Origin of the sequence: Chryseobacterium limigenitum (assembly GCF_900114875.1) — a bacterium.
In the GTDB taxonomy this organism is placed as follows: Bacteria; Bacteroidota; Bacteroidia; order Flavobacteriales; family Weeksellaceae; genus Chryseobacterium; species Chryseobacterium limigenitum.
In genome coordinates this window covers 346,029-461,371 of the sequence record NZ_FPKW01000001.1, presented here as the reverse complement: position 1 = coordinate 461,371, position 115,343 = coordinate 346,029, and the positions used below count along the sequence as shown (strand labels likewise).

Sequence of the window (115,343 nt, the reverse complement as noted above, 5' to 3'; positions counted from 1 at the left end):
GAAAATGCAATTAATAAGTCTGCCGAATTATACAAAGATAAATTGAAAAGTTTATTTAAATTTGTTTCTGAGCCTTATGTGTTAAAGAATAAAATGAATTCCGTAATGTTTCATTTTTATATGGCTTCAAATAATCAGACTGCAGTAAGAATAGCAAATCAAATAATTAAAAAGTATAATAATTGATGGCACAATCTAGTATTGAATGGACGGAAATGACTTGGAATCCTACTACAGGATGTGATAAAATTTCAGCTGGATGTAAATTTTGTTATGCTGAAGTAATGTCCAAAAGGTTGCAGGCTATGGGTCTGGAAAAATATAAAGATAATTTTGAAGTAAGGACTCATGAAGAAGCTTTAGACACACCTTACACTTGGAAAAACTCTAAAGTTGTTTTTGTTAATTCAATGAGTGATTTATTTCATCAAGATATTCCTTTGGATTTTATTAAAAAAGTTTTTAAGGTTATGAATAATAATCCTCAACATGTTTTTCAGGTTTTAACTAAAAGAGCAGAAAGACTTCTAGAATTACATACTGAACTTAAATGGACTCATAATATTTGGATGGGAGTTTCTGTTGAAAATGAAAAAGTAAAAAATAGAATTGATTTTCTTAGAAATACTAATGCTAGAGTAAAGTTTTTATCTCTTGAGCCTTTGATTGGACCTCTACCTAATTTAAATCTTGAAAACATAGATTGGGTTATTGTTGGAGGTGAAAGTGGTCATAGACCACGACCTATGGATGCAGATTGGGTGATTGATATTCAAGAGCAATGTAAAAAAAATGATGTAGCATTTTTCTTTAAACAATGGGGTGGAAAAAATAAAAAAGCCGCAGGACGTTTACTAAATGGTAGAACTTATGATGAAATGCCTGAAATTGAATTACAAAGAAGTGTTTAGAGTAATTTATAGGCTAACTTATTTATAATATTTTTCCCTACTTTAGCCCAAAATAACCCAATGCAAAAGATCTCCCAACTATTTTTAATACTCTTCACAATCCTCATTTCCGCGCAAGGCAAAAGATTCTTCGAAGAAGGAGAGGTGCAATTAAAAAATCCAGTTGAGAAGATCAATCTAACGTATGCAAGCGATTTACCGTTTGTAAAAGTTAATATCAATGGGAAAACATATAATTTTCTGTTTGATTCCGGGGCGCCGACTGTGATTTCCAATGCCATCTACAGCGAACTGAATCTTGAGAAAAAGCACAAAAGCAAAGTAAAAGATTCACAGAAAAATAAGCAGGAACAGATCTTCACGCAGTTACCGGAAATGTTGGTTGACAATGTTATGTTCAAAAATATCGGAGTTGTCGTAATGGATTTTAATAGTTCTGAGTTGGGTTGTTTCAAAATTGATGGTATTTTGGGAGCTAACCAGATGGCCAAACTGTTCTGGAGAATTAATTACTCGGAAAATTCGATTGAAACGACAAAAGACTTAGCGAATTTTGATTTGAAAGACTATGAAACAGTAATTCCATTTGATACAAAGACGTAGAAAACACCAATGGTTCTGGCAAAAATTTTAGATAAAAAAATTGAATTGACTTTCGATACAGGATTTACCGGAAGATTGAAGATCTCGGACAGCAATTATAATTCAAAAAAAGTAAAGCAAGCGGTTGAAACCTACGGAACAAATTCTGTCGGAGCCTTTGGAGCCGGAAAACCGCTTCCGGGATATATTTTCAGAACGGATGAACTGGCACTAGGAAACCAAACCTTCCAAAATGAATTGGTGATGACCGGAAGTACAAGCCTGATCGGAAATGAATTCTTCAAAGATTTTATTTTCATCATGGACTGGAAAAACAGCAAGATCTACATGAAACGCATCAAAAACAATCCTCCCAAACTGGAATCTTTTGGTTTCGGATATCGTTTTATAGATGCAAAACCTGTTGTTGCATTTGTGTTTAAAGATAATGGTTCGCCTGTTCAGATTGGCGATTCTATTTTAAGTATCAATACCATTGATCTCGATCATTTAGATAAAGAGTCTGCCTGTAACTATATGATCAATAGAGTAGAAAAGGATTATAAAACCATTGAAATTAAGGTGAAAAGAGACGGGAAAATCCTTGATTTTAAACTTGATAAAAATGAGTATTTGAAATAATATTTTAGAGATCCTTCGACTTCGCTCAGGATAACACTTCTGTATAATTAAACAGATAGTATTAGAGATGTCATCCTGAGCGAAGTCGAAGGATTTTTATAATACTTCATTTCGATTTTCTAACAAAAGATATTTTCCGTTGTTCAACTTTTAGCTTTAAAATATCCAATCATTTAATATAAAGTAATTTAAAATATTCTTAATTTCATTGTGCATTAATCACAAAACTATTACACAATGAAAACTAAATTTAAAACCTTGTTTTTACTGCTGTTTCTTGCAGTTTTTTCACAGACATTCAATGCTCAAACCGCGACTTGTCCGAGTTGGGGGCCGTATCTTGAGGGATTTGATATGGCAAATTCCGGAGAACTTTGGTATTCGGAAGCAATGGCAGATAATACCTGTAAAAAAGTGAATACCTATTATTCCACTCTTAATTTTTCTTTAGGTCCGAGGGGCGGATATGCAGGAATTCAGTACAAACCCAACGAGATTTATAATAATATTTTCTCGATGTGGGATCTTCAGGATTCTAATGTTCCGCAATGTACAACAGAATATGTTGCTCCGAATACCTATGTCGATGGTTTTGGAGGTGAGGGGACTGGTCTTCACACCGATAATCCCATGCCCTGGACTCCGGGAACCTGGTATGCAACAGTTGTCAGAAGATGGTCGATTGGTGACGGAAAAACCAGAATCGGATTCTTTATGTACAACTACGGAACGCAAAAATGGAAACATTATGTAACGATCGTTACTCCCGAAAATGATGCCAAATTTACAGGAACAAAGCTTGGTGGTTTTGTCGAAAATTGGAATGTGGCGGCAAGTAAAGCTACCCGTTGCGGATATTTCAGAAACTTCTGGAGTATGAATGCACAGGGAAACTGGTCGAAACCTGCAAGATATACTGCAGCGGCAGGAACAGGTTCTTGGGGTGCGGAAACAGCATTTAATAACACAGCCATCAAAGTAACGTCTTGCGGTACGACTCCGGCTCCGGCTGGAAGCTCTGTTACTTTTAATTCGATCACTCAGAATGGTGCAAAGCCAAGTACTGCTTTGCCAATTACCGTGGCAACCGTTACACCCTCTTACAATACGGGAAGCAATTCTATGAATGTAGCTTGGACAAGTTCGGAAACGACAAGCCCACAACTTTCTTACAAAGTATCTTTGTACACAGAAGCAAGTTGGGGAAATGGATATACTCCGGTTGCTGTTGTTACAGGAATTCGTCCGGATCAGAGAAGCGTTTCGGTACCGCTTCCTGCTAATTCTCAGCCCGGAAAATATTATGTAAGTGTGGTGTTGGAAGATATTTTTAAGCAAACTTCTAATTTTGGATATAATTCTTTAACAGTCAGTAGTATTGTACAGCCTGTAACGGTTGATCCTAATGCTTTTTATAGAATTAAATGTGTAGGAAGCGGACAATACATTACTCCAGCCAATTACAGCACAACAGCTAATGCAAAAATGGTTCAACAACCTTTGAACAGTAACCTTGCTCAGCAATGGAAATTAGAAAAAGCAGGAAATAATTATATCATTCTGAACCGTACATCGGGACTGGCGATTGATGTTCCGGCTTCTAATATTACAAATGGAACAAATTTGGTTCAATATCCCAAACATGGCGGGAACAACCAACAATGGGTGTTAAAAGCATACACATCAAATACAATTGTTATTGGAACGGCATTATCAAATATGAAGGCAATGGATAATCCAGCCAATTCACAAACTGCCGGTACGAATATCAATATATGGGATCAGGATATCAACGGAACGGCAGGAGTGAACCATCAGTGGATTCTTGAAATGGTTTCAGCCAATGCAATGAAATCAGCGAACACTATTTTATCTGAAAATGATCAATTATCAACAGTATATCCAAATCCTGTAAAACAGGGAGAAACACTTTACATCAATCTTCCTGAAGATAATTTTGAATTGAAAGTGGTAAACGTAGAAGGATTAACCGTAAGATCTCAACATGTAAGAGGTGGCAAAATTTCAGTTTCTACTTCAGGTTTAAGAAGCGGAATTTACTTTTATAATGCTAAAAGTGCTACTCAAACCATTTCAGGAAAATTTACAGTACAATAACGAAAAATCATAATAAAATGAAAACCGTCCTTTTTTAAGAGGACGGTTTTTTTATGTGTGGCAGAAATTATTGTTTATTTCTGTCTATTTTCTTTTCATATTTCTTAGCAGAGAGCTTATGAATAGCAGGCAAAAACCTACGTAAGCAAGAAAAGCGGTCGCATATACCAGTAAGCTGTTTAAATGGATTTTTGCCGTGAAAATAAACAGGCAGAAAAGGCCGAAGCCCACCAATAAAAAAATGCTTAAAACCTGTACTTTTGTGGAATCTTCCCGTGTTCTGAATATCATTTCAAATAATTCTTTCATCATTAATAAATTTTTAAGGTTGTGTTTCTGTTTTGTTGCAATCTCTTTCGGGGAGAACTGTTTTTGATAATTCACTTCTTCCTTGGCTGAGGATTGTAAACCGCCTGAATTTGGCAAAACGGAATCGTTGAAGATCCATTTGGGATAATGTTTTCATCATGTGTAAAATTGTGTCTTAATACTTTTAAATAGCGATTTTTATGCCAAACTGCTTTGTTTATAACCTTTTAGAAACAAAAATTAAAAATTTAATATTAAGAATAGAAAATTCATTGCTTCTTCAAAAAAACAAAAACCGCTGACCCAATCAGCGGTTTTCTTATATTTTACCAGTTCTTATCGATCATATAAATAATCTGCGTCATGGCGACAGCTCCCAAAAGCAACTCTCTGCGGTTAACCTTTTCAAAAGTGTCTTCTTCGGTGTGATGAATATCAAAATACCTTTGAGAATCGGGAACCAACTCAGCCGTCGGAACTCCCATATCATGAAGCGGATAGATATCTGTTCCTGAATATTTACCTTCAAAATTATACACTCCGTAAGGGAAAAATAAAGCCGACCAGCCTTTGATTTGATTTCTTTTGGCATCATCCATTTCCAGAGAAATTCCTCTTGGAGTAAAACCTCCTGCATCAGATTCTAATGCAAAAAGGTGCTTTTCATTATTTTCTTTTGCTGTTTTACCGTACTGAATTCCGCCTTTTACGCCGTTTTCCTCGTTGGCAAAACAGACAACTCGTATCGTATGATTATTTTGAATCCCTAATTTCTTGAATGTTCTTAAAACCTCAATACTTTGTACAATTCCGGTTCCGTCATCATGTGCGCCCTCTCCAACGTCCCAGGAATCAAGATGTCCGCCTACAACAATCACACTCTTGTCTTTTTTTCCTGTAATCTCACCGATAACAGAGTGGGAGAGTTTCTCGCCTTTCATTTCGCAATTAGAATTGAGTTTTGCGGTGATTTTTTGAGATTTTAATAACTTTTCCAGCTCGTCTGCGGTTGTGTTTCCAATAGCAACTGCGGGAATCTTATTGACTTTATCTTCGTAACGCATTGCTCCCGTGTGCGGAACATCATCAAAAGCAGACGAAAGAGAACGGATAATTGCGAATTTACCGCCTTTTTTGGCCGTTAATGAAGCTGCTGTTGTTCTATATTTTGCCGCATCACCATATCCTCTGAAAGTCTCAACAAAAGACTGACTGAAAGGGTAGTTGAAGAAAATTATTTTGTCTTTTACCTTTTCGGCCGGAAGTTTTTCGTATTCTTCCATAGATTTTACCATGATAATTTCTCCCGAAATATCTTTTCCGCCTGTACCTTCAGAATTTCCTAAAGAAAGCATTTTTAAGCCTTTCCACGTTCCGTTCGAGGTTTTGATCTGTAAAGACTCTTTTCCTCTTTCCCAAACCGGAATCATCACTTCCTGAAGCCAGACTTTGTCAGCTCCGGCATCTTTCAATTTTTGTTCAGCCCATTTTACGGACTTTTCATAGGCTTCGGAACCGCTTAAACGGTGGCCAATATTTTTAGTTAAATCTTTTAATTCTGTGTAACTTTTTCCGTTATTTAAAATCTCTATGGAAATTTTACTGAATTGTATTGAATCTTCTTGAACCTGACCAAAAACTGTCAAGCTTAGAAGTAATAATGATGTTCCTAATAGTTTTTTCATTTTACCAGTTTTTATCGATCATAAAAATCATTTGCGTCATAGCCACGGCACCTAAAAGCAGCTCTCTTTTACTGACTTTATCATAAGTATCTTCAACCGAATGATGATAATCGAAATATCTTTGAGTGTCCACAACCATCTCTGCCAAAGGAATATCCAGTTTTTTCAAAGGAGAAATATCCTGAATGGCATCAGTCTGATCAAAATCGTAGATACCGTAAGGAAGGAAATAGCTTTTCCAGTCAAATATCAATCTTCTTCTCTGGGGAGACATATCTAATGAAAAACCTCTCGGAGAATAGCCTCCTGCATCGGTTCCTAAAGCAAAAATATGCTTCTCGTCTCTTTTTTTAACGTAAGCTGCATACATGTCGCGACCCTGTCCGCCATTTTCACTATTCGCGTATAAAACAACTCTTATGGTATGATTATTTTCGATGCCAAGCGCCTTCAGTGTTCGTAAAACTTCAATGCACTGAACAACTCCTGTGCCATCATCATGGGCGCCTTCCGCGAAATCCCAAGAGTCTAGCTGAGCTCCCAAAACAATCACTTTAGAATCTTTTTTACCCTGAATCTCAGCAATGATATTAGGATTGGTCGTGTCGCCTTTTGATTCGGCAGACATGTTTAATTTGGCGGTTACTTTCTGTTTTTTTAATAATTTTTCCAGTTCATCTGCAGATCTTACTCCGATTGATAGAGCAGGAATTTTAACTTTGTCCTCAGGTTCATAATACACCATTTTTGCATGAGGCGTATCGTCTATTGCTGTTGTTAAGGATCTTATAATTAAAGCTTTCGCTCCTGTTTTTGCAATGACGGAAGCAGATATTAATTTAGATTTTGCTGTAATTAAATAAGAATCACTTGTATTAATGATTTTCGGATCCATCGGAAGATTAACGAAAACTATTTTGTCTTTTAACTGTCCTACAGATAGGGCATTAAGCTCAGAAGTAGTATTAATTAAAACGATTTCACCAACAAGGTCTTTTCCGCCTGTACCTTCGGAATTCCCAAAGGATAACATTTTTATGTTTTTCCAATCTCCATTGCCGGCTTTTATCTGCAGAGATTCTTTTCCGCGTATCCAAACAGGAACTCTCACTTCCTGTCTCCAGATCATTTCGATGCCTGCGTCTTTAAACTTCTTTTCCGCCCATTCTACAGCTTTCATATAGCCTGGGGTTGCACTGAAACGTGCTCCGATACCTTTGGTTAATTCTCCAAGGTTTTCGTAAGCAGTACCGTTGGTCATAATTTCGTCTGAGATCTTTTTAAACTCATCATGATAGTTCATCTTGGTGACGATCCCTTTTTTTACCGGCTTTTTTTGAGGTTTTTTCTGAGAAAATAAAAATCCACTCAAAAAGAGTGGAAGTATGATAATGAATATTTTTTTCATTTTTTTATTTACCTTTTCTTTTCCGTGCATAAAAGTAGGAAAAAAATAAGAATATTTTATTGTTTCATGTCGTACATTAACAGGGCTGTAACCAATTTAGGCTCAATAAATGTGCATTTTGGAGGCATGCTTAATTTCAGATCAGAAATTTTGATCATATCATTAAAGCTTACCGGAAAAATCCCGAATCCGACTCTTCCTTCTCCGCTGTCTATTTTTTCTTTTAAAAGATTGATTCCCTCAAGATTGGAGGTTCCTTTTACATAAGAAATTTTATCTGAACTGTCGGGATCGTCAATTTTTAAAATGTCTTTAAAGATGTATTTATCAATAAGATGGTGATCCAGATTGTCCAGAGACATCTCTTGAGAACGAAGTTCGTGCTTTACGTGAAGAGAATAAAATTTACCATCCAAATACATAGAAATATGGAATTTTTGAGAAGGATAATATGCCGTACCTTCTTTCTCATGAATCAGAAAATATTTTTCTAATTGCTTTAAAAAATCCGCAGTTTCTAAATTATTAAGATCAGTTACAATTCTATTGTAATCATGAATTTTAATAGACTGGTTGGAAACTATAAAACTATACACAAAGTTATAAGCCTCAGTACCATTATGCCTTTTGTTTTTGTCTTTATGATACTTTGCATTCAATGCTGTAGAACCTATTCTATGGTGCCCGTCTGCAATATAAAATGCATCGATCTGATCAATAACTTCCTTGAACTGCTGTAATTTTAAACGGTTATCAATTCTCCAGATTTTATGTCTAATCCCTTTTGTATCAACATGATTGAAGATCGGAACATTCTTTTCCTCATGATTCATCAATAATTCAATCTTTGAATTGGAAGGGTAGGTCAACAGTACAGGTTCTGCCTGCAAATTTACTTTCTCAAGATAATGCGCCAGTTTTTCTTTTTTCTGAGGAATGGTACTTTCGTGCCTTTTGATCTTTCCGCTCCAGAAATCTTCGATACTTGCTAAACCTAGCAAACCTCTGAAAATCTGCTTGCTCGGGTAGATCTGCTCATAAAGATAATAGGCCGAACTGTCCTGAACGAGTTTTTTCTCTTCCAATAATTCTTCAAAAGTAGAACGGATTTTCCTTAGATTTCGGTCGATATCTTTAGATTTACTTACAACATAAGGTTTGATCATATTGATGTAAGTATTTTCAACTTGAGCTTTCTCGGCGATCTCTTCCTGAGTAAAATTATCAAGAGGATGCGTAGGGAAAGTACTCTCAAAGTCTTTGTGAGGTCTTATTCCGCGAAAAGGTTTAAAAATAGGCATATTTTATAGTATAGTTTCTTTTTGTAGCTTAATAATTTGTTCTGCAAGTTCTAATCCGATTTTTTCCTGAGCATCAACCGTATTTCCACCTACATGTGGAGAAAGGGATAGTGCAGGATTCATTAATAATGGAAGCTCCGGAGTAGGTTCGTTTTCAAAGACGTCTAAAGCTGCTCCGGCCACTTTTCCTGATTCAATATAATCAATTAAAGTAACTTCATTAATAACGCCGCCTCTTGCAGTGTTGACAATATAAACACCGTCTTTCATTTTTTCAAACTGGGCGGTATCTATGATATATTCGTTTGTTTTTGGAGTGTTAATGCTAATGAAATCAACGTCTTTAAGGAATTCATCTGAATCATTAGTTGAAGTGATTTCAAAATTTATAGTTTGTCCGTCAAAAAAGTCTAGGGTAAGAACCTTTGTCTTAGGCTTTCTTGTTAAGACTTTAATTTTCATTCCTAAAGCAATTCCCATTTTCACAACTTCCTGACCTATACTGCCAAAACCTATAACACCTAAAGTTTTACCTGAAAGTTCATAAGCATTACTGAAAGATTTTTTCATGGCATTAAAATGCGTTTCACCTTCCAATGGCATCAGTCTGTTTGATTCGTGAAGGAATCTTGCCAGAGCAAAGAAGTGCCCAAAAACCAATTCAGCAACCGATTTTGACGATGCATTTGGAGTATTGATCACTTTTAAGCCTTTCATTTTAGCATAATCAACATCAATATTATCCATACCGATTCCGCCTCTTCCTATAATTTTCAGGGTTGGGCAGGCATCAATAATATCTTGCTTCACTTTCGTTGCACTTCTTACTAAAAGGACATCTACATTATTTTCATTAATGAAATTAATCACGTGATCCTGAGCAACTCGGTTGTCAAGTACTTCGATTCCTGCATCTTGCAATGCTTTTCGTCCTGCTTCGGAAATTCCGTCGTTGGCTAAAACTTTCATGGTTTATATTTTGATTGAAAGATTAAAAAACTATAATATTTAAAAATTCTAAATCGGTTGCCAAATTAAGAAAATTTAAAATAAGGGAATGACCTTTTAATCTTTCAATTTTTTAAGCTTAAATTATTTAATTGATTTCATTACGTCTACCAAAACCTGCACACTTTCGATTGGTAAAGCGTTGTATAAGCTGGCTCTGTAACCTCCTAAACTTCTGTGCCCGTTCAGTCCGCTGATTCCTGCAGCTTTCCAAGCGTTGTCGAATTCTTCTTTTTTGCTGTCATCGATCAACTTGAACGAAACATTCATCAAAGAACGGTCTTCTTTTACACAAAACGTCTCAAATAACGGATTACTATCAATTTCATCATACAAAAGTTTTGCTTTTGCTTTGTTTCTTGCTTCAGCAGCAGCAATTCCTCCGTTTTTTTCTAAGTACTGCAAAGTCAATAAAGATGCATATACAGGGAAAACAGGTGGCGTATTATACATTGATTCTTTTGAAATATGCTGAGAATAATCTAAAATCGACAGCATATTTTCTCTTCCTGTTTTTCCAAGGATCTCTTTTTTAATTACGATCAAAGTAACTCCTGCTGGTCCCATATTTTTCTGAGCTCCGGCATAGATTAAATCGAATTTAGAGAAATCTAACTGTCTTGAGAAAATATCAGAACTCATGTCACAAACCATCAAAGTATCCACTTCCGGGAAAGATTTCATTTGAGTTCCGTAAATCGTATTGTTTGAAGTACAGTGGAAATAATCGTACTCTGAACCTACCGTATAATCTTTAGGAATGAAAGAATAGTTTTCCTCTTTTGAAGAACCTACAACATCTACATTACCTAATTTTTTCGCTTCCTTGATCGCTCCTGCAGCCCAAGTTCCTGTATCTAAATAAGCAGCTTTTCCACCAACTTTCAACAAGTTGTAAGGAACCATTGCAAACTGCAGACTAGCACCACCGCCTAAATATAAAACCTCGTAATCATCCCCAAGGTTCATTAATCTTTTTACAATTGCACGTGCCTCGTCCATTACTGCAACGAAATCTTTACTTCTGTGAGAGATCTCAAGAAGAGAAAGACCAATACCGTTAAAATCTAAAATAGCTTCTGCTGATTTTTCGAATACCTCTTGCGGTAAAATACATGGTCCTGCGCTGAAGTTGTGCTTTTTGCTCATATTTTTATTTTTTTGGTTTTGGTAAGAACTTTCGGGCTTACCATTTCATTTTTAATATTTTACTTAGTTTTTTTGAAATATTTGGTTAAAAAAACCGTCTCATACTGGCTGAGACGGCGTTTTTTATTCACCGTGTAAAAATGCTTTTTTATTAAGCAGTGCTTCTTCAGATTCTACATGATCCTCATCAGGAACACAGCAATCTACAGGGCAAACCGCTGCACACTGTGGTTCTTCATGGAATCCTTTACATTCCGTACACTTATCTGTTACAATAAAATAAACATCATCATTTACAGGCTCTTGCGGTGCATCCGCATCCACTGTAAGTCCTGATGTTAATGTGACAGTACCTTTAAGCTCAGTACCTTCGGAAGCTTTCCAGTCTACTGCTCCTTCATATATTGCATTGTTGGGACACTCCGGTTCGCAGGCACCGCAATTAATGCATTCATCAGTTATTTTAATAGCCATCGCTAATTTTTTTTAAATTTGCACAAAATTACAAAATATTCCCCAATTTTACAGTAATTATGAATATCGAAAATCAAGTTTTAGGACTTATTAACCTAAGTGATTATATAAAAGTGTTTTTGGCAAAAGATACTGCTGAATATAACGAGAATGATTCTGATTTTGAATTATTATTAAGAAAGTCTGAAATGGAAAACCCGTGGTTTACCATTGATAATCAGAAATTTGCTTTAAAACAATGGTCGGATCTGCTGACAGAGGAAAATATAAAGGATTGGCTTAAAGATTATTCTATCTCTAAAATTACAAAAAGAGTAGGATTAATCCTTGCCGGGAATATTCCTTTGGTTGGTCTTCATGATGTGATTTCTGTGGTGTTGAGCAATCATATTCCGGTGATCAAATTATCTTCAAAAGATAGATATATGGTTCCGTTTTTGTTGAAAAAATGGAAAGAATTTTCTAGCGATAATGTTGAATATGAATTCGTTGAAAGGTTGGAAAACTTTGACGCAGTGATTGCAACAGGAAGTAATAATACGGCAAGATATTTAGAGTATTATTTTAAAAAACACTTGAATATTATCCGTAAAAACAGAACTTCGGTTGCTGTTTTAAAGGGCGATGAAACTGTTGAAGAATTACAGCTTTTAGCGAACGATATTTTCCAGTATTTTGGGTTGGGTTGCAGAAACGTAACGAGAATTTTAATTCCGCAGGATTTTGTAATTGACAGATTGTTTGAAAGTTTTGTAGGTTTTCAGGACATTATCAATCATAATAAATATGCGAATAATTATGAATATAACAGAGCGGTTTATCTTTTAAATCTTGATAAATTCTGGGATAATAATTTTGTAATGATGAAGGAAGATGATAAATTATTCAGTCCGCTTTCTGTGATTAATTTCAGCAGATATTCTTCTTTAGATGAAGTTAAAAGCTTTATTGCTGAAAATGAAGAAAATATTCAATGTATTGTTGCTAAAGATGAATTGGGTTTTGATTCTGTGTATTTCGGAGAGGCACAAAATCCTGGTTTGAGTACTTATGCGGATAATGTGGATACGATGAAATTTTTAGAATTAATTTAATTTTACGTATCTTCAATTGTAAATTTATATTCGAATTACGAAAATGAAAAAAATATTTTTAATACTTTCAATCTTGTCGGTACAGCTTTTTTTTTCGCAGGAAGTTGTTGATTTAAAGGTAGAAAACAACAGGAAGACAGAAACGCCTTTAGAGCTGAATAAAAAACAGATTGATCTTTATAACGGAAGATTTCTGCAATTTATCACTGCTTTGAAAACTTCTGACAGAAAGGGTATGGAGGCTTTACTTTCTGATAAGGCAAAGCAGGTAGTTACCGATAAAGTTTTTACAAAGCTGTCGGCGGATATCAATACCAGCAAAAAGCTTACGATCATTAAAACAGGTTACAAACCGGTGATAGACGGTAATAGTTATCCGATGATCCAATATAAATATGCTGATGATAAATCTACTGATCCAAAAGAAGTGATTACAGCGGTATTTGAAAATAATGGTAAGATTCTTGGAATTAAACCATTTAAAAAATAATTTATTTTTAATATATTTAAATAAAAAATATAAACTTTATGATGACAGATGTTTTAGTGGCGAATTCTACAGACGTAGAAAAGGCCAGTTTTTACAAGAAAACGTATTTACATGTTGCTCTGGCAATCCTCGGATTTATCGGAGTTGAAACTATTTTATTGAAAGTGGTTCCTGAGCAATTAATTGTTGCAATGTTTGCGCAAAGGTTTGCTTGGCTGTTGATTATCGGTGTATTTTGGCTGGCTTCAATCTTAGCAACAAAATGGTCGCTTTCACTAAGTAGATCAACGCAATATTTCGGGCTTGGATTTTATATTGTGCTTGAAGCGGTTATTTTCTTACCGTTAATTTATATTGCGATGGTGTATTCCGGAGCGCAGGTTATTTTTCAGGCAGCGACATTAACGGTTGCAATGTTTGCAGGAATCTCAGCAGTAGCTTTTACTTCTAAAAGAGACTTTTCTTTTTTAAGAAATATTATCGTTATTGGTGGATTTATTTCACTTGGATTGATCGTTGGCGGAATGCTTTTCGGTTTCAATCTTGGACTTTGGTTCTCTGTAGGAATGGTAATTTTGGCTTCTGCAACAATTTTATATCAAACAAGTAAGCTTAAAGATTCTTACGCAACCAATCAGTATGTTGGAGCTTCGTTACAGCTTTTTGCTTCTATTATGTTGTTGTTCTGGTATATCCTGAGTATTTTAATGAGCAGAAGAAGCTAATAGAAAAAAGAAATTTTATAAACCCAAAAAATCCTGATGTCTTTTCATCGGGATTTTATTTTTGGTGTTTTAAACAGAAATAACACTAATTTTTATAAAATTATTTGTGAATATTCGTGAAAAATATTTGTGGTATTAGTGTTTAAAAATTATTTATCAATTGATCCTAAAACTTTCTGAGCAAAAGAATTTAAAGCATCTTTTTCGCTCATTCCGTTTTGTACGTTGGCATGAACTTCCAATGCTCCGCAGATGTTTGTTATGAGCTCACCTGCAACGTTTAAGTCCTCTTCACTTGTTCCTCTGAATTCGCTGAAACTTTCTAAAACTTCTAATGTTTTTTCAAGATTTTCAGGAGTTTGATTTTGATAAAATTGTCTTATTATAGGTAACTTCATTATGCTAATTCATTAAAAAGGTTAATTAAACTTTCAGCCTGATTAGATTGAACCTGATTTACCAATTCACCATTTTTGAAGATCGCAAAAGTAGGTAAATTATCAACTTTAGCTAATTTTCTGCTTTCCGGTAATTTTTCTGCATCTACATAAAGGAAAGGAATGCTATCATTTTCAGAAGCTAATTTTTTGAATTTTGGCTTCATAATTCTGCAGTTTCCGCACCATGTTGCTCCGTATTGAACGACTACTTTTTCATTGTCTGCTACGATGTTTTGTAGCGTATCTTCGGTTAATTCTGTGTACATTGTTGATTTTTTAAATTGAAAAATTAACAATGTAACAATCTAATAATTTACCAATTTAACAATTGAAAAACGAGTCTTAAAATTGTTATACTGCTAGATTGCTACATTGTTACATTAGAATTTTAGTTTTTTGCTAAATATTCAGCAGTTGAATTTCTGTCAGCCTTCATTGCATCTTTTCCTTCTTCCCAGTTTGCAGGACAAACTTCACCGTGCTTCTGAACATGCGTGTAAGCATCGATCAATCTTAAATATTCTTTTACGTTTCTTCCTAAAGGCATATCGTTTACAGACTCATGGAATACTTTTCCGGTTTCGTCGATCAGGTAAGTTGCTCTGTAAGTTACGTTAGAACCTGTGAAAACTTCTTCTCCCTCATCATTATATTCGAAATCCTGATCTACAATTCCCAGCATATTAGCCAATTGTCTGTGAGTATCAGCTAAAAGCGGGTAAGTTACGCCTTCGATACCACCGTTATCTTTTGAAACGTTCAACCATGCAAAATGTACTTCGTTTGTGTCGCAAGAAGCACCAATTACTTTAGTGTTTCTTTTTTCAAATTCACCTAAAGCCTCCTGAAAAGCATGAAGCTCTGTCGGACATACGAAAGTGAAATCTTTTGGATACCAGAACAAAATTACTTTCTGTTGGTTTTTAGTTGTTTCTTCAAAGATGTTGATTCTAAGATCGTCACCCATTTCAGACATTGCATCAATTGCTACATTCGGGAATTTTTTTCCTACTAAAGACATAATTTTCTCGTTTTTATAATTAAATTTTCTGTGGCAAAGATAAGAGTATTTCATCTATCGAACAAGTTGGTGTTGATAAATAAAATCTATAATTGTTTTTGATTTGACACAAAGAAAAAAGACCCTGTTTCCAGAGTCTTTCATTTATTTTAATAACCGAATATTTCGGTTAAATTAAGTTTTTTTACTTCGCCTAATTTTTTCATATCGGCTTCATTTACTTTGTCTTGAGAGGCAACCAGACAGTAAGTGAAGTTTTTGCCTTTCATTTCCTTATCATGGAAATTGTTGATGTCTGTGAAAGTCAATTTTGGAGCCTGCTCGTAAACATTCTTTCTCATATCAAAGTTATTTCCAAGCTTTTGCGCTCTTAAATAAGAGAATATGATTCCGTCCTGAGTTATTCTTTCGGAAGCAATAGATTTTTTCAATCCATTTTTGGCTGTTTCAAACAACTGATCAGATTTTGGAAGTGCTGTCAGAAGCTCATTCATTGCTAGAGTAGAATCATTGAATTTGTCTGCCTGTGTTCCTACATAAGCCATAACAATATCTTTGTCCTCTTTTTTGCTCGGAAGTGAGAAATAAGAATACGTAGAATAGGCTAGTGCTTTAGATTCTCTGATCGTCTGGAAAACAATAGATCCCATGCCGCCTCCAAAATAGTTGTTAAATAAACTTACAGTTGGCGTAATAGAAGCGTTGTACTGGTCAGAATTTCTCACCCAGAAGATCTCGGCCTGAACCATATCATAATGAGCGAATAATACTTTGTTCTGATCTGTTGAAACCTGCGTGAAAGTTTTAGACTTCGGTAATTCTTTTAAAGTAGCAGGAAGTTTATGAACAGGAGTTAAAGAAGCAACAACTTCGTTTCCTGTTTTTGGACCATAATACAACACTTTATGCTTGAAATTGAATAAATCATGAAGAACATTAATTAAATCTTCCGCTTTTAAAGCATCTAATTCAGCATCACTTAAAACATTGTTGAAAGGATTCTGAGCGCCATACTGTGCGTAACTTCTCAAACCAGCCATAATAGCAGATTTGTTCTGTTTAGCGTTGTCTCTGGATTTTTTCAGTCTTATTTTATAAGCATCCAAAGCTTTTTGATCTGCCTGAGAGTTTTTAATTAAATCTTCAAATAAAGTGATTGTTTTATCGAAGTTTTCATTTAAACCTTCCAAAGTAACATAAGTTTCTTCATTTCCTGCGCTTACATTAAAGCTTGAAGCCAATTTGTAAAATTCTTTACTGATAGCTTCTGAAGATTTGTCTTTTGTTCCTAAATACTGTAAATATTCCGCTGCCAATGGAAGAATTTTATTATTCCATTTTCCTGAATCAAAATGATAATATAATCTGAATAGAGCATTGTCTGTATTTTTTACAGAAAGTACATCTACGTTTCCTAGTTTATTTTTAGCAATGTCTTTATCAAAATTCAACCAGATCGGAGAAATCGCATTTTCAGGCATTTCGTCAACCATTTTCAGGAAAGGAGATTGATCTTCTCTGTTTACAGAAATAGGAGTAATGGTAGGTTTATCTACTTTTACAATGTTTTTGTCTTCGCCTTTTCTCTTATAAACGGCAACGTAATTGTTGTCCTGAAGATACTTTGAAGCAAAATCCATGATGTCTTTTTTCGTAAGTTTAGAAATTTCTTCGATATATTCTAAAGCTACTTTATGGTCTACTTCAGAAGTAAATTCATCCATTAAGATATCCGCTCTTGAAGAATATTTTTCATCTTTCTGGATCAGATTTTTCTTTTCATTGGCAACGATAGACTGAATAAGATCATCTGAAAATTCACCTTTTCTTAATTTATCAATTTCCTGAAGCAATAAAGTTTTAACTTCATCCAGCGATTGTCCTTCCGTAGGATTTCCTTGCAATAAAAGAACTGAATAGTCTTTCAAAACATAAGGAAAAGCATAAGCGCCCAATAATTTTTGTTTTTTCACCAAATCAAGATCGATTAATCCGGCTTGTCCGTTCGTTAGCATACTTCCCACAAGATTCAATAATCTTGCATCTTTTGTAGTAGCACCCGGGAATCTGAAGCCAATTGTAATGTTTTCAGGATTCGGACCGAAAACCTCTCTTGCAATAGGAGTGGTGATTGGTTTTTCCTGTGCAACTTTATATTCAGGAATCGGCTTCGACTTCATATAAGAAAAAGCTTTGTCGATCTTTGCAATCATTTCATCAGGATTAAAATCTCCCGACATGATGATTCCCATATTATTAGGGACGTAATAGTTGTTGAAATATTCTCTAATCGCTGTTAGAGAAGGGTTTTTCAAATGCTCAACAGTTCCTATAGTCGTCTGTTTTCCATAATTGTTATTAGGGAAAATAGCAGAAAACATGGCTTCGTATACTTTTCTTGGATCATTATCTAATCCTCTGTTTTTTTCTTCATAAACAGCTTCCAGTTCAGTGTGAAAAAGCCTTAAAACAGGCTGTCTGAATCTTTCTGCCTGAACCGCTAAAAATTTATCAGCAACATTCGCAGGAATATCTTCTGTATAAACTGTCTGTTCGAAAGAAGTGAAGGCGTTTGTTCCGTCTGCACCCATACCTGCCATCATTTTGTCGTATTCGTTGGCAATGGCAAATTTTGATGCTTCTCCTGAAACCTTATCGATTTCTTTGTAGATTTCTTTTCTTTTAGCCTCGTCTTTAGTTTGATTATACTTTTCGTAAAGAGCATCAATCTTGTCTAGAAGAGGTTTTTCTTTTGCCCAGTCTTTAGAACCGAATTTATCTGTTCCTTTAAAAAGCATGTGCTCCAGATAATGCGCAAGACCTGTATGATCTGCAGGATCTGTTTTGCTTCCTGCTTTTGTGGCAATATAAGTCTGGATTCTAGGATCTTTATTTGTCGGACTTAAAATTACGGTTAACCCATTTTGTAGCTTGTAATATCTCGCTGAAGTAGGGTCGTTCGTTACGTATTTGTAAGAATATCCATTAGATTTTGCTTCTTTCCACTGGAAATCCTGTCCGAAAGCATATCCGGAGAAACTTGCTGCAGCAATGCTTGTGGCAATGGTAATTTTTTTGAAAAAGTTCATTTTTTTAATGTTGGTTATGTTTTTTTTAGTATGATTTGATTAATTGAATTTGCTTAACAATTCTTTAATTCTTCTCATCGCTTCTCTTAAATCATCTTCTGATGCAGCATAAGAAAATCGGATACATTCCGGACTTCCGAAAGAAACTCCTCCAACACATCCAACATGAGCTTTTTCTAAAATAAACATCGCAAAATCATCAGCATCTTTAATTTCTGTTCCGTCTAAAGTTTTACCGATATAATGAGAAATATCCGGGAAGAAATAGAATGCAGCTTTAGGTAAAAGAACCTTAAAGCCTGGAATTTCTTTCATTAAATCATACACAAGATCTCTTCTTATTTTGAAAGCATCGATCATGTATTTGTATTCAGAAGGATCAGTCTGTAAAGCAACAATTGAAGCTCTTTGAGCAACCGTATTGGCACCGCTCGTCATTTGCCCCTGAATTTTTTCGCACGCTTTTGCCAGCCATTCCGGGCATGCAGAATAACCTATTCTCCAGCCTGTCATTGCAAAAGCTTTTGACATTCCGTTGATTACGGCAGTTTGTTCGTACACCTCAGGAAACTGAGCGATAGAAGTTGTCTTTGTTTCGTAATTGATATATTCGTAGATCTCGTCAGAAATTACCGTGATTTGAGGATATTTAGCAATAACTTTAGCCAAAGATTTCAACTCATCATACGTGTAATATCCACCTGATGGATTACAAGGCGAACTGAATAAAACAGCCTTAGTTTTCTCTGTAATTGCTTCTTCTAACTGCTCTGCGGTTACCTTAAAATCATTAACATATGAAGTGGCGATCATGACAGAATTTCCGCCCATCATTTTTACCATTTCATCATAACTTACCCAATAAGGAGCAGGAAGTAAAACTTCATCACCATCATTGATAATCGCTGCTAAAACATTGATAATCGCCTGTTTTGCACCATTGGAAACACAGATTTGTGTTGGCTTGTAGTTTAAATTATTATCTCTTTTTAATTTATTAGAAATTGCTTCACGAAGTTCTAAAAATCCCGGAACGGGAGAGTAGTGACTGTAGTTTTGATTAATTGCATCAAAAGCAGCTTGTTTTATATTGTCCGGAACATCGAAATCGGGTTCTCCCAATGTTAAACTGATGACGTCTATTCCGTTAGCTTTCATTTCTCTTGCCTTATTTGACATTACAAAAGTTTGAGAAAAGCCTAGTCTTGTTACTCTATCTGAAAGTTTGCTCATGTAGTATTTTTGTATTGTAACAAATATATAATAAAAACGTTTTGTCGGGAAATAAAAGTATTTCTATTTTAATGATTTTTATCTAATTTGTAGGCTATAGATATTCGGCATAGGCATTTTTATGATTTTGATGAATTTCAAAATTTGATTAAAGCCAATAAAAACATATTTTTGCAATATAATAATTCACATGTCTATATCGTTACTATTAAAATATTTTCCGGATCTTACAGAAATTCAGATTGATCAGTTTACAAAATTGGAAGCACTTTACAATGAGTGGAACGAAAAAATCAATGTAATTTCACGAAAAGATATGGAATCTCTTTATGAAAAGCATATTTTACACTCTTTGGGAATTGTAAAAGTGATGGAGTTTGCTCCCGGAACCAAAGTTTTGGATATCGGAACAGGAGGCGGTTTTCCCGGAATTCCTTTGGCGATTATGTTTCCTGAAGTACAATTTACTTTAGTGGATTCTATCGGAAAGAAAATAAGTGTAGTAAATGCTGTTGCAGAAGGAGTTGGCTTGAAAAACGTAACCGCAATTCACGGAAGAGCGGAAAAAGTAAAAGAAAAATTCCATTTTGTAGTAAGCCGAGCGGTTACTCAAATGCCCGAATTTTTGAGATGGCTGAAAGGCAAATTTGAAAAAGAACAATTCAATCCAAAACACAATGGAATCTTATATTTAAAAGGCGGCGACCTTGCAGAAGAGCTTGCCGGACTTAGATGTGAGATCTCCAACCTAAAAAACTATTTTGATGAAGAATTTTTTGATACCAAAAGAGTAGTTTATGTATCAAAAGGTAATTTTAATTCTTAATTTATTATAATTAGGGAATAATTTTTGCTATTTATTTAATAATAATCAAAAATTGTGAGATGTTATGAAAAAGCTTTTAAATATTGGGTTTTCGGCAATAGTTTTAGGGTTATTCTTTACTTCGTGTAATGACGATGACGATTATCAAACCATTGAATCTGTCAGTAAAATAAAGATCGACAGTGTGAAGGTTCTTAATGATACGATGGATGTTTTCACGGTGCAAAGTATTAAGACGTATTCCACCTATTCATCTCATTGTGAAGGGTTTTATGGGTATGATTATATTTATAACAGCAATTTAACAAGAACAATTACAGCTTACAAATATATTAGCAACGGGCCTTGTGCGCAAGGAAACCATGTAGGGGCAAGCCAGATCAATTTCAGTCCGCAGCAGGTCGGAACATACACGTTTAAATTCTGGAATGGAGGCAGTAACTGGATCACCAAAACAATTGTAGTAGAGTAATAATGAAATGGATTTTTTTAGTTTGTTTGTTGATAACCAATATCTTATTTGCTCAAAAAATAGTTTGGCAGGAAGGATTGAAGCTGAATTGGAGCAATTTTAAAAGTAATATAAATAACCAGCGCGGAACCAACGTTGTAGCCTATACAAACTGTGGTTGGGTATATTCTGTCGTTAAATCCTCAAATCCAAAATCTCCTGTAAAAATTAAGATTGAAACCATTTTTAACGAAGACAAATCGTGGAAAGATGTTAAAAAGATCAATGATTATGTTTTAGGACATGAGCAGAAACATTTTGAGATTGCGGAAGTATTTGCCCGAAAACTTCGGAAAGAGGTTCAAGAAAAAATAAAGACTTCAGGTGATTTTAATAAAAATTTTCAAGCTATCTACAAAAGGCTTTTAAATGATTACAGAAGCTTTCAGGTTTTGTATGATAAAGATACAAACCATGGAGTTGATGAAGCAAAACAGGCTGAATACGACCTTAAAATCTCTGCAGAATTAGAAAATTTAAAAATTTATAAAGCCTCTTGAAATTCCTCAACAAAATCATCCACGAATTATTAGCTCAAAATACAGATCTTTCTGCGTTTAACATTGTTCTGCCGGGAAAACGTCCGATTGTTTTTATCAGACAGATTTTAGAGGAAAATAATTACTCGGGATTTCTTCCCAATTTTTTTACAATTGAAGAATTAATAGATCAAATTGCCGATAAACAGCCAATTCAGGGAATTTCTGTCTGGCTTTTTGCATTTGATGTTTATAAAAGTCTAAATCTTATTCCAAACGATGATTTTGCTGATTTTTTGAAATGGTTCCCCACATTGCTAAAGGATTGGGATGATATTTTAAAATTTTCTGAAAGTGATCAGGCAGTTTTGCAATACATGTTTGATGAGGAAAGGATCAAAGAATGGGCTCAGGATTTGGGAGAAGATGATGATGTTCCAAGAAAAAAATTCCTTAATTTTTGGAGAAACATGAATGTTTTTCTTCCTGTTTTAAAACAAAAATTAAAGGAAAAAAACTGGGCAACATCGGGAATGATTCATGAAGCCGCAAAATCTAAGATCGTTGATTTTGCTAAAAATACACCCGGCAAATTTGTTTTTTGCGGATTCAATGCTTTTACTCCGGTTGAAGAAAAACTGGTGAGAAGTCTTTTGCAGTGGGATAAAGCACAATGTTTTTTTCAGGCCGATCATTATTATTTTGATGATGAGAGACAGGAGGCCGGAAAATTTTTAAGAAACCATAAAACATGGAAAGAATTCAATGACAGCAGAGTTTTTCATTGGATTGAAGATGATTTTAACGAACCAAAAAATATAAAAGTCTATGAAGTTTCAGGAAACGTGACGCAGACAAAAATTCTTCCTGAAATTTTTAAAGAAATTGAGAATAAAACCTACTCAAATACGGCAGTTGTTTTATTGGATGAAAACTTGCTTCCTGCAAGTTTAGATGTGATGTACGCCGTTGAAAACCTGAATATTACCATGGGTTTTCCTTTGAAGAATTTATCTTTTTCTAATGCCATAAAACAACTGTTTTATTTGCAGAAACAATTGGAAAAGAACAAATCTTCTTATTACTACCGGGATATTTTCCCTATCCTTGAAGAGCTTCCGAAATCTACTGAAGATGAACAGATTATCATTCAGTTTAAGTCTAAAATAGAGGAGAGGAATATCGTTTATATTTCAAAAAAGCTATTGAATGAGCTTTTAAGCGAACTGTCTTACTTTAATTTGCTTCAAAAAGCAGGTTCTACAAATGTCTATCTTGATATGCTGATCGACTTTTGTAAGCAAATCAAATGGCTGGAAATAGATGATATTCAATACGAAAACGTTTCTCATTTTGAAAATGCATTCAGAATTATAAAAAATCAGGTTGCTCCGTATGATTTCCAAATTAAAATGGAAACATTGGAAATCTTGATTAATCAGCACGTGAATACAGAAAGTATTGATTTTCAAGGTGAACCTTTACGTGGATTGCAAATTATGGGACTTTTGGAAACCCGTCTTTTGAATTTTGAAAACGTTATTATGCTTTCTGTGAACGAAGGAAAATTGCCTCTGGGAAATTCGCAAAACACCTATATTCCTTTTGATATCAGACGATTTTTTGATCTTCATACTTTTTTGGAGAATGACAGTATTTATGCTTACCATTTTTACCGGCTGATACAGGATTCCAAGAATGTCCATTTGCTATTTAATGCATTAAGTTCAGGCGTAAATACAGGAGAAAAAAGTAGATTTATCACCCAGATAGAAATGGAAAGTTCTCATCATATTGAACACTTGATTATTGAGAATTCTTCCGAGCCAATTACCACTCAGCCCATCGAAATTACTAAGACGGATATTGTGTTAGAGCGTCTTGAAAAGTGGAAGGAAAAAGTATCGGCTTCTCATCTTACAAGCTATCTTTATAATCCTATTGATTTCTATTTATCGAAGATTTTGAAGACTTCAGAAACAGATGAAATTGAAGAGGAATTATCTGTAAAAAATTACGGAAATTTAGTTCATTACTCACTTCAAGAAGTGTATGAAGTATTAAAAGGTAAAGTACTAAAAGAAAATGATTTAAAAGAATCAATTAAAGCGGTTGATAAATATATTGATGTTGCTATTGAAAAGCTTAAGCATCAACCTGAATTCTACGAAAAGGGAATGAATTTCATTCACAAAGCAATCGCTAAAAAGGTGATTGAAAGTGTCTTAAATGTTGATTTAGAATTAGTAAAAAACGGAAATAAATTAGAAATTCTTGACATCGAAAAAAGGTTTGAAAATGTAGATTTTTATTTGGATGAAAACAATAAGGATCGCATTTCTTTCTTTGGATTTATTGACAGAATTGATCGTCTAAACGGGACATTAAGAATCATTGACTATAAAACAGCGAAAATTAAGAATCTTACCGTAAAAATCGATGAAAATAATGTTGATGAGTATTTCCTTAACAGCGATAGAAAGCAGGCTTTACAGCTTTGTATTTACCAGTATGTTGTACAAAATCTGCCCGAGTTCTGGGGATTGCCAATAGAAACCGGAATCTGGAGCTTTGCTGAAGCGAGAAAGGGCGTTGTTTCATTACAATTTGAAAAAGGAAATATTGATGATGCAATGAAGTCTATCAAAAGTTTAATTCTGGAAATCTTAGATCCAAACCTTACCTTTATTGAAGATATTAAATCCTATTAAATAAAAATGCACTCCATTTCTGAAGTGCATTCATTTAATTATAAAAAATTGTTATTGAGAATGTTAAGTGTTATAGTTTTACTTTTTTATTAATTATTTTTCCATTGTTTTGAGTGATTTGTACTACATAAACTCCTGATTCTAAGCTTCTTGATTCAAATTGCAGTTGATTGATTTCCTGGTTTTGAATTAAAGCTCCCGAAATATTGTAAATACTGATATTTTTCAACTCATTTTTAGCTTTAACAATAATCTGACGGTTTTTTGTAAAGATTTCCGGACTGTCATTTAATGCAGAATCACCAATTTGTTTTTTGAATTGAAGATTATAAAATTGAGTTACAATTTCAAAAGTATAATTCTGATTATCAATATCATGTAAATCAATTCCGCCAACTTTAAGATATTGTTCCTGAGAGATTGTTTTAACTAAATTTTTATTCTCATCAAAAATATTAACAGTCGATAATTCTTCCGGATTGATCTTTAAGCTTAAAATATAATTGTTGTTTGACTTTACAATCTCATTTTCAGAAACTTCTGTTGGCGTATTTTTAACGTAAGGAATTAATTTATTTTCATTATTTTCAGATACTTTTAATAAATAAACTCCATCTTTTAAGGTGCTTAAATTGTTATTAACCATTGCTTTACGTTCAGATTTTTCTTTATTGAAATCTGTAACTTGAACCAATTGCATACCCTGTAAATCTGGTTTTATTTGAGAAGAAAGTAATGAACTTGTTTTTGGCTGATTATCAGCGTTTTTTGAGGTTAAAAGCGCCCATTCATTGAAAAGTCCGCCACTTCTTAATGTATTAAACTTTGCATTAGATGCCAAAACAAAAGGCACAATTCCACCAACATGACCAACTGGCCCCCAATAAAATGAGTCAAGTTTGTATTTATTCAAATCCCACCAAGGATAATAACCTCTTTGTACATCTATTGTTTTTGAAGTATTTTCAGGATGAATTGCCAAGTCTACAGTCGCGTGACCTAATGTCATCGGAGTTTTGTTATACCAATCGTAAACGTCGCTTGCTCTGAGGCATTGTCTTAGTTTATTGTTGTTATTATTGGTTACGTCATTCACAAAAGCTGGAGTAAATAATTTTCGCCAAATTAAGGGTCCCCATAATAATCCGCCATGTTCCTGAATAACATTTTCATTATATTTAGCAAGATACTCCGGTGAAATAACTTCAGAGATATTATTTGTATAGGTTTTGTAACCAATATTATTACAGGTATTTACAACATTGGCAAGAAAGGAAGTAAAAGGATAAATCTCTTTTTCAATAACCCCTTTTTGAAGCGTAACTCCCGAAAAATCATAAGGCCCGTCGCCCATGTAAGCGTACTTGAAATTCAGGTTGGTAGGATTTGAGATATTTAATTTTTTTAAGGTCGACATCGCAGCGTGAGCGCCCTGAGAATAGCCGGTTAAGAAATATTCGTTGTAACGTTTTATATTTAATTGTGTTAAAACTTTGTTGGCTGCCGTTACAAAATCAATCGTAGCAGAAGCTTCGGTAGGATAGTGGACATATGGATGGACACCATCGCCGGAACCCATTCCTACATAATCCGGCGCCATCAGTATGTATCCGTTTAAAGCATAAGATAATTCAACCACAAAACCGGCAGTCAATGTTCCTTTTAAGTTAGATGGAACATTATTTCTGTTGTCTGTGGTTCCGTGATCTGATACAACTGTTGAAAGCTTGTAATTCACATTCGGATACATAATCAATCCTGTGGCTTTTACCAGCGTATTATTTTCGTTTTTAGTGTAGTAGGTTATTTTATAGGCTTTTAAACCAACATTGAAACCGTTGAGATAGCTTACGAAATCAGGAGGATTTTGTTCACCAAGATTAGTAGAGATAAAATTAATGACTCCCTGTGGAGTAAGATCTAATTTTGGTTCAAAATTAACAACATCTCCTGCTTGCTGTGCAAAATAAAACGGAGCTGTAAGTCCTAATAAGGAAATAATTATTTTTCTCATATTGATATTTTAAGTTTTGATTAAGTTAAATATTTTTAACAAATCACTCAAAATATTATTGACTCAATAATTATTCACTGAATACAAATTCCCTCCGATGTGACTAAAATAAAAGAGTCTGATCTACAGACCAGACTCTTATTTATCTATTTTTTAATTTTTAGAAAGCGTTGATACCTGTAATATCCATTCCTGTAATTAATAAATGAACGTCGTGAGTTCCTTCGTAAGTAATTACAGATTCCAGGTTGGCAGCGTGTCTCATCATTGGGAACTCGCCCATGATACCCATTCCGCCAAGGATCTGACGGGATTCTCTTGCAATGTCAATAGCCATTTTTACGTTATTTCTTTTTGCCATTGAGATCTGAGCCGGACTTGCTTTATGATCGTTTTTAAGATGTCCTAACTGTAAACAGAGCAATTGAGCCTTAGTGATTTCAGTTAAGAATTCAGCCAATTTTTTCTGTTGTAACTGATAAGATCCAATTGGCTTTCCGAATTGTTTTCTTTCTTTAGAGTACTGAACTGCAGTACAATAGCAATCAATCGCAGCACCAATTACACCCCAGGAAATACCGTATCTGGCTGAATTTAAACATGATAGAGGTCCTTTTAATCCTGTAACTCCCGGAAGTAAGTTTTCTTTCGGAACTTTAACATCATTAAATACCAATTCTCCTGTTTTTGAAGCTCTTAAGCTCCATTTGTTGTGTGTTTCAGGTGTTGTAAAGCCTTCCATTCCTCTTTCAACAATCAATCCCTGAACTTTTCCTTCTTCATTTTTAGCCCAAATAACAGCAATGTCGCATAATGGGGAGTTTGTGATCCACATTTTAGCTCCATTTAAAAGATAATGATCTCCCATATCTTTAAAATAAGTTTCCATAGATCCAGGATCTGAACCGTGATTAGGTTCCGTTAATCCAAAAGAACCGATCATTTCACCGGAAGCTAATTTTGGTAAATATTTTCTTTTTTGTTCCTCAGAACCGAATTCATTAATAGGAAACATCACCAAAGAACTCTGTACAGACGCTGCAGAACGAACCGCAGAATCTCCTCTTTCCAATTCCTGCATGATAAGACCATAAGAAATCTGATCTAAGCCTGAACCGCCATACTCAACCGGAATATATGGACCTAAAGCTCCAATTTTCCCTAATTCTCTCATCAAACCCGGGATGTCTGTGTGATCTTGTGCAGCCTGATCGATCTGTGGCATTACAAAACTTTCAACCCAGTCTCTTATTGATTGACGAATCAGTTTATGTTCTTCGGTAAGTAAAGCATCAATTCCGTAATAGTCGGGAATGCTTGTAAGAGGATAATATGACATGTAATTTAATTTTTTTAAAAATAAGACTTTTCGCTATTCCTGAGAAATTTTTTTTGAATATAGTTTCTAATAAAATTCTCAAATTTTTTGAATGATTCTCTGAACCCGGATATTACAATTTTTGATCCTCATCATTAGAGATAGGATACTGATTAGTAGGATTGTAAATTCTTTCTTTGAATTTGTACAGGTAAGGAGCTTTATTGGCAGAACCGTCATAAAGCTTCTCTAATCTTTCAAGAATATTTAAACTTAAAATTTTTCTCTGAAAATTATTTCTCCTGAATGTCTCACCCAAAATGGTCTCATACAAAGATTGGAGATCTTTCATCGTAAATTTCTCGGGAAGAAGATTACTTGCTGCTACCTCGGTATTGATATTCATTCTTAAATATTCCAAGCCGGTTTCTATGACTCTGTCATGATCGAAAGCCATTTTAGGTAATTTGCTGACCTCGAACCATTCACAGGTTTCATTGAAAGCATCAGGAAAAGTATTCGCAATAGAAAAATCGATCAGACTGCAATAGCCCACCGTAATAAACCTCTGGAAGATCCAGTGATCTTTTGGAACTTCAATTCCTTTATTATTAAGCAAGATTTGATGTACATTATTCTCTGTACGGTCAATTCTTCCGAATGTATGAAACTGTTTTAAAAATAAATCTTTAAGATGTGTTCTTTCAAATAAAACACGGGCTGCTGCTTCACGAAGATCTTCATCATTGAAAACAAATCCACCCGGAAGAGACCACAAATCAAGGTCGTGATACTTCAAAAGAAGCACTTTTAAAATATTATTGTGAAAACCAAATATGGTACAGTCCACGGACACATGTGCTACAAAGTCTTTTGTATCAATAAGTTCCTGTAGAGTTTCTTTGTTTTTTGTATCCTTGATTTCCATGACAGTAAAAATAAAATTATTTTCTATATTTTTTTATCAGCAACCCTAAAATAAATTAAACTTATCGTAAAAAGCACAGTTACAGCAAGTAAAATGTATAAAGGATAAAAATTTAACATTTGTTTTCCAAACAGTAAAGACATGATAATTGAGCTTACCGAGCTTCCCAATGATGAAAATATAACGATAAGCGAAGTGAATAGATTAGCTTTTTCTTTATCGATCTTAGCAATCATCTTAGAATTGATAACGGGATAGAGGGGAGATAAGAAAAAACCGATAACCGGAAATAAAAATAAAAGTGTCATTGAGTTATCCGAATCAAAATATTGTAAGCCTAAAATAATGATCAATACCAAGATAATCAGCGACAAACATAAAACATAATATTTTGATAAAGAGAATCTTTGAATAATATTTGCAGTAATTGTTCTTCCAACGTATGAAAAAAGTGCCAGAAATGAAGAGGCCTGCAATGCAAAAAAAGAATTTACTTTCAAATGGTTCTTATAAAAAGAAGGCAGCCATGAGTTGAAGCTCTGTTCCACAAAAACGATGCAAAAGATCACTCCTAAAAACAGCATAATCAAAGGATTGATTAATTTTGACAATTCTGAAATAATTCCCTGATTATCAGATTCTATAGGTTCTGCAATTTTTATTTTTGAAAATAAAAATATAGTTATTACTGAAAGCACCGAGATTGATAAAAACCCAAATTTCCAATATTGAGAAAACTGACTGGAAATCAACCATCCAAAACCTGTATTCACAACAAAAATCCCGATCATAAAAGATGCTTCCACATTATTCATTGTTTTGGCTAAAGATTTTTCGTCCGAAACATTATTTCTGATAATTCCAAAAACACAGATCTTTCCGATCGCAAAACATGTTCCGATTATAGCAAACCACAATTTATAAAACCAAAAAACTTCCACAAAAGGCAAAATAGTGGAGCAAATACCAACAATTGTTAATGCTAAGATCAGGGATTTTTTAGTTCCGATCTTGCTGATAAAATTAACGGCGAAAAGAGAAATAAACGCTATCGGAAGATCTTTAAAAGATTCCAGGAACCCCAACTTTTCATAGGTGATATTTGCCTCAGAAAGCTGAAGAATTACAATGCCCATGCAGTTCAAAACCATAGAGAAAATTAGAAAAGTAAGTTTTAATGGAAGTGAAATATTAGGAAGCTTGATACTCATTTTGGGGATTTATTTTATTAACTTTTTATGATTTTTTATGAATTATGACACCAAATATAGGGCTTTAAACCCCCAAAAATAAAAGGAAAATTAAAATATTTATTAATATAATGTTAATTATTTAAAAAAAAATATATTTTTATTGTCTCAATTTGAGAATTAAAAAACTAACTGTATATGAATGTAAGAATATCAAGAAGTTTGGGAATGGTTGCAGTGCTTTATTTTACTGCAAATTTCAATGCCCAAAACAAAACGAATGACACCATTCCTAAAGAGCAAAAAATCGAGGAAGTGGTAATGATCGGTTACGGTACTCAGAAGAAGAGTAATGTGACGGGAGCAATATCAAGTATAAAAGCTTCGGACATTGAAGATATACCTACAGGAAGGCCGGAACAGGTTTTACAAGGTAGAGCTGCCGGAGTCACTGTTATTTCCAATTCTGGGCAACCGGGATCTGCTGCTTCAGTGAGAGTTCGTGGTGTTACCAGTTTCGGAGCGGGAAGTAATAATCCATTATGGGTAGTAGATGGAATCGTTGTAGATAATATTGGATGGTTAAATCAATCTGATATTGAAAATATAGAAGTCTTGAAAGATGGAGCCTCTGCTGCTATTTATGGAGTGTCTGCTGCAAAAGGTGTAATTTTAGTTACAACTAAGAAAGGCGCAAAAGGAAGACTAAATTTAAGTTATAATGGTTTTTATGGAGTTGGTAGTGCATCTAAGAAATTAGATCTTTTGAATGCAACTCAATATGCCAATATTATTAATGAAGGTTTTGTAAATGATGGTCAGGCTCCTAGATATACTAATGCATCACAATATGGAGTTGGTACTGATTGGCAGAACGTAGTTTTCAATACTGCGGAAAGAAAATCTCATGAATTCAGTGTTAGTGGGGGAAGTGACAAATCAACATTCTTTTCATCATTTGGATATTATGAACAAGAAGGTATTGTAATGAGAGATATTTCTAATTACAAGAGAATGAATGCCAGGCTAAACTCAAATCATAAAGTTTTAGATTGGTTAACTGTAGGCCAAACTTTATCTTATACACATATCAAAAACCAAGGTATTAATGCAAACAATGAATTTGGAGGACCTCTTAGTTCTGCAATCAATTTGGATCCTATTACTCCAGTAGTTGTTACTGATATGTCAACCGTAGATCCTAACGGTTATACCAACCCATACATTGTAAGAGATCCCAATGGAAATCCTTATGGTATTTCTAAATATGTGAATCAGGAGATGGCAAATCCCTTAGCTTTTCAATATACACAATTAGGAAAAACTAACTGGGCTGACGATATTGTTGCTAATGTTTTTGCTGAAATAAAACCTGTAAATCATTTTACATTTAAATCAGCTCTCAATGGAAAGTTGTCTTATTGGGGTAATGAAGGCTTTACCACGTTATTTTATCTAAGCCCAACGTACAGTAATACTTCCAAAAATAATTTAAGCAGAGAAACTAATAAAAAACTGGAGTGGAGTATGGAAAATACTCTTACTTATCAAAACAAATGGGGTAAACATAACCTTAATGTAATGCTTGGACAGGGAGTATATGAATATAATATTGGTTATAAAGAAACTATTACACACTCTGATTTACCGGTTAACAATTGGCAGGACGCGTCTTTCAATTTCTTTTTAGATCCAAGTAACAGATCAGTTGTAGCTTCAGATGGAATCGAGACTCATAAAGCATCATATTTTGGTAGAGTTATTTATGATTATGATAACAAATATTTATTCACCGGAACAATAAGAAGAGACGGATCTTCTAAATTTGGACCAAACCATCAATGGGGTACATTTCCTGCAGCATCTGTAGGCTGGAATGTTTCAAATGAAAATTTCTGGCCAGAAAATAAAATTGTTAACAGCCTTAAATTTAGAGGAGGCTACGGTATCTTAGGAAATGATGCTATTGAAGATTTTCTATATAAAAGTACAATCGTATCTGGTAGCAATTATAATTTAGGTAATGGTAGTGCAAGTGATAATGTTTTATATAGTGGCTATGCAGCCAGGACTTTAGCAAATCCTGATCTACACTGGGAAGAAACAGCGCAATTAAACATTGCGGCAGATCTTAAATTATTCAATAATTTTACATTAAGTGTAGATTACTATGAGAAAAAAACAACTGATATTTTAAGACAGGTTGCTATACCTGGTTATGTAGGTGCTACCACCAATCCATATAGAAATATTGGAGATATGAACAATACAGGTATCGAAGTTGATCTAGGATATAAGAAAAGCTGGGGAGATTTCAGTTTCTCGGCTAATGGAAATTTTGCTTATCTTAAAAATGAAATCTTAAGATTAGAAGACGACTTAAAATTTGTGAATGGAGCAGGTTTTCAATCAATGGGTGCTGTTAACCGATTTCAAATAGGATATCCATATGCATCATTCTTTGGTTATCAAAATGCAGGAATATTCCAGACACAAGCCGAAATTGACTCATATAGAAATGCAGACGGGACTTTGATTCAACCCAAAGCTAAGCCTGGAGATTTTAAAAGAACGGACGTTAATGGTGATGGTAAAATTACAGAAGATGACTATGTATATTTAGGAAACTCCCTACCAAAATATACTTTTGGCCTTACTGTTAACATGAGCTACAAAAATTTTGATTTAATGGTATTCGGACAAGGTCAGGCTGGAAATAAAATTTTCCAAGGATTAAGAAGACTTGATGTTCAGGATGCAAACTATCAAACATCAATTTTAGACCGTTGGACAGGAGAGGGCACTTCGATCACAACTCCTAGGATGACCAGAGCAGATGACAACCAAAATCTTACAAGAATGTCAGACTATTACTTACAGAATGGTGATTTCTTTAGAATTAAATTGGTTCAATTAGGATATACTCTTCCAAAAGATGTGTCAAAAAGCATAGGTGCTAGTAAAATTAGATTTTATGTAACCGGAGAAAACTTAGTAACCTTTACTAAATATACAGGATATGATCCTGAAATTGCAGCAAACGATGAGTTTGGTATTGACAGAGCTTACTATCCACAAGCAAGAACTTTCCTATTTGGAGCTAACATTCAATTCTAAAAAATTAAAAATGAAAAATAAAATATATAAAAGTCTATTACTTACACTATTAGTAGGAGCTAGTTTTAGTACTACGTCTTGTGGTACAGATTATATAGAAGATGTACAAAATAAAGGAGCTTTTGATACCGATAATTATTTTCAGAATGAACAACAGTCTTTTAGTGCACTGGTAGGAGTTTATGATATTTTGAGAAAGTATGCTGGTGGTTTTGAAAATACAGTAACATTTGTTAATGCTGCTTCCGATGATTTTTATGCAGGTGGGGGTAGCTCTACGGATGGGGCAGGAATTCAAGGATTTTCAAATTATAGTATAAATCCGATTATAATGCCTCAAAGCTATTGGAATAATTTTTATCAAGGAATTGCACGTGCAAACCTTTTGGTAGAAAGAATTCCAAATGCTACAATGGCAGACAATACAAGAAAAAGATTTGTTGCAGAAGCTAAAACTTTACGAGCGCTTTATTATTTTGAACTTTTAAGAATGTTTAAAAATATTCCTCTGATTTTAAAGACTATTTCAGCAACAGATGATTACTATAATATTCCACAATCTGATCCAAATGCAGTATATGCTCAAATTGAAGCAGATCTTTTAGAGTCAATTCCTAATCTTCCTATGACTGTTGATAATCAAAACAAAGGTAGAATTACTCAAGGAGCTGCAAGGGCAATTTTAGGAAAAATTTATCTTTATCATAATAAAAAAGATCTTGCAGCAGCACAATTTATTGAAGTTAATGGAACTCCGGGGCAGACTAGCCAATATGGTTATCATCTAATTGCTAATTATGCAGATCTTTGGAAAGTAGATAATAAATTTACGACAGAATCTATTTTGGAAGTAATGCATACAAATAAAGGAAATTCAGATTGGCCATTTTGGGGACAGGGTAATGATGAAGGAAATTCAATTTGTATCATGGTAGGATTAAGATCTTATACTCTTACAAATGTTCTAAATAATAATGCTCCAGATTTAGTATCCGGATGGGCGTTCAATCCTGTAACAGAAGATTTATATAATTTTATGCAGAATGATCCTCGTTTAGATGCTACTATTTTTAATGCTAAGAAGTTGGTTCAGGAAGGTAAGATTACATACTCAGGAGCGTACAGAGATTCAGGATATTTCTTAAATAAATTTTTACCTAGAACAGCTGATAAAACCAACTTGCCTGGTCCGGTTGAACTAAACTTCCGTCAAAACTATATCGCAATCAGATTAGCAGATACCTATTTAATGGAAGCAGAAGCTCTTAATGGTGCTGGCGCAAGAGCACAAGCTCTTTTGGATGCTGTAAGAGCTAGAGTAGGTCTAGCGTCAGTTCCTGTTTCTATGCAAGCCATTAAAGATGAAAGAAGAAGAGAACTTGCTGGTGAAGGTCACAGATGGTTCGATTTGGTAAGATGGGGAGATGCTCCTTCTAAATTAGGGGCAAGAGGATTCGTGGCAGGTAAAAATGAAATTTTACCAATTCCTTTCAACGAGCTTACAAACACTGCTTTAGTTCAAAATCCTGGCTATTAAAATATGAAGTTTCACAATTTATATAGTTTCTTTTTAAAAAGTACTGCACTGCTGTTTGGTGGTGTGGTACTTTTGCCTTTAACTTCTTGCAGATCTAATCTGGCGAGTAATGGAAATCAAGTTCAGGTCTGGCTTACAAAAGGCGATGAAAGCATAAAATTACAACAACAATCTTCGATCAGTTTTGTAAATAACTCCAACAACATTCAAAATATTGACATTGATGATTCTCAAAAGTTTCAATATGTTGACGGTTTCGGATATACATTAACGGGTGGAAGTGTTGAAGTGATCAATCGACTTTCACCTTCAAAAAGGAAAGCTTTGCTTAATGAACTTTTCGGAAATGATAAAAATTCGATTTCCATAAGTTATTTAAGATTAAGTATTGGCGCATCCGATTTGGATAGTGAAGTTTTTTCTTACGACGATTTACCGGAAGGGCAGACAGATCCTTCTCTTTCAAAATTCAGTTTGGCGAGAGATAAAGATTTGATTACGATGTTAAAAGAAATTTTAATGATCAATCCAAAAATCAAGATCATTGCTGCACCTTGGTCAGCTCCGGTTTGGATGAAAGATAACGGAAAATCAAAGGGAGGAAGCTTAAAACCTGAATATTATGATGTTTATGCAAAATATTTCGTAAAATATATTCAGGAAATGCAAAAAGAAGGAATTACAATTGATGCAATAACTCCTCAAAACGAGCCATTACATCCGGGTAATAATCCGAGTTTGTATATGCCTTCTGATCAGCAGAAAGATTTTATTAAAAAAAGTTTAGGTCCGGTTTTTAAATCCAATACTATTAAAACTAAAATTGTGGTTTACGATCACAATTGCAACAAACCGGAATATGTTACCAATATTTTAAGCGATTCTGAGGCATCTCAATATATCGACGGCTCTGCTTTTCACTTATATGAAGGTGAAATTTCAGCTTTAGGGGCTGTTCATGCCGCTTTTCCGAATAAAAATTTGTATTTTACCGAGCAATGGACAGGCGCGAAGGGAACTTTTAATGAAGATTTAAATTGGCATACCAAAAACGTGATCATCGGTTCTATGAGAAACTGGAGCAAAATTGCTCTTGAATGGAACATAGCCAATGATCCTCAATACAAACCTCACACAGACGGAGGTTGTACAGAATGCAAAGGTGCAATTACCGTTTCTGACAGTGAAAACTTTACTAGAAACGTTGCATATTATATCATTGCTCATGCTTCAAAATTTATTCCTGCTGATTCAAGAAGAATAGCTTCTACTCAAACCGACAATCTTTCTACTGCGGCTTTTATTACGCCTGCGGGAAAGAGAATTCTGGTTGTGCAAAACGGAGCAAAAAATGTAGAAACATTTAATATAAAATATAACGGAAAAACGGCAACAGTTAACCTTTCGGGGAATTCGGTTGCAACATACATTTTTTAAAAAAAGAACAACATGAAGAAGAAATACCTTTTATTATTATTCGTAGCACTCGGAGTGAGTGTCTCTGCACAGAAATCTATTGACCAGAGAGTTTCAGAGATCTTATCTAAAATGACTTTGGAAGAAAAAGTAGGTCAATTAGTTCAGTACAGCGGTTTCGAGTATGCAACAGGCCCTCAAAACTCTAATTCTGCAAGTGTTTTAGATGAAATAAAAAAAGGTAAAGTAGGTTCCATGCTGAATGTAGCAGGAGCAGAAGAAACCAGAAAATTTCAGGAATTAGCTTTAAAATCAAGGTTAAAAATTCCTTTGTTGTTCGGTCAGGATGTTATTCATGGCTACAGAACAACTTTTCCAGTGAACTTAGGTCAGGCTGCAAGCTGGGATTTAGGCTTAATTGAAAAATCTGAAAGAATCGCTGCAACAGAGGCTTCGGCTTATGGAATTCACTGGACGTTTGCCCCAATGGTCGACGTTGCGAGAGATCCGAGATGGGGAAGAGTAATGGAAGGTTCTGGTGAAGATACTTATCTGGGAACTCAAATTGGTTTGGCAAGAATTAAAGGTTTTCAGGGGAAAGGCCTGGGAAATATTGATGCTATTATGGCTTGTGCAAAGCATTTCGCAGTGTATGGAGCAGCAGTTGGCGGAAGAGATTATAATTCTGTCGACATGAGTTTGAGACAGTTAAACGAAACTTATTTACCGCCTTTCAAAGCAGCGGCAGAAGCGGGAGTTGCGACTTTCATGAACTCTTTTAATGACATCAACGGAATTCCGGCGACGGCTAACAAATATATTTTAAGAGATCTGCTAAAAGGCAAATGGAACTATCAAGGTTTTGTGGTTTCAGATTGGGGAAGTATCGGGGAGATGGTTCCTCACGGTTATGCAAAAGACAATAAAGAAGCTGCAGAAAAAGCAATCATTGCCGGAAGCGATATGGATATGGAAAGCCGTGCTTATATGGCTGAACTTCCAAAATTAGTTCAGGAAGGTAAGGTTGATCCAAAGTTGATCGATGATGCTGCAAGAAGAATTTTGGTTAAAAAATTCGAGATGGGTTTATTTGATGATCCTTACAGGTTTAGCAACGAAAAAAGACAGAAAGAGCAACTAAACAATCAGGAAAACAGAAAGTTCGGAAGAGAGTTTGGTTCAAAAAGTATTGTTTTACTGAAAAATCAAAAGAATATTCTTCCGCTTTCAAAAACTACGAAAACGATTGCATTGATCGGACCGTTCGGAAAAGAAACTTCTGCAAATCACGGTTTTTGGTCAATTGCTTTTAAAGATGATAATCAAAGAATCATCACCCAGTTTGACGGAATTAAAAATCAATTAGACAAAAACTCAACTTTATTATACGCAAAAGGCGCCAATGTTGATGATCAGGACAAATCGATGTTTGCTGAAGCGGTGGAAACTGCAAAAAAGGCAGATGTTGTGATTATGACTTTAGGCGAAGGTTCAGCAATGAGCGGTGAAGCGAAAAGTAGAAGTAACCTGCATTTCACGGGAGTTCAGGAAGATTTATTGAAGGAAATTGCAAAAACAGGAAAACCGATTGTGTTGATGATCAACGCAGGAAGACCGTTGGTTTTTGATTGGGCTGCAGACAATATTCCAACCATTGTTTACACTTGGTGGCTGGGAACGGAAGCCGGAAATTCTATTGCAGACGTCCTTTTCGGAACCGTAAATCCGGGTGGAAAATTGCCGATGACTTTCCCGAGAACAGAAGGGCAAATCCCGGTGTATTACAATCATTACAACACAGGAAGACCTGCGAAAAATAACACAGACAGAAACTACGTTTCGGCTTACATCGATTTGGATAATGACCCGAAGTTTCCGTTTGGTTATGGTTTAAGTTATACTCAGTTTAAATATGCTGATATGAATTTAAGTTCAACAAGCCTTAAAGGAAATCAGACGTTGAATATCAGTGTAAACGTTTCCAACACCGGAAATTATGATGGGGAAGAAGTGGTGCAGTTATACATTAGAGATTTATTCGGAAAAGTGGTAAGACCTGTTAAGGAATTAAAAGGTTTCCAAAAAGTATTCATTAAAAAAGGAGAAAGTAAAACGGTAAACTTTACACTGACTCCGGAAAATTTAAAATTCTATGATGATGAATTGAATTATGATTGGGAAGCCGGAGAATTCGACATTATGGTTGGAACTAATTCTAAAGATGTTCAGACAAAAAGAATCAATTGGTTAAAATAAATATTAGTTTACAAAACTGAGAGCGGGATAAAACCCGCTTTTGGTGGTAAAAGACATTAAGTTTTAATGAATTTAAACGTGGCATTTGTCATTCTGAACGGAGCGGAGTGAAGTGAAGAATCTATTTCTAAAATATAATAAAGATTCTTCGTTCCTCAGAATGACAAAATCAAACTTTAATCTTAAAATCAAGAGCATGAAACTTCAGAATATCATCACCATTTTAGTGGGAGGAGCTTTGGCTTTCTGTGTTGAAGGTTGTGCTTCAAATAAACCCGATTCCAGCAGAAAATTAATCTGGAATGATGAATTTAGCGGAAAAGGATTACCCGATGCCACAAAATGGAATTATGAAGTCGGAGGTGACGGTTACGGAAATAATGAAGCTCAGTTTTATACCAAAAACCGTTTAGAAAATGCAAGAGTTGAAAACGGAAATTTAGTCATTGAAGCCAAAAAAGAAAATTGGGAAAAGAATAAATATACATCCGCAAGGCTTTTAACGAAAGGGAAATTTTCTTTTCAATATGGAACGGTTGAAGTTCGTGCAAAGCTTCCAAAAGGTCGCGGAACCTGGCCTGCCATCTGGATGATGAGCGAAAATATGAAGGAATGGCCGGATGACGGCGAGCTTGATATTATGGAACATGTAGGTTTTAATCAAGGGTATATTCATGCGTCGGTTCATACGAAAAAGTACAATCATATTATCGGAACACAGAAAACCGATACGTTGATCGTGAAAGATGCAAGCGAAAAATTTCATGTCTATAAGGCAGATTGGACGCCTGAAAAAATTGATGTTTATATTGATGATCAAAAGTTTTTCACCTATGAAAATAAAGAAAAAACCTATGAAGCGTGGCCTTTTGATCAGCCATACTATATCATTTTAAATTTGGCTGTCGGTGGATTTTGGGGTGGAAAAGAAGGAATTGATGATTCTATTTTTCCTCAGAAATATTACATCGATTATGTAAGGGTTTATCAAAATAAATAATGAAGTGAGAGTGATTTTCTCTCCATAAAATAGAAAGAGATTATGAAGAAATTAGTAGTAAGTTGTTTTGTAGTAGGAGCTTTTTTTAATGCAAATGCTCAGAATTACTGGAAAAAGAATACAGGAAAAACAGCAAAAGTAATTTTTACCAATTCTAAAACCAACGAAAAAATGGTTGATAAGGGAATGGTGAAATTTGAAAAGATGGATCAGCCAAAAGAAACAGATGCCTGCGTTTTTGTAGATCCTGATTTTAAATATCAGAAATTAATCGGAATCGGAGGTGCTATTACTGACGCATCTGCTGAAACTTTTTATAAACTTCCAAAAAATAAGCAGAAAGAGATTCTTGAGGCTTATTATGGTAAAAACGGGTTGGGATACACGGTTGTTCGTACCAATATGAACTCGTGTGACTTCTCAAGCGATTCTTATACCTATGTGACTGAGAATGATAATTCTTTAAAATCATTCAACGTTGCGCATGATGAAAAGTATAAAATTCCGATGATTAAAGAAGCTCAAAAAGCAATTGGAAAAGATTTTACGTTCTATTTTTCTCCCTGGAGTCCACCGGCTTGGATGAAATCTAACAAAAGTATGTTGAAAGGAGGCAGACTGGAAAATGCTTTCTATCAAACTTGGGCAGATTATTACGTGAAATTCATAAAAGAATACGAAAAAAAAGGGATCAATGTTTGGGGGCTGACCGTTCAAAACGAGCCGATGGCAACACAAAGTTGGGAATCTTGTATTTATACTGCTGAGGAAGAAGGGGAGTTCCTGAAAAATAATTTAGGTCCAACACTTTGGAAAAATGGATTTAAAGATAAAAAAGTAATGATCTGGGATCATAACCGTGATTTGATTTATCAAAGAGCAACAACAACATTAAGTGATCCTGAAACTTCAAAATATGCCGCAGGAATCGGCTACCACTGGTATGAAACATGGAATAATAAAACACAGCTTTTTGATAATTTAATTGAAACTCAAAGAGCTTTTCCGGATAAATTTCTGGCATTTACCGAAGGCTGTAAAGAACAATTTGATATGTCTAAAATCTATGACGTAAGTTTAGGCGAATTGTACGGAAAAAATATGATTAATGATTTCAATAAAGGAACTGCCTTATGGACGGACTGGAACGTTCTTCTTGACGAAACAGGAGGGCCAAACCATGTTGGGAACTTCTGTTTTGCCCCAATCATCGCGGATACAAAAACAGGTGAAGTTCATTATACTTATGAGTATTATTATGTGGGGCATGTTTCGAAATTCATTAAGCCAAATGCTCAAAGAATCGGAAGTTCATCCAACAGAGCAGCTTTAACCTCAACAACTTTCATGAATGAAAATGGGCAGTTAGTTACAGTTATCATGAATGATTCCGACAGTGATATTGATACCAATCTTTGGATCGAAGGTATGTCTGCCAAGTTATCTGCTCCTGCGCACTCTATACAGACCGTAATTTTATAACATCATATTAACATTTTTATTAAGTATCGGCGGCACCTTTGGTGCCGCCGATACTGTTTTTAGGTTGATGAATTATTCTTCATTCATATTTTCTTGTTTAGAAGAAATAATTTTCTACGTGCTATTTTTTAATTGGAAAACAGTTGTGTTTATTTTGTATTGACTGATAAAAAAAAAAAAAATACTTTGTCATTTGAACATAAAAAAGCCAAAGTAAAATAGTCTACTTTGGCTTTTAATATTATTTAATAATTTGTATTAATTACAATTTATTCAAGATCATATTTCTGAATAACCTTCTGAGAAACTCCTGTATTGCTGAAACCACCATCGTGGAATAAGTTCTGCATTGTTACTTTTTTAGTAAGATCAGAGAATAAAGTTACACAGTAATCTGCACACTCAAGAGCTGATGCATTTCCTAGTGGAGACATATCTTCGGCATATCCTAAGAAACCTCCGAAACCTTTTACTCCGCTTCCTGCAGTTGTAACAGTAGGAGACTGAGAAACCGTATTTACACGTACTTTTCTTTCACCCCAATAGTATCCGAAAGTTCTTGCGATACTTTCCAGATACGCTTTGTTGTCAGACATATCGTTATAGTCCGGGAATGTTCTCTGAGCTGCGATATAAGAAAGTGCCAAAATACTTCCCCATTCGTTCATACAGTCTTTTTCCCATGCCGTACGCATTACTTTGTGGAAAGAAACTGCTGAGATATCCCAACCTTTTTCTGTCCAGTCGTAATTCATTTCTGTATAATGTTTCCCTTTTCTTACATTTACGGACATTCCTATAGAGTGAAGGATAAAATCTATTTTACCGAATTTCGCGATTGCAGCATCAAAAAGCTTTCCAAGATCTTCTGTAGAAGTTGCATCTGCACCAATTACTTCAGAGCCTGTTTTTTCTGCTAAACCATTAAGCTCTCCCATTCTCAAAGCAATAGGAGCGTTTGATAAGATAAATTCAGCACCTTCTTCATGACATCTTTCAGCAACTTTCCATGCGATAGATTGTTCATTAAGGGCTCCAAAAATAATTCCCTTCTTGCCTTTAAGTAAACCGTATGACATAATTTTTTAATGTTTATTAATATACAAATGTAGCAATAATTTGTGTTTAGAGCATAATAAAAAAACGGAGCCTTTATAAAAAAGCTCCGTTTTTCTTGAAAATATTTATATGACTGAAATTTTTAGTTGGTTTTCTTGTTCCATTCTGCCTTTACATCTTCTGCGGCATCTTTGGTTTTTTCCCAAGCATCATTCGCATGATCCTTAACGCTTTCCCAAGCATCAGAGGCATTATTTTTTACTTTATCAAGCCAGTCTTCCTGAGTTGCTTCCTCGTCATTTGCTCTTTTTTCATTGATGTAGTCCTTGGCTTTATCTGCCAGTTCATTCACTTTCCATTTTGCTTTTTCAGCTGCATTCTCTAAAGAGTTCTTTGTGTTGTCTACTGCATTTTCTGCTTTGTTGTAATCTGAATTATTCATAATAGTAAATATTTTTTGTGTGTGATAGTAAATAATCAATAACCATTCCTAAAAATTGGAGTCTTTGTTAAAATTTTCATAATTTTTTGTTATACTTTTCCAAATCGGTTTTATCTTTAGCTTAAAATATATGATTATGGAAAAAATACGCTGTGGGTGGTGCGAAAAAGACGATTTGTACAGAAAATACCACGATGAAGAGTGGGGAAGACCTGTTTATGATGATGAAACAATATTTGAATTTTTAATTCTTGAAAGTTTTCAGGCCGGATTAAGCTGGTACACCATCCTAAGTAAAAGAGAAACCTTTAAAGAGGCTTTTGATCAATTCGATTATAAAAAGATCGCAGCATATTCTGATGAAAAAGTAGAAGAATTGATGCAGAATCCGGGAATTGTAAGAAACCGACTTAAAGTTTTGGCAACAATTACCAATGCGCAGAAATTTCAGGAGATTCAGAGAGAATTTGGAAGTTTTTCAAAATATATCTGGGGTTTTGTAGATGGAAAGCCTATTCAGAATACTCCGAAAACTTTAAAAGATGTTCCTGCAACGACTGAAATTTCAGATACTTTATCAAAAGATTTAAAGAAAAGAGGCTTTAAATTTATGGGCTCAACTGTTGTTTATGCACATATGCAAGCTACGGGAATGGTCAATGATCATCTCGAAAGCTGTTTCATTAAACGGTGAATAAAATTATATTATTCACAATTTTGTGGTGTTAAATTAATTAATTGATAATATTAAATCTGCTTTTTATTAAGCAGATTTTTTTATATACCTATGAATAAAGGCTTTATGTATGTATTTAGTATTAGTGTTTTATCATTAAATAGTGAGTAACAGATGTATTTATCACTGCTTAGTATAGTTATTGCGAAATATTCAAAATAATATGGTTTTTATTGAAAATTTCATATATTTGTAGCTTAGATAATAACCTATTACTAAATGACTATAACTCAAGTGAAAAATTTAATCTTTAGTGTTGGACTATTTTTAGTCTTTCATAGTTTTGCATATGGACAAGTAGGAATTGGAACTTCCTCTCCGAAAAACTCAGCAATGTTAGAAATCAATTCCAATAATAAAGGATTATTAATTCCAAGTATAGCCTTAAACTCGTCAACGGACGCTACTACGATCGCTTCTCCGGCTACAGGTTTATTGGTTTGGAATAACGGAACAGGCGGTTTAACGACAGCCGGATTCTATTTTTGGAACAACACCCAATGGAATTTAATTTCCAGTGCGTCAGGCAACAGTATCAATAATGGCAACAACGGAACCAACAGTTTTAGCGGATGGAATACTACAGGAACTAACGTAGGTAACTACAGTGCCGGCAATACGCCCTTATCTTTAGGAACATCTACGTTAGATGATTTGATATTTAAGGTAAATTCTTCTACAATGGGAAGATTAGGAACAAACAATTCCATAAGTTTTGGTGCTGCGGCAAGTGCTGCTCAAAACGGGATTGCTTTAGGAAATTCAAGCAGTTCATATCAGGGAATTGCAATAGGAACAAACGCTTCTGTAACATCTGGTGAATCTGTTGCAGTAGGGGCAAATACACAAATTTCAGGGTTTCAATCGACTGCTTTGGGCTATGGCGCCAAAGTGACGGTGAACGAAGCTACCGCCATTGGATATGGTTCTGCAGCTGGTGGATATCAATCCACAGCAATAGGTCATAATGCCAAAACAACAACGAATGAAGCGACTGCAATCGGGAAAAATTCTGTTGCGGGCGGATATCAGTCGATTGCGTTAGGGCATAATGCAAAAACTGCGTCCAATGGTGAAACGGCTTTAGGGATTAATTCTCAGACGAACAATCAAAATTCTACAGCATTGGGTTCTGGAACCTCAGCAACAGGGCAAAACTCAACAGCAATAGGGTATGGAGCAACTACATCACAAGCCAATGCTATAATTTTAGGTGACAGCAATGCTTCTGTGGGCATTGGTACTAATTCTCCTACCGCTGCAACTAAAATTGATGTAAACGGACAATATAAACTGGGTGAAAAGGGTAGTGTACAGAAAAATCAGATCACTTTTGAGGTTTGGCCTAGTGTTTCTATCAATAATTTACCTTCGGGAAAAACGACAACATTAAGTATTACAATTCCGGCGGCTTATCAACCGGGTTCAACAAGAGCGTCAGTGGTTGTATCTCCTGCTAATGATTTTGCGGGTGTTTCGGATTTTGGAGTTTTAAATCCAAGACTTTCTTCAACCTCAACAATTACAATAGCTTTAAATAATATTTCAGGTAACGCTGCAAGTCTTTATTCGGGACATTTTTATATAACGATTAATGAATTTTAATAGTTTTCAATAGGGTTAAAAAGAAGAAGCTGTCCTAAAAGCCAGCTTAATGTAACAATGTATCAGTCTAGCAATGTATCAATAGAAAAATATACTGTTTTTTGCAGATTAATGATATTGTTTTTTTTACAATTATTAAAAAATTGGTAAATTCTTACATTGTTATATTGGTACATCAAAATAGGCTGACCTTTTTGGACAGCCTATTTTATCTTTTATGGTCGAAAAATTACTTAATAATTCTATCCAAAACCCAAGTGATCAGTTTTTTTTCTGAAGCTTGATGATCTGCAGAGAATTCTCCGCGTCTTCTGTTGGCGATAACGTTATTCACGGTAATAGCCTTGTGTCCTAATAACTTTGAAAGCGCATAGATCGCAGAAGTTTCCATTTCAAAATTGGTAACCCCAAGATCATTTAATGTTTCCAAGAATTTATCATCCAAAGCTTTCAAACGAAGCTGTCTTCCCTGTGGAGCATAAAATCCCGGAAAAGTAGCCGTATTTCCGTGGTACTTGGCATCTTTATACAATTCTCCCAACTCTTTTGACCAGTCTGCGAAATAAAGCATCGGTTTGATCTTTGCATAAGGGAATTTTTCCATGAAGTTTCTTGAAAAATCATTTTCAAACTCATAATCCTGATAGAAATGCATTAATCCGTCTAATCCAACAACATTTTGGGTAACCAGCATGTTATCAACCTGAACATCAGGATTTACACTTCCGCAAGTTCCCATACGGAAAAGCTCAAGTGATTTATGTTCTTTTTTGAATTCTTTCTCCTTTAAATCGATATTCACCAAAGCATCAAGCTCGTTCATTACGATATCGATGTTTTCTGTACCGATTCCTGTTGACATTACAGAAATTCTTTCGCCACGCAACGTTCCTGTGTGTGTGTAGAATTCTCTTTTGTTCTTTTTAACCTCAACTTTATCGAAATATTGAGATACTTTCGGTACTCTGTCCGGATCTCCGACAAGGATCACTTTGTCGGCAATATCTTCAGGTAAAAGGTTTAAGTGGTATACACTTCCGTCATCATTCAGAACCAATTCTGAGGCTGCAAGTTTGTTTAGCATATTGTATATTTATTTTTTTATATCAATGAAAATAGCGTCTTTATAAGGAGATGCTTCGAGTTCGTAAATAGAATTGTATTCTTTTAATATTTTTTTCTGGCCGTTGGAAATTTCATAAACGGTAACGATTGTTTTGTCGTTTTTTCTTTGAGATGAGACCTCATACAGATGATTGTTTTTATTGAGGACAGAAACCAATTCTTCTTTTGCAGATTGGTGATAGGTTGCTATTCCCGGAAAATCTACAGCAACATCTTTTAGTGTTTTGTAATTTTTGTAAGGCTTCGTTTCTCCGTTTGAGTAAAGGTAAACTTTAGGAGTAGGTTGGTCTTGTGTGAGGCGGAACAAATAGTAATCATTACCTTTTTTTTCTGCATAAACAGCCATTTCCTGTCCCAATTTTTGAGCAAAAGCAGTCAACGAAAAAAGTCCTGCCACGAAAGTCAGTAATAATTTTGTTCTCATTTTAATATTTAGTTTTGATTTGTATTAAATCTTTAAAATCCTCCCCTAATATCCTTTCGTCATTATTTTTAAATTGGCCTTAGAAAGTAGCGACCATTTTGAGTATGATGAATTTGATTTCGGGGTTTAAAATTAATAAAAAATACTGAAGAAAAATATAAACATTATTTAATCCTGAATTAAAGTTGTGGTAACCTACGAATGATAGCTTTGCCGTTAAAAATTTCATGAGATCTTATCCGATAGTTATCATCATTTTGTTGATGGGTTTTGCAATAATGTCATTTAATCCTACTTACACAGGTACAGAAAATGAAAATACTGTTGTAAATAAAGGTTTAACTGATTTTAAAGGCAAGCTTGAGCAGCTAAAATCCGATGTATATCAATTTTCTGAGGATAAAATTTCTCTTGAAGATTTACGAAAATCATTAAGCAACACCCGAAATTCATACAAGGAAATAGAGTTTTACATTGCCTATCATTATCCTGAATTTTCTAAAACGCATTTGAATGCCGCTCCTTTATTTCATATCGAGGCAGCGGGAACTTCAGCTTATACGCTCCCGCCAGAGGGTTTGCAGGTTTTGGATGAATTGATATTTTCCGATAATGCAGGAGAGCAAAAAGAGGAAATTAAAACGATTACTAATTTTCTTTATAACAGTTATGCAAGTTTCTATTTAAGTTCCGTAAAAAACGGCTTAAGCAAAGGAAATAACAAAACTTTGCCTTTAAGAATTGAATTGATCAGAATTTATACATTGGGAGTAACTGGTTTTGATACTCCGGGTTCATTAAATATTTCCGAAGAAGCAAGCCACGCCTTATTAGGAATGAAAAAATACATTAATAATGATACTTACTTTAAAAATTTTAATGTTCAGAAAGCAAATGGAATTTTAACTGAAAGCATCGATTATCTATCAAAAAATAAAGACTTTGAAACTTTTGACAGAATAGAATTTTACAAAAAATATATTCAGCCGTTGTATGAAGAGTTTGGAAACTGGGACGGAAATTCTGATGATTTAAAAGAATTTTCAGGCTGGAATGTAAAAAGTAAAAACCTTTTCGGAAGCGATTTCCTTGATCCTTATTTTTATACTTTATTGAAATCTTCAGAAGACAATGCAGACCTGAGAAAATTGGGAAAAGATATTTTTTATGACCAAAATTTAAGTGACAACAACAAAATGAGCTGTGCAACGTGCCATTTACCCGAAAATGCTTTTACAGATTTAAAAACAAGATCTCAAAGCAATGTGGAAGGGAAAACGGTACTGAGAAATTCACCTTCTTTATACAATGCGGTTTTTGCAAAAAGATTTTTCTATGATTTAAGAGCTTTTTATCTTGAACAACAAGCTGAACACGTAATTTACAATGAAAATGAATTCAATACAAGCTACGAAAGCATTATTAAAAAATTAAAGACAAAACCGGAATATAAGAAAGCATTCCGTTCTGCTTTTAAAAATGGAGAAATAAGTAAGGAGAATTTTTCTAAAGCATTAAGTTCTTACGTAGCTTCTCTCTATTCTTTTGAAAGCGATTTCGACAAATTCATGAGAAATGAAAAAGAAATTTCTGATGATGCCAAAAAAGGCTACAACCTATTTATGGGAAAGGCAAATTGCGCAACCTGTCACTTCGCTCCACACTTTTCGGGATTGGTTCCGCCATTCTTTAATGAAAATGAATCTGAAGTGTTGGGTGTAACTAAAAAGCCTTTAAACCAGCTTCCGATAGAGCTTGACGCAGACAAAGGAAGAATAAACAGTCCTGTGAAAAAAGAAAATTCCTGGATCTATGAAAATTCATTCAAAACCGTTACCGTTAGAAATATTGCGCTTACAAAACCGTATTTCCATAACGGAGCTTTCAATACATTGGAAGAGGTTATGGATTTCTATAATGAAGGCGGGGGTGAAGGAGCAGGGTTAAAAATGAAAAATCAAACATTACCAGCCGATAAATTAAATCTTACTCAGACCGAAATCAAACAGGTTATTGCTTTTCTAAATACATTGACAGACATCAGTAATGCTAAAGGAAAATAGTCAATTATGAATAGTCAATTAGCTATGCTGTCAATTTTTTTTAATTCACTGGCGAAACCAAATTGGCTAATGACAATTCACCATTCATAGATTGTCTAACATAAAATTAAACGGGGTTATAGTTTTCCTAAATAAAAAAATAATTATTAGTGAAAGAGTGGTTTAAAGAATGTAAAAGTCAAAAATTGCATTTCCTTATCCACTCTTCACTTTTTAATATTTTTTTAATTTAACATAAAATTAATCTAATTAACATTAGGTTCCTGATTTATTAATATTCAGCAAGATTTATTTAAACTCCTATTAATAGAGGGTTCGTGATTAAAAAATAGTTTTGCAGTGTCTAATAAATCAAATTTAAAATGAAGAAAAAACTACTAACAGTTGCAGCCCTTGTATTAGTGACAGGTTCTCTATTTCAGGCGCAGACTTATGTGTTCGACAAAAATTCGTCGTGGAGCTACAAAGACAACAATCAGGCACAGGTTGCTCAATGGAAAGACAAAACGTTTGATATTTCAAGTTGGACTACCGGAGCCGGCCCTCTAGGATACGGTGATCCTGTAACAACGACTATCAATTCTGGTCTTATGACAGCTTATTTTGCTAAAGATATCACGGTAAATTTATCTACTCTTAGCGATACGATGGAATTAGGCGTAATGAGAGACGATGGTATCGTTGTTTATCTAAACGGTGAAGAAGTGGTAAGAGACAATATGCCGGCAGGTGTTATTGATTTCAATACACTTTCAAGCACTACAGTTGACGGAGCTGCAGAAAGTGTTTACAATATTTTCTCAATCCCAAAATCAAAATTCGTTAACGGAACCAACAGAATTTCTATCGAATTGCACAACAGAGGAGCTTCAAGTTCAGATTTAAGAATCGATGCTTATCTTAAAACAACAACCACTACAACAAACCCGACGACTTGTAATTCAATGCACATCAGCTGTTTTACATCTATCGTTCCGACTGCACAAACAGGTAAATTAATCATTCCTGCTGAACATAAATATCAGCTTGTTTTAAAAGAAGGCGATAATTACACAGAAGGTGGCGGAATGGTAGGTGGTCAAAATGACTTCACTGCTTATGTTGCTAAAAATGCAAGTAGTACAAACGGTTACCTTTCTGTAAACCATGAAACAAATCCGGGTGGTGTTACCATGGCGGAAATCAATTATAATGCTACAACAAAGCTTTGGCAATTGACAAAATCAAGAGCGGTAAGTTTTTCAGCACCAAGTTTAGTACAGACGATCAGAAACTGTTCTGGAGGAGTTACACCTTGGGGAACTGTAGTTACAGCTGAAGAATCTGTAACATCAAATGACGTGAATGCCGACGGAATGAAGGACTACGGATGGTTGGTAGAAATTGACCCGGCAACAGCTCAGGTTATTTCTCAAAATGCTGACGGATCTAAAGGAAAACTATGGCAGATGGGTATTATGAACCACGAAAACGTAGTGGTAAATAATGCAGGAACTATAGCATATTATGGTGAAGATGGCGGAACTCACATGGTTTATAAATATATCATGGATACTCCAAATAACCTTTCTTCAGGAAACTTATATGTGTTAAAAGTAGATCAGGGATTAACAACAGCTGGAGATCCGATCGGAACTACTGCAACTTGGATTCAGGTTCCAAACAAAACAAAAGCAGATCAAAATAATACAGCTACACTTGCTCAGTCATTAGGCGGAACGAGATTTAATGGAGTAGAAGACGTAGATATCAGCCCATTAGATGGTAAGATCTATTTTACGGCAAAAGGATTAGACAGAATTTATCGTCTACAGGATAATGGCACTACCGCTTCCCAGGTAGAAACTTTCGCGGGAGGTGCTTCAACAGTATATTCTTTCACAACAGCGCAAGGAACGAAATCTGAAGCTTGGGGAGATGGTAATGACAATCTTACTTTCGATGAATTGGGGAATCTTTGGGTACTTCAGGATGGTGGTAAAAACTACATCTGGGTAATCGCTCCGGATCATACGATTGCAAATCCTAAAGTAAAATTATTCGCTTCTATGCCGGCAGGATCAGAGCCTACAGGTCTTACATTTACACCGGATCATAAATTTGGTTTCTTCTCAATTCAGCACCCGGATTCTACGATTCTTACAGATGTAGATGCTACAGGAAATACGATTGATTACAGAGGAAAATCGGCAACGATCGTTGTGGCTCTTAAAGATAATTTAGGAACTGCAGGTTCTTTAGGAACGGTTGATCAAGTTGCGGAAAATACGGTAACAGTTGCTCCAAATCCAACTTCAGGAATGGTTAAAATTAATTCTCCAAAAGGCTTGAAAGACATTTCAGTAACAGCTTACAGCATGGACGGTAAAATTGTCTTCACGAAGAAATATACAGGTTCAAACAAATCATTAGATCTTGATTTCACTTCACAGCTTGAAGCTTCAAGAATATTGATCTTGAATATTGAAGCAGAAGGTTTCCAAAAAACAGTGAAACTTCTAAAAAAATAGTTATTAATAATTTTAGCTGCCGGTAATTTATTATCGGTGGCTTTTTATATTTTTATGAAATCGCTATAAATTGGAAACAAAAATAGACTAAAGATGATGCGATTCCATATGACCAATAAAAAACAATGAAAAAGCACATATGAAAAAATTAATTGTTTTAATCTCCATTTTAGCGCTCAATCAGGCAAAAGCTCAGATCGATCCTGTAAAATATCCTACTTATACGAATGTTGAAGATGCTTTAAAAAGCGGAAAAACCATTTACAGTATGAGTTTCAGAGGTAAAGGATTGTTCAATCTTCCGCCTGAAATCAAAAAATTCGATGCTTTATTTTTTCTGAATATCATGGGAAATAAGTTAGAAAAAATGGATGATGAAATTTTTTCATTAAAGGAATTGGAAATATTAAATTTGAATGAAAACAGCATTAAATTCATTCCGGACGAAATAGGCAATTTAACAAAACTCACCTCATTTTCTATCAATCTTAATAGTTTAACGAGCATTAATCCAAACCTGGCGAAGCTTCAGAATCTCAAAGTAATTCATCTTGATGCCAATAGTTTGAATGTTTTTCCTGAAGCATTAATGAAGATTCCAACGCTGGAAGAAATTAATTTACAGGGAAATCAGATCAGTTTTATTGCTGATAATTTAGATGAGATTAAAAATTTAAAGTCTTTAAACCTTTCAGGAAATCAAATCAATGACTTAGGAAATTTAAAGTTTCCAAAAGACATTAAATATTTAGAATTACAGCAAAATTCCATCGCAAAACTGCCGGAAAATTTATTTCACTCAAAAAATCTAGAGTTTCTGAACGTAAGCGACAACAATATTCAGGAGATTTCTCCTAAAATAAAAGGCTTAAAAAATGTTGTGAGTATGAATTTAGCGAACAATAATTTAAAAGATCTTCCAACAGAAATTAAACACTTGAAAAATCTTAAAACATTGATCCTGACAGGAAATCCAATGACAAAAAATAAAATTGAGGAGTTAAAAACCTTACTTCCTCAGGCGCAGATTTATTTTTAAATTATCCGCCGACTCTTTTGGTTTTATACCCCATTTCTTTAAGGATATCCATTATTTTATCACGATTATCCCCTTGGATAATAATCGTTCCATCCTTCTCAGAACCACCTATTCCCAGTGTGGTTTTTATTTTTTTTGAGATTTTCTTTAAATCTTCCTCACTTCCTTCCCAACCTTCAACAATTGTTACAGGTTTTCCGTTTCTTCCTTTTTTCTCAAACTTACATACCAAAGGCTCTTTTTGCTTAAATTGCTCTTCAGGCATCTCAAAATCCTGCTCCTCATGAGTAGGAAAAAGGTTCTTCAATTGATCTCGTAAATCCATAAAGCAAAATTAAAAATAAATTAATTACTAACCATAAACATATGTGCAAATCTATGGTAAGAATAAAAAACATTGCAATAATCAAAAAAGCAGTACCCTGAAAGTACTGCTAGCATATAAAGCTGGCCGAGATTCTTTCCAATGGATAAGAATATAGCTTTTAATTGTTTTTAGCTTAACGAACCATCCTCAACTCTTGCAATATAGTAGGCTACATATCCGGATGCAGAATTACATTTGATACTTGTATCAAGTTTTGGAGTGGTACTTGTTGCAGAATAGGTAAGGGCATTCTTTTTAGTTGTTTGCTTCGCTGAATTTTCTGATGTTGAACCAATTTCACAATAACAGTTATTATCTACATAAATACTGCTTAAAGGGCATTCAGTACCAAAATTAACATTATATTTGCCAACATCTCCTGTATAGGTAAATCCATATTGAGTTCCAAATAAAGCAGCATCTCTCTTATCCGTTTGTACAAGACCTGCATAAACATATTTACCAGCTCCAGGAATAGGTTCAGGAATATCTATGGCAGCACTAATATGCGGAGTATGTCCGATAGGTTTCCCATGAACATTATAATCGTCTTTCCATGTCAGCTGATTATTGGTTTCGTTTAAAACCAATACAAAACAGCACGCTGGCTTAAGCATAAAATAAAGAATAGGGATAATTACCGCAACAATAGCAACTGCTATCAGCGTTACAAGCCCAGCAACGGTAACTGCTGTTACTCCCGCAGCAACAGCAACAGATGCAACCATTCCGCCTATAATACCGGTGCCAAATGCTGCTCCGGCAATCGTACCTATTGCAGTAAGACCACCTCCTATAAGTGTTGCAACGGTTTGACCAACACTGAAGCTTGGCTGAATTATTTGAGCCTGATTAAGCATTGCTGTAACATACACTTTGATATTTGATCCTGTTGCTGCTTTCAGATTGTTATACTGTTGAGGAGTAAGAGCCAGTGCCGGAAAACCGGTCGGATCATCACCTGCCGCTAAATATGGTTTAGCCTTAGCGAAAGCATCTTCTTTAATTTTTTCATACGTTTCCAGTAGCTCTGTCTCTGTCTTACAAACATCTAATTGACTGCAATATTCAGGATATGCGTTGTTAAAAGATGTTTTTAAATTGATTAATTCTAGTTTTGTAAACATGGTATTTAGTTTTTTTAAGTTTTCCTACTCGTAAGGCTTTTCGGATTCTGCCATTTATGAATATTGTTGATTCTTTATTCGCTGTTGGTATTTCAAAGGAACGGATTATGATCAGTTAAAAATAGAGTGTAAATGCCTATTTTTTCCAGTCCGTATTTTTACTTACTGATGTCCGATCAAAATATTTGAAATACAACTTTACAGGATTTTCTAAAGTCAATATGAGAAATGTGTAGTTTAAGTCAGTTGATATCTGTTGGGAAAAGACAAAATTTTAGATAAAATTTAAGTATATCAATTCTTCAATTCATTCTAAAATAGATAAATTTGTAATATAAAAGTTATAAAATAATGTCAAAAAAAGCAATATTAGCAATCCTTGACGGATGGGGATTGGGGCTGAATCCTGAAGTTTCAGCATTAGATAAAGCAAATACACCATTTATAGATAGTTGTTACACAAAATTCCCTCACACAACGCTTGAAGCGAGTGGTTTGGCGGTTGGACTTCCTTTCGGTCAGATGGGAAATTCCGAAGTTGGACACATGAATTTAGGCGCAGGTAGAGTAGTATACCAAAATCTTGTTAAACTGAATATGGCTGTTGAAAACGGAACATTAGGTCATGAGAAAGCTATTCAGGAAGCATTTGAATATGCAAAAAAAGAAAATAAAAAAGTACACTTTATCGGATTGGTTTCTAATGGAGGAGTACATTCACATATCAATCACTTAAAAGGTCTTTTAACTGCAGCAGGTGAATTTGGCTTACACGATAATGTTTTTGTTCATGCTTTTACCGATGGTAGAGACTGCGATCCACACTCTGGATTAGGCTTTATTGATGAACTTCAAAAGCATATGCAACATACAACCGGAAAACTGGCGACAGTAGTCGGAAGATACTACGCGATGGACAGAGATAAAAGATGGGAGCGTGTAAAATTGGCTTATGATGCGATGGTTAATGGAGTTGGTTTAGAATCAACCGATGCTTTAGCTTCAATCAAAGAATCTTACGATAATAATGTATCGGATGAATTCTTGAAACCGATCATCATGATCGATCAAAAGCAAACGGGAAACATCGTTCCTGTGGCTAAGATTGCAGATAATGATGTGGTTATTTCTTTCAATTTCCGTACAGACAGAGGACGTGAGATTACAGAAGTGCTTTCTCAGCAGGATTTCCCTGATTATTCAATGCGTAAGCTGAATTTATATTACGTTACACTGACGAATTATGATAAAACTTATCAAAATGTTCATGTCGTTTTTGATGAAAATGTTCTTCAGGATACGATGGGAGAAGTATTGGAAAGAAATCATAAAACCCAGATCAGAATTGCAGAAACAGAGAAATATCCTCACGTTACCTTCTTCTTTTCAGGAGGGAGAGAAGAGGAATTTGTTGGCGAAAGAAGATTACTTTGTCCAAGCCCGAAAGATGTTCCGACTTACGATCTAAAACCAGAAATGTCAGCGTATGATATCACAAACGCAATTGTTCCTGAATTAGAAAATGGAACTGCTGATTTCATTTGTTTAAATTTCGCCAACACAGATATGGTAGGACATACAGGCGTTTTTGAAGCTGCTGTAAAAGCTGCCGAAACAGTTGATAAATGTATAGAAAAAGTGGCAACAACGGCGTATGAAAACGGATATGCTGTTTTCATTCTGGCAGATCATGGAAACTCTGATGTAATGATTAATCCGGATGGAACTCCAAACACACAGCATTCAACGAATCTGGTTCCGTTTATCGTGATGGATAAAGACCATACCTGGAATTTAAAGCCGGGAAAATTAGGAGATGTTGCTCCAACAATTCTTAAAGTAATGGGAATAGAAATTCCTGAAATTATGACTGGAGAAATTTTAGTTAACTAAAATCAATAATAATGTTAAAAAAATACCGTTTTACCTTTAGAATGGTGTTTTTTTATGATTTATGTCAGACATATTATGAGTTACATATGTTATTATGCGCCAAATAATAAATAAATCCTATCTTTGTAAATTAAAATCTAAATAGTTAAAATGTATCACAGTCTTGTAAGGAAAGAAGTAATGGGAATATTGGAAAAGGAAGTAAGTTCTTTTCTTGAAAAATTTTTGACGCCAATTGAGAAAATTTGGCAGCCTTCAGACTATCTTCCCGATCCGTCAAGTGATGATTTTAAACATGATTTAGAAGAAATTCAGACTTTCGCCCGTGAAATGCCTTACGATCTTTTCGTAACATTAATTGGAGACTGTATCACGGAAGAAGCTCTTCCTTCATACGAATCTTGGTTAATGGGTGTTGAAGGTATTAATCAGGAAGAAAATAAAGTTGGCTGGGCAAGCTGGATCAGATCTTGGACTGGTGAAGAAAACAGACACGGAGATTTATTAAACAAATATCTTTATCTGTGTGGAAGAGTAAACATGAGACAGGTCGAGATCACAACCCAATATTTAATCAGTGACGGTTTCGATATCGGAACAAGCATGGACCCTTACAGAAACTTCGTATATACAAGTTTTCAGGAAACGGCTACCAATATTTCTCACAGAAGAGTAGGAACATTGGCAAAGCAGTCAGGAAACGGAAAATTAGCTAAAATGTGCGGTGTAATTGCTGCCGATGAAGCGAGACATGCTAAAGCCTACAAACATTTTGTTACAAAAATTTTAGAATTAGATCCATCAGAAATGATCTTGGCATTTGAAGATATGATGCGTAAGAAAATTGTAATGCCTGCTCATTTAATGAGACAGTCAGGGCAAAAAGCTGGTGAACTTTGGGGACATTTCTCAGATGCTGCCCAAAGATGTATGGTGTATACAGGTCAGGATTACATTAATATTATGAAAGACTTATTGGATGAATGGAAGATCGAGCATGTAACAGGCCTTACTGAAAAAGCAGAAAAAGCTCAGGAATATCTAATGAAATTGCCCGGAAGATTGCAGAAAATCACAGACAGAGTTTCTACTCCAGATCTACAGTTTCAGTTTAGCTGGGTAAAAAGTTAGTTCCATATTATCATTAAATTATAAAGTAAGAGTGCCAAGTGTTTTTGGCACTCTTTATTATTTCTTATCTTTGCAACTCTAAATCATAAGGTAAATGATGAATAATAAAAAAATTGCTGTGGATTTTGACGGAACAATCGTTGATGATGCATATCCGGCAATTGGAAAAGCGAAGATTTTTGCTTTCGAAACACTTAAAAAATTACAGGGTCAGGGATTCAGATTAATCCTTTGGACATACAGACACGGAAAAACGTTGGATGAAGCTGTAGAATTCTGCAGAAGCAACGGAATTGAATTCTATGCCGTAAATTCAAGTTTTGAAGGTGAGGTTTTTGATTCTGAAACGCAATCAAGAAAACTGGATGCAGATTGGTTTATTGATGACAGAAATCTAGGAGGATTCCCAGGTTGGGGTGAAATCTACAATATCATTAATGAAAGAATAGAATTCCGTGTAGAAGGAAAAGAAGTTTTAGCGTATTCTAAACTTAAAAAAGAAAAGAAAAAAGGTTTATTCTGGTAGAATAAATAATGTAACAATTTATCAATATAACAATCTACCAATCAGGATAAACAAATATTGTTACACTGATACATTGTTATATTGTTACATTTATAAATTAAACAATGATTCAATTAAAAACAATAGACGAGCTTCGTCTTATGAAAGAAAGTGCTCAGTTGGTTTCCAGAACATTAGGAATGTTGGCGAAAGAGATCAAACCTGGGATCACCACTTTATATTTAGATAAATTAGCGCATGATTTTATTAAGGATCATGGCGCTGAACCTGCATTTTTAGGATATGGAGGTTTCCCGAACTCTTTATGTATTTCTCCAAACGATCAGGTGGTACACGGTTTTCCAAACAATGATATTGTGAAGGAAGGCGACGTACTTTCTGTAGATTGTGGAGCTGTTTTAAATGGTTTCGTTGGAGACCATGCCTATACTTTCGAGATCGGAGAAGTAAAACCTGAAGTTAAAAAACTTTTGAAAGTTGCTAAAGAATCTTTGTATAAAGGGATTGCGCAATGTGTAAGAGGAAAAAGAATCGGTGATATTTCTCACGCCATTCAGGCTCATTGTGAAAAAGAAGGGTATGGAGTGGTAAAAGAGCTTGTAGGTCACGGTTTAGGCAGAAAAATGCACGAAGATCCTCAGGTTCCCAACTACGGAAAACAGGGAAGCGGAAAAGTAATCAAAGACGGTTTGGCAATCGCTATCGAGCCGATGATCAACCTTGGAACGGAAAAAGTGAAATTCCATAATGATGGCTGGACGGTTACTACTTTAGATAATTTACCTTCAGCGCATTTCGAGCATGATGTAGCGGTAATCAACGGGAAACCGGTATTACTTTCTACATTTAAATATGTTTACGAAGCTTTAGGAATCGTAAGTAATGAAGAGGAGCCTTTCCAAATGGATTTTTAATGAAAAAAGTAACGAAACTTTTATTAAATAAAATTCCGCGTCCGATGCTTATTAAAATGAGTATCTGGGCAAGACCTCTTATTTATCAGTTTTTTAAAGGAGAAAATTTCTTTGATCCTATCGACGGAAGATCTTACCGAAAGTTTCTTCCTTATGGGTACGGAAATCAGAGAGAAAATGCTTTGTCTCCGGGAACTTTAAGTTTGGAAAGACACCGCCAGATGTGGCTGTATCTTCAAAATGAAACTGATTTTTTCATTAAAAATGCAAAAGTTCTACACATTGCTCCCGAGCAGGAATTTTTAAGGAAATTCAAGAGAATGAGGAATCTGGACTACATTTCGGCCGATTTATTTTCCCCGATTGTAGATGTAAAAGCTGATATTCTGGATCTTCCTTTTCCTGACGAAAGTTTTGATGTTGTTTTTTGTAATCATGTTTTAGAACATATCGAAGATGATTCAAAGGCGATCAGTGAACTATATAGAGTGATGAAGCCTGGCGGATGGGGCATTTTTCAGGTTCCGATGAGAAACTCACTGGAGAAAACCTATGAAGATTTCACCATTAAAGATCCAAAAGAACGTCAAAAGCATTTCGGGCAATACGACCACGTCCGTTGGTACGGAATGGATTATTTTGACCGTTTGAGAAAAGCAGGCTTTGAAACAGAACCTAATTTCTATTCTCAACAATTCACAGAAGAAGAAATCAAAAAATACGGGCTGAGACAAAATGAAATCTTACCCGTTGTTTACAAGAAATAAAAAAACGTCTCTATTTTAGGGACGTTTTTGTTTTTTATAATCACAAAATTCGTGTAAATAATTAGTATTATTTGTGTTTAAAATTAATGAGAAACGGCTTTCAGCCCAATCACAGAACCAACCAAGGTTACAATAAAGAATAATCTCCAAAAACTTATAGGATCTTTAAAAAAGAAAATCCCCATTAATACCGTTCCTACTGCACCGATTCCCGTCCAAACGGCATAGGCCGTTCCAATCGGTAAGGTTTGTGTTGCTTTAATCAATAAAAGCATACTTACGGTTAACGAAACCAAAAATCCTGCAAACCAAAAATACATGGTAGTTCCCGTTGTTTCTTTTACTTTTCCCAGACAAGATGCAAAAGCAACTTCAAATAATCCTGCGATGATTAAGATGATCCAATTCATTTTTTAAAATTTTTCTGCTGCAAAGTTCTGTATTTACGAGCATTTAAAATTTTACAAATGTTAAAAAATGAAGATAAAGCTAAAGAATAAACCCGCTCGCACTAAAACCCTCAAACTCTATGGCTCTCAAACCCTACCACTTAATCTCTCCCCGAATCCTACTCAGACTCACCTGCGTAATTCCCAAATACGAAGCAATATGCCCTAACTGAACCCTTTTCAAAAGATCAGATTTATCGCGCATTAAATCTTTATATCGCTCCAAAGCTGTTTTAAACTGTCTTGAAATTATCAGTTCCTCAGTCTTTATTAATTCTCGTTCTGCGAATTTTCTTCCCCAATTGGCAATATGAATATCTTTACTGAATAATTTTCTTAAACTTTCTGTTTCAAGTTTATATAATTCGCAATCTTCCAGTAATTCGATGTTCTCATAACCGGGCTTATCTTCAACATAACTCCTCATAGAAATCACAGTCTGACCTTCACTTCCAAACCAGAAAGTAATATCATTTTCGGCTGTAGAAGCATAGGCACGAACAATTCCTTTCTTTATAAAATAGATATAAGGAACTATTTTTTCGGCTTCCATTAAGCAGAAGTTTTTGGGATGTGAAAGCTCAGTTATATATTTCTTTAAATTTAGCTTAGAGCTTTCCGGCAGAGGGTAGATATTGTCAAGGATTTGGTCTATATTCATAAAAAAGCATTGTAATATTTCAAAAATATTGGTTTTAAAAGGTTAAATAAAAGGATATTTTGCCATATTTTAAATTATTTTCAAAATATATTAAAATTTAATAAGATAAACGTTTAACCAAAAATACAACTAAATTAACATCTGAAGATTTCATTTTTGGTTAACATTAAATTAACATCAATAATCATTTTGTTTAAATTATTGATAATTAATAGTTTATGTTTTATTTGATTCTGAAATTTAAAAAGGCGCGAAAATACAATAATTTTCGAGATGACCAAAAAAATATGGCTATTGTTTTGTTTATATTTTATAAGATACTTTTGCACCGTAAACTTATAAAACAGTATGAAGAGAGCTTCCATTAAAGACATAGCGAGAATTGCAGGAGTTTCTGTTGCAACCGTTTCCTATGTCTTGAATAAAAAAGAAGGAAGCAGAATAAGTGAAGCTACAAAAGTGAAAATTCTTGAAGTGGCTGAAACGATTAATTATACTCCAAACAAGATTGCGAAAAGTCTTAAGATGAGTAAAAGTAAGCTGATAGGGCTTATTTTGGCAGATATTTCGAATGATTTTTATTCAAGTATTGCCAGAAATATAGAAGATGAAGCCATGAAATTTGGTTATACACTGCTTATCGGAAGTTCTGATGAAAATCCTGAGAAATTCAGAAAACTGACAGAACTTTTCTCTGAGCAGCAGGTTGACGGGATGATTCTGGCACCGGTTGTGGATTCTGATGAGGCGGTTTTAAAACTGTTAAAAGAAGAATACCCTATCGTAACTATTGACCGTTATCTTAAAAATATAAATATCCCCGGAATTCTGATCAATAATTCTGAGATTTCGGAAAGCATTTGCGAGTTTTTAGTTGAGAAAAATTTCGAAGAAATCATCTATATCGGATATGATACCAGGCTTCCTCATTTGTTGGACAGACAGGAAGGATTTGACAAGCGCATTTCTACAGCTGATATTCAGTATAAAAAGGTGTTGATCGGTATCGATAATATCACGGAAGAAATTTATAAAGGACTTGATGAAACTTTAGACCTTTCAAAGAAAACAGCTTTATATTTTTCAAGTAACAAGCTTGGAATTGCAGGATTGAGCTATTTAAATCAAAAAAATATTGAAGTTCCGCAAGATGTATCAGTGATTGCTTTTGATCAAACAGAAGCGTACAGCCTTTTTCCAACAGAAATTAGTTTTGTACAGCAGCCTTTGATGGAAATGGCCAGAGAAGCTGTTAAAGTTCTTGATGCTCAGATTGATAATTATGCAGTCAATGGTAGAAAAATAATCTTTCCTGCAAAATTAATTAATAAAAAGTCGGTAAAATAAAAAAATTTAATAAACAAGTTAAACGTTTAACCTATGATAAAAGAGAATCCTTATGTAGTTTGTTTTGGTGAAGTTCTTTGGGACATATTCCCGGAAGGTACCAGAGCGGGTGGAGCACCTTTCAATGCTGCTTACAATGTGCACAAAATGGGAACTGATGTTAAAATGCTAAGTAGAATCGGTAATGATGAACTGGGTAAAAAATTAACAGACCAGATAAAGGGCTGGGGACTTACTACAGAGTATATCCAAGTAGATAACGAACATCCTACAAGTACTGTAATTGCTAAAATTGATGAACATAATGAAGCAACTTACGATATTGTAAATCATGTAGCTTGGGATTATATTGATTTTTTGCCTGAACATAAAGAATTGATCTCCAATGCTGAAGCTTTTGTTTTCGGAAGTCTTTCTGCAAGAAATCCAAAGTCCAAAGAAACACTTCTAAAGTTATTGGAATTTGCTAAACTTAAAATTTTCGATGTTAATTTCAGACCGCCATTCATCGATACTGATTTGATTAAAGAGCTTTTACACAAAGCTGATATCGTAAAAATGAACAAGGCAGAAATGAGACAAATCATGGAATTCTTAAGCGAAGAATATATCAGCGAAGATGAAACCGTAACATTCATTCAAAATCACTTTAATATCAAAGAGATTGTACTTACGAAAGGAAGCAAAGGTGCCAGATATTTCGTTGGAGACAGGAATTATGGATTTGGTGCTGTTCCTATTAAAATTGCAGATACAGTAGGAAGTGGTGATGCTTTTCTTGCAGGCTTTATTTCTAAAAGGGTTCAAGGGAAAAGTCCGGAAGAAATTATGGAGGAAGCCATTTCTTTAGGGGCATTTATTACTTCAAAATCAGGTGCCTGCCCGGATTATGAGTATGAAGAATTTCAAAAATTTAAAAACTAGAACTTATCAATAAACTTTTAACACTTTAAAAAGACACTTATGAATTCAGCTAAATTTACTGAAAAGAAGTACCTTATTGTATTTTCTTTCGTGATCTCCCTGTTCTTTTTCTGGGCTATTGCCCTGACGATGGGAGATGTACTGAACAAACACTTTCAAAATGTGCTAAGTATTTCAAAATCAAAATCCGGATTGGTACAGCTTTCAATCTTTGGAGCCTACGCTTTAATGGGAATTCCTGCAGGGCTTTTCATGAAAAAATTTGGGTATAAACTAGGCGTTATTTTGGGATTATCGTTGTTTGCAGGCGGATGTTTTCTTTTTATTCCTGCAGCAAACAATATGTCTTTTGATTTCTTTAGAGTAGCATTATTTATCCTTGCGATGGGTATGGCAACTTTAGAAACTGTAGCTCACCCTTTTGTTGCAGCACTAGGTGATGAGAGAACCAGTGATCAGAGAGTGAATTTCGCTCAGTCATTCAATGGATTGGGAGCGATTATCGGACCTTTATTGGGTGGATTCTTCATCTTTGGAGCTGGTCAGGAAGATAATTCTCTGGATTCTGTGAAAAGTCTTTATGCCTGGATCGGGATCGTGATTTTAGCAATTACCATTATTTTCTTTTTCATTAAAGTTCCAAGCTTAAAAGATCCTCACGCTGAAGAAATTGAGATGCTGGAACATGCAACTGGCGAAGATCACCACCACGACAGCGATCCAAATGCACCACTTTGGAAACAAAGACACTTTATTTTTGCTGTAGTTGCTCAGTTTTTCAATATTGCGGCACAGGGTGGAACATGGGCATTCTTCATTAATTACGGAGTTGAAAAAATGCACCTTCAGGAAACTCAGGCTTCATATTATTTCTCTTTAAGTATGGCGATGATGATGATCGGACGTTTTGTTGGAACATTTTTAATGAAATATATTGCGCCTAATAAGCTTTTAGCCATCTTTACAGCTTGTAATATTGTGCTTTGTCTTATCATTTCTCAAAGTTTCGGATGGGTATCGTTCATTAGTTTAATTATGTTGAATTTATTCTTAAGCGTAATGTATCCAACGATTTTCAGTCTTGGTCTTAAAAGATTGGGTAATAAAGTTCAGCAGGCATCATCTTTCTTGGTAATGGCGATGTTCGGAGGAGCTGTTTTCCCGCCAATTATGGGTAAAATTGCTGAAACAGATGTTGCTCACGCTTACTTATTGCCAATTATCTGTTATGTGATTATTATTGTGTTTGCTTTAAAATTCTACAAACCAAAAACTCTGAAGTAGGATATGAACACCAATGTTTTTAAATATAGTTTTTGGCTTTTACTAATTGCCTGTCAAATGTCAAATGCACAGATCATTATTACCAATAAAAAGTTCTCTTTTGGAACAACCGGCAGGATCGGAGCAGCTTATTCACCAAATGCAGATGGACGTACAGGTAGGCAATTAAACCTTAATAATCAAGGTTCTTTGGGAGGAAGAATGGATCAGGGAGATTATGTAGATTTCCTGCCGGCTTTTCATTTCACTCCTGTTGCAGGTGGTGACAGTACAAAAAGTACTAAAATTGATATGCAGGCAAGATTAAGTTTCTATTCTGGCGGAACATTTTTAGGAAACGTAGATTCCAAGTCTAATCAGGGAATGATCGTAGCCTTGCCGGAAGCTTTTGTTGAAGCAAGAAATATCATGGGAAGCGATTGGGATGTTTGGGCAGGATCTCGTTGGTTAAGATATGACGATGTACATATTGCTGATTATTTTTATTTTGATGACCATTCGGCGACAGGTTGGGGAGTAAGACATAAAAATACAAGATTTTCCATGTTTTTCCCTGCAGCAATTGATACGGCAGCGAGTAATTCAACACCTTATTCTTATACGAATGTGATCAGCGGTACAAAAAATTTGATCTACAGACAAAGAGAAGTATTTGTTTTGGAGCAGACGGTTCCGTTTAAAAATGGTGATCATAAACTTAAACTTCTTGCCGAATTTCATAATTTAGATAAATCCGGGAAAAATTCTAAAGAAAATTATCCATCAGATAAAGGGTGGGTTTTGGGAGCAAAATTAAATATCAATTTAAAAACAAAACTTCCGGGATCTTTTAACCAAATTTCCCTGAGATATGGTGGCGGAATCGCCAACGGTGGAGATAGCGGAAATACCCAGACATGGCGAACTTACGGAGCTCCGGATGAAGTTACAAAGACTTATAAAGGCGCGTACTCTTTAACTGCAGTTGAACATATTTTGCTAAATCTTTCTGATAGATGGTCTGTAAATGCTTATGCAGTTTATACTCAAAGTAAGGGTGGAGCAAACAGTGATAACAAAGCTATAGATTACTACAACCGTGAAATTTTTAATAAAAAATCTGAATTTAATACAGGGTTAAGAGCAACGTATTATTTCAATAATTGGTTCCATATTGTTTCCGAATTACACTTTGCAACAAGAAAGGATGGAACTCAGGATCCTGCATCAATGACAAAATTGGTTTTAGCTCCAACATTGGTTCCTACTGCTGAAAGAAGCGTTTGGGCAAGGCCACACATCAGATTGATCGCGGAATTATCAAGATACAACGATCAGGCGATGAATAGTCTTTATTCACCATTCTTACAACAATCGGGAGCAAAAAGATTCGGAACTTACTTTGGCGTAAGAACAGAGTGGTGGGTATTTTAAATGAATAATTAAAAATTAATAATTATTATAATGAATGTAAAATTTGGAGCTTCACTTCTTTCATGGATCACCCCAAACTGGAATCCTGAAGCCGGAAAATATGCAATAGAAAAAACGGCAAAAGCAGGTTTTGATTTAATTGAAATTTTGCTTCCTCCGTCAATGGAATTCAATCCCAAAGAAGTAAAGCAACATCTTAAAAACAATAATCTTGATGTTGTTTGCTCATTAAATCTTCCAAAAGAAGCTCATATTGCTTTCTATCCTGAGGCTGCAGAAAAGTTGATGAAACAGGCTGTAGATAAAACATCAGAATTAGAAACTGATTTTTTAGGAGGTGTTCTTCATGGTGGAATCGGAGCATTTTCCGGGAATCCATTAACTGATAATGAAGCTGAAATTATTGTTGAAGTCTGGAGTAACGTTGCAGATTATGCCAAAGAAAAAGGTGTAAATATTGCAATCGAACCAATCAACCGTTATGAGACATACGTTTGTAATACAGCAAAAAATGTTTTGGATCTGATTTCGAAAACAGGAAAAGACAATTTATTCCTCCATTTGGATACTTTCCACATGAATATTGAGGAGAATAATTTTTATGACCCGATCATTCTTGCAGGAAAAAAGCTAAAACACGTTCATATGACTGAATCCCACCGTGGAATGCTTGGTGAAGGCACAGTGAATTGGAACGAATTGTTTAAAGCTTTAAAAGAGATCAATTTTGAAGGAAATTTGGTTCTTGAAAATTTTTCATCCTCGATTCCCGGAATGCAGCAGATGGTTTCTTTATGGCAGAAATCTCCGCATGATGCCGAAGATTTGGCTCGCGGCAGTTTAGAATTTATGAAAAATCATATTTAGTTCAATTAATTTCCAAAGAAAGTCTTTCCTTGATCGGAAAGGCTTTTTTATTTTAAATCTTTTAACATTAGCCTTACAGACCAGTTTTGTTTTTAGTAACTTTGCGTTTTGTAATATTATTTTTATGCACAAAGCAGGATTTGTAAATATAGTTGGGAAACCAAATGCCGGAAAATCTACCCTATTAAATCAATTAATGGGCGAGAAACTGGCAATTGTAACTCAAAAAGCACAGACAACACGTCACAGAATTTTTGGAATTTATAATGAAGAAGACCTACAGATCGTATTTTCAGATACGCCTGGAGTTTTAGATCCTAAATATGGCCTTCAGGAGAAAATGATGGATTTTGTAAAGGATTCTTTACAGGATGCTGATGTTTTTCTATTTATTGTAGATTTAACGGATAGATCTGAACCATCAGAATTTTTGATTGAAAAATTAAATAAAATTCCTGTTCCTGTTTTACTTTTACTGAATAAAGTAGACCAGACCGATCAGGCTGGTTTGGAAAAACTGGTAGAGGAGTGGCATGAAAGAATTCCTAAAGCTGAAATTCTTCCTATTTCTGCATTAAATGCATTCAATACGGATATTATTCTTCCTAAGTTGAAGTCGATGCTTCCTGAAAGCCCGGCTTATTACGATAAAGATCAATATACAGATAAACCTGAAAGATTTTTCGTGAATGAGGCTATTCGTGAGAAAATTCTTTTAAATTATGACAAAGAAATTCCATACTCTGTGGAAGTTGTTACGGAGCAGTTCAAGGAAAAAGAAGGGATAATTTTCATTGATTCAATTATTTATGTTGAAAGAGATACCCAAAAAGGGATTATTATCGGACATAAAGGAGAAGCAATTAAAAAAGTAGGAACAGAAGCAAGATTGGACTTAGAAAAGTTTTTCTCAAAAAAAATACACTTGAATTTATTCGTAAAAGTGAAAAAAGATTGGAGAAAAAATGATAGAGATTTAAAAAATTTCGGATATAGATAAACTAAAAAGTCAATATTCATCGTTGTATTAAGGAGGTTTTTTATTAACTTTATCTTTAAATTTTCAATGAATGAACTATTTGAGCTCAAAGTCTAACCCGATTTATGTAGATATTATCCTGTTAATCGTAAGAGTATTTATAGGATTTGCGATGCTTTCTCACGGTTTTCCGAAACTTCAGATGTTACTTGAAGGTGGAGATATAAAATTCTTTGATTTTCTGGGACTTGGTTCTAAAATATCGTTAGTATTGACTGTTGCAGCAGAATTTGCATGTTCAATTCTTCTTATATTGGGACTTTTTACAAGGATTTCATTGGGATTTTTGATCTTTACAATGATCATTGCAGGTTTTGTGGTTCATGGGTCAGATCCATTTGGAAAGAAAGAATTAAGTTTAATTTATTTATCCGTATATCTTCTTTTGATGGCTTACGGAGCAGGGAAATTCTCTGTAGATTATATGATCGAAAAGAGAAAAAGAGCTTCAGATTGGTAATTAAAAATTAAAATAAATAAAAGAGCATTAAAAAAATTAATGCTCTTTTTTTATTGTGGATCAAGGATTAGAAGAATTGAGGTAATGAAATTCATCTCTATTTTAGAATTTCCCTTATTATGAGATGTTTTTAAAATTATTACTTGTTTCTTGATGTTTAAAAAATTGATTAATTTCGTGAAAAATGAAATAATATATTATGAAGATAAAGTTAACGATTTGTTTACTTGCGTTTCTTAATTTCTACGAAGCTCAGGAAAGTATTACTTACCAGAAACCGTCTGCAGAAATTCTTAAATTGGCAGATTATGAAAGACCTCCAAGTGTTTTAATGAACAGCAAAAAAGATTGGATTGTTTTCACTTACCGCCCGACCTATAAAACTTTGGAAGATCTTAGCCAACAGGAAATGAAGCTGGGAGGATTGAGAATTAATCCTGTAACCAATATTTCAAGTACAGCAACGTATTCAAACAATTTGAAGGTTAGAAAACTGAATGATAAGAATGAAGTTCAGGTTAAAAATTTACCTGCAAATCCTAAAATTACTTATACATCTTTCTCACCGGACGAAAAAAAGCTGGCTTTTACCAACACGACAAGCAAAGGGGTTGAACTTTGGATCGTTGATCTGGAAACTGCTACCGCAAAGAAAATAACCGGAGATAATCTGAATGCCAATTTAGGAAGTCCTTATGTTTGGTATAAAGATTCTCAAAACATTTTAATCAAAACGCTTCCTCAAAACAGAGGAACATTAATAGATTCAAGTAAAGATCTTCCAACGGGACCGATTGTTTCTACAGCAGACGGAAAAGTTTCTCAAAACAGGACGTATCAGGATTTGCTTAAGAATCCTCAGGATGAAAAAAACTTTGAAATCCTTACAGCTTCTGATATTTATAATGTTGACTTAAATGGAAACCTGAAGAAAGTAAAAGATCAGGATCTGTATTCCGGATTAAGTTTTTCACCGGACGGAAATTATATGATGGCCACTACGATCAAAAAACCATTTTCATATATCGTTCCATTAAACAGATTTCCAATGACCACTACGGTTTATGATACGAATGGAAATGTTATAAAAGTGGTGAATGAAGTTCCGCTTAACGAAATAATGCCCAAAGGATTTTCTTCTGTACGTACAGGGAAAAGAGACATGAGCTGGAGAAGCGATATGCCAGCAACATTGGCTTACGCTGAAGCTTTAGATGGCGGAGATCAGTCTAAAACCGTTGATTACAGAGATGAGATATTTACTTGGGAAGCACCATTTAATGCAGCTCCAAAATCTTTCTTTAAAACAAAACAAAGATATGAGGGAACAAGCTGGACTAATGATCATTTTGCGATTGTTTATGAAGGTTGGTATGACACAAGAAACACAAAATCTTATCTGGTTGATTTAAATAATAATGAATCTAAAGTCATTGATGATAGAAATTATCAGGATGTTTACAGCGATCCCGGAAATTTTAACACAACTAAAAACCAATTCGGTAGAACGGTTGTTGATATGAAAGGTGGAAAATCTTATCTTATCGGAGATGGGTTTACAAAAGACGGTCAACATCCATTTATCGATGAAATGGATATGAAAACGCTGAAAAAGAAAAGACTTTACACTTCAAATATCAAAAATGCTAAAGAGGAAATTATCGATATCCTGAATCCGTCAAAAGGAGAAGTGTTGACAATTCAGCAGTCTGCAAGTCAGTATCCTAATTATTTTAAGAAAAATATTAAGTCTAATAAAACTGAAACGGTAACCAATTTTGCCAATCCATTTGAAAGCATTAAAGATGTTTATAAAGAAGTAATCACTTACAAAAGAAACGATGGAGTTACTTTAACGGGAACGCTTTATCTTCCTGCAAATTATGACAGAAAGGCTAAGAAAGAAAAACTGCCTTTGTTGATCTGGGCGTATCCTACAGAATATAAAGATAAAAATACAGCCGGACAAAATACCCAAAATCCAAATGACTTTACTTTTCCATACTACGGTTCTTTCGTATATTGGACGACCAAAGGATATGCAGTGTTGGATGATGCCGCTTTCCCGATCATTGGAGAAGGAAAAACGGAACCGAACGATACATTTATCACTCAATTAGTTGCCAACGGTAAAGCTGCAATTGACGCTGTAGATCAGTTAGGATACATCGACAGAAATAAAGTTGCAGTTGGAGGTCACTCTTACGGTGCGTTCATGACTGCCAACCTTTTGACCCATTCTAAAGATTACGCTTGTGGAATTGCAAGAAGTGGAGCATACAACAGAACATTGACACCTTTTGGTTTCCAGAGCGAACAGAGAAATTATTGGGACGTTCCGGAGATCTACAACGCAATGTCACCATTTATGAATGCAGATAAAATGAAAACTCCATTGCTTCTTATTCATGGTGATGCAGACAATAATCCGGGAACATTTACTTTACAGACGGAAAGATATTTCCAGGCATTGAAAAACCTTGGAGCTCCTGTAAAAATGGTTCTTTTACCAAAAGAAGCTCATGGTTATCAGGCTAAAGAGAATATTCTTCATCTACTTTGGGAACAGGATCAGTTCCTTGAGAAATGTTTGAAGAAATAAATTTTAAAACCCGTTCATTTGAGCGGGTTTTTCATTTAAAAAATATTTTTAGTGTCTAAATAAGAAATTACTTCCTTCATATTTTTCAATTCTATAAAACGATCATGTTCCAAATGATGTTCATGCTGTTCGTGGCTCCAGGTAATATGGTAGGGAATATGAGCCGCAAATCCACCAATTTCCAAAACAGGTAAAATATCTGATTTTATGGAATTTCCGAGCATCAAAAAATTTTGCGGCTGACAGTCGAGATGTTTTAGCAATTTTCTATAATCGGACTCTTTTTTATCACTTATGATTTCAATATGGTGAAAATAATCCTGTAATCCGGATTTTTTAAGTTTACGTTCCTGATCCAGCAAATCTCCTTTGGTGGCTATTACCAGCCTGTAGCTTCCTTTTAATTGATCTAATGTTTCGGTAACGCCATCCAATAACTCAATAGGTTTTTGAAGAAGTTCTTTTCCGATTTCAAGGGTTTTATTGATAAGCTCGAGAGAAGCCGTATTTTCGGAAACTCTGCTGATCGTTTCAATCATACAAAGCATAAAACCTTTTACACCATAGCCGTACAGATGAAGATTCTGCATTTCTGTTTTAAATAATTCGTGAGATACAGAATGTTGTGGAAGATAGTTTTCAAGAAGAACACAAAATTCTTTTTCTGCTTGCTGAAAATAAGGTTCGTTGATCCATAAAGTATCGTCTGCATCAAAAGCAATTGTCGTTATAGCATTATTCATATTCTGTTTACTTTAGTTTTTGTAATTTTCTGCCGACAAAATTCATTATAAAAAACAAAAAAGAAAAGGACATTTGTCCCAACCGAAATATGCTACGTACAAATCCTCAATTTTTAGATTATCTGGAAGGGCTTTACAACAAGCCGGAAAACAAAAAAAATATTGTTCTGAAATCTTTTGAAAAAGGCGAAAGAATATTGACTCAAAACGAAGTTTCCTCTAAAATAATGCTCATTAAAAACGGAATTACAAAATGTTATTTCGTTGAAGAAAATGACAAAGAATATATTGTAGAGTTTTTGGGAAAAGGCGAGATTATAGGTGAAATTGAAGTGATTAAAAATGTTTCCTGCCTTTGCAGTATCGAAGCTATGACAGAAGTTAGCGTTTATTCGATGACGATACCGTATTTTCAATCATTAATTAAAAGTGATCTGACTTTGAATAATTTATTGCTTGATGTTTTTGCAGAGCGTATCGTGAATACTTCAAGCCGGGCATCTTACCAGCAGCTTCATACCACAGAACATACATTGTCTCAACTTCTTGAGCTGAAATCAAAAGAAATGGAGATCTCAAAAGAAGATATGGCATCCTATTTAGGAATTACGGTAAGAAGCCTTAACAGAGCTTTAAAGGAAATAAAAGAAAATAATACAGAAGGATAATTCCTCAAATAGTAAAAAAATCTTCATGTATCTTTGCAGAAATTTGCTGTCATCAATATGGAAAAATTAACGTTCAGGAATGCAACTCCTGAAGACCTGACAAGAATTGTAGAGATCTATAACTCAACCATTCCATCAAGAATGGTAACCGCCGATACAGAAAACGTTTCTGTGGAAAGCAGACAACAATGGTTTAATGAGCACAATCCCGAAACCCGACCACTTTGGTTAATTGAAGATCTCCAAAATAATACGCTCGGTTGGGTGAGTTTTTCATCATTCTACGGTAGACCAGCTTACAACGGAACGGTGGAAATCAGCATCTACATGGATGAAAGCTGTCGCGGAAAAGGTTTTGGTAAAAAAGTCCTTCAATATTGTATGGACAATGCAGGGAAATTTGGTGTAAAAACACTGCTCGGCTTTATCTTTTTACATAATGAACCAAGTTTAAAACTCTTCAGACACTTTGGGTTTGAAGATTGGGGTATGTTTCCTGATGTAGCGGTTTTGGATGGTGTGGAAAGGAGTGTGGTGATTTTGGGGAAGAGAATCGGGTAGCCGTCATTGCGAGGAGCAAATTAAAGGATGAATTTAAAAATAAAAAAAGCGATCTAAAAAGACCGCTTTCATTTTATGCATTCTGCTTTACTCTTTTAGCAGACATATTTAAAAATCGTTTGACGAGCATCACGGCAGAAACCGTTAATCCTAATCCTAAGGCGATCCACATTCCGAAAGCTCCCATTTCCATCGTTACACAAAGGAAATATCCTAAAGGAATCGTAATTACCCAATATGCAATAAACGTATAAATAGATGGGATTTTAACGTCCTGTAAACCTCTCAACATTCCCAATGCCGTAACCTGAATCCCGTCTGAAAGCTGGAATAAAGCAGCAATGATCATTAATTTTGAAGCTAACTGAATTACTTCAACTTCTTCTTTTTTAGTGAAGAAAGTAGGAAGAATATCTTTTCCGATAATGAAAACTGTTCCACAGATACACATGAAAATAAAGGCAATTTTCAGGTTGTTGATCCCAACTTTTCTTAATTCAACAAAATTCTGTTCACCCAGTTTTTTACCGATCATAACGGTTGAAGCCACACTGAAACCAATACATAAATTAAAGGTAAAAGAAGCCATACTCAACGCGATTTGGTGGGAAGCGATGTCATGAGCAGAGATCAGTCCGCAAATAAAAGCGGCACCTGCAAAAGCAGTTACTTCAAAGAACATCTGTAAAGCAGTTGGGAATCCCAATCTCACCATTTTTTCAAACATTTCTTTAGTAAAAACCTGAATTTTTAATGAAAAGTCTTTGATATATCGTCTTGTTTTTTTCTCTTTTAAAAGTACATAATACAAGAAAATGACCATGAAAATTCTGGCAATTAAACTGGCTAATGCAGAACCTTTTACACCCATTTCAGGGAAGATCCAAAGTCCTTTAATGAAAACATAGTTTAAAACAATATTAATGACATTCGCAATGATGGTAGCTTTCGTAACTCCAATCGTATAAGATAATCCTTCGGAAACCTCTCTCAATGTCTGAAAAGCCATAAAAGGAACGATACTCACCGCCATAATTCCTAAGAAATCTACTGTATCAGGAACAATCTTTGCCGGCTGCCCGGAATGATAGAGTAGAGGAAGTCCCAAAAGCAGGACGCCCATCAGAATAATTCCAACAGTCATATTGATAACAAATCCGTGACTGAAAACCGAGTTGATCGTTTTGTGGTCACCTTTAGACTGCGCTTCCGAAACCAATGGCGGAATCGCAAAAGAAAATCCCAACGCCAATACAAACATTGAGAAAAATACCGCATTTCCTAAAGACACAGAAGCCAATGCGTCGGCTCCCAATAATTTTCCGACAATAATATTGTCGAACAGATTCACCGAGACTTGCCCCACCTGCGTCAACATAACAGGAAGAGCCAAAGTGAGGCATTCTTTTGTATATTTTTTATCTAAAAATTTCATAATAGTTTATAATTCATATAGTTTTAATCAAATTTGTCTTGTGGTTCGAAACAAAAAAAATTGCAGTAACAAACGATACTGCAATTTTTAATATATTTAAAATAATAATTAAATTATTTCCTTACAAAACTTGCAACATCCTCTTCGGAAACAGTAGCTCCACCAAGAATAATTAATCTTTCCACAACATTTCTCAATTCTCTGATATTTCCAGTCCACGAAAGGGCTTTTAATGCTTCAATAGCTTTATCATCAAATTTTTTCAAAGCAGTACCGTGTTCTTCAGAGATCATAGCCGAAAAATGATCTACCAATAATTTGATATCCTCTTTTCTCTCATCCAATGGCGGAACATAGATCTCGATCACAGAAAGCCTGTGGTAAAGATCTTCTCTGAATTTCCCTTCTTCAATTTCCTTCTGCATATTTTTATTCGTTGCTGCAAGAACTCTTACATCAACTTTTATTTCCTTGTCGCTTCCGACAGGAGAAACTTTACTTTCCTGTAAAGCTCTTAAAACTTTAGCCTGAGCGATTAAACTCATGTCTCCGATCTCATCCAAGAAAATCGTACCGCCAGTAGCTTGCTCAAATTTTCCCTGCTTATCTTTAATAGCACCTGTAAACGAACCTTTTACGTGTCCGAAAAGTTCAGATTCAATTAATTCTGAAGGAATTGCAGCACAGTTAACTTCAATCATTGGACCTCTTGCTCTTTCACTTTGATTGTGAATAGCGTGAGCTACTAATTCTTTTCCGGCACCGTTGGGACCTGTAATCAATACTCTCGCATCAGATACAGCCACCTTTTCAATCATATCCTGGATCTTCTGTAATCCGGCAGACTGACCGATCATTTGGTACTTTTTGTTAACTTTTTTCTTTAAAGTTTTATTTTCAGTTTGAAGATTTTTATTTTCTTTCTTCAAAGTTTCTTTAACCAAGGCATTTTTTACGCTTGTAATCAAACGGTTGATGTCAATGGGTTTAGAAATGAAGTCGTATGCACCATCCCTTAAACAAGAAACCGCAGAATCAATGTCTGCGTGTCCTGAGATCATGATAAAAGTAGTTTCAGGTTTCAAAGCCAGACTTTGCTTTAAAAGTTCTGTACCTGAGAGTTTTGGCATTTTAATGTCGGAGATCACCAGCGCGAAATCTTCTTTTTCTACTTGCTTATAGCCTTCTAAACCATCTTCGGCGATTACAAATTCATAATTGGTAAGTTCATCCGAAAGAATACTGTGAAGTACTCCGGAGATTGCTTTTTCGTCTTCTACAATAAGGATTTTTTGCATAGTTGCAAATTTAATTTTTTTGATTGAATTATTAGCAAAAACTATACCTAAATCTTCTATTTTGAATAATCTCTTCTTCCGAAAATTGCCGATCCAACCCTTACAGAATTAGCACCGCATTCAATGGCAATCGGGAAATCATCACTCATTCCCATTGATAATGTTTCCAGTTTTTTTAGTTGATTTAATTCGTTAAAAACTTTATTCAGTAATAAAAATTCCTTTTTCACCTGATCCAGGTTGTCTGTAAACGTTGCCATTCCCATTAAACCTGTGATTTCGATATTTGGGAAATCTCCATTGATATATTTTTTGAATAAATCTTCAGCTTCAGTAATTTCAAGTCCGAATTTCGTATCTTCTGCCGCTATTTTTACCTGTAGAAGAACTTTGATCTTGCGGCCATGCTTTCCTGCTTCTTTGTTGATTTCCAATAATAATTTCTCAGAATCAACACTTTGAATGGTATCAACAAACTCAGCAATATATTTTACTTTATTCGTCTGTAAATGCCCGATCAGATGCCATTGGATATCTTTTGGAAGCAAGGGGTATTTCTCCAATAATTCCTGAACTTTATTCTCTCCAAAAACTCTTTGTCCAAGGTCATAAACCTCCTGAATCACTGAAACAGGATGTGTTTTGGAAACTGCAACCAACTGCACAGTTGAAGGAAGTTGATTTTTTATAGTTTGATAGTTTTCTGTAATGCTCATAATTGCAAATTTCTGAATTTTAAAAGCAAAAAACTAGTGAAATGTGAATTTAGTTGATGGTTATTAGTTGCAGATTGTTAGGATTTACAATAAAAAACATTTCGACTTTACCTTGAATAACATTGCTATACATTTTAGTATTAGCGTTGTCATGCTGAGCGAAGTCGAAGCATTTTTAATTTAAACTAAAAATTAATTCAAAATCTCATTAATCTTCGGATAAGCAGATATTTTCCTGAAAACAAATCTGTTGGTTTTCTGGAGTTTTTCAATGAAAAGATCAAGCTCATCAATAGAATCTGCATCAGTTAAATACTGATCATGCGTCAGAAAAACCAAATGTCTTGATGTCTTTTCCAGATCATTAAAGAAAATACTGTCAACTTTTTTCAGCATTGCCTGATGGTTTCCTTTTAAAGACATTTTATTGGTTGGTTTCCATTCCAAATCCCAACCGATGACCTTGTAGCCTGCTTTTTGCAGACTGTTCGCTGCAAGAGCAGAGCTTTTTAGATCTGTAGCGGTAATATTGTTCAGTCTCCAGATATTTCTTCCTGGAGTTCTTGCAATTTTATCCGTTAATCTTAAGCTGTCTTTTGCAATATCAAAATCACGGACAACAGCCTCCGGATTTCTATAAAAATCTGTATATTTATTGTGGGCATGGGTGTAGCTGTGATTGGCTAATTCAACCAAAGGATTTTTTCTTAATAATTCAAGACCATCCTTTTGTTTTTTACTTCCATAAGCGTGTTGCCCAACGAGGAAAGCGGTGGCGCAAACGTTTCTTTTATTTAAAATTCTCAGAAGATTTTCGGTTCCCTGATTGGGCCCATCATCGAAAGTAAGGTAAATAACCCTTTTGTCTGACGGCACTTCTTCATCATCAATTTTGGGGACTATCTTTGCGACGGGATGGACGTTGGAAATCGTTTTTTCAGATTTTTTCTTGTCATTTTGCTGATCACAGCTGTTAAATAAAAACGAAGTTGCACTCATCAATGCAAGCATCCCAAGAAAAGTCCCGTTTTTAGACTTTTCCGCAAAGTTTTTTTTCATAAAAGTAAATGGAAGTTAAAGTTGTTAAAAATTGTTAAATTTTTCGAAATAATGTCAACAAATTACATGCCACATTTGCTTAAAATTTCACTTTTTAAGGATTTTTTAATTTATTTTTTTTGACTGATTTTTATCCCAGAATTTTCTTCAAATACAACGAATTATGAATTGCAGCAGTTCCCCAAGTGTTATTGAAAAATATAAATATTTTATGTTGCGATTTTCTAATTTTATCCGCTAAATTATTAAGAAATTCTTCTGAATATTCGGACTTATAAAGGATAGGTTTTCCGTGAAGTCTGTAGTATAAAATCTCAGAATGATTAATAATAAAATCTTCCGGCAGATTTCCCGGAAAGCTTACTCCTGAAAAAACGATGTCTTTTTCTTTTAATACCTCAAAAATTTCCTTTGTCCACCAAGACTCATGACGGAATTCAATGACATTTAAAAAGTTGAAATCAATAGTATTTAAAATTAGATCAATATTTTCCTGAGTATTTTTAAAAGAGGATGGAAACTGATACAGAAATCCTGAGAGTTTTTCCTTTAAATTGGTTTGAATGTGATTGCAGAATTCTGAAATTTCTTCTTTACAATCTTTCAATCGCTTTTCATGTGAAATCACTTTTGGAATTTTAATGAAAAATTTAAAGTCTTCGGGTGTTTCATCAAACCATTTGATAAGTGTTTTCGCAGTTGGTTTTCTGTAGAAAGTAGAATTGATCTCAACTGAATTAAAGGTTTGAGAATATAGCGTAAGAAAGTCTTTATTTTTGGCGTCTTCAGGATATAAATATCCTTTCCAATCAGTATTGTAAAAGCCTGAACAACCGATATAAAGATTTTCTTTTTCCATATTTTAATAAGGTGATTGTTCTTCTCTCGCAGATTACGCAGATCTTTTTATTATGTTTAAAAATTAAGACACAATCATCAGCCAAATCAGCGAGAGAAAAAATTTATTTAATCTCCAAATCAACCGAATTCAGGCGTAATGAATTTAAAATCACAGATAATGAACTGAAACTCATCGCCGCCGCTGCGATCATCGGTGATAATAGAATTCCGAAAAACGGATACAATAATCCTGCCGCAATCGGAACTCCCAATACATTATAAATAAAAGCAAAAAACAGATTTTCCTTAATATTTTTCAACAATTTTTCGCTTAATAATTTTGCTTGAGCAACGCCAAGAAGATCTCCTTTTAGTAAGGTAATTTCAGAACTTTCAATCGCAACATCAGTTCCGGTTCCCATAGCAATTCCGATATTGGCTTGTGCTAAAGCAGGGGAGTCGTTGATCCCATCGCCGGTCATAGCTACGATTTTGCCTTCTTTTTGAAGTTTTTTCACTTCATTTAATTTATCTTCAGGAAGACAGTTGGCTTTAAAATGTTTAATTCCCAATTCATCAGCAACTGCTTTTGCGGTATGTTCGTTATCGCCCGTCATCATCATAACATCAATCCCTTCACTGATCAATTGCTGAACGGCTTTTTTAGAACTTTCTTTAATTTTATCTGTAAAACTAATGAATCCTAACACTGAATTTTCTTCAGCAACAAAAGAAATCGTATGTGCTTTTGACTGAACTTCAATTGCTTTTTTTCTAAGATTTTCAGGAATCGTAATTTTATTGGAAGTCAATAACGTTTCATTTCCGAGATAAATCGTTTTTCCATTAATGCTTCCTTTTACGCCTTTCCCTGAAATATTTTCAAAATGATCTACTTTTTCAGCCTTAATATTTTGTTCTTTTGCCTTTTTAATCACAGCATTGGAAAGCGGATGTTCTGAATTTTGATTCAATGAAAAAGCCAATTTTAAGATTTGATCATTATCTTCATTGTTTGCTGTTTCAATATGTTCTACAGAAGGTTTTCCTTCTGTTAAAGTGCCTGTTTTATCGGTGATTAAAACGTTTACTTTATTCATTTGTTCCAGTGCTTCTGCGTTTTTAATTAAGATACCATTTTTAGCACCTTTTCCAATTCCAACCATTAAAGACATTGGTGTTGCAAGGCCTAAAGCACATGGACAAGCCACGATTAAAACAGCTACCGCATTCACAAAAGCAAATAACGTTTTTTGACCTTCCGGACCGAAAAACTGCCATAAAATAAAAGTAAGAACGGCAATCAAAATAACAGCAGGAACAAATACTTTAGCAACTTTATCCGTCAATTTTTGGATTGGCGCTTTGCTTCGGCTGGCATCATTAACCATTTTAATGATCTGAGAAAGCAACGTTTCATCGCCCACTTTTTCAGCTTTCATAATGAAAACCTGATTTCCGTTAATCGTTCCTGAAGAAACCCTGTCGTTCACAGTTTTTTCAACAGGAATAGGCTCTCCCGTGATCATACTTTCGTCTACAATAGAATTTCCTTCTGTTATTTTTCCGTCAACAGGAATTTTTTCGCCCGGTTTTACTTTTAAAAGATCTCCTATTTTAACCTGAGAAAGTAATACTTTTTTATCTTCACCATTGACCATCAAATTGGCTTCGTCAGGGGAAAGGTTCATTAATTCACGGATGGCATTTCCTGTTTTTTTGTGAGCGGCAGCTTCCATTAACTGTCCTAAAATAACAAGCGTTAAAATCACTGTTACCGCCTCAAAATACAACGGAATTTCATGATTGTGACCTCTGATTTCATGAGGCATAATATCAGGAAATAGTAAAGCTACAATGCTAAAAATAAATGCTGCAGCAACACCTAAAACAATTAAGCTGAACATATTCAAGTTCCATGTTTTAAATGAAATCCAACCTCTTTTCATTAAAAACCAACCTGAATAAAACAGAACGGGAAGCGTTAAAATCAACTCAATAATTCCTTGAATTTGATGAGAAAATGGGAAATTAATAAACATTCCACCCATCGAAAGTATAAAAACAGGAATGGTAAAAGCCAGAGAAATAATGAATTTGCGTTTTAAAATATTGTAAGTTTCATCTTCTTCTTCGCCTTCCTTATCAGGCATTCTTACCAGATCCATTCCGCAGATTGGGCAATCGCCAGGTTCATCACGGATAATTTCAGGATGCATTGGACAAGTGTACTTTGCTACTTTTTTCTCTGGATATTTTACTAAATCCATTCCACAAACAGGACAGCCGACGTTGCTATCATAAACTTTGTCGCCCTCACAATACATTGGACAGAAATATTTCCCCGCCATTTCATCTGTAACTTTCGGAGCTTCATGATGATGGCTGTGATTGTGGGAATGAGAATGTGTATGCGAGGTTGAATTTTTAACTAAATCTTCGGTAATCTCCTCCAAATGCATGTGACAAACAGGACAGTCGCCCTTTTCATCATAGATTTTATCACTTTCGCAGAACATTGGGCAATAGTATTTTCCAATATTATCTTTGAAATTTTCAGGTAAGTTGATGGAAGAATAGGTTGGTTTATGATTTGGGTCTTTTGCTAATTTTTCCTCGATGGGAACGAGGTACATATTGCAATCCGGGCATCTTTGTCCTTGTTTGAAATATACTTTATCACCTTCACATTCCATAGGACAATAATATACGGAAGATGGAGAAACTCGATCCTGAGGTTTTATAAAAGCTTTATCAGGGCCGTTTGGATCTTCTAATTGATAGTTTCCAATTTCTTCTAACGCTTTATTTAAAGTAGAAAGTTCTATTTCTTTATCGGAAATGATGGTTGCCGTGCTGTTTTCCAGATTGATGTCAGCTTTAATATCTTCAAGGCTGTTAAGCTTTTCTGATATTTTTTTCTGGCAACCGGAACACGTCATTCCGAGTATTTTATATTGTTGTTGCATGATCCTAAATTTATACTACAAATTTCCAAAATGAAAGTGGAAGCTTGTTATAAATTTAAGGATAATGTTTATAAAATTAGGTTAGAGAGTTTTTGAGTAGGAGTGTTGGAGGGTATTAGAGTTTTAGAGTAAGAGTGTATAAAGGGGTTGGAGAGTGATGAATTGGTTTAGGGTAAAAACTCTAATATTCTCATACGCTCAAACTCTCAGACAAGATCCAGCGGCTTTCTGTTATGAATTTTCAATTTTTTGAATTCGGTAGGAGTGAAGCCTGTACTGTTCCGGAATTGGGAAGATAAATGTTGGACACTTTTATAACCTAACTTTCCGGAGATTTCTGTTAAATTAAATTCATTATATAGAAGCAATTCCTTTACTTTTTCAATTTTTTGAAGGATGAAAAACTGTTCCAGCGTAATATTTTCGTTTTGAGAAAAAGCTTTTGAAAGCGAACTGTAATCTTTACTAAGTTTTGAACTTAAAAATTCAGACAAAAGGAAATTTTCATCAATATCAAGTTCGCTAATCTTTTCGATGATCAGCGTTTTTATTTTATCGATAAGCTGATGCGCGGAATCTTTTATTCTCTCAAAACCGGTTTCCTCTAGCCGTTTTTCAAGCAATTCTAGCGTGTTGCTTGAAACTTCAGATTCGGATTCTACCTCGCCAAGATTAATTGATGTAATCTTTATATTAAACTCATTAAAAATATTCTCAACGGCAGAAATGCACCTGCCACAAACCATATTTTTTATGAAAATTTTCATAATTGACTGCTTAATCTGTCTTTCACAAACTCAACCTGTGTTTTACCGTGTGGTAAAGGGTTTCCGTCTTCTCCAAGATTTACCATAACGATTTTATCTACCGTAATGATCGTCTGGTGAGTCATTTTGTTTCTCACATCACATTTCAACGTGATGGAACTTGAGCCAAACGCTGAAACTTCAATTCCTATTTCTATGATATCTCCCTGTTTTGCAGAGCTTACGAAATTGATCTCGGATATAAATTTGGTAACGACTTTTGTGTTTTCTAATTGAATAATGGCATAAAGTGCAGCTTCTTCATCGATCCATTGCAATAATCTTCCTCCAAAAAGTGAATGATTAGGATTAAGATCTTCCGGTTTTACCCATTTTCTAGTGTGGTAATTCATGTTTCAATTATTTGTGGTGCAAATTTAGTGTTAAAAACTGGCTTTATCAAAGGAATGGCATTTAGTTATTAAAAGAGAATTATTTATTTTCTCAATCATTTCTCTTTGATCGCATGGCTTTTACTTTTGTTATTGAACTATCATTTAAAAATGTCTGATAATCTTTGCTTTCCACAGGGAAAATGGCAACTTTCCCTTCTGAATTATGATGAATTCCAAAACCATATCTTTTTGCTAAAGGTGAAGTGCGAAGGCAGGGCTGGCCTTTTGAAAAGAACTTATTCCTTTCTTCTTGTTCTTCACTTTTCGAAATATCATTTTTAATTGTGTAACAAGTGAAAATAATATCGTCAGAAGAATATTTATAAGGATTTTTTACAATTTGATCATGTTGAAGATTGGCTAAAGTTTTTTCATTCTTTTCTGGCGGTATCTGCGCTTCCGAAACAGGACAGTCTTCTGCCACTTCAATAAAGGTATTGGTATAGTTGGTCGTGTGTTCATTCATAATTAATATGATTAAAATATTAGCACCGTAATTTACATTATTCCCTATATTCTAAAATATCACCGGGCTGACAGTCTAAAGCTTTGCAAATAGCGTCAAGTGTACTGAAACGAATAGCTTTTCCTTTTCCTGTTTTTAAAATAGAAAGATTGGATAAGGTAATATCTACTTTTTCTGACAATTCGTTAAGAGATATCTTCCTTTTGGCCATTATTACATCTAAATTTATTATTATTGGCATATAATCTTCAGAATTAATGATTGTTTTTTTATGTTAAATAATTCTTAATTTTAATGCAAAATTCAATTATTTTTTACTGAAAAACAATAAATATTTGCCTTTTTTTAATATTTAAATTGTAACAGCTTTAAAATTGTATAAAATACGGATAAAAAAAACTTTGATTTGAAATTTTTAATTGTATCTTGCATACGTTTATATTTGGAATCAATATTTGTTCATTAATTTATGTTGCTTTTCTTTTATATACCAAATTTTTATTAATTTTTTAATTTTATTCAAAATGAACATTTTTGTTTCAAACATTAATTACTCAACTAAAGAGTACGAGTTACACGATTTATTTGCAGCTTATGGTGAAGTATCATCTGCTAAAATAGTTACAGACAGAGAAACTGGTCGTTCTAGAGGTTTCGGTTTTGTAGAAATGGGTGATGAAGAAGGAAAACAAGCAATTGAGGCTCTTAACCAGTACGAACTAAACGGAAAAACGCTTAACGTTTCTGAAGCTAAGCCAAGAGAAGAGAAGCCAAGAAGAAGTTTCGACAACAACAGAAGCGGCGGAGGCGGCTATGGTGGTGGTGGAAACAGCCGTGGCGGAGGTTACGGTGGTGGTGGAAACAACCGTGGCGGTGGTAACGGTGGTGGAAATCGTTGGTAAAAAAATATAAGCGGCTTAAAAAAGCCGCTTTTTTTATGCAATATTGTAGTGTAATATTAATTATAAAATGTTTTTGACATTACTTTTTACTTTTATTTTGAAAATTGACATGAAATTTGTAAGTTAACGTTCAATTTAAAAATTAGGTTATGAAAAAACAACTACTTTTAGCATTAGTTGCAATACCATTGATTGCTAATGCTCAATTCTTTCAGAATTTTGATGCTTCCGCTTCCCTTCCCGCGGGATGGACAGCCCTCAACGGAGGAGATGCAAATACTTGGGAAATTATAGATTATACAGGTGGAAGTATTACGGCTTACAGTGGTGCGAGAACAGCTTCAATAAGATATAATTCCGATGCTCATGATGATTACTTGGTGACGCCTGCTATCACTGTTACTGCGGCAGTAAGCGATTATCTTTCTTTTTATGCAAGAAGCCGTGATCCCTTGTATCCGGAAACAATCAGTCTGAAAATATCTACAACAACGCCTACGGCTACTGAGTTTACCAATACTTTAGCTGCTACTGTAGCCCCTTCAAGTGGGCCAAACTTTTACAGATATTCTTACGATCTTTCTGCTTATATAGGACAGACGATTTATATTGGGTTCTATTCTTCAACAACGGACCTTTTCTATTTTGATCTTGATGATGTTTTTGTTGGCCCGAAACCGGCATGTGATATTCCATCTTCTATTGTTGTGAACGGGGTTACATCAAACTCTGCGAGCATCAGCTGGACAGCATCGCCTACACCGGGGGCAGCTTATCAGATAGAGTACGGGCCAACAGGATTTACCCAGGGAACCGGAACTATTGCAAACAGTGGAACAACATCTGCAACGCTTCCTTCTCTTAATCCATCTACGGCTTATCAGTTTTATGTAAGATCAAATTGTGCAGCCAACGGATTCAGTACTTGGTCTACCGCTCAGTCATTTACGACTACCTGTGCTCCTTTGGCAACGTTCCCATATATACAAAACTTTGACAACGCTACTATTCCTTCATGTTGGGGCAATGAAGCTGTTTCAGGGGCTGGTGTAGCTACGTGGGCATATGTTACAACTAACGGGAATTCTTCAATTACTCCTAAATCGGCACCAACAATGGCCGAATTCAGAACAGAAGAACCTGGTGAAAAAGCAAAATTACTTTTACCTCCATTGAATATTTCGGCACTTGCAAATCCTGAGCTTAGATTTAGTTTAGCAAACGTAAACTGGTTTGGTGATGTTGATGAACTAAGAATTTTTTATAAAGCAAACCCATCTGATGCATGGACTCAGGTAGGAAGTTCTTACACTACGGAAAATGCGGCTTGGCTGGATGTAAGTATTCCTCTTCCGAATAAATCTGCAAACTATCTTATTGCTTTAGAAGGTACCTCTAACTGGGCAAGAGGAATTGATGTTGACAATGTTTCTGTGGTTGATGCTTCTGCTACGTTAGCAGTTAATGATATTGCTAAAAACAGTGGTGTAAAAATTTATCCAAATCCGGTAAAAGATGTTTTAAATATTAATACTGATAAAAAGGTTAACAGTATTGAAATATTCTCTATGACAGGTCAATTGGTAAGAAAATTAGATAATAATTCTAAGCAGGTAAATGTTTCTGATCTGAAAAAAGGAGTTTACTTACTACGAGTAAAATCTGAAGGAAAAGATGAATCATTTAAAATTGTTAAGGACTAAATACAAGGAAAGCGGCTTAAAGCCGCTTTTTTTATGTCTCTTATTTTTCTTTTATCAGCAGTACTGCATTGTCATAATAGATGGCTCCTGATTTATTGTATGGCGATTTATCATTCGAAATGTTAAGAAAAACGACTTTGATATGATATTTTCCAAGATCTTTTTCAAAAGAGATTTCAGGTAACTTTATGACTCCTTTTCTGCCCGAATATTCTTTAAATAAATTATTAATGCCGGGAGTAAAGTCTGCTTCTTCTTTCGAATTAAGATCTACTTTTAATATAATTCCCTTGTCGGATCTTTCAGTAATATTGAATTTGTCACCATTTATTTCTTTAGTATCATCATTATAATTTCTTAAATTAAAGAAATATTGATAGCTATCTATAGTGATATATTGTTTTTCAGATTCTAGGCTAAGCCTTTCGTAGCCAGAAGTTATTGTTCTGTTTGTATTCGTAAATTCACTCTGAACACTGTATCTTAATGATAAAAATGGGTTTACTTTAATCTCATTTTCTAAGGTATGATTCTTTTTGGTATCCAATAAATTTAAAAGAAAATCTGCCTGTTTTCTTTCTGCTAAAAATTCAAATTTATCTCCAATTTCATTAACTATTGTGTCGGTTACTTTCTTTTGAAAATCGATTTTATTGTTGCTTAATAATTGCTTTTCATTTAATAATTTAAGCAATTCAGATTTTTGACTTCTTTTTGCAACACTGAAAGCATTCAGATAAGGAAATATCAATGCAAAAACTCCAAAAGCAAATAAGCTGATCGGAACAAATTTTATACTAGAATTCTTCTTAAATACGAAATAAATTACAATACTTAAAAGCCACAAAGCCAGAAGAAGTACAAAATATCTCGGTTCAGTATATCCGTACTCTAAAATCCTTGTGAAAATCGCGGTAAACAAGAGAATGATAAGCGGAATAATCGTGAAATAAAAGACCTTTGAAAATATTTTGACCCAAGATTTTGTATTATTTTCCTTCAATGGATGAACCAGCAATAAAGCCAAAATTCCTACGATACTATATGCTAAAACAAGGTAAGAAACCCAACCTCTCGGAAGCTGCCAGTTGATCAGTATTTTAAAGGAATAGAAATACAAAATGATCACATAAATAAATAATAAAGGAATTAAAATAAACTGCGTGAAAAATTTCAATATTACAGGATATTTTCCATCTTTTTCGAGGTAACTTAGCCCTATTTCATTAAATAACAAAAAGATGAAGCAACTCCCGAAAATAGCCAGAACAAAGAAAAGATCTGCGTAAAGTTTATCATTAAAATCAAAATCAAAAAGCTTATCAACCGCCAAAACAGCCAACTCAACACCTCCAGTCAATACCCCGGTAAAAATAACCGTGAGGAAAATATTGACAAAAAGATTCTTGTTATACTGCCAAAAACTAAGCTCTCTATTTTTATCTAAAAAAGGAACAAAAGAAACCAGCAAATGGGAGAGTAGAAAGGTGATGGCGATAATATACCCATAAGTTTCTATGAACTCTTTTTTTTCATCAGGAAAGACAAAGTAGAAGCCAATCAGGAAAATAACGCCACAAATTTCCAATAAAAAAGCCTTACCAATTCTTTGGGAAAGCATTTTTAAAGCAAATAGTAAAGAGATTCCAAGGCCGCAGCACATGGTAATTTTGGAATAAGTAAACAGTAATTTATCACTATAATTGGTTTCAGCCATGTAAATAGCTCCGACCGAAGTAAGCAGAGCAATGACTAAAACCATCGGATAGAGAAATACCACATTGCCGGCTTTCCCGATGATTTCCCGGAATTTTGTTTTCATGATTTTAAGTGTTTTTTTGTATTAATCTTTTTTGTTCTTCTTTTTCTTGTCTTTGCCTTTTTTATCTTTTTTAGGATTTAAAATTTCGTTGGCAATTTCCAACTTCGGTGCTTTTACTTTGGTAGGTTTCAGCACCATTTTAAGATCAAAATAGGCTCTTAAATCATCCTGAGAAATTAATTTTTCAACCATTAAAAACTCTAAAATCTCTTTTCCTGAATCATGAAAAAAATTATGGGAAAGTTCTTTTAATAAGAATTTTTTATAGTCTTCAAAAGGTACAATTACAGTATATTTAAAAATTCTGCCTTCCTTTTCGGTTGATAAATAGCCTTTTTCAACTAATATTTTCAAGTAAGTGGAAACTGTATTCTGGTGCGGTTTAGGCTCCGGATGCTGTTCCATGACTTCTTTTAAATAAAATGAATTCAGTGTCCAAAAAAGTTTCATTAAGTTTTCTTCAGCAGAGGTAAGATGATTTATTTTCATATAATATGATTAATGTTGAAATTGTATATTGCAATAAAGATAAATAAAAGATACCAGAAATGCTATTCCGGCGCCCATAAATACTTCTTTTACGGTGTGCCTCTTTAAAATAATTCTCGTAATTCCTACCAAAGCAGCAACTCCAAGCCACAGAATTCCCATTTTCCAGTTTAGTGCAAAAAATAATGCTGCTACAAATACATTAAATGCTGTGTGCATCGAACTTTTAATGAAAAAATTACTTATTTGTAAAGAAAAAAGAAGAATTAATATAAAAAGCATGATAAAATCAATGTATCCGTTCTTGATATAATTAAAAACCATGTAACCGATAACACAAACAGCAATAAAAATGTATAAAGTCTTCCTTTGAACCCTATTGGAAACATCCATATTTGTATATCTTCCGGTCTTTACATTCCATACAAGCCAGATCACGACAGGTAAAATCACAATTAATAATATAGGAAGGAAATGCGCAAATGATTCCTTAAAAGTATACTCCTGAACGCTCATATAAATGAAAAATATAAACAGAGAAGTCAATGGATTAAAAAAATCTGAAATGATTTTTGAGATTTTATGTATGAGTGAAGGCTGTTTTTCTTCCATATTTAAGTTTGATAATGTAAATATAATACTATAACTAAAAAAACAATTGGTATGTATACAATAAAAATGAAGTTTTTTTTATAATTTTGCTCAACTATTTCATAATAAATAAGCAAGAGCTAACACATGAAAGAATTTTCTAAAGAGGTATACCTGAAGTGGTATGAAGATATGACAATGTGGAGAAGGTTTGAAGACAAATGCCGTTCTCTTTATTTAAAACAAAAAATCAGAGGTTTTTTACATTTGTATAATGGTCAGGAGGCGATTCCTGCTGGTTTCACGCATGCAATGGATTTAACTAAAGATAGTATGATCACGGCTTACAGATGTCACATCCATCCAATGGCAATGGGAGTAGACCCTAAGAGAATCATGGCAGAACTTTGTGGTAAAGCTACAGGTACTTCAGGAGGTATGGGTGGTTCTATGCACATTTTCAGTAAAGAACACCGTTTTTATGGTGGTCACGGGATTGTGGGAGGTCAGATTCCTTTAGGTGCTGGTATTGCTTTCGCGGATAAGTTTTTTGACAGAAAAGCGGTAAATATCTGCTTCTTCGGAGATGGAGCGGCTAGACAGGGTTCATTACATGAAACGTTTAACATGGCGATGAACTGGAAACTTCCTGTAGTATTCGTTGTAGAAAACAACCAGTATGCAATGGGAACTTCTGTTAAAAGAACAGCTAACCATGAAGATATCTATAAATTAGGTTTAGGATATGAAATGCCTTGTCTTCCTGTAGACGCAATGGATCCTGTAAAAGTAGCTGAAGCTGCTTACGAGGCTATTGAAAGAGCTAGAAGAGGAGACGGACCAACTTTCATCGAGGCTAGAACTTACCGTTACAGAGGTCACTCTATGTCTGATGCTGAACCTTACAGATCTAAGGATGAAGTAGCTATTCATAAAAATGATGACCCTATCGAATTGGTAAAATCAAGAATTTTATCAAACAGCTGGGCAACTGAGCAGGAATTAGAAGTTATCGATAACAAATCAAGAGATTTTGTTGATGAGTGTATCGAATTCATGGAAAATTCTCCATACCCGGATGCTGATAAAGTATATGAGTATGTTTATTCTCAGGAAAACTATCCATTCTTAGACAAATTAGAAAACTAATAAATAATTTGCTGATAGGATGATATGGTGTGTTATTTTTTAACTTTCACTTTTATTATCATCACTTCATCACATTAACAAATTAATAAATTAAATTATGGCAGAAGTTATTACAATGCCTCGTCTTTCCGACACTATGACGGAAGGTAAAGTGGCGAAATGGCATAAAAAAGTAGGAGATACAGTAAAAGAAGGAGATATTTTAGCTGAAATTGAAACAGATAAAGCTGTTCAGGATTTCGAATCTGAATTAAATGGTACTCTTCTATACGTTGGTGTGGAAGAAGGAAATGCTGCTGCTGTAGATTCTGTTTTGGCTATTATTGGTAATGCAGGAGAAGATATTTCAGGATTAACGGGCGGAGCTGCTGCTCCTGCTTCCGGAGGTTCTGAAGAGAAAAAATCTGAAGAAGAATCAAAAACAGAAAATAATTCTACAAGCGTAGAGCAAACTTCTGCGGAAGTTCCTGCAGGAGTAGAAGTAATTACAATGCCAAGACTTTCTGATACAATGACAGAAGGTAAAGTAGCGAAATGGCACAAAAATGTTGGCGATACAGTAAAAGAAGGTGATCTTCTTGCTGAAATCGAAACAGATAAAGCGGTTCAGGATTTCGAATCTGAGTTCAATGGAGTATTATTGAAGCAAGGTGTTGAAGAAGGCGGTGCTGCTCCAGTTGATTCGGTTTTAGCAATTATCGGCCCTGAAGGAACTGATGTTTCTAGTGTTGGTGCTGCAAAACCTGCTGTTCAGTCTTCAGGAAAGCCGGCAGAACAAAAAGCTGAAGCTCCAAAACAAACAACTGACAACCAACAACCGGCAACCAGCAACAGCGAAAGAGTTGCAATTTCTCCTTTGGCTAAAAAAATGGCTCAGGATAAAGGAGTTGACATTCACGGTATTCAGGGTTCTGGAGAAAACGGAAGAATTGTTAAAAAAGATATTGAAAACTATCAGCCGTCTCAGGCAAAACCAGCAGCATCTGAGCCGACTGCAAGTCCGGCAGCTCAGGTTGCATTAAGTTTTGTTCAGGGAGAAGATACAGAGACTCCAAACTCTCAGGTAAGAAATATCATCGCGAAACGTCTTGCTGAAAGTAAATTCTCTGCTCCTCACTATTACTTGATGGTTGAGATCAATATGGATAAAGCAATTGAGGCTAGAAAAGAAATCAATTCTTTACCTGACACTAAAATTTCTTTCAACGATATGATCATTAAAGCGACTGCTGTTGCTTTAAGAAAACATCCACAAGTTAATTCTAGTTGGGCAGGTGACAAGATCATTCACAGAGGAAACATCAACGTTGGGGTAGCAGTTGCGATTCCTGACGGATTGGTAGTTCCTGTGCTTAAGAATACAGATCAGATGAACTATACTCAAATTTCTGCTGCTGTTAAAGATATGGCTGGAAGAGCTAAGTCTAAAGGTCTTAAAGCAAACGAAATGGAAGGTTCAACATTCTCAATCTCAAACTTGGGTATGTTCGGAATTGAAACATTTACAAGTATCATCAATCAACCAAACTCTGCAATCCTTTCAGTAGGAGCAATCATCGAAAAACCGATCGTAAAAGACGGACAGATCGTAGTTGGAAACATCATGAAGCTTTCATTAGCTTGTGACCACAGAGTGGTAGACGGTGCTACAGGTGCTCAGTTCTTACAAACTTTAAAAACATATTTAGAAAGCCCTTTAACTTTGTTACTGTAATTTTCTAAGTTTTGAAATACAAAAACCTCTCGAATCGAGAGGTTTTTTTTGTTTATTTTTATGCTTAAAAGATGCTTCGACTTCGCTCAGCATGGCATTTCTAATACTATCTGTCTTCTTTTTGCGGATAATTTTTAGCGATGTCATGCTGAGCGAAGTCAAAGCATCTCAAATATATTTGTATTTGATATAAGAATTGACCAACGAAGTGCATTGACCACTGACAATTCACCATAAATTTTTCTCATATTTCAAATCAAATCACTATTTTTGACTCATGATTAAAGCAAGAAATATCCATAAATCTTATGGGAATTTAGAAGTATTAAAAGGGGTTGATATTCATATTAAAACCGGAGAAGTTGTTTCTATTGTCGGAGAATCAGGTGCAGGAAAATCTACTTTACTGCAGATCTTGGGAACATTGGATCTACCTTCGAACTCGCACAAATATGACACAGAGATTTCAATAGCAGGAGAGTCATTTATTAATATGAATGACAAGCAACTTTCTAAATTCAGAAACCAGAATATTGGTTTTGTGTTTCAGTTTCATCAATTATTACCGGAATTTACGGCGCTGGAAAACGTATTATTGCCAACAAAAATCGGCGGAGCCAATGAAAAGGAATCATTGGAAAAGGCTTATGCTTTGTTTGAAGATTTAAAGATCGAACAGAGATTACAGCATAAACCCAACCAATTATCGGGTGGAGAAGCGCAAAGGGTTGCGGTTGCCAGAGCGTTGATTAACTCTCCTAAAATCATTTTTGCGGATGAGCCTACAGGTAACTTAGATTCAAAAAATGCGGATGATTTGCACAGATTATTTTTTGATTTAAGAGATAAATACAATCAGACATTCGTTATAGTAACGCATAACCCTAATCTTGCGGAAATTACTGACAGAAAATTAGTCATGAAAGACGGAATGATCATTGAGTAAATTCCCGTCAAATGCTTAAAAATATTATTTTTTTATTCCTTTTTTTTATTTCCTGTTCTAAATTTGAATCTCAGGCCGGTAATGCAATTGATTATATTCCAAAATCAAAAATTTCGGAAATTAAAAACTATATTAAAGGAAAAAATTATAATCAGGATTTGGCAGTTTTCATTAATTTTAAAATTCATTCCGGAAAGTATAGATATTTTGTTTATGATCTGAAAAAAGATCAAATTTTACAGAAAGCAGTTGTTGCGAATGGAGAAGGTTCCGTAGTTTCGGACTCAAATAATTTGCAGTTCAGCAATGTTGACGGTTCTCACCAATCATCTTTGGGAAAATACGAAATTCGAGAAAGCTATACCGGGAAATTTGGAAAGGCGTATCGCTTAGACGGACTTGATGAAACAAACAGTAATGCAAGACCTAGAGCAATTGTTCTTCATTCTTATTATTGCGTTCCGGATAAAGAATCAATAAATCCGTCATGTTTAAGTTTTGGTTGTCCGATGCTTTCAAAAAACGCATTCAGTGAAACAGCAAAATACATCGATCAATCAAAACAGCCAATCATTTTATTCGCATTTTATTAAGCTAATCCCTAAATCCTAATTCCTGCTACCTAAAAAATATGTCCATAAAATTCCTTGCAGAAGACGACAGACCCAGAGAAAAGTTTTTGCTGAAAGGCAAAGGCTCACTTTCTGATTCTGAACTGCTTGCGATCATTATGGGAAGCGGAAGCAGGGATGAAACTGCTGTAGAATTGGCAAGAAAAATTTTAGCTTCAGTCAATAATAACTGGCATCAGCTGAGTTTATTATCTGTGAAAGATCTAACGAAATTCAAAGGAGTGGGCGAGGTGAAAGCTATTTCTATCGCAACAGCATTGGAAATCGGGAGAAGAAGATCGAGTCAGGAAATTCCTGAAAAGCCAATGATATCAAACAGTAACGGAGCGTATCAGATTTTTAAAAATCATCTTTCAGATTTACGGACAGAAGAGTTTTGGGCTATTTTTCTGAATCAAAATAATAGAGTTATTCATATTTCACAATTAACGCAGGGTGGAATTAGTCAGTCGATTGTTGATGTCAGGATTTTATTTAAAACTGCACTAGATCATTTTGCAACCGGAGTTATTGTGGCTCACAATCATCCATCAGGAAATTTGAAGCCCAGCAAAGAAGATATCGATATCACTCAAAAAATAAGAGAAGCGGGAAATACTCTAACTATTCAGCTTTTGGACCATTTGATTATTGTACAGAACTCATATTTTAGTTTCTCAGACGAAGGATTATTATGATTAGAAGATTGAAATACAACGAAATTGATTTCAAAAAATATACTGAATGTTTAGAAAATTCTGAACAACAAAAATATTCTGCAACAAAAGATTTCTTAGATATTGTTTCTGGTGAAAATTGGGAAATATTGGTTTATAACGATTATGAAGCTGTAATGCCCATTCCTTATATGACGAAATTTGGAATTAAAATTATTATTAACCCCAAACTTTGCCAGCAATTAGGCATTTTTTCAAAAGTAGATCAAATTGATATTAATGATAAGTTTTTAGACTTTTTTGAAAAGAAATATAATATCTGGTATTACGCATTTAATGATACCAATCAATTTACAAAGAAATTAAAAGAAAGGAAAAATTTTCTTATTTATCCGGCTGATTATAATGAGGTAAGACAAAAATATTCTCCAAAAAGAAAGCGTAAACTAAGGCTTGATGAAGAAGTTTTGCAGAATTCTGAGGTTAGACAAGTCATGATGAATGAGGCCATTGATTTTATTTCTCAAAATACAATAGGTGCTAAAGATGAACAAGATAAGCAAGCGTTTTTACAAACCTTTTCAGCTTTTGAAAGAGCTGGACATTTAAAACTGACAGCATTTTTTTACCATAAAACCATTATTAATGTTATTGCTGTTTATTCTGATGAAAAAACTTTGGCTCTTTTAGGCACTTTTAATGCTAAAGAATATGTTAAACTTTCAGGTTCTTCAGTAATTATTGATCATACTATTGCTGAAAATATTAAACATAAAATATTCGATTTTGAAGGAAGTGAAGTTCCTGCTATTGAAGAATTTTTCAGAGGTTTTCGTCCGGAATTAAAAATGTATAACGTAATAAGCAATTCGAAAAAAGATATCATTGAAAAAGCTATAAAACTACTTATCCGTAAATAGAACTTTCTTTTAATAGCAAATGTTATTTTATTAAACACAATGACATGTTTTTCAGTCATAAATTCAGAAAATATTAGTAATTTTGCTTCCTCAAATTATGACAAGTTTTTCAGGATACCTACCATATGCATTTGCATTGATCATCGCAATACCTTTTTTGGTTTTGCTGAGGCAGTTTGTACACAATTATATCAATCTTAAAAATCAGGAAATAAAGCTTCTTTCAGTAAAATCAAATTCCGAAAATAAGACCCAGTCTTATGAAAGAATGACACTTTTCCTGGAAAGAATAAAGCCTTCCAACCTTATTCAGAGATTTGATAAAGATCTTGCCACTCACGAATTCATTTTTCTTACAGAAAAAACGATCAATGAAGAATTTGAGTATAATTCTTCACAACAGTTATACATCACAAAAAATTCTTGGAAAAATATTGTTGATTCCAAGAATGCAGTGCTGGATTTACTTCACAAAACCTATGACGGATTAAGCGGAAATGCTAATCTTGATGAGTTTAAAACCGTTTTCATCATGAATTATATGGAAAATGAGGACTATATTTCGGCAACAATAGAAGACCTGAGAAGAGAAATTTTAATAATAGCTTAACTAAAAAATAAAAATAAATAATGATTCCAAATTTTAAAGCACATCCATGGCATGGAGTTTCTGCAGGAGAAGATGCGCCAAATGTTGTTAATGTATTCGTGGAAATCGTTCCTTCAGATACTATTAAATATGAAGTAGATAAAGAAACAGGATATTTAAAGGTAGACAGACCTCAGAAATTTTCAAATATCATCCCGGCATTGTACGGATTTGTTCCTAGAACATATTGTGATAATGAAGTAATGAAATTGGCTGTTGAAAGAGGAGCTACAGACGTTACAATGGGAGATCATGATCCATTGGATATCTGTGTTTTGAGTTCTCACAATATTCACGGAGGTGGATTATTCATGGAAGCTATTCCAATCGGAGGTTTCAAAATGATCGACGGCGGTGAAGCAGATGATAAAATCGTTGCAGTAATGATCGGTGATCACGCTTTCGGACATTTCAGAGACATCACAGAATTGCCTGAAGCAGAAGTGAAACGATTAATGCACTATTTCTTAACCTACAAAAACCTACCGGATGAGCCTGCAAAATGCAGAATTCAGGAGGTTTACGGTGCTGAACATGCTAGAACAGTGATCAAAGCATCTCAAAAAGATTACGCAGACAAATTCGGAGGATAAAATTCTCTTAATTGAATAATATCAAAGGATAAATGAGTTTTCGTTTATCCTTTTTTTATTGAAATTTAGACCACAAACGATAAAATTAATCATACATTTTTGGGCAGCTATTTCCGCCTTCCGTTCCCACAATTCTGTAGTTTTGCCAATGCTTTTCCCTTCCCGAAAACTACAAAATGTGCTCCACTCAAGTCGGGCTGTACCTTTCAACACGTTTTTAAAAAAAAAATCAATCCTTTCACAATTTCAAATCTGAAAGGGCTTTTTCTACCACTAAATTATTTTCTACAACTTAAAAAATAGGCATCATAAATTTTACTCACTAATATCCACTATGATCTGTGAAATCTGTGGGAGAAAAAATATCTTAACAGCTTAAGCGTTTAAACACTTATTTTTAAATAGTTACAATTGTTTTTGTCAATTTCGTGATAATTATTTGTTATATTTAATTTTCTATTACCAAAAAAATATTAAACTATGGATCTATTTGTGTTAGTACCAATTTTTGGTGTGATTGCCTTGCTTTATACTTTTTTCCAAAGTAACTGGGTAAGTAAGCAAAATGCCGGAAATGAAAAAATGAAAATTATCAGCGGACATATTGCTGACGGGGCGATGGCTTTTCTAAAGGCCGAGTACAAAGTTTTAACCTATTTCGTAGTTATTGTAGCCATTTTATTAGCCGTGATGGGAATGACGAATGCCAATTCCCATTGGAGTATCGGACTCGCTTTTGTGGTTGGTGCCATATTTTCGGCATTGGCAGGCTTTATCGGAATGAAAATCGCTACAAAAGCCAATGTAAGAACGGCAGAAGCAGCCAGAACATCACTTTCTAAAGCGCTTAAAGTCTCATTTGCAGGAGGTTCTGTAATGGGAATGGGAGTTGCCGGATTGGCTGTATTAGGGTTGGGATCTTTATATTTAATTATAAAACAAATTTTTGCCCCCGATGCCCCAGTTGATTCACATGAAATGGAAAGAACGATTGAAATTCTTACCGGATTTTCTCTCGGAGCCGAATCTATCGCTCTTTTTGCAAGAGTTGGAGGTGGTATTTACACAAAAGCAGCCGATGTTGGAGCCGATTTAGTTGGAAAAGTTGAAGCCGGAATTCCGGAAGATGATCCTCGAAATCCAGCGACAATTGCAGATAACGTAGGTGATAACGTTGGAGATGTTGCCGGAATGGGAGCCGATTTATTTGGATCTTATGTTGCAACAGTTTTAGCAACGATGGTTTTGGGAAGAGAAACAATTTCCGATGATTCATTTGGAGGTTTTGCACCAATTCTTTTACCAATGTTGATTGCCGGAACAGGAATTATATTTTCAATGATAGGAACTTTATTCGTTAGGATTAATGATAATGAAGGTTCATCAACTTCAAGCGTTCAAAATGCTTTAAATCTGGGGAATTGGGGGAGTATTGTTATCACGGCAGTCGCTTCTTATTTCCTGGTTACTTATATTCTACCTGATAAAATGGTTTTAAGAGGTCACGAATTTACTAAAATGGGTGTTTTCGGGGCAATCATGGTCGGGTTGGTTGTAGGTACTTTAATGAGTATCATCACAGAATATTATACCGCAATGGGCAAAAGACCTGTTTCAAGTATTGTGAGACAATCTTCTACAGGGCATGCCACTAATATCATTGGCGGACTTGCCGTTGGTATGGAATCTACTTTACTTCCCATCATCGTATTGGCAGGCGGAATTTACGGTTCTTATCTATGTGCCGGATTATACGGTGTTGCCATTGCCGCCGCAGGAATGATGGCAACAACAGCTATGCAGCTGGCGATTGATGCTTTTGGCCCGATCGCAGATAATGCGGGAGGAATTGCCGAAATGAGCGAGTTACCCAAAGAAGTTCGTGAAAGAACTGATATTTTAGATGCTGTAGGAAATACAACCGCCGCCTCAGGAAAAGGTTTTGCCATTGCTTCTGCAGCTTTAACGGCTTTAGCATTATTTGCAGCCTTCGTCGGAATTGCAGGAATTGACGGTATTGATATTTACAGAGCCGATGTTTTGGCCGGATTATTTGTAGGCGGAATGATTCCTTTTATCTTCTCATCACTAGCAATTACAGCGGTTGGACAAGCCGCAATGGCTATGGTGGAGGAAGTGAGAAGACAGTTCCGTGAAATTCCGGGGATTTTGGAAGGAAAAGCAGAACCGGAATATGAAAAATGTGTCGCCATTTCTACAGATGCTTCCATTAAAAAAATGATGCTTCCCGGCGCAATCGCAATTATTTCTCCTCTTTTGATCGGATTTATTTTCGGACCTGAAGTTTTAGGAGGATTTTTGGCAGGCGCAACAGTTTGCGGAGTTTTAATGGGAATGTTCCAGAATAATGCAGGAGGAGCTTGGGATAATGCTAAAAAATCATTCGAAAAAGGTGTTGATATTAATGGACAGACGTATTACAAAGGTTCAGAGCCTCATAAAGCTTCAGTAACGGGTGATACGGTTGGAGATCCGTTCAAGGATACCTCAGGGCCATCCATGAACATTCTGATCAAATTAATGTCGATTGTGTCATTGGTAATCGCGCCAACTTTGGCAGTTTTACATAAAGATAAAATTGATGCCAACAGAAAAGCTAAAATAGAAAGTCTGATGGCAATGACAAACCATAATTCGGCTTCTGAAATTAATGCAGGTGCAATTGCTGTTCCGGTAACCAGAGAAGTAAAAGGCCATTTGAATGAAAACGGAGATTTTGTTTATGAAACAGGAAATATTGAAGAGATCAAACTGAAAGGTGGAAAATCTATTTCTATAGGTAAGGAAAGCCGATTGTATCAAATGTACAATGATGTCAAATTGAAAAATAAAGCCATTTTAGATCCGAATAATTGGTATACGATTGAGAATTTATATTTCCAAAGTGGTTCAAGTGATTTAAAGCCTGGTTCAGAAACTCAATTAAATAATTTAGCGGAAATTTTAAATGCTTATCCTGATTTGAAAGTAAAGCTAGGAGGATATACTGATAATACAGGAAATCCTGAAAGCAATCAGAAATTATCTAATTTAAGAGCGCAAACTGCAAAATTAAAATTACTGGAACTGGGAATTTCCATAGATCGAGTAGAAGCGGAAGGTTATGGTTCTGAATATCCTGTTTGTGAATCCAATGATACTGATGAATGTAAAGCAAAAAACAGAAGAATTGATGTAAGAGTTCTTTCTCTGTAAATAAATTTTTTAAATAAAATAATTAAAGCACTGCATTATTGCGGTGCTTTTGTTTTTATGCACAATCATCTGTGAAAATCTGTGAAATCCGTGGGAGAAAAAAACTACAAACTTTTCCTCAAATGTTCCAACGCCCGAATAATCACTTCATCTTTTTTAGCAAAACTAAATCTCACATAATCAGAATTTTGTCTTGAATTATAAAACGCGGAAAGCGGAAGGCAAGAAACCTTTTTATCAATAGTCAGCCATTTTGAAAATTCTACATCACTTATCGTTTTAGAAATATTCCTGAAATTAACAACCTGAAAAACACTTCCTTCTGCTTTTTGCTCAACTTCAAGCGGGGTATTTTGAATCAATTCATTAAAAATATCTCTTTTACTCTGCATTAATTTTTGAGTTTCAGAAGGGTCAAAAACCTCTAAATATTTTGCCAAAGCGTATTGAGCCGGAGCATTGGCACTGTAAGAAATATATTGCTGGTGACATCTGAATTTTGAAGTCAATTCTTCGGGTGTCAACAGATAGCTCACTTTCCAGCCTGTACAATGAAACATTTTACCCAAAGAAAAAATACAGAAAGTCCTTTTCTTTAATTCAGGATGAAGAAACGAGCTGTAATGTTCAATTCCGTCATAGCAATAAATATCGTAGATCTCTTCTGAAATTAAATAAATTTCCTGATCTTTTATCAATTCGTAAAGTTGATTCCAATCAGATTTTGACCATATTTTTCCGGTCGGATTCTGTGGAGAATTGACAATTATTGCCTTTGTTTTTTGTGAAATACAGTTTTGAAGTTTCTCCCAGTTTATGGTGAAATCATTATCAAGATCATAATAAACAGGAATTCCGCCATTTAATACAATTGAAGGGCCATAAGTATAATAGGAAGGTTGAATTACAATAACTTCATCTTCTTGATTTAAAATAGATTTGAGAGCTGTATATAAAGCAAAGGTTGTACACGGAACAATGGTTACTTCATTATTTTTAAGCTGAATACTGTTTTTACGTTTAAAATTAAATTGAATAATATTTTCAAGCAACAAAGGATTTCCCGCAAGTGGCTCATAATTATGATGATTATAGTCTGCAGATTCTTTTAAATATTGTTTTAAACGGTCATCGATATCAAAATCAGGCAGGCCTAAAGACAAATCAAAACTATTATGTTTTGAAGCGAGTTCAGCCATATCTGTGAAAAATGAGTAATGAGTAAATCCGTAAATTTTTTCCATCTATTTTGCAATTAAATCAAATATAAGAAAAATTGTAATCCGACAAAGATTAAATAAATTTTGCTATTTTTAAGCAAATTATTCTAGAATGAAAAAATTACTTATTCCAATATTTTCTGTTGCTGTACTGGTAAGTTGCGGAACTTCAAAGGTTTCAGATAACACTTCAAAATCCACTACACAGGTTGCTGCTGTTGCCAAAGGAGATAAAGCTTTTCTTGCTGCCTACAAGACGATTACGGCTGATGATCTAAAGAAGAATTTATATGTAATTGCTTCTGATGAAATGGGAGGAAGAGATACGGGAAGTCCAGGACAGAAAAAAGCAGGAGAGTATATGATCAACTATTATAAGACTTTAGGGGTTTCGTTCCCGAAAGCGTTAGGCTCTTATTATCAGAAAGTTCCGGCTGATTTTATGAAGAAGAGAGGTGGCGGAAATCTTCCCGATTCTGAAAATATTCTGGCTTTTATCGAAGGAAGTGAAAAACCTAATGAAATTGTTGTTGTTTCCGCACATTATGATCATGTGGGAACAAAAAATGGAGTAGTTTACAACGGAGCCGATGATGACGGAAGCGGAACGGTTGGTGTAATGGAGATCGCCAAAGCTTTTCAGAGTGCTAAAAAGGCAGGAAATGGCCCGAAAAGATCAATCCTGTTCCTCCATGTAACCGGAGAGGAACACGGCTTGTTTGGGTCTGAATATTACACTGATAATCCTGTTTTTCCTTTAGCAAATACGGTGGTTGATTTAAATATCGATATGATTGGTCGTGATGATCCGGAGAACAGAGGAAAACAATATGTGTATGTGATTGGTTCTGAAATGTTAAGCTCTGAATTGAAAGTCATTAATGAAGCTGCAAATAAGAGGACAAACAATTTGGAACTGAATTACAGATATGATGATCCAAATGATTCTGAAAGACTGTATTATAGATCAGACCATTATAATTTTGCTAAAAACAATGTTCCTGTAGCATTTTTCTTTGATGGGATTCACGAAGATTACCATAAACCGACGGATAAGCCAGATAAAATTGATTATTCTCTATTGCAGAAAAGAACTCAATTAGTATTTGCAACTGCTTGGGAAATTGCTAATAGAGCAGAAAGAATTGTAGTTGACAAAAAACAGTAAATCACATTAAAAATAATAGACAATCCTATATGATATAAAACTTTATAGGATTTTATTAAAGCTTTAACTAAACAGTATGATCATTCGTGAAGCCAGAATTGAAGACATTCCACAGATCCAGATTGTAAGAAATTCTGTGAAGGAAAATATGTTGTCTGATCCCAATCTTGTGACAGATAAAGATTGTGAAGAATTTTTATTTGAAAGAGGAAAGGGCTGGATTGGTGAAGTTGATAATCAGATCATTGGATTTTCCATTGTTGATCTGAAAGAAAATAATATCTGGGCTTTGTTTCTGCATCCTGATTTTGAAAACCAGGGAATCGGGAGAAAACTTCATGATATCATGCTGGATTGGTATTTTGAACAGACAAAAGATAACATCTGGCTCGGAACTTCTCCCAATACAAGAGCCGAAAATTTTTACAGAAAATCCGGATGGAACGAAATCGGAACTCACGGAAAAGGAGAAATTAAGTTTGAAATGACCTACAATAACTGGAAAAACAGAGAATCATGAATCAAAATATAAAATCCATAAGACCTTTTATTGGCGCTGAAAATTTTGAAATCAGCAGGAATTTTTATAAAGATTTGGGTTTCGAGGAAACCATTTTAGAGGCTAATCTTTCTTTGTTTAAAAAGCAGGATATCGCATTCTACCTGCAAAATGCTTATGTTAAAGACTGGATCGAAAATACAATGCTTTTCATTGAAGTCGAGAACGTTAATGATTTCTGGAAAAACCTTTTAACTTTAAATCTAACAGAAAAATACGACGGTATAAAATTAATACCCATCAGAACAATGGATTGGGGAAAAGAATGTTTTGTACACGATCCGTCTGGGATTTTATGGCATTTTGGAGAATTTTTCAATAAGTAAATTTAAAATTCACTTGCAAAGCAATATTGACCATTCATCATTCACAATTAAAACTCACGACCTAGATAAATGATTTACGCTTTCGATACGTATTATTACGATGATTATGCCAATACGATCTGTATTGCTTTTGAAGACTGGACCTCCGAAAAAGAAACTGAAATCTTCAGCGAAAAAACCAATATCACTTCCGATTATGAAAGCGGAGCGTTCTATAAGAGAGAACTCCCGTGCATTGTAAGTTTATTACAAAGAATCGACCTTAAACAGGGTGACATGATCATCATTGATGGATACGTAACACTTAATAATGACGGAAAAATAGGGTTGGGAGGCTATCTTTACGAAGCCCTAGACCAAAAATATCCAGTCATCGGGATTGCAAAAAATGAATTCACAACACCGGATTCTCAAAGAAGAAATATTTACAGAGGAGAAAGCAAAACTCCTTTATATCTTACGGTAAAAGGAGTAGATGTGGATGAAATGGTTCCAAAAATAGAACAAATGCACGGTTCTTACAGATTTCCCACCTTATTAAAAAAATTAGATCAATTGACAAGATTGTAATTTGATTTTCAAACAAATACTGATAAACTGATAAATATCATTGTCTTTATAATTTTTATTAAGTCTAAATAAATATAAATTTGTCTCAGTAAAAACAACCAGTAATGGAGAAGAATTTTATCCTTTCTGCAATTACTTTTTGCTTAATTATTAAAGCTAAATACTGTACGACAGTGTTTCAGTTATGAGTAGACAGTAATATGATCAACAATGTTACTCTTGAAACCATTAACACTTGTTTAATTAAAATTCAGGCCAATAAATATTAAAAGTAAAACACATATCTAATCATATCCATATCAATTTTTGTTTTTTTCTAACCGACAGACATATCCTGTCGGTTTTTATTTCTATAGCATTAATATATTGTTTAAAAAGAAAATGGATACAATGCCTTTAATTTATAGGCAATCGTTTAATTAAAAAAGATCCAGATTTTAAAGTCAAGTGCCTATAAATTGTATTGACATTTTGCTTTTTATTCAGTTAAAATTTTATTTTTGTTGTTCTTAAAAAAACAATTGCATGAAAAAAATAGTATTACTGGCTTTAATTAACCTGTCAACTCTCGGTTTTGCACAAAAAATTTATACAAAAATTAGTGATTCTAAAATAAATCAGGAAAGACTTCAGGTTGCTCAGAATTTTATCAATCAGTATTTGGATAAATGTAAAAATAAAGATTACACAGAGTTTAAAGACTTTATTATTTCTAAGAAAATAGAAAAAGAGGTAAACGAAGGTAGAGAAAAAGCTTGTTTAGGTACTGAAAATGTTAAAATTTTGGGATTAAATTCAGTCTACATTCAAAATTATAGCAAAGACTATGATCCTGTCGAATTATTTGTTTACGATATTAGTGACGAAAAATATCCAACGCATAAATATATAAGCACTTGGGTGTATCATGATAAAAATGTCATTGGCGGACTCTGGATCTCAGAAGAAAAGCCGATCTATAAAAAGAAGAAAAAATCTGAATAGATTATGTCGCATTTATCTATTTTTTGTAGCCCCACCAGGAATCGAACCTAGATCTAAAGTTTAGGAAACTTGTATTCTATCCATTGAACTATGAGACCGTTAGTAACTCAAAGTTATTAATTAAAAGACCAAAAATCAATTAGGAGAGAGTGGAGGCGAAAGAATCCGCTCTTTAGAAGCGGATCCAGTAGATAAATACATCTCATTTTTTTAATTAGACAACAATAAAAAAGCACAGCCGACAATGCTGTGCTTAAATTTTTATTTCAAATTTAATTGCAATTCCAAAGCTGAAAAAAGCAAAAAAAGAATTCATTTCAGTTTTATTACATAGTAAATTTAGCTATTATTTTAATACAAAGTGTAAATTTAATGTTAAAATTCACAAGTTATCCACAAAGAAATGTGGATAACTTGTTTGTTAGTTTTCATTAAGATACTTTAAAATTAAATCTGATAATGTTTGCTTGTCTTCATCACTTCCCTTATTATCCATTTTTCCATGGTTGATATTGGTAGGTTGTACCGTAATATGGTATTTTACCTGTTCTTCTTTTGTGGGTAAAACGCCTTCATCAGCCGGGTAATCATTAGAACGCAACGTATAAATCTGTGGAATTGATGTTCGGGGAAGATACATTCTTCTGTTGTCCATCGTAATAATTTTATAAACCAGATCCGGATGTTTACTGGCGAATAAAGCAGTCATATCACCTCCGTTGGAGTGGCCAATTAAGGTTATATGTTGATAATCCAGTTCAGGCTTAGACTTCTTTAATTCATTCAAAACAAATAAAATATTACCGGCACCCCTTTCCCAGAAAGGCATTCTTACGATTTGTGGCTTCCCATCTGTCGGAATTAACTCATCGGTTGGTAATTCATGCTGAATACTAACGACAAAATATCCGGAATAAGCCAGTTTTTCGGTCAGATAAGAATAAACAAAATAGTCGCCGCCTTTGTTGGCTCCATAACCATGACTGAAAATTACAACCTGTTGATTTTTAATTCCTTTTTCAGGATGATAAAAAGCAACAGGAATTTTACGATTTCTATTTTTATCAAACATCGTCAAAGTATCCAGCTTTATTTCGTAATTCGAGAATGAATGCGTGGTCTTTTTTGTAGAACAGTTCAATACAAATAAGCTTAATAAAAGAAAGGAGATAGCTTTATATTTCATGGTTAAGTTAAAAGATTATATATAAATCAAAGATAAAACTTTGTGTATCACAAAAAAAGGTCTAATTTTATTCCATTAATATCTCTTTATAAATATTACCATTTATTCAAGTGCAATTTCTTTTGCCTTGAGGTCTTAAGGTTCAAATTTTCTGAACCGAAATAATCTATTATATTAAAACTAAAAGGTAAAAGCAAATTATTGTTTTACGATTTGCTATTGCCACAAATAAAGAGATCATTATGAAAACAAATAAAATTGCCGTAATTGGCGGAACAGGAAAATCCGGAAAATATCTTGTTCAAAATCTTCTGGAAAAGGGATATCCCATCAAATTATTACTTCGAACTCCTGAAAATTTCACCTTAGAAAATCCTTTAATTGAAATTGTAAAAGGTGATGCCAGAGATTTTGAAGCAGTTGACCGTCTTCTCAAAGATTGTAGCGCTGTGATCAGTAAAATAGGACAGCCGGTAGGAGAGAAGTCAATATTTACAGATGCTACAAAAAATGTGATCCAATCGATGAATTTGCATGGAATCACAAGATATATTGCCATAACAGGTTTGAATGTTGACACTCCTTTTGATCATAAAAATGACAATGTAAGAATGGCAACAAACTGGATGTATGAAAACTACCCAAAAACAACAAAGGACAAACAGGACGAATACGAAATTCTCGTGAGTTCTAATGTAAATTGGACGTTGGTAAGGCTTCCATTAATTATTCCGACTTCGGAGAGTTTCCCTGTAGAAACAAGTTTAGAAGATTGTAAAGGAGAGAAAATCAGCGCTACAGATTTGTCTGAGTTTTTGGTTTCTCAGATCGAGGATACAACTTTCATTAAAAAAAGCCCGTTTTTGTATAATATTTAAATTTTGCAACCACAAATTTCAACAATTATTTCACAAATAACACCATTTTAAAGCATTAAGAAAATGATTGTTTTTTTATGCACAATAATTAATTCGGGAATATTTGTGTCAATAGTGTTTAACAAAAAAAATAGAGCGTCTAAATTGACGCTCTATTTGTATTTTTAATTCTCCAGTTTCTCTTTAATATACTTCGCTGTGTGAGATTTTTTATTTTTTGCTAATTCTTCCGGTGTTCCTGTGAAAACCACTTCACCACCATATTTTCCGGCTTCCGGACCGATGTCGATAATATGATCGGCGGATTTTATAATATCCGGCTGATGCTCAATAACGATCACAGAATGCCCAAGATCGATCAATGCCTGCAGAGACTTCAATAATTTTTGAATATCATGGAAATGCAGACCTGTTGACGGCTCATCAAAAATAAATAAGGTCTTATCTGTTGTAACGCCTTTCACCAGGAAAGAAGCCAATTTCACACGTTGCGCCTCACCTCCGGAAAGAGTAGAAGAGCTTTGTCCCAACTGCAGATATCCCAAACCAACTTCCTGTAAAGGTTTTAATTTGGTGACAATTTTTTCTTCTTTATTTTCTTTGAAAAATTCTAGTGATTCATCAACCGTCATATGAAGAATATCGGAAATGTTTTTCTCATCGAATCTCACTTCCAGAATTTCATTTTTGAAACGGGTGCCTTTACAAACTTCGCATTCAAGCTCAATATCAGCCATGAACTGCATCGAAACATTGATCACACCTTCTCCTTTACATTCGTCACATCTTCCGCCATCAACGTTGAAAGAGAAATGTTTCGGCTTGTAACCCATCATTTTTGATACTTTCTGTTTGGCAAAAAGATCTCTGATGTCGTCATACGCTTTCAAATACGTTACCGGATTCGAACGGGATGATTTTCCGATAGGGTTCTGATCAATTAATTCAATATTTTTGATCAGCTTTTTCGGGAATTCTACAGAATCGTAATCTCCTTTTTTTCCGCCCATTCCTAGTTGGATCTGAATGTCATTCGTAAGAATTTCTTTCATTAAAGTTGATTTTCCACTTCCCGAAACTCCTGAAATTACAACCAGACTTTCCAACGGAACGTCAACATCTATATTTTTAAGGTTGTTTTGTCTCGCACCTTTAATATGAATCCATTCTTTTGCTTTTCTACGTTTTGCAGGAACTTCGATTTCTAATCTTCCTGTCAGGTATTTAGAAGTAAGCGTATCAGCATTTTTCAATTCTTTATAATCTCCTGCAAATACTAATTCACCACCAAGATAACCTGCTTCCGGACCAATATCGATGATGTAATCTGCAGCTCTCATGACGTCTTCATCATGCTCAACAACGATTACGGTATTTCCAAGGTCACGAAGATTTTTTAAAACTCCAATTAAATTTTCAGTATCTCTTGAGTGTAATCCGATCGATGGTTCATCTAATATATAAATTGAACCCACCAAAGAACTTCCTAAGCTCGTCGCCAGGTTAATTCTCTGACTTTCACCACCGGAAAGCGTATTTGATGTTCTGTTAATGGTTAAATATCCCAACCCGACTTTCAATAAAAACTCAATACGGGTTGTGATTTCGTATAATAATCTTTTTGCGACTTCTTTATCGTGATCAGACAGTTTAAAGCTTTCAATTAAAGGAAGTAATTCATCTAAAGGAAGCTCAATAACGGATTGAATGTTATGACCGTCAATCTTCACCCAACTCGTTTCTTCACGCAATCTCAAACCTTCACATGTCGGACAAAGCGTTTTTCCTCTGTAACGGGAAAGCATCACACGATACTGGATTTTATATAAATTTTCCTCAAGCATTTTGAAGAAATTATTAAGCGATGGAAAACTGCTGCTTCCGTCACCTTTCCAAAGATAGTTTTTTTGCTCTTTGGATAACTGATGATAAGGCTTATGAATAGGGAAGTCCTTTGCTTTTTTAATGAAGTCTTTCTTCCATTCGCTCATCGTTTCTCCTTTCCATGAAGCAACTGCATCTTCAAAAATGGATAATGCTTTATTTGGAATCACTAAATCTTCATCAATTCCGATCACTTTTCCATACCCTTCACAAGTCGGACAAGCGCCGTAAGGATTATTAAAACTGAAAAAATGAACGTTGGGTTCAAGAAATTCCATTCCATCCAATTCGAATTTGTTGGAGAATTCTTTTACACTTTCTGTTTCAATATTTTTAAGGGCGCAATGACCTCTGCCTTCGTAAAAAGCCATCTGGATAGAATCTGCCAATCTTTGAAGAAAACTTTCATCTTCTTCATAAGAAAAACGGTCGATCACCAAATTAATGGACATTCCTTTTTCAGGAACGAAACCGAAACTTTCCAGATCTTCAATTCCTCCAACGTTTCCGTTGATTTCCAGTCTTGTAAAACCTGCAACTTTTAGGATATTTAAAGTTTCATTAAAATTGGCAACGTCATATTCCAAAGGAGCGATCAATAAGAAAGAGGTATCTTTTTTTGATGATTTAATATAATCAACCACATCCGTTACCGAATCTTTTTTCACTTCTTCACCCGAAACCGGAGAAAATGTTTTCCCGATTCTTGCGAATAAAAGCTTCATATAATCGTAGATCTCCGTAGAAGTTCCTACTGTAGAACGCGGATTGGAAGAAATTACTTTCTGCTGAATGGCGATGGATGGTGCCAAACCTTTAATATCATCAACTTTTGGTTTTTCTAATTTACCCAAAAACTGACGCGCGTAAGAGCTCAGACTCTCGACATATCTTCTCTGCCCTTCAGCATAGATCGTGTCGAAAGCTAAAGATGATTTTCCGCTTCCGGAAACTCCCGTAATAACAATAAGCTTGTTTTTAGGGATCAATACATCTATATGTTTCAGGTTGTTAAGATGTGCATTTTTAACAAAAACCTGTTTTTTTATATCTATTTCTGTAGTTAAAGCCATAGTAAATTTAAGACTAACAAAAATACGAATTTTTAACGGAAAATTTTACCTCAAAGTGTTTCATTATCATTCAAAGAATCTATTTAAACACGAGGTTACTTTTTAAGGCTGAAATATGTTATCAATTCATGAGAAAGAATTAAACAATCATCAACTGAAACATAATATTCACAGCATATCATTACCCGCCAATGTTAAATTTTATGATTTTCATTATGTTTTTTTGTTTAAGTATTGTTTTGTATATTAAAATTAATTAAAATTGTATTCATAAATATGTAATATAGAAATGAGAAAATTATTCAGAGATCTAGTTACACATTTAATGAGAAAAAGATAGAATTTACTTCCCAAAAAGACTAAAGATGCAGAAAACTGCATCTTTTTTTTATGACAACTATCATTTGCCTGTCTTGATTAACTCTATTATTTTTGGGCTTGCTAATCTGCAAAAACTAACTGAAGAATAATTCTCATAAGACATGATTAAAAAAGTAGGAAGTGTTCTTTTTCTTGGAACGATGCTTTTCGCTCAGGCACAGGAAAAAACAACCGATATTGATACTATTGCTGTACAGGGCAAATTTATTTCAACACCATATAAAAGTGCCAACCAAAATATTACCATTATTACAAAAGCGGATATTATAAATTCTCCTGCTAAAAGCATTGATGAAATTCTTCAGCAAATTCCAGGAATGGATATCAGAAGAAGAGGAGCGAATGGCGTACAGAGTGATATTGGTTTCCGCGGAAGCTCTTTTGAACAGGTGCTTTTACTTTTAAACGGAATCAGGATGAATGATTCTCAAACAGGTCATAACTCGATGAATATTCCTGTAGATCTTGATGATGTAGAACGAATTGAAGTGATAAAAGGTCCTGCAGCAAGAAGGTTTGGACAAAACGCTTATGCCGGAGCTATCAATATCATCACTAAAATAAATCCGGGAAAAAGAGTTAAAATAAGCGCTGAAGGAGGGGATTATGAAACATACGGCTTAGGATTAAACGCAAGTATTGGAAATGAAAAATTCTCGAATTCAATTCAGGCTAATTCTGCATCGTCTGAAGGATATATGCATAATACGGATTACGAGATCAGAAACGTTTTTTATCAGAGTAAATTAGCGATAAAAGATGGAGATATTAAGTTGCAGGCTGGTTTTTCAGAGAAAAAATTTGGAGCAAATGGTTTTTATTCGTCTCCGCTGGCAACTGAGCAATATGAAGAAACTCAGGCTTCTGTCGTAAGTTTGGCGCATCAGCAAACGTTTGGAAAATTCAGATTAAACTCAAATGTATATTGGAGAAGAGGGCAGGATATGTATCTTTTTAACCGTGAAAAACCTGAAATCTACAGAAATATGCACATTGGTAACAATGTAGGCGGTGAAGTGAATTCAAGCTATCAATGGGGCTTAGGAACGACAGGTATTGGTGTGGAATTGAGAAAAGAGTTTTTGGCGAGTAATAATTTAGGAAACAGAAACCGTTTTGTTTCTCAGGTCTTTTTTGAACATCATTTTTCTTTATTAGATAAAAAATTAAATATTACCCCAGGAGTTTCGTGGGCAAATTATTCCAATGAAGGAAATTTATTCTATCCAGGATTGGATGTAGGGTATAATTTCGATCCGAACAATAAAATCTATGGAAATATTTCTAAAGTTCACAGAGTTCCAACTTTTACAGATCTTTATTATGTAAGTAAAACAGAGCAGGGAAATGTTAACTTAACTCCTGAAAGTGCGGTTTACTCAGAAATTGGATATCAGTTTCAGAATAAAAATATTTTAGCTAAAGTCAGTGGATTTTTAAGAGGAGCCAATAACTCTATTGATTGGGTTAAAGCTTCTTTAAATGATCCGATTTGGTATGCTCAAAATGTAGGAGATACAACTATAAAAGGAGTAGAAGCAGAGCTTAATCACCGAGTTTTAGATTGGTTGAAATACAGTGTTGGATATACTTATCTGGATAATAAATTTAATGCTTCCAATGACTTTGTTTCAAGATATGTTCTGGATAATTTAAAGCATCAGTTTATTGCTAAATTAGAAACAAAATTCCTCGGAAATTTTACAAATGAGGTTGTTTACAGATATAACGACAGACTAAATCTAGGGAGTTATAATCTTTTAGATGAAAAATTAAGTTTCGTTAAAAAAGACTTTTCAGTGTATATTTTAATTAATAATGTCACTAATACAGAATATACTGAAACCTTCGGCGTAAAGATGCCTAACAGATGGTTTCACGTTGGTTTCTCATATAACATCAATATTAAGTAAATGTTAATTGAGAATGAATTAAAGTTAATATTACGAAATTGTTAATCTAGTGTTAATTCAATTACATTTGCAAAAATTTTTTTTAGATGAAACTCTTTTTAAGTCTCAGTTTACTTTTAAGTCTAACATTTTTTAAAGCTCAAGAACATATTTCAAGCTTCAATGCGCTGACCCTGACTTATAAATTTCATCCAAAATTTTTCATGTATGCGGAAGGTCAATTAAGAAGTATTGAAGATTATACGTATCCTGATTATTACGAAATAAAAGGTGGATTAGGATACAATCTTACCAAAAATCACAAGCCTTTTGTTGGTTTAGGACGATATGCAACTTATAAAGATCACGCGATCAACAAAGAAGAGTTCAGAGTTTGGTTACAGGATGTGATTGACGTTAAAAAAGGTGTTGTAAAGTTTGAAAACCGTTTTCGTGTTGAAAAATCATGGTTTCACGAACCACAAACAGATAAAAATTCCCAGAGAATGCGTTACCGTTACCGTTTGAACGTAAGTGTTCCTTTAAACTCAAAAGAGGTAAAAAAAGGAACGGTTTTCGCGAATGTTTATGACGAGATTTTCCTTGTAACACCGATGAAACCTACTTTCGCAAGAAACAGAGTGTATGCGGGAGGGGGTTATCAGATTGACAATAATTTCGGAATTGCAGCAGGATATCTTTGGCAGAGAGAATTTAATGCATCCTCAAACCAAAATTTCCATTTCGTTTATCTTGCATTAAACATCAATATCGACGGAACAAATCATCCTGTGAAAACGTTTGATTATCCGGGAGCGGATTAAAAATAAATTTCTTCTTTTAACTGAAAATAAAACAAATTCTCCTTAGATTCAATAGAATGTAAGGAGTTTTTATATTTTAATATTTATCAATCAAATAATGATAAGCTTTTAAATATTTATTGAATCTTTTGATATCCTTAGGAAGAAGTTCGCGGTTGACTCTTCGAAGATCCATATTATCGCGAAGATCGTTGAGCTTTACGGCTACAGCCAAAGGAGATCTTTCGGTTCTTTTCACAAAATCGTCATATTCTTCATCAGGATCGAATTTTGTAAGACAGCTGATCGCAAAAATAATGTACTCAGGAAAACCTTCACCTCGTAAATAATCCAGACTGAATTCTACAGGATGATCTTCTACAACGTCGTGAAGTACGCCAACGATCTTTTCATCCATTGTTTTGCCATATTCCATCACTCGCATAACGTGAGCAATGTATGGAGCGTGATATTTGTCTGTCTGCCCTTTATGTGCTTTATCAGCTATTTTTATTGCTCTGTGAAGCAGTTCGTCTTTTGTCATTATATGTAAAGTAGAATACAAAAATAGAAAATGCCCCAAAATTTGAGACATTTTTTTATTATTATTTTACAGAATATTATTAATTGGTCTGATCTTCCACAGAAGCACCTGATGCATTGTTCTTTACAGATTCAATTCCATTTTCCATGCCGTTTTCGGATTCATACATTTGGCTGGTTCCGATGACCTGTCCGTTTGAAGCTTTTAAATTGAAATAGCATCGACCGTCTTTTGCAGTATGTCTTTCAAATTTGTTATCGTCCTGAGAATTTTTCTTTACAGATTCAATCCCATTTTCGCATCCGGATTTAGAATTATATCCCTGACTGGTCAGAATAATCTGTCCGTTTGCTGCTTTTAAATTAAATTGATAATCACCATTTGTTCTTTTAGAAATAATAAATTTTCCCATTGTTAATATTTATAAGTTTGTTAATTTTCAAATAAAAATAATAAAAATTTATGAAAAAAATAAAAACGTCTCAAAAAAAATTGAGACGTTTTAAAATCAAATTTATATATAAAAGACTAATAAGCTCCTTTTCCAATATAATGTGCAGCCACTTTCTCAGTCAATGCTACAACATTTGGAGTATTTGTATATTTTGTAAATCTTCTTAATCCTGAAAGCATCATTCTCTGTTCGTCGCCCTCTGCAAAAGAAACAATGCCTTCTTTTGCACCAGCAATAATTTTGTCAATAGCCTTGTAAAGGTTTAACTGAGCCATTGCAGCCTCCACAGAATCAGCAGAGAAGTGTTTTTCAGCTCTTAAAACTGCAGATTCTGCCATGTAGATCTGGTTAAGAATTTCAGAAGCATTTAATAATAAATGTTGCTGTTTCTCAATATCCATCATGTATTTTTGAAGTGCAGCTCCGGAAACCATTAAGAAAACTTTCTTAAGATTTGCAATGATTGCTTTTTCTTCACTCATGAATGCTGAATAATCAGGAACTTCGAAAGATGGAATTCCCATTAATTCTTTGCTGATCGCCATTGCAGGAGACAATAAATCTAATTCCCCTTTCATCGCTCTCTTGATCAACATTCCAACCGCAAGAAGTCTGTTGATTTCATTGGTTCCTTCGTAAATTCTTCCGATTCTTGCATCTCTCCATGCAGATTCCATCGGAGTATCTTCTGAGAACCCCATTCCACCATAGATTTGGATTCCTTCATCGGCTGTATTTTGAGTAAGATCAGAAACGAAAACTTTAAGAATAGAAGCCTCTACTGCAAATTCTTCAACACCTTTTAATTCAGCTTGTTGATGATCCATTCCTCCTGCAACCAATTCTGCAATTTTGTCTTCAACATTTTTTGCCAAACGGTAAGAACCTGCTTCGCTTACGAAAACTCCGGTTGACATTTCTGCAATTTTCTTTCTGATCGCTCCGAAAGTTGAAATTGAAACCCCAAATTGCTTTCTTTCGTTTGAATATTGAATAGAGTGGTTTAAAATTCTTCTCTGTCCGTCAAGATTAGCCGCAGCCAATTTAATTCTACCAACATTCAAAGCATTCAAAGCGATTTTGAAACCATTGTTTCTTTCACCCAACATATTCTCTACAGGAACCTTCATATCATTAAAGAAAACCTGACGGGTAGATGATGAACGGATTCCTAATTTATGCTCTTCCTCACCGAAAGTCAAACTTTCAGGATTTTCAAGCTCTGAACGATTAATAACAAAACCAGTGATATTTTTATCATCATCAATTTTAGCGAACAAAGTGAAAGTATCTGCAAAACCTGCATTAGAAATCCACATTTTTTGTCCGTTGATGATGTAATGTTTTCCGTCTTCCGACAATTTTGCTCTTGTTTTTCCTGAGTTGGCATCAGAACCGGCATCAGGTTCTGTCAAGCAATAAGCACCGAATTTTGTTCCTGTAGCTAAATCCGGAAGATATTTCTTTTTTAATTCTTCACTTCCGTAAAGAAGCGTTGGAAGTGTTCCGATTCCGGTATGCGCTCCGTAAGCTGTTGCTAATGAACCATTTCCACCTGAAACATAATCACAAGCCAACATTGTGCTCACGAATCCCATTCCAAGACCGCCGTATTCTTCAGGAACAGTGATTCCTAACAGTCCCATTTCACCTAATTTGCGCATTGTTTCTTCTGTCAATGCATAATCTTTTTTCTCGAAACGATCGTGGTGCGGAATAACTTCTCTATCTATAAATTCTTTCGCAGAATCGCGAAGCATTTTTTGCTCTTCAGAAAGTTCTTCCAAAGAAAATATTTCATTAGCTGGAATTTCTTTAATTAAAAATTCTCCTCCTTTTAATGTTTTATTAAGTGTATCACTCATTGTTTTAATTTTTTAGATTTAAAGAATAAAGAGAAAAGAATAAAGACTTACAACTTTAAGTTTTTTTGAAAGCCAGAAATCATTCTCTGTAATTCTGTGATTTTATTTTCTATATTTTCAAGTTTAGACAAATCAAAATAACTTCTGTTTGAAGAAATTATAATTTGAGTTTGTAATTCGTAAAGAGATCAAAGACTTATTTCCAAAAATCGATTGAAATCTTTATTTGAACTTCTGCTTGATCCTTCAGCAATATTTGAAGCAACTGAAACAGAACATCTTCTAAGTTGAGATTTTAATCCAAATTCTTCATTTTTCGGGAAACTATCAGTAAGAATGTAGGTGTCATTAGCTAATTCAATAGCCAACTTCCAAATGTTTAGATTCTTAAAATTATGTTTCACCTTCGTCTTTTCTCTTTATTCTTTGTTCTATAGCAATTCAAAGATTGAAGCTGCTCCTTGTCCCGTTCCAACGCACATAGAAACCATTCCGTATTTGTTTCCGCGTTTTCTCATTTCGTCAAGAAGTTGAACGGTTAATTTTGTTCCTGTACATCCAAGCGGGTGACCCAAAGCGATGGCTCCTCCGTTTACATTTAAGATATCAGGATTTAAGTCTAATTCTTTTTTGATGGCAACAGATTGAGATGCGAATGCTTCGTTTAATTCGATTAAATCAATATCTTTTAATTCTAACCCGGCTTGTTTCAAAGCCTTTGGAATAGCGTAAATCGGTCCCATTCCCATGATTCTTGGCTCAAGACCTGCAGCTGCATAAGCGACTAATCTTGCTTCTGGCTCCAATCCTAGTTCTTTTACCATTTCTTCACTCATCACCATTACGAAAGCTGCTCCGTCACTCATTTGAGAAGAGTTTCCGGCAGTTACGCTTCCTCCGTTTTTAAATACAGGTCTTAGTTTAGTCAAACCAGCTAATGAAGTATCTGCTCTTGGCCCTTCATCAACTGAAAAATCAAACTTTTTAGTCTGCATTTTCTGGTTTTCATCTAAGAAATTATATTCAACAGGAATTGAAACAATCTGATTGGCAAATTTACCTTCCTGATTAGCTTTTAAAGCTTTCATGTGAGATTCAAACGCGAATTGATCCTGTTCTTCTCTTGTAATATTATATTGTTTTGCAACTTCTTCCGCAGTGTATCCCATTCCCCAATAATAATCGGGGTTTGTTTTTGCAATTTCTGTTTCAGGAACCGGTTTGTAACCACCCATAGGAATGTAAGACATTGATTCTGTACCGCCTGCAATAATACAATCAGCCATTCCTGCCTGAATTTTTGCAGAAGCAATCGCAATCGCTTCACTTCCTGATGCACAATATCTGTTGACGGTAACTCCGGGAACTTTGTCTGTATTCAATCCCATTAAAGAGATCAAACGGGCAACGTTCAAGCCTTGTTCAGCTTCCGGCATTGCGTTTCCTACGATAAGATCATCGATTCTGTTTTTGTCTAATTGCGGAAGTTCAGCCATTAATTTTTCAATAACTGTAGCCGCCATTACGTCAGGACGAGTAAAACGAAGGGAGCCTTTTGGCGCTTTTCCTACCGCTGTTCTAAATCCTTTTACTATGTATGCTTGTTTTGACATTTTAATTTTGGTTTTTATTTTTACACCGGGTTTCACCCGATGCTATTGTTGTTTCGCCACTTCGTGGCTCAAAACTTGACAGTTAATTTCTTAATGGTTTTCCATTTTGTAACATATATTGAATTCTCTCCAATGTTTTTCTTTCGCCACAAAGTTGTAAGAAAGTTTCTCTTTCAAGATTCAATAAATACTGTTCAGTTACGATCGTTGGTTCAGAAAGATTTCCACCGACCATTACGTTGGCTAATTTATCTGCAATTTTCTTGTCATGTGCAGAGATGAAGTTTCCTGTTAACATTTGATCAGTTCCAACGTAGAACATTCCCAATGCATCTTTACCCAAAACTTTTACTTTTTGCTCGATAGGTTGAGTATAACCTTGTTCAGCCAATAATTTTGCAATCTTTTTAGCTTCTGCGATCTGTCTGTTTTTGCTTACGGAAACAATATCTTTTCCTTTTTCAAGAATTCCCATATCGTAAGCTTCATAAGCAGAAGTTGCTACTTTACCCATGGCAATATTCATGAAAGCTTCACGAAGTCTGTTGTTTTTAACATCGTCGCTATGGAATTCTCTTGAAGTTCTCAATGTCAATTCTTTCGTTCCGCCACCGCCGGGAATTACACCAACTCCGGTTTCAACCAATCCGATGTACGTTTCGGCTGCAGCAACCACTCTGTCTGCGTGCATGGTCATTTCACAACCACCACCAAGCGTCATTCCGTGAGGAGCAACAACGACAGGAATAGAAGAGTAACGAACTCTC

103 protein-coding genes, 1 tRNA gene and 1 pseudogene (2 of these 105 cut by a window edge) are annotated in these 115,343 nt (G+C 34.6%); 57 read left to right on the top strand and 48 right to left on the bottom strand.

The features are described 5' to 3' along the window. The 5 genes from tcmP to BT156_RS02190 all read left to right on the top strand — a co-directional run. Nucleotides 1-186 carry the end of a three-Cys-motif partner protein TcmP gene (gene tcmP / locus BT156_RS02210; protein ID WP_170857260.1) on the top strand. Its footprint begins 657 nt before the window's first position, so the window shows 186 of its 843 coding nt (coding positions 658-843); the start codon falls outside the window, past its left edge; it ends in the stop codon at nt 184-186. Further along, nucleotides 186-911, top strand: coding sequence for a DUF5131 family protein (locus BT156_RS02205; RefSeq protein ID WP_072406753.1), 726 nt, complete (start codon nt 186-188; stop codon nt 909-911). Before tcmP ends, BT156_RS02205 begins: the two co-directional genes overlap by 1 nt. 60 nt (nt 912-971) lie before the next feature. Continuing rightward, nucleotides 972-1,514 carry a retropepsin-like aspartic protease gene (locus tag BT156_RS02200; RefSeq protein ID WP_072406751.1) on the top strand — a complete coding sequence of 181 codons (543 nt, stop codon included), beginning with the start codon at nt 972-974 and terminating at the stop codon, nt 1,512-1,514. A 9-nt stretch (nt 1,515-1,523) separates the two neighbouring features. Further along, nucleotides 1,524-2,135 carry a PDZ domain-containing protein gene (locus BT156_RS02195; protein WP_072406749.1) on the top strand — a complete coding sequence of 204 codons (612 nt, stop codon included), beginning with the start codon at nt 1,524-1,526 and terminating at the stop codon, nt 2,133-2,135. Nucleotides 2,136-2,372: 237 nt separating this feature from the next. After that, a complete protein-coding gene (locus BT156_RS02190; RefSeq protein ID WP_072406747.1) occupies nt 2,373-4,253 on the top strand; it encodes a DUF3472 domain-containing protein in 1,881 nt (626 codons plus the stop codon). Between the two features lie 84 nt (nt 4,254-4,337). Here the strand turns inward: BT156_RS02190 and BT156_RS02185 are convergent, their stop codons facing one another. The 7 genes from BT156_RS02185 to BT156_RS02155 all read right to left on the bottom strand — a co-directional run bounded on the left by BT156_RS02185 (nt 4,338) and on the right by BT156_RS02155 (nt 11,587). After that, the gene (locus tag BT156_RS02185) at nt 4,338-4,679 is read right to left on the bottom strand and encodes a hypothetical protein (RefSeq protein WP_072406745.1); all 342 of its coding nucleotides are present in this window, start codon (nt 4,677-4,679) and stop codon (nt 4,338-4,340) included. A gap of 209 nt (nt 4,680-4,888) precedes the next feature. Then, a complete protein-coding gene (locus BT156_RS02180) occupies nt 4,889-6,247 on the bottom strand; it encodes a M20/M25/M40 family metallo-hydrolase (protein WP_072406743.1) in 1,359 nt (452 codons plus the stop codon). A 1-nt stretch (nt 6,248) separates the two neighbouring features. Beyond that, nucleotides 6,249-7,655 (bottom strand): M28 family peptidase, encoded by a 1,407-nt coding sequence (locus BT156_RS02175; RefSeq protein WP_083582272.1) that lies wholly within the window; start codon nt 7,653-7,655, stop codon nt 6,249-6,251. Nucleotides 7,656-7,711: 56 nt separating this feature from the next. Next, nucleotides 7,712-8,956 carry a DUF1015 domain-containing protein gene (locus tag BT156_RS02170; RefSeq protein ID WP_072406741.1) on the bottom strand — a complete coding sequence of 415 codons (1,245 nt, stop codon included), beginning with the start codon at nt 8,954-8,956 and terminating at the stop codon, nt 7,712-7,714. Between the two features lie 3 nt (nt 8,957-8,959). Then, entirely contained in the window at nt 8,960-9,925 is a 966-nt protein-coding gene (locus BT156_RS02165; RefSeq protein ID WP_072406739.1) for a D-2-hydroxyacid dehydrogenase, read from the bottom strand. Between the two features lie 123 nt (nt 9,926-10,048). Beyond that, nucleotides 10,049-11,113 (bottom strand): 3-phosphoserine/phosphohydroxythreonine transaminase, encoded by a 1,065-nt coding sequence (serC, locus tag BT156_RS02160; protein ID WP_072406737.1) that lies wholly within the window; start codon nt 11,111-11,113, stop codon nt 10,049-10,051. 123 nt (nt 11,114-11,236) lie between these two features. Continuing rightward, entirely contained in the window at nt 11,237-11,587 is a 351-nt protein-coding gene (locus BT156_RS02155; RefSeq protein ID WP_066758854.1) for a 4Fe-4S binding protein, read from the bottom strand. A 59-nt stretch (nt 11,588-11,646) separates the two neighbouring features. Here BT156_RS02155 and BT156_RS02150 point away from each other — a divergent pair, with 59 nt between their 5' ends. Genes BT156_RS02150 through BT156_RS02140 form a run of 3 tightly spaced genes read left to right on the top strand, consistent with a single transcriptional unit; the run spans nt 11,647 to nt 13,896 of the window. Beyond that, a complete protein-coding gene (locus BT156_RS02150; protein ID WP_072406735.1) occupies nt 11,647-12,681 on the top strand; it encodes an acyl-CoA reductase in 1,035 nt (344 codons plus the stop codon). Between the two features lie 43 nt (nt 12,682-12,724). After that, a complete protein-coding gene (locus BT156_RS02145) occupies nt 12,725-13,171 on the top strand; it encodes a peptidylprolyl isomerase (protein ID WP_072406733.1) in 447 nt (148 codons plus the stop codon). Between the two features lie 38 nt (nt 13,172-13,209). Next, nucleotides 13,210-13,896 carry a Bax inhibitor-1/YccA family protein gene (locus BT156_RS02140; RefSeq protein WP_072406732.1) on the top strand — a complete coding sequence of 229 codons (687 nt, stop codon included), beginning with the start codon at nt 13,210-13,212 and terminating at the stop codon, nt 13,894-13,896. A 149-nt stretch (nt 13,897-14,045) separates the two neighbouring features. Here BT156_RS02140 and BT156_RS02135 read toward each other — a convergent pair whose 3' ends face one another. The 5 genes from BT156_RS02135 to BT156_RS02115 form a co-directional block, all read right to left on the bottom strand. Next, nucleotides 14,046-14,294, bottom strand: coding sequence for a DUF6952 family protein (locus BT156_RS02135; protein ID WP_059136935.1), 249 nt, complete (start codon nt 14,292-14,294; stop codon nt 14,046-14,048). Beyond that, nucleotides 14,294-14,602 (bottom strand): thioredoxin family protein, encoded by a 309-nt coding sequence (locus BT156_RS02130; protein WP_054508727.1) that lies wholly within the window; start codon nt 14,600-14,602, stop codon nt 14,294-14,296. Before BT156_RS02130 ends, BT156_RS02135 begins: the two co-directional genes overlap by 1 nt. 122 nt (nt 14,603-14,724) lie before the next feature. Then, complete coding sequence (locus BT156_RS02125; RefSeq protein WP_066758845.1) at nt 14,725-15,357, bottom strand: peroxiredoxin; 633 nt, start codon at nt 15,355-15,357, stop codon at nt 14,725-14,727. Between the two features lie 149 nt (nt 15,358-15,506). Next, nucleotides 15,507-18,446, bottom strand: a complete 2,940-nt coding sequence (locus BT156_RS02120) for a M16 family metallopeptidase (protein WP_072406730.1) — start codon at nt 18,444-18,446, stop codon at nt 15,507-15,509. Between the two features lie 39 nt (nt 18,447-18,485). Then, complete coding sequence (locus BT156_RS02115) at nt 18,486-19,679, bottom strand: pyridoxal phosphate-dependent aminotransferase (RefSeq protein ID WP_072406728.1); 1,194 nt, start codon at nt 19,677-19,679, stop codon at nt 18,486-18,488. A gap of 190 nt (nt 19,680-19,869) precedes the next feature. Here BT156_RS02115 and rsmG point away from each other — a divergent pair, with 190 nt between their 5' ends. The 4 genes from rsmG to BT156_RS02095 all read left to right on the top strand — a co-directional run bounded on the left by rsmG (nt 19,870) and on the right by BT156_RS02095 (nt 24,206). Next, nucleotides 19,870-20,505 (top strand): 16S rRNA (guanine(527)-N(7))-methyltransferase RsmG, encoded by a 636-nt coding sequence (rsmG, locus tag BT156_RS02110; protein ID WP_072406726.1) that lies wholly within the window; start codon nt 19,870-19,872, stop codon nt 20,503-20,505. 64 nt (nt 20,506-20,569) lie between these two features. Next, a complete protein-coding gene (locus BT156_RS02105; RefSeq protein WP_072406724.1) occupies nt 20,570-20,977 on the top strand; it encodes a hypothetical protein in 408 nt (135 codons plus the stop codon). Nucleotides 20,978-20,979: 2 nt separating this feature from the next. Then, nucleotides 20,980-21,516, top strand: a complete 537-nt coding sequence (locus tag BT156_RS02100) for a DUF922 domain-containing protein (RefSeq protein WP_072406723.1) — start codon at nt 20,980-20,982, stop codon at nt 21,514-21,516. Continuing rightward, nucleotides 21,513-24,206, top strand: a complete 2,694-nt coding sequence (locus tag BT156_RS02095; RefSeq protein ID WP_072406721.1) for a PD-(D/E)XK nuclease family protein — start codon at nt 21,513-21,515, stop codon at nt 24,204-24,206. Before BT156_RS02100 ends, BT156_RS02095 begins: the two co-directional genes overlap by 4 nt. A gap of 70 nt (nt 24,207-24,276) precedes the next feature. On the opposite strand, the gene BT156_RS02090 is transcribed toward BT156_RS02095, so the two are convergent. The 4 genes from BT156_RS02090 to BT156_RS02075 all read right to left on the bottom strand — a co-directional run bounded on the left by BT156_RS02090 (nt 24,277) and on the right by BT156_RS02075 (nt 29,677). Beyond that, nucleotides 24,277-26,220, bottom strand: a complete 1,944-nt coding sequence (locus tag BT156_RS02090) for a T9SS type A sorting domain-containing protein (RefSeq protein WP_072406719.1) — start codon at nt 26,218-26,220, stop codon at nt 24,277-24,279. Between the two features lie 160 nt (nt 26,221-26,380). Then, complete coding sequence (locus BT156_RS02085; protein ID WP_072406717.1) at nt 26,381-27,559, bottom strand: acyl-CoA dehydrogenase family protein; 1,179 nt, start codon at nt 27,557-27,559, stop codon at nt 26,381-26,383. Between the two features lie 112 nt (nt 27,560-27,671). Then, complete coding sequence (locus BT156_RS02080) at nt 27,672-28,466, bottom strand: NUDIX hydrolase (protein ID WP_072406715.1); 795 nt, start codon at nt 28,464-28,466, stop codon at nt 27,672-27,674. Nucleotides 28,467-28,489: 23 nt separating this feature from the next. Continuing rightward, a complete protein-coding gene (locus tag BT156_RS02075; RefSeq protein ID WP_072406713.1) occupies nt 28,490-29,677 on the bottom strand; it encodes an MFS transporter in 1,188 nt (395 codons plus the stop codon). A 177-nt stretch (nt 29,678-29,854) separates the two neighbouring features. On the opposite strand from BT156_RS02075, the gene BT156_RS02070 reads away from it, so the two are divergent. The 6 genes from BT156_RS02070 to BT156_RS02045 all read left to right on the top strand — a co-directional run bounded on the left by BT156_RS02070 (nt 29,855) and on the right by BT156_RS02045 (nt 40,464). Further along, nucleotides 29,855-32,773 carry a SusC/RagA family TonB-linked outer membrane protein gene (locus BT156_RS02070; protein WP_072406711.1) on the top strand — a complete coding sequence of 973 codons (2,919 nt, stop codon included), beginning with the start codon at nt 29,855-29,857 and terminating at the stop codon, nt 32,771-32,773. Nucleotides 32,774-32,783: 10 nt separating this feature from the next. After that, a complete protein-coding gene (locus BT156_RS02065) occupies nt 32,784-34,310 on the top strand; it encodes a RagB/SusD family nutrient uptake outer membrane protein (RefSeq protein WP_072406981.1) in 1,527 nt (508 codons plus the stop codon). 3 nt (nt 34,311-34,313) lie between these two features. Further along, nucleotides 34,314-35,747, top strand: coding sequence for a glycoside hydrolase family 30 protein (locus BT156_RS02060; RefSeq protein ID WP_072406709.1), 1,434 nt, complete (start codon nt 34,314-34,316; stop codon nt 35,745-35,747). Between the two features lie 12 nt (nt 35,748-35,759). Next, complete coding sequence (gene bglX, locus BT156_RS02055; protein WP_072406707.1) at nt 35,760-37,982, top strand: beta-glucosidase BglX; 2,223 nt, start codon at nt 35,760-35,762, stop codon at nt 37,980-37,982. Between the two features lie 196 nt (nt 37,983-38,178). Beyond that, entirely contained in the window at nt 38,179-38,982 is an 804-nt protein-coding gene (locus tag BT156_RS02050; RefSeq protein WP_072406705.1) for a glycoside hydrolase family 16 protein, read from the top strand. A gap of 42 nt (nt 38,983-39,024) precedes the next feature. Continuing rightward, complete coding sequence (locus BT156_RS02045) at nt 39,025-40,464, top strand: glycoside hydrolase family 30 protein (RefSeq protein WP_072406703.1); 1,440 nt, start codon at nt 39,025-39,027, stop codon at nt 40,462-40,464. 269 nt (nt 40,465-40,733) lie between these two features. On the opposite strand, the gene BT156_RS02040 is transcribed toward BT156_RS02045, so the two are convergent. Then, a complete protein-coding gene (locus tag BT156_RS02040; RefSeq protein WP_066758806.1) occupies nt 40,734-41,543 on the bottom strand; it encodes an enoyl-ACP reductase FabI in 810 nt (269 codons plus the stop codon). A gap of 122 nt (nt 41,544-41,665) precedes the next feature. Next, entirely contained in the window at nt 41,666-41,965 is a 300-nt protein-coding gene (locus BT156_RS02035) for a hypothetical protein (RefSeq protein WP_072406701.1), read from the bottom strand. A 136-nt stretch (nt 41,966-42,101) separates the two neighbouring features. Between BT156_RS02035 and BT156_RS02030 the strand changes: the two genes are divergently transcribed. Together BT156_RS02030 and BT156_RS02025 are read left to right on the top strand one after the other, a co-directional pair. After that, a complete protein-coding gene (locus tag BT156_RS02030) occupies nt 42,102-42,659 on the top strand; it encodes a DNA-3-methyladenine glycosylase I (RefSeq protein ID WP_072406979.1) in 558 nt (185 codons plus the stop codon). Between the two features lie 276 nt (nt 42,660-42,935). Beyond that, nucleotides 42,936-44,306: a hypothetical protein gene (locus tag BT156_RS02025; RefSeq protein WP_170857259.1), complete on the top strand. Its 1,371-nt coding sequence runs from the start codon at nt 42,936-42,938 to the stop codon at nt 44,304-44,306. A gap of 229 nt (nt 44,307-44,535) precedes the next feature. On the opposite strand, the gene BT156_RS02020 is transcribed toward BT156_RS02025, so the two are convergent. Together BT156_RS02020 and BT156_RS02015 are read right to left on the bottom strand one after the other, a co-directional pair. Continuing rightward, nucleotides 44,536-45,390, bottom strand: coding sequence for a nucleoside phosphorylase (locus BT156_RS02020; protein WP_072406697.1), 855 nt, complete (start codon nt 45,388-45,390; stop codon nt 44,536-44,538). A 9-nt stretch (nt 45,391-45,399) separates the two neighbouring features. Further along, entirely contained in the window at nt 45,400-45,855 is a 456-nt protein-coding gene (locus BT156_RS02015) for a hypothetical protein (protein WP_072406696.1), read from the bottom strand. A 227-nt stretch (nt 45,856-46,082) separates the two neighbouring features. Here BT156_RS02015 and BT156_RS02010 point away from each other — a divergent pair, with 227 nt between their 5' ends. The 3 genes from BT156_RS02010 to BT156_RS02000 all read left to right on the top strand — a co-directional run bounded on the left by BT156_RS02010 (nt 46,083) and on the right by BT156_RS02000 (nt 51,467). After that, nucleotides 46,083-47,918: a cytochrome-c peroxidase gene (locus tag BT156_RS02010; protein ID WP_072406694.1), complete on the top strand. Its 1,836-nt coding sequence runs from the start codon at nt 46,083-46,085 to the stop codon at nt 47,916-47,918. 362 nt (nt 47,919-48,280) lie between these two features. Beyond that, the gene (locus BT156_RS02005) at nt 48,281-50,428 is read left to right on the top strand and encodes an alkaline phosphatase PhoX (protein WP_072406692.1); all 2,148 of its coding nucleotides are present in this window, start codon (nt 48,281-48,283) and stop codon (nt 50,426-50,428) included. 139 nt (nt 50,429-50,567) lie between these two features. Next, on the top strand, nt 50,568-51,467 hold the full coding sequence (locus tag BT156_RS02000; protein ID WP_072406689.1) for a leucine-rich repeat domain-containing protein: 900 nt from the start codon (nt 50,568-50,570) through the stop codon (nt 51,465-51,467). A 1-nt stretch (nt 51,468) separates the two neighbouring features. Here the strand turns inward: BT156_RS02000 and BT156_RS01995 are convergent, their stop codons facing one another. Next, nucleotides 51,469-51,792 (bottom strand): translation initiation factor, encoded by a 324-nt coding sequence (locus BT156_RS01995; RefSeq protein WP_066758781.1) that lies wholly within the window; start codon nt 51,790-51,792, stop codon nt 51,469-51,471. A 170-nt stretch (nt 51,793-51,962) separates the two neighbouring features. Further along, entirely contained in the window at nt 51,963-52,961 is a 999-nt protein-coding gene (locus BT156_RS01990; RefSeq protein ID WP_072406687.1) for a hypothetical protein, read from the bottom strand. A 351-nt stretch (nt 52,962-53,312) separates the two neighbouring features. Between BT156_RS01990 and gpmI the strand changes: the two genes are divergently transcribed. From gpmI to BT156_RS01965, 5 genes are all read left to right on the top strand, one after another. Continuing rightward, nucleotides 53,313-54,854 carry a 2,3-bisphosphoglycerate-independent phosphoglycerate mutase gene (gpmI, locus tag BT156_RS01985; RefSeq protein ID WP_072406685.1) on the top strand — a complete coding sequence of 514 codons (1,542 nt, stop codon included), beginning with the start codon at nt 53,313-53,315 and terminating at the stop codon, nt 54,852-54,854. A gap of 150 nt (nt 54,855-55,004) precedes the next feature. Then, nucleotides 55,005-55,985 (top strand): acyl-ACP desaturase, encoded by a 981-nt coding sequence (locus BT156_RS01980; protein WP_072406683.1) that lies wholly within the window; start codon nt 55,005-55,007, stop codon nt 55,983-55,985. Nucleotides 55,986-56,079: 94 nt separating this feature from the next. Next, the gene (locus BT156_RS01975; protein ID WP_072406682.1) at nt 56,080-56,511 is read left to right on the top strand and encodes a BT0820 family HAD-type phosphatase; all 432 of its coding nucleotides are present in this window, start codon (nt 56,080-56,082) and stop codon (nt 56,509-56,511) included. Between the two features lie 104 nt (nt 56,512-56,615). Next, nucleotides 56,616-57,425, top strand: a complete 810-nt coding sequence (gene map / locus BT156_RS01970; RefSeq protein WP_066758769.1) for a type I methionyl aminopeptidase — start codon at nt 56,616-56,618, stop codon at nt 57,423-57,425. Continuing rightward, complete coding sequence (locus BT156_RS01965) at nt 57,425-58,192, top strand: class I SAM-dependent methyltransferase (RefSeq protein ID WP_072406680.1); 768 nt, start codon at nt 57,425-57,427, stop codon at nt 58,190-58,192. The genes map and BT156_RS01965 overlap by 1 nt, the downstream gene beginning before the upstream one ends. Nucleotides 58,193-58,275: 83 nt before the next feature. On the opposite strand, the gene BT156_RS01960 is transcribed toward BT156_RS01965, so the two are convergent. Then, the gene (locus BT156_RS01960; protein ID WP_072406678.1) at nt 58,276-58,602 is read right to left on the bottom strand and encodes a DMT family transporter; all 327 of its coding nucleotides are present in this window, start codon (nt 58,600-58,602) and stop codon (nt 58,276-58,278) included. 133 nt (nt 58,603-58,735) lie between these two features. After that, on the bottom strand, nt 58,736-59,302 hold the full coding sequence (locus BT156_RS01955) for a Crp/Fnr family transcriptional regulator (RefSeq protein WP_072406676.1): 567 nt from the start codon (nt 59,300-59,302) through the stop codon (nt 58,736-58,738). Nucleotides 59,303-59,650: 348 nt separating this feature from the next. On the opposite strand from BT156_RS01955, the gene BT156_RS01950 reads away from it, so the two are divergent. The 8 genes from BT156_RS01950 (at nt 59,651) to BT156_RS01915 (ending at nt 69,238) form a co-directional block, all read left to right on the top strand. Beyond that, complete coding sequence (locus BT156_RS01950) at nt 59,651-60,649, top strand: LacI family DNA-binding transcriptional regulator (protein ID WP_072406674.1); 999 nt, start codon at nt 59,651-59,653, stop codon at nt 60,647-60,649. Nucleotides 60,650-60,682: 33 nt separating this feature from the next. After that, nucleotides 60,683-61,573, top strand: a complete 891-nt coding sequence (locus tag BT156_RS01945; RefSeq protein WP_072406672.1) for a carbohydrate kinase family protein — start codon at nt 60,683-60,685, stop codon at nt 61,571-61,573. Between the two features lie 39 nt (nt 61,574-61,612). Next, nucleotides 61,613-62,857 carry a sugar MFS transporter gene (locus tag BT156_RS01940; protein ID WP_072406670.1) on the top strand — a complete coding sequence of 415 codons (1,245 nt, stop codon included), beginning with the start codon at nt 61,613-61,615 and terminating at the stop codon, nt 62,855-62,857. A 57-nt stretch (nt 62,858-62,914) separates the two neighbouring features. Beyond that, nucleotides 62,915-64,270 carry a carbohydrate porin gene (locus BT156_RS01935; protein ID WP_170857258.1) on the top strand — a complete coding sequence of 452 codons (1,356 nt, stop codon included), beginning with the start codon at nt 62,915-62,917 and terminating at the stop codon, nt 64,268-64,270. Nucleotides 64,271-64,300: 30 nt separating this feature from the next. Beyond that, nucleotides 64,301-65,137 (top strand): sugar phosphate isomerase/epimerase family protein, encoded by an 837-nt coding sequence (locus BT156_RS01930; RefSeq protein WP_072406666.1) that lies wholly within the window; start codon nt 64,301-64,303, stop codon nt 65,135-65,137. Nucleotides 65,138-65,261: 124 nt separating this feature from the next. After that, a complete protein-coding gene (gene era / locus BT156_RS01925) occupies nt 65,262-66,137 on the top strand; it encodes a GTPase Era (protein ID WP_072406664.1) in 876 nt (291 codons plus the stop codon). A gap of 70 nt (nt 66,138-66,207) precedes the next feature. After that, a complete protein-coding gene (locus tag BT156_RS01920; RefSeq protein WP_072406663.1) occupies nt 66,208-66,636 on the top strand; it encodes a DoxX family protein in 429 nt (142 codons plus the stop codon). Between the two features lie 199 nt (nt 66,637-66,835). After that, nucleotides 66,836-69,238 carry a S9 family peptidase gene (locus BT156_RS01915; protein ID WP_072406661.1) on the top strand — a complete coding sequence of 801 codons (2,403 nt, stop codon included), beginning with the start codon at nt 66,836-66,838 and terminating at the stop codon, nt 69,236-69,238. A gap of 35 nt (nt 69,239-69,273) precedes the next feature. Here the strand turns inward: BT156_RS01915 and BT156_RS01910 are convergent, their stop codons facing one another. After that, nucleotides 69,274-69,981 (bottom strand): HAD family hydrolase, encoded by a 708-nt coding sequence (locus BT156_RS01910; RefSeq protein WP_072406659.1) that lies wholly within the window; start codon nt 69,979-69,981, stop codon nt 69,274-69,276. Between the two features lie 89 nt (nt 69,982-70,070). Between BT156_RS01910 and BT156_RS01905 the strand changes: the two genes are divergently transcribed. Both BT156_RS01905 and BT156_RS01900 read left to right on the top strand, forming a co-directional pair. Next, nucleotides 70,071-70,649: a Crp/Fnr family transcriptional regulator gene (locus tag BT156_RS01905; RefSeq protein ID WP_072406657.1), complete on the top strand. Its 579-nt coding sequence runs from the start codon at nt 70,071-70,073 to the stop codon at nt 70,647-70,649. A 57-nt stretch (nt 70,650-70,706) separates the two neighbouring features. Further along, nucleotides 70,707-71,210, top strand: a complete 504-nt coding sequence (locus tag BT156_RS01900; protein ID WP_072406655.1) for a GNAT family N-acetyltransferase — start codon at nt 70,707-70,709, stop codon at nt 71,208-71,210. Nucleotides 71,211-71,283: 73 nt separating this feature from the next. On the opposite strand, the gene BT156_RS01895 is transcribed toward BT156_RS01900, so the two are convergent. The 10 genes from BT156_RS01895 to BT156_RS01850 all read right to left on the bottom strand — a co-directional run bounded on the left by BT156_RS01895 (nt 71,284) and on the right by BT156_RS01850 (nt 81,435). Beyond that, nucleotides 71,284-72,645 (bottom strand): MATE family efflux transporter, encoded by a 1,362-nt coding sequence (locus tag BT156_RS01895; RefSeq protein ID WP_072406653.1) that lies wholly within the window; start codon nt 72,643-72,645, stop codon nt 71,284-71,286. 113 nt (nt 72,646-72,758) lie between these two features. Further along, complete coding sequence (locus BT156_RS01890; RefSeq protein WP_066758733.1) at nt 72,759-73,943, bottom strand: sigma-54-dependent transcriptional regulator; 1,185 nt, start codon at nt 73,941-73,943, stop codon at nt 72,759-72,761. A 56-nt stretch (nt 73,944-73,999) separates the two neighbouring features. After that, nucleotides 74,000-74,659, bottom strand: a complete 660-nt coding sequence (locus BT156_RS01885) for a YggS family pyridoxal phosphate-dependent enzyme (RefSeq protein WP_072406650.1) — start codon at nt 74,657-74,659, stop codon at nt 74,000-74,002. A 192-nt stretch (nt 74,660-74,851) separates the two neighbouring features. After that, on the bottom strand, nt 74,852-75,718 hold the full coding sequence (locus BT156_RS01880) for a polysaccharide deacetylase family protein (protein ID WP_072406648.1): 867 nt from the start codon (nt 75,716-75,718) through the stop codon (nt 74,852-74,854). Between the two features lie 130 nt (nt 75,719-75,848). After that, complete coding sequence (locus tag BT156_RS01875) at nt 75,849-76,577, bottom strand: DUF72 domain-containing protein (RefSeq protein ID WP_072406646.1); 729 nt, start codon at nt 76,575-76,577, stop codon at nt 75,849-75,851. A 103-nt stretch (nt 76,578-76,680) separates the two neighbouring features. Next, complete coding sequence (locus BT156_RS01870) at nt 76,681-79,527, bottom strand: heavy metal translocating P-type ATPase (protein WP_072406643.1); 2,847 nt, start codon at nt 79,525-79,527, stop codon at nt 76,681-76,683. 206 nt (nt 79,528-79,733) lie between these two features. Next, nucleotides 79,734-80,294: a helix-turn-helix domain-containing protein gene (locus tag BT156_RS01865; protein WP_072406641.1), complete on the bottom strand. Its 561-nt coding sequence runs from the start codon at nt 80,292-80,294 to the stop codon at nt 79,734-79,736. After that, entirely contained in the window at nt 80,291-80,686 is a 396-nt protein-coding gene (locus BT156_RS01860; RefSeq protein WP_072406640.1) for an acyl-CoA thioesterase, read from the bottom strand. Before BT156_RS01860 ends, BT156_RS01865 begins: the two co-directional genes overlap by 4 nt. Before the next feature lie 91 nt (nt 80,687-80,777). After that, nucleotides 80,778-81,194, bottom strand: coding sequence for a DUF6157 family protein (locus tag BT156_RS01855; protein ID WP_072406638.1), 417 nt, complete (start codon nt 81,192-81,194; stop codon nt 80,778-80,780). 37 nt (nt 81,195-81,231) lie between these two features. Continuing rightward, a complete protein-coding gene (locus BT156_RS01850) occupies nt 81,232-81,435 on the bottom strand; it encodes a helix-turn-helix domain-containing protein (RefSeq protein ID WP_072406636.1) in 204 nt (67 codons plus the stop codon). Nucleotides 81,436-81,718: 283 nt separating this feature from the next. Between BT156_RS01850 and BT156_RS01845 the strand changes: the two genes are divergently transcribed. After that, complete coding sequence (locus tag BT156_RS01845; RefSeq protein WP_072406634.1) at nt 81,719-82,096, top strand: RNA recognition motif domain-containing protein; 378 nt, start codon at nt 81,719-81,721, stop codon at nt 82,094-82,096. 149 nt (nt 82,097-82,245) lie between these two features. After that, the gene (locus tag BT156_RS01840; protein ID WP_072406631.1) at nt 82,246-83,799 is read left to right on the top strand and encodes a T9SS-dependent choice-of-anchor J family protein; all 1,554 of its coding nucleotides are present in this window, start codon (nt 82,246-82,248) and stop codon (nt 83,797-83,799) included. Between the two features lie 40 nt (nt 83,800-83,839). Here BT156_RS01840 and BT156_RS01835 read toward each other — a convergent pair whose 3' ends face one another. From BT156_RS01835 to BT156_RS01825, 3 genes are read right to left on the bottom strand one after another with little or no spacing between them, the layout of a single operon-like run. After that, a complete protein-coding gene (locus BT156_RS01835; protein WP_072406629.1) occupies nt 83,840-85,621 on the bottom strand; it encodes a DUF4153 domain-containing protein in 1,782 nt (593 codons plus the stop codon). Between the two features lie 21 nt (nt 85,622-85,642). Next, a complete protein-coding gene (locus tag BT156_RS01830; RefSeq protein WP_072406627.1) occupies nt 85,643-86,110 on the bottom strand; it encodes a BlaI/MecI/CopY family transcriptional regulator in 468 nt (155 codons plus the stop codon). A 9-nt stretch (nt 86,111-86,119) separates the two neighbouring features. Continuing rightward, on the bottom strand, nt 86,120-86,722 hold the full coding sequence (locus tag BT156_RS01825) for a phosphatase PAP2 family protein (RefSeq protein WP_072406625.1): 603 nt from the start codon (nt 86,720-86,722) through the stop codon (nt 86,120-86,122). Between the two features lie 126 nt (nt 86,723-86,848). Between BT156_RS01825 and pdhA the strand changes: the two genes are divergently transcribed. The 9 genes from pdhA to BT156_RS01775 all read left to right on the top strand — a co-directional run bounded on the left by pdhA (nt 86,849) and on the right by BT156_RS01775 (nt 97,176). Continuing rightward, on the top strand, nt 86,849-87,850 hold the full coding sequence (gene pdhA / locus BT156_RS01820) for a pyruvate dehydrogenase (acetyl-transferring) E1 component subunit alpha (protein WP_072406623.1): 1,002 nt from the start codon (nt 86,849-86,851) through the stop codon (nt 87,848-87,850). 97 nt (nt 87,851-87,947) lie between these two features. Continuing rightward, a complete protein-coding gene (locus BT156_RS01815) occupies nt 87,948-89,564 on the top strand; it encodes a 2-oxo acid dehydrogenase subunit E2 (RefSeq protein ID WP_072406621.1) in 1,617 nt (538 codons plus the stop codon). Nucleotides 89,565-89,841: 277 nt separating this feature from the next. Next, nucleotides 89,842-90,510, top strand: coding sequence for an ABC transporter ATP-binding protein (locus BT156_RS01810; protein ID WP_072406618.1), 669 nt, complete (start codon nt 89,842-89,844; stop codon nt 90,508-90,510). Between the two features lie 11 nt (nt 90,511-90,521). After that, nucleotides 90,522-91,103 carry a murein L,D-transpeptidase catalytic domain-containing protein gene (locus tag BT156_RS01805; RefSeq protein ID WP_072406616.1) on the top strand — a complete coding sequence of 194 codons (582 nt, stop codon included), beginning with the start codon at nt 90,522-90,524 and terminating at the stop codon, nt 91,101-91,103. A gap of 38 nt (nt 91,104-91,141) precedes the next feature. Continuing rightward, complete coding sequence (gene radC / locus BT156_RS01800) at nt 91,142-91,819, top strand: RadC family protein (RefSeq protein WP_072406614.1); 678 nt, start codon at nt 91,142-91,144, stop codon at nt 91,817-91,819. Then, the gene (locus tag BT156_RS01795; protein WP_083582265.1) at nt 91,816-92,718 is read left to right on the top strand and encodes a hypothetical protein; all 903 of its coding nucleotides are present in this window, start codon (nt 91,816-91,818) and stop codon (nt 92,716-92,718) included. Before radC ends, BT156_RS01795 begins: the two co-directional genes overlap by 4 nt. A 97-nt stretch (nt 92,719-92,815) precedes the next feature. Further along, a complete protein-coding gene (locus tag BT156_RS01790) occupies nt 92,816-93,328 on the top strand; it encodes a DUF7935 family protein (RefSeq protein WP_072406611.1) in 513 nt (170 codons plus the stop codon). Nucleotides 93,329-93,348: 20 nt separating this feature from the next. Further along, on the top strand, nt 93,349-93,960 hold the full coding sequence (locus BT156_RS01785; RefSeq protein WP_072406609.1) for an inorganic pyrophosphatase: 612 nt from the start codon (nt 93,349-93,351) through the stop codon (nt 93,958-93,960). Between the two features lie 480 nt (nt 93,961-94,440). Beyond that, a complete protein-coding gene (locus BT156_RS01775; RefSeq protein WP_072406605.1) occupies nt 94,441-97,176 on the top strand; it encodes a sodium-translocating pyrophosphatase in 2,736 nt (911 codons plus the stop codon). A 104-nt stretch (nt 97,177-97,280) separates the two neighbouring features. Here BT156_RS01775 and BT156_RS01770 read toward each other — a convergent pair whose 3' ends face one another. Then, nucleotides 97,281-98,420: an aminotransferase class I/II-fold pyridoxal phosphate-dependent enzyme gene (locus tag BT156_RS01770; protein ID WP_072406604.1), complete on the bottom strand. Its 1,140-nt coding sequence runs from the start codon at nt 98,418-98,420 to the stop codon at nt 97,281-97,283. An 88-nt stretch (nt 98,421-98,508) separates the two neighbouring features. Between BT156_RS01770 and BT156_RS01765 the strand changes: the two genes are divergently transcribed. The 5 genes from BT156_RS01765 to BT156_RS01745 all read left to right on the top strand — a co-directional run bounded on the left by BT156_RS01765 (nt 98,509) and on the right by BT156_RS01745 (nt 102,003). Beyond that, nucleotides 98,509-99,564, top strand: a complete 1,056-nt coding sequence (locus BT156_RS01765; RefSeq protein WP_072406602.1) for a M28 family metallopeptidase — start codon at nt 98,509-98,511, stop codon at nt 99,562-99,564. A gap of 76 nt (nt 99,565-99,640) precedes the next feature. Then, on the top strand, nt 99,641-100,084 hold the full coding sequence (locus BT156_RS01760) for a GNAT family N-acetyltransferase (protein ID WP_072406600.1): 444 nt from the start codon (nt 99,641-99,643) through the stop codon (nt 100,082-100,084). Beyond that, nucleotides 100,081-100,449, top strand: a complete 369-nt coding sequence (locus tag BT156_RS01755; RefSeq protein ID WP_072406598.1) for a VOC family protein — start codon at nt 100,081-100,083, stop codon at nt 100,447-100,449. The genes BT156_RS01760 and BT156_RS01755 overlap by 4 nt, the downstream gene beginning before the upstream one ends. 69 nt (nt 100,450-100,518) lie before the next feature. Then, the gene (locus BT156_RS01750; protein ID WP_072406596.1) at nt 100,519-101,019 is read left to right on the top strand and encodes an endonuclease V; all 501 of its coding nucleotides are present in this window, start codon (nt 100,519-100,521) and stop codon (nt 101,017-101,019) included. 525 nt (nt 101,020-101,544) lie between these two features. Next, nucleotides 101,545-102,003, top strand: coding sequence for a hypothetical protein (locus tag BT156_RS01745; RefSeq protein ID WP_072406594.1), 459 nt, complete (start codon nt 101,545-101,547; stop codon nt 102,001-102,003). A 26-nt stretch (nt 102,004-102,029) separates the two neighbouring features. Here BT156_RS01745 and BT156_RS01740 read toward each other — a convergent pair. Together BT156_RS01740 and BT156_RS01735 are read right to left on the bottom strand one after the other, a co-directional pair. Further along, nucleotides 102,030-102,101 (bottom strand) — tRNA-Arg (locus BT156_RS01740). 323 nt (nt 102,102-102,424) lie between these two features. Next, nucleotides 102,425-103,189, bottom strand: a complete 765-nt coding sequence (locus tag BT156_RS01735) for an alpha/beta fold hydrolase (protein WP_072406592.1) — start codon at nt 103,187-103,189, stop codon at nt 102,425-102,427. Nucleotides 103,190-103,431: 242 nt separating this feature from the next. Between BT156_RS01735 and BT156_RS01730 the strand changes: the two genes are divergently transcribed. Continuing rightward, nucleotides 103,432-104,067, top strand: a complete 636-nt coding sequence (locus tag BT156_RS01730) for an NAD(P)-dependent oxidoreductase (RefSeq protein ID WP_072406589.1) — start codon at nt 103,432-103,434, stop codon at nt 104,065-104,067. Between the two features lie 164 nt (nt 104,068-104,231). On the opposite strand, the gene uvrA is transcribed toward BT156_RS01730, so the two are convergent. Then, entirely contained in the window at nt 104,232-107,024 is a 2,793-nt protein-coding gene (gene uvrA / locus BT156_RS01725; protein WP_072406588.1) for an excinuclease ABC subunit UvrA, read from the bottom strand. A gap of 482 nt (nt 107,025-107,506) precedes the next feature. Between uvrA and BT156_RS01720 the strand changes: the two genes are divergently transcribed. After that, nucleotides 107,507-109,318: a TonB-dependent receptor plug domain-containing protein gene (locus BT156_RS01720; protein WP_072406586.1), complete on the top strand. Its 1,812-nt coding sequence runs from the start codon at nt 107,507-107,509 to the stop codon at nt 109,316-109,318. A gap of 86 nt (nt 109,319-109,404) precedes the next feature. After that, nucleotides 109,405-110,121, top strand: coding sequence for a DUF2490 domain-containing protein (locus BT156_RS01715; RefSeq protein WP_072406584.1), 717 nt, complete (start codon nt 109,405-109,407; stop codon nt 110,119-110,121). A 76-nt stretch (nt 110,122-110,197) separates the two neighbouring features. Here BT156_RS01715 and BT156_RS01710 read toward each other — a convergent pair whose 3' ends face one another. From BT156_RS01710 to BT156_RS01685, 6 genes and pseudogenes are all read right to left on the bottom strand, one after another. Continuing rightward, entirely contained in the window at nt 110,198-110,644 is a 447-nt protein-coding gene (locus BT156_RS01710) for a phosphohydrolase (protein ID WP_072406582.1), read from the bottom strand. Nucleotides 110,645-110,723: 79 nt separating this feature from the next. Then, on the bottom strand, nt 110,724-111,056 hold the full coding sequence (locus BT156_RS01705; protein ID WP_072406580.1) for a YegP family protein: 333 nt from the start codon (nt 111,054-111,056) through the stop codon (nt 110,724-110,726). A gap of 116 nt (nt 111,057-111,172) precedes the next feature. Further along, complete coding sequence (locus tag BT156_RS01700) at nt 111,173-112,963, bottom strand: acyl-CoA dehydrogenase family protein (protein WP_072406578.1); 1,791 nt, start codon at nt 112,961-112,963, stop codon at nt 111,173-111,175. A gap of 47 nt (nt 112,964-113,010) precedes the next feature. Next, nucleotides 113,011-113,367: pseudogene (locus BT156_RS01695) on the bottom strand (four helix bundle protein). A gap of 27 nt (nt 113,368-113,394) precedes the next feature. Further along, a complete protein-coding gene (locus tag BT156_RS01690) occupies nt 113,395-114,576 on the bottom strand; it encodes an acetyl-CoA C-acyltransferase (protein ID WP_072406977.1) in 1,182 nt (393 codons plus the stop codon). Between the two features lie 82 nt (nt 114,577-114,658). Next, on the bottom strand, nt 114,659-115,343 hold the 3' end of the coding sequence (locus BT156_RS01685; RefSeq protein ID WP_072406576.1) for a 3-hydroxyacyl-CoA dehydrogenase/enoyl-CoA hydratase family protein. 1,709 nt of this gene lie beyond the right edge of the window; 685 of the gene's 2,394 nt are visible here — the last part of the coding sequence; its start codon lies beyond the right edge, outside the window — the gene reads right to left on this strand; its stop codon occupies nt 114,659-114,661.

What these genes read in the sequence shown, in the direction of transcription:
- BT156_RS01785 (WP_072406609.1), top strand. Translation starts at nt 93,349, where the DNA reads ATGATTCCAAATTTTAAAGCACATCCATGGCATGGAGTTTCTGCAGGA.
- BT156_RS02105 (WP_072406724.1), top strand. Translation starts at nt 20,570, where the DNA reads ATGAAAAAGCTTTTAAATATTGGGTTTTCGGCAATAGTTTTAGGGTTA.
- BT156_RS01830 (WP_072406627.1), bottom strand. Translation starts at nt 86,110, where the DNA reads ATGAAAATAAATCATCTTACCTCTGCTGAAGAAAACTTAATGAAACTT.
- BT156_RS02050 (WP_072406705.1), top strand. Translation starts at nt 38,179, where the DNA reads ATGAAACTTCAGAATATCATCACCATTTTAGTGGGAGGAGCTTTGGCT.
- BT156_RS01965 (WP_072406680.1), top strand. Translation starts at nt 57,425, where the DNA reads ATGAAAAAAGTAACGAAACTTTTATTAAATAAAATTCCGCGTCCGATG.
- BT156_RS02060 (WP_072406709.1), top strand. Translation starts at nt 34,314, where the DNA reads ATGAAGTTTCACAATTTATATAGTTTCTTTTTAAAAAGTACTGCACTG.
- BT156_RS01720 (WP_072406586.1), top strand. Translation starts at nt 107,507, where the DNA reads ATGATTAAAAAAGTAGGAAGTGTTCTTTTTCTTGGAACGATGCTTTTC.
- BT156_RS02195 (WP_072406749.1), top strand. Translation starts at nt 1,524, where the DNA reads ATGGTTCTGGCAAAAATTTTAGATAAAAAAATTGAATTGACTTTCGAT.
- BT156_RS01905 (WP_072406657.1), top strand. Translation starts at nt 70,071, where the DNA reads ATGCTACGTACAAATCCTCAATTTTTAGATTATCTGGAAGGGCTTTAC.
- BT156_RS01950 (WP_072406674.1), top strand. Translation starts at nt 59,651, where the DNA reads ATGAAGAGAGCTTCCATTAAAGACATAGCGAGAATTGCAGGAGTTTCT.
- gpmI (WP_072406685.1), top strand. Translation starts at nt 53,313, where the DNA reads ATGTCAAAAAAAGCAATATTAGCAATCCTTGACGGATGGGGATTGGGG.
- BT156_RS01960 (WP_072406678.1), bottom strand. Translation starts at nt 58,602, where the DNA reads ATGAATTGGATCATCTTAATCATCGCAGGATTATTTGAAGTTGCTTTT.
- BT156_RS02090 (WP_072406719.1), bottom strand. Translation starts at nt 26,220, where the DNA reads ATGAGAAAAATAATTATTTCCTTATTAGGACTTACAGCTCCGTTTTAT.
- BT156_RS02070 (WP_072406711.1), top strand. Translation starts at nt 29,855, where the DNA reads ATGAATGTAAGAATATCAAGAAGTTTGGGAATGGTTGCAGTGCTTTAT.
- BT156_RS01870 (WP_072406643.1), bottom strand. Translation starts at nt 79,527, where the DNA reads ATGCAACAACAATATAAAATACTCGGAATGACGTGTTCCGGTTGCCAG.
- BT156_RS01810 (WP_072406618.1), top strand. Translation starts at nt 89,842, where the DNA reads ATGATTAAAGCAAGAAATATCCATAAATCTTATGGGAATTTAGAAGTA.
- BT156_RS01690 (WP_072406977.1), bottom strand. Translation starts at nt 114,576, where the DNA reads ATGTCAAAACAAGCATACATAGTAAAAGGATTTAGAACAGCGGTAGGA.
- BT156_RS02035 (WP_072406701.1), bottom strand. Translation starts at nt 41,965, where the DNA reads ATGAATAATTCAGATTACAACAAAGCAGAAAATGCAGTAGACAACACA.
- BT156_RS01735 (WP_072406592.1), bottom strand. Translation starts at nt 103,189, where the DNA reads ATGAAATATAAAGCTATCTCCTTTCTTTTATTAAGCTTATTTGTATTG.
- BT156_RS01930 (WP_072406666.1), top strand. Translation starts at nt 64,301, where the DNA reads ATGAATGTAAAATTTGGAGCTTCACTTCTTTCATGGATCACCCCAAAC.
- BT156_RS02155 (WP_066758854.1), bottom strand. Translation starts at nt 11,587, where the DNA reads ATGGCTATTAAAATAACTGATGAATGCATTAATTGCGGTGCCTGCGAA.
- BT156_RS02045 (WP_072406703.1), top strand. Translation starts at nt 39,025, where the DNA reads ATGAAGAAATTAGTAGTAAGTTGTTTTGTAGTAGGAGCTTTTTTTAAT.
- BT156_RS02120 (WP_072406730.1), bottom strand. Translation starts at nt 18,446, where the DNA reads ATGAACTTTTTCAAAAAAATTACCATTGCCACAAGCATTGCTGCAGCA.
- map (WP_066758769.1), top strand. Translation starts at nt 56,616, where the DNA reads ATGATTCAATTAAAAACAATAGACGAGCTTCGTCTTATGAAAGAAAGT.
- BT156_RS02165 (WP_072406739.1), bottom strand. Translation starts at nt 9,925, where the DNA reads ATGAAAGTTTTAGCCAACGACGGAATTTCCGAAGCAGGACGAAAAGCA.
- BT156_RS01775 (WP_072406605.1), top strand. Translation starts at nt 94,441, where the DNA reads ATGGATCTATTTGTGTTAGTACCAATTTTTGGTGTGATTGCCTTGCTT.
- BT156_RS01715 (WP_072406584.1), top strand. Translation starts at nt 109,405, where the DNA reads ATGAAACTCTTTTTAAGTCTCAGTTTACTTTTAAGTCTAACATTTTTT.
- BT156_RS01910 (WP_072406659.1), bottom strand. Translation starts at nt 69,981, where the DNA reads ATGAATAATGCTATAACGACAATTGCTTTTGATGCAGACGATACTTTA.
- BT156_RS02170 (WP_072406741.1), bottom strand. Translation starts at nt 8,956, where the DNA reads ATGCCTATTTTTAAACCTTTTCGCGGAATAAGACCTCACAAAGACTTT.
- BT156_RS01770 (WP_072406604.1), bottom strand. Translation starts at nt 98,420, where the DNA reads ATGGAAAAAATTTACGGATTTACTCATTACTCATTTTTCACAGATATG.
- radC (WP_072406614.1), top strand. Translation starts at nt 91,142, where the DNA reads ATGTCCATAAAATTCCTTGCAGAAGACGACAGACCCAGAGAAAAGTTT.
- BT156_RS02130 (WP_054508727.1), bottom strand. Translation starts at nt 14,602, where the DNA reads ATGTACACAGAATTAACCGAAGATACGCTACAAAACATCGTAGCAGAC.
- BT156_RS01755 (WP_072406598.1), top strand. Translation starts at nt 100,081, where the DNA reads ATGAATCAAAATATAAAATCCATAAGACCTTTTATTGGCGCTGAAAAT.
- BT156_RS02200 (WP_072406751.1), top strand. Translation starts at nt 972, where the DNA reads ATGCAAAAGATCTCCCAACTATTTTTAATACTCTTCACAATCCTCATT.
- BT156_RS02140 (WP_072406732.1), top strand. Translation starts at nt 13,210, where the DNA reads ATGATGACAGATGTTTTAGTGGCGAATTCTACAGACGTAGAAAAGGCC.
- BT156_RS02005 (WP_072406692.1), top strand. Translation starts at nt 48,281, where the DNA reads ATGAAGAAAAAACTACTAACAGTTGCAGCCCTTGTATTAGTGACAGGT.
- BT156_RS01885 (WP_072406650.1), bottom strand. Translation starts at nt 74,659, where the DNA reads ATGAGCATTACAGAAAACTATCAAACTATAAAAAATCAACTTCCTTCA.
- BT156_RS02180 (WP_072406743.1), bottom strand. Translation starts at nt 6,247, where the DNA reads ATGAAAAAACTATTAGGAACATCATTATTACTTCTAAGCTTGACAGTT.
- BT156_RS02115 (WP_072406728.1), bottom strand. Translation starts at nt 19,679, where the DNA reads ATGAGCAAACTTTCAGATAGAGTAACAAGACTAGGCTTTTCTCAAACT.
- BT156_RS01895 (WP_072406653.1), bottom strand. Translation starts at nt 72,645, where the DNA reads ATGAAATTTTTAGATAAAAAATATACAAAAGAATGCCTCACTTTGGCT.
- BT156_RS01900 (WP_072406655.1), top strand. Translation starts at nt 70,707, where the DNA reads ATGGAAAAATTAACGTTCAGGAATGCAACTCCTGAAGACCTGACAAGA.
- BT156_RS01825 (WP_072406625.1), bottom strand. Translation starts at nt 86,722, where the DNA reads ATGGAAGAAAAACAGCCTTCACTCATACATAAAATCTCAAAAATCATT.
- BT156_RS02075 (WP_072406713.1), bottom strand. Translation starts at nt 29,677, where the DNA reads ATGAGTATCAAGCTTCCTAATATTTCACTTCCATTAAAACTTACTTTT.
- BT156_RS01750 (WP_072406596.1), top strand. Translation starts at nt 100,519, where the DNA reads ATGATTTACGCTTTCGATACGTATTATTACGATGATTATGCCAATACG.
- BT156_RS02040 (WP_066758806.1), bottom strand. Translation starts at nt 41,543, where the DNA reads ATGTCATACGGTTTACTTAAAGGCAAGAAGGGAATTATTTTTGGAGCC.
- BT156_RS02010 (WP_072406694.1), top strand. Translation starts at nt 46,083, where the DNA reads ATGAGATCTTATCCGATAGTTATCATCATTTTGTTGATGGGTTTTGCA.
- BT156_RS01835 (WP_072406629.1), bottom strand. Translation starts at nt 85,621, where the DNA reads ATGAAAACAAAATTCCGGGAAATCATCGGGAAAGCCGGCAATGTGGTA.
- BT156_RS01975 (WP_072406682.1), top strand. Translation starts at nt 56,080, where the DNA reads ATGATGAATAATAAAAAAATTGCTGTGGATTTTGACGGAACAATCGTT.
- BT156_RS02150 (WP_072406735.1), top strand. Translation starts at nt 11,647, where the DNA reads ATGAATATCGAAAATCAAGTTTTAGGACTTATTAACCTAAGTGATTAT.
- BT156_RS01890 (WP_066758733.1), bottom strand. Translation starts at nt 73,943, where the DNA reads ATGCAAAAAATCCTTATTGTAGAAGACGAAAAAGCAATCTCCGGAGTA.
- BT156_RS01920 (WP_072406663.1), top strand. Translation starts at nt 66,208, where the DNA reads ATGAACTATTTGAGCTCAAAGTCTAACCCGATTTATGTAGATATTATC.
- serC (WP_072406737.1), bottom strand. Translation starts at nt 11,113, where the DNA reads ATGAGCAAAAAGCACAACTTCAGCGCAGGACCATGTATTTTACCGCAA.
- pdhA (WP_072406623.1), top strand. Translation starts at nt 86,849, where the DNA reads ATGAAAGAATTTTCTAAAGAGGTATACCTGAAGTGGTATGAAGATATG.
- BT156_RS01710 (WP_072406582.1), bottom strand. Translation starts at nt 110,644, where the DNA reads ATGACAAAAGACGAACTGCTTCACAGAGCAATAAAAATAGCTGATAAA.
- BT156_RS02000 (WP_072406689.1), top strand. Translation starts at nt 50,568, where the DNA reads ATGAAAAAATTAATTGTTTTAATCTCCATTTTAGCGCTCAATCAGGCA.
- BT156_RS02175 (WP_083582272.1), bottom strand. Translation starts at nt 7,655, where the DNA reads ATGAAAAAAATATTCATTATCATACTTCCACTCTTTTTGAGTGGATTT.
- BT156_RS01790 (WP_072406611.1), top strand. Translation starts at nt 92,816, where the DNA reads ATGACAAGTTTTTCAGGATACCTACCATATGCATTTGCATTGATCATC.
- BT156_RS01745 (WP_072406594.1), top strand. Translation starts at nt 101,545, where the DNA reads ATGAAAAAAATAGTATTACTGGCTTTAATTAACCTGTCAACTCTCGGT.
- BT156_RS01880 (WP_072406648.1), bottom strand. Translation starts at nt 75,718, where the DNA reads ATGAAAAAAAACTTTGCGGAAAAGTCTAAAAACGGGACTTTTCTTGGG.
- BT156_RS02125 (WP_066758845.1), bottom strand. Translation starts at nt 15,357, where the DNA reads ATGTCTTTAGTAGGAAAAAAATTCCCGAATGTAGCAATTGATGCAATG.
- BT156_RS01980 (WP_072406683.1), top strand. Translation starts at nt 55,005, where the DNA reads ATGTATCACAGTCTTGTAAGGAAAGAAGTAATGGGAATATTGGAAAAG.
- BT156_RS01945 (WP_072406672.1), top strand. Translation starts at nt 60,683, where the DNA reads ATGATAAAAGAGAATCCTTATGTAGTTTGTTTTGGTGAAGTTCTTTGG.
- BT156_RS01845 (WP_072406634.1), top strand. Translation starts at nt 81,719, where the DNA reads ATGAACATTTTTGTTTCAAACATTAATTACTCAACTAAAGAGTACGAG.
- bglX (WP_072406707.1), top strand. Translation starts at nt 35,760, where the DNA reads ATGAAGAAGAAATACCTTTTATTATTATTCGTAGCACTCGGAGTGAGT.
- BT156_RS01995 (WP_066758781.1), bottom strand. Translation starts at nt 51,792, where the DNA reads ATGGATTTACGAGATCAATTGAAGAACCTTTTTCCTACTCATGAGGAG.
- BT156_RS01705 (WP_072406580.1), bottom strand. Translation starts at nt 111,056, where the DNA reads ATGGGAAAATTTATTATTTCTAAAAGAACAAATGGTGATTATCAATTT.
- BT156_RS01850 (WP_072406636.1), bottom strand. Translation starts at nt 81,435, where the DNA reads ATGCCAATAATAATAAATTTAGATGTAATAATGGCCAAAAGGAAGATA.
- BT156_RS02065 (WP_072406981.1), top strand. Translation starts at nt 32,784, where the DNA reads ATGAAAAATAAAATATATAAAAGTCTATTACTTACACTATTAGTAGGA.
- BT156_RS01940 (WP_072406670.1), top strand. Translation starts at nt 61,613, where the DNA reads ATGAATTCAGCTAAATTTACTGAAAAGAAGTACCTTATTGTATTTTCT.
- BT156_RS02135 (WP_059136935.1), bottom strand. Translation starts at nt 14,294, where the DNA reads ATGAAGTTACCTATAATAAGACAATTTTATCAAAATCAAACTCCTGAA.
- BT156_RS01915 (WP_072406661.1), top strand. Translation starts at nt 66,836, where the DNA reads ATGAAGATAAAGTTAACGATTTGTTTACTTGCGTTTCTTAATTTCTAC.
- BT156_RS01730 (WP_072406589.1), top strand. Translation starts at nt 103,432, where the DNA reads ATGAAAACAAATAAAATTGCCGTAATTGGCGGAACAGGAAAATCCGGA.
- BT156_RS02205 (WP_072406753.1), top strand. Translation starts at nt 186, where the DNA reads ATGGCACAATCTAGTATTGAATGGACGGAAATGACTTGGAATCCTACT.
- uvrA (WP_072406588.1), bottom strand. Translation starts at nt 107,024, where the DNA reads ATGGCTTTAACTACAGAAATAGATATAAAAAAACAGGTTTTTGTTAAA.
- BT156_RS02190 (WP_072406747.1), top strand. Translation starts at nt 2,373, where the DNA reads ATGAAAACTAAATTTAAAACCTTGTTTTTACTGCTGTTTCTTGCAGTT.
- BT156_RS01855 (WP_072406638.1), bottom strand. Translation starts at nt 81,194, where the DNA reads ATGAATGAACACACGACCAACTATACCAATACCTTTATTGAAGTGGCA.
- BT156_RS01760 (WP_072406600.1), top strand. Translation starts at nt 99,641, where the DNA reads ATGATCATTCGTGAAGCCAGAATTGAAGACATTCCACAGATCCAGATT.
- BT156_RS01765 (WP_072406602.1), top strand. Translation starts at nt 98,509, where the DNA reads ATGAAAAAATTACTTATTCCAATATTTTCTGTTGCTGTACTGGTAAGT.
- BT156_RS02145 (WP_072406733.1), top strand. Translation starts at nt 12,725, where the DNA reads ATGAAAAAAATATTTTTAATACTTTCAATCTTGTCGGTACAGCTTTTT.
- BT156_RS02100 (WP_072406723.1), top strand. Translation starts at nt 20,980, where the DNA reads ATGAAATGGATTTTTTTAGTTTGTTTGTTGATAACCAATATCTTATTT.
- BT156_RS01875 (WP_072406646.1), bottom strand. Translation starts at nt 76,577, where the DNA reads ATGGAAAAAGAAAATCTTTATATCGGTTGTTCAGGCTTTTACAATACT.
- BT156_RS01935 (WP_170857258.1), top strand. Translation starts at nt 62,915, where the DNA reads ATGTCAAATGCACAGATCATTATTACCAATAAAAAGTTCTCTTTTGGA.
- BT156_RS01990 (WP_072406687.1), bottom strand. Translation starts at nt 52,961, where the DNA reads ATGTTTACAAAACTAGAATTAATCAATTTAAAAACATCTTTTAACAAC.
- BT156_RS01955 (WP_072406676.1), bottom strand. Translation starts at nt 59,302, where the DNA reads ATGAATATAGACCAAATCCTTGACAATATCTACCCTCTGCCGGAAAGC.
- BT156_RS02020 (WP_072406697.1), bottom strand. Translation starts at nt 45,390, where the DNA reads ATGCTAAACAAACTTGCAGCCTCAGAATTGGTTCTGAATGATGACGGA.
- era (WP_072406664.1), top strand. Translation starts at nt 65,262, where the DNA reads ATGCACAAAGCAGGATTTGTAAATATAGTTGGGAAACCAAATGCCGGA.
- BT156_RS01840 (WP_072406631.1), top strand. Translation starts at nt 82,246, where the DNA reads ATGAAAAAACAACTACTTTTAGCATTAGTTGCAATACCATTGATTGCT.
- BT156_RS02015 (WP_072406696.1), bottom strand. Translation starts at nt 45,855, where the DNA reads ATGAGAACAAAATTATTACTGACTTTCGTGGCAGGACTTTTTTCGTTG.
- BT156_RS01805 (WP_072406616.1), top strand. Translation starts at nt 90,522, where the DNA reads ATGCTTAAAAATATTATTTTTTTATTCCTTTTTTTTATTTCCTGTTCT.
- BT156_RS01700 (WP_072406578.1), bottom strand. Translation starts at nt 112,963, where the DNA reads ATGAGTGATACACTTAATAAAACATTAAAAGGAGGAGAATTTTTAATT.
- BT156_RS01815 (WP_072406621.1), top strand. Translation starts at nt 87,948, where the DNA reads ATGGCAGAAGTTATTACAATGCCTCGTCTTTCCGACACTATGACGGAA.
- BT156_RS02080 (WP_072406715.1), bottom strand. Translation starts at nt 28,466, where the DNA reads ATGGAAATCAAGGATACAAAAAACAAAGAAACTCTACAGGAACTTATT.
- BT156_RS02030 (WP_072406979.1), top strand. Translation starts at nt 42,102, where the DNA reads ATGGAAAAAATACGCTGTGGGTGGTGCGAAAAAGACGATTTGTACAGA.
- BT156_RS01795 (WP_083582265.1), top strand. Translation starts at nt 91,816, where the DNA reads ATGATTAGAAGATTGAAATACAACGAAATTGATTTCAAAAAATATACT.
- rsmG (WP_072406726.1), top strand. Translation starts at nt 19,870, where the DNA reads ATGTCTATATCGTTACTATTAAAATATTTTCCGGATCTTACAGAAATT.
- BT156_RS02085 (WP_072406717.1), bottom strand. Translation starts at nt 27,559, where the DNA reads ATGTCATATTATCCTCTTACAAGCATTCCCGACTATTACGGAATTGAT.
- BT156_RS01865 (WP_072406641.1), bottom strand. Translation starts at nt 80,294, where the DNA reads ATGAAAATTTTCATAAAAAATATGGTTTGTGGCAGGTGCATTTCTGCC.
- BT156_RS01860 (WP_072406640.1), bottom strand. Translation starts at nt 80,686, where the DNA reads ATGAATTACCACACTAGAAAATGGGTAAAACCGGAAGATCTTAATCCT.